This is a genomic window from Cellulomonas sp. NS3, assembly GCF_024757985.1.
Taxonomy (GTDB): Bacteria; Actinomycetota; Actinomycetes; order Actinomycetales; family Cellulomonadaceae; genus Cellulomonas_A.
On record NZ_CP103289.1, the window covers coordinates 2,618,650 to 2,733,992 of the forward strand.

The 115,343-nt window shown below is 74.6% G+C and carries 98 protein-coding genes, 1 tRNA gene and 2 pseudogenes (1 of these 101 running past the window's edge); 46 read left to right on the forward strand and 55 right to left on the reverse strand.

Annotated features, from left to right (window positions below):
* Positions 1 to 71 (forward strand): annotated as a pseudogene (locus NXY84_RS21870) (hypothetical protein); its annotated part reaches 298 nt to the left of the window's first position; the annotation flags it as partial.
* A 195-nt stretch (positions 72 to 266) separates the two neighbouring features.
* Here NXY84_RS21870 and NXY84_RS12010 read toward each other — a convergent pair.
* Positions 267 to 887: pseudogene (locus tag NXY84_RS12010) on the reverse strand (TetR/AcrR family transcriptional regulator); the annotation flags it as partial.
* Positions 888 to 984: 97 nt separating this feature from the next.
* Here NXY84_RS12010 and NXY84_RS12015 point away from each other — a divergent pair.
* Positions 985 to 1,440 carry a fibronectin type III-like domain-contianing protein gene (locus NXY84_RS12015; RefSeq protein ID WP_258723325.1) on the forward strand — a complete coding sequence of 152 codons (456 nt, stop codon included), beginning with the start codon at positions 985 to 987 and terminating at the stop codon, positions 1,438 to 1,440.
* A gap of 129 nt (positions 1,441 to 1,569) precedes the next feature.
* Here the strand turns inward: NXY84_RS12015 and NXY84_RS12020 are convergent, their stop codons facing one another.
* From NXY84_RS12020 to NXY84_RS12045, 6 genes are all read right to left on the reverse strand, one after another.
* A complete protein-coding gene (locus NXY84_RS12020; RefSeq protein ID WP_258723326.1) occupies positions 1,570 to 3,864 on the reverse strand; it encodes a glycoside hydrolase family 3 N-terminal domain-containing protein in 2,295 nt (764 codons plus the stop codon).
* Positions 3,861 to 4,877: an ABC transporter permease gene (locus NXY84_RS12025; protein WP_396126209.1), complete on the reverse strand. Its 1,017-nt coding sequence runs from the start codon at positions 4,875 to 4,877 to the stop codon at positions 3,861 to 3,863. The genes NXY84_RS12020 and NXY84_RS12025 overlap by 4 nt, the downstream gene beginning before the upstream one ends.
* A gap of 3 nt (positions 4,878 to 4,880) precedes the next feature.
* The gene (locus NXY84_RS12030) at positions 4,881 to 5,954 is read right to left on the reverse strand and encodes an ABC transporter permease (RefSeq protein WP_258723327.1); all 1,074 of its coding nucleotides are present in this window, start codon (positions 5,952 to 5,954) and stop codon (positions 4,881 to 4,883) included.
* Positions 5,951 to 6,760: an ABC transporter ATP-binding protein gene (locus NXY84_RS12035; RefSeq protein ID WP_258723328.1), complete on the reverse strand. Its 810-nt coding sequence runs from the start codon at positions 6,758 to 6,760 to the stop codon at positions 5,951 to 5,953. Before NXY84_RS12035 ends, NXY84_RS12030 begins: the two co-directional genes overlap by 4 nt.
* A complete protein-coding gene (locus NXY84_RS12040; protein ID WP_258723329.1) occupies positions 6,757 to 7,581 on the reverse strand; it encodes an ABC transporter ATP-binding protein in 825 nt (274 codons plus the stop codon). The genes NXY84_RS12035 and NXY84_RS12040 overlap by 4 nt, the downstream gene beginning before the upstream one ends.
* Positions 7,582 to 7,656: 75 nt before the next feature.
* Positions 7,657 to 9,318, reverse strand: a complete 1,662-nt coding sequence (locus NXY84_RS12045; RefSeq protein ID WP_258723330.1) for an ABC transporter substrate-binding protein — start codon at positions 9,316 to 9,318, stop codon at positions 7,657 to 7,659.
* A gap of 252 nt (positions 9,319 to 9,570) precedes the next feature.
* Between NXY84_RS12045 and NXY84_RS12050 the strand changes: the two genes are divergently transcribed.
* The gene (locus NXY84_RS12050; protein ID WP_258723331.1) at positions 9,571 to 10,347 is read left to right on the forward strand and encodes a class I SAM-dependent methyltransferase; all 777 of its coding nucleotides are present in this window, start codon (positions 9,571 to 9,573) and stop codon (positions 10,345 to 10,347) included.
* Between the two features lie 120 nt (positions 10,348 to 10,467).
* Positions 10,468 to 11,484, forward strand: coding sequence for a magnesium and cobalt transport protein CorA (locus NXY84_RS12055; RefSeq protein ID WP_258723332.1), 1,017 nt, complete (start codon positions 10,468 to 10,470; stop codon positions 11,482 to 11,484).
* On the opposite strand, the gene NXY84_RS12060 is transcribed toward NXY84_RS12055, so the two are convergent.
* Positions 11,406 to 11,885 carry a hypothetical protein gene (locus NXY84_RS12060; RefSeq protein ID WP_258723333.1) on the reverse strand — a complete coding sequence of 160 codons (480 nt, stop codon included), beginning with the start codon at positions 11,883 to 11,885 and terminating at the stop codon, positions 11,406 to 11,408. The two genes, NXY84_RS12055 and NXY84_RS12060, sit on opposite strands and share 79 nt — an antisense overlap.
* Positions 11,886 to 12,021: 136 nt before the next feature.
* Here NXY84_RS12060 and NXY84_RS12065 point away from each other — a divergent pair, with 136 nt between their 5' ends.
* The 3 genes from NXY84_RS12065 to NXY84_RS12075 are packed head-to-tail and all read left to right on the forward strand — an operon-like array spanning position 12,022 to position 14,371.
* Positions 12,022 to 12,462 (forward strand): hypothetical protein, encoded by a 441-nt coding sequence (locus NXY84_RS12065; RefSeq protein WP_258723334.1) that lies wholly within the window; start codon positions 12,022 to 12,024, stop codon positions 12,460 to 12,462.
* The gene (locus NXY84_RS12070) at positions 12,459 to 13,628 is read left to right on the forward strand and encodes a zinc-dependent alcohol dehydrogenase (RefSeq protein WP_258723335.1); all 1,170 of its coding nucleotides are present in this window, start codon (positions 12,459 to 12,461) and stop codon (positions 13,626 to 13,628) included. The genes NXY84_RS12065 and NXY84_RS12070 overlap by 4 nt, the downstream gene beginning before the upstream one ends.
* A complete protein-coding gene (locus NXY84_RS12075) occupies positions 13,625 to 14,371 on the forward strand; it encodes an MBL fold metallo-hydrolase (RefSeq protein ID WP_258723336.1) in 747 nt (248 codons plus the stop codon). Before NXY84_RS12070 ends, NXY84_RS12075 begins: the two co-directional genes overlap by 4 nt.
* A 3-nt stretch (positions 14,372 to 14,374) precedes the next feature.
* Here the strand turns inward: NXY84_RS12075 and NXY84_RS12080 are convergent, their stop codons facing one another.
* Complete coding sequence (locus tag NXY84_RS12080; RefSeq protein ID WP_258723337.1) at positions 14,375 to 14,836, reverse strand: NUDIX domain-containing protein; 462 nt, start codon at positions 14,834 to 14,836, stop codon at positions 14,375 to 14,377.
* 183 nt (positions 14,837 to 15,019) lie between these two features.
* On the opposite strand from NXY84_RS12080, the gene NXY84_RS12085 reads away from it, so the two are divergent.
* The 3 genes from NXY84_RS12085 (at position 15,020) to NXY84_RS12095 (ending at position 17,415) form a co-directional block, all read left to right on the forward strand.
* Positions 15,020 to 15,676: a DUF4142 domain-containing protein gene (locus tag NXY84_RS12085; protein WP_258723338.1), complete on the forward strand. Its 657-nt coding sequence runs from the start codon at positions 15,020 to 15,022 to the stop codon at positions 15,674 to 15,676.
* A 16-nt stretch (positions 15,677 to 15,692) separates the two neighbouring features.
* Positions 15,693 to 16,655: a class F sortase gene (locus NXY84_RS12090; protein WP_258723339.1), complete on the forward strand. Its 963-nt coding sequence runs from the start codon at positions 15,693 to 15,695 to the stop codon at positions 16,653 to 16,655.
* A gap of 100 nt (positions 16,656 to 16,755) precedes the next feature.
* On the forward strand, positions 16,756 to 17,415 hold the full coding sequence (locus NXY84_RS12095) for a DUF1684 domain-containing protein (protein ID WP_258723340.1): 660 nt from the start codon (positions 16,756 to 16,758) through the stop codon (positions 17,413 to 17,415).
* A 15-nt stretch (positions 17,416 to 17,430) separates the two neighbouring features.
* Here NXY84_RS12095 and NXY84_RS12100 read toward each other — a convergent pair whose 3' ends face one another.
* Both NXY84_RS12100 and NXY84_RS12105 read right to left on the reverse strand, forming a co-directional pair.
* On the reverse strand, positions 17,431 to 18,735 hold the full coding sequence (locus NXY84_RS12100; protein ID WP_258723341.1) for a cation:proton antiporter: 1,305 nt from the start codon (positions 18,733 to 18,735) through the stop codon (positions 17,431 to 17,433).
* 21 nt (positions 18,736 to 18,756) lie between these two features.
* Complete coding sequence (locus tag NXY84_RS12105; RefSeq protein ID WP_258723342.1) at positions 18,757 to 19,644, reverse strand: pentapeptide repeat-containing protein; 888 nt, start codon at positions 19,642 to 19,644, stop codon at positions 18,757 to 18,759.
* 69 nt (positions 19,645 to 19,713) lie between these two features.
* Here NXY84_RS12105 and NXY84_RS12110 point away from each other — a divergent pair, with 69 nt between their 5' ends.
* Positions 19,714 to 20,391, forward strand: coding sequence for an SDR family oxidoreductase (locus tag NXY84_RS12110; protein ID WP_258723343.1), 678 nt, complete (start codon positions 19,714 to 19,716; stop codon positions 20,389 to 20,391).
* A gap of 317 nt (positions 20,392 to 20,708) precedes the next feature.
* The gene (locus tag NXY84_RS12115; RefSeq protein WP_258723344.1) at positions 20,709 to 22,124 is read left to right on the forward strand and encodes an endo-1,4-beta-xylanase; all 1,416 of its coding nucleotides are present in this window, start codon (positions 20,709 to 20,711) and stop codon (positions 22,122 to 22,124) included.
* A 194-nt stretch (positions 22,125 to 22,318) separates the two neighbouring features.
* On the opposite strand, the gene NXY84_RS12120 is transcribed toward NXY84_RS12115, so the two are convergent.
* Entirely contained in the window at positions 22,319 to 23,851 is a 1,533-nt protein-coding gene (locus NXY84_RS12120) for a sodium:solute symporter family protein (protein ID WP_258723345.1), read from the reverse strand.
* Between the two features lie 150 nt (positions 23,852 to 24,001).
* On the opposite strand from NXY84_RS12120, the gene NXY84_RS21755 reads away from it, so the two are divergent.
* The 8 genes from NXY84_RS21755 to NXY84_RS12160 all read left to right on the forward strand — a co-directional run bounded on the left by NXY84_RS21755 (position 24,002) and on the right by NXY84_RS12160 (position 33,774).
* Positions 24,002 to 24,724, forward strand: a complete 723-nt coding sequence (locus NXY84_RS21755) for a TetR/AcrR family transcriptional regulator (protein WP_309484990.1) — start codon at positions 24,002 to 24,004, stop codon at positions 24,722 to 24,724.
* 110 nt (positions 24,725 to 24,834) lie between these two features.
* Positions 24,835 to 25,704, forward strand: coding sequence for an urea amidolyase associated protein UAAP1 (locus tag NXY84_RS12130; protein WP_258723346.1), 870 nt, complete (start codon positions 24,835 to 24,837; stop codon positions 25,702 to 25,704).
* Entirely contained in the window at positions 25,701 to 26,486 is a 786-nt protein-coding gene (locus NXY84_RS12135; protein ID WP_258723347.1) for an urea amidolyase associated protein UAAP2, read from the forward strand. Before NXY84_RS12130 ends, NXY84_RS12135 begins: the two co-directional genes overlap by 4 nt.
* 3 nt (positions 26,487 to 26,489) lie before the next feature.
* The gene (gene uca, locus NXY84_RS12140) at positions 26,490 to 30,068 is read left to right on the forward strand and encodes an urea carboxylase (protein WP_258723348.1); all 3,579 of its coding nucleotides are present in this window, start codon (positions 26,490 to 26,492) and stop codon (positions 30,066 to 30,068) included.
* 106 nt (positions 30,069 to 30,174) lie between these two features.
* A complete protein-coding gene (locus tag NXY84_RS12145) occupies positions 30,175 to 31,005 on the forward strand; it encodes an amino acid ABC transporter substrate-binding protein (protein ID WP_258723349.1) in 831 nt (276 codons plus the stop codon).
* 34 nt (positions 31,006 to 31,039) lie between these two features.
* Positions 31,040 to 31,705, forward strand: a complete 666-nt coding sequence (locus NXY84_RS12150; RefSeq protein WP_258723350.1) for an amino acid ABC transporter permease — start codon at positions 31,040 to 31,042, stop codon at positions 31,703 to 31,705.
* Positions 31,692 to 32,492 (forward strand): amino acid ABC transporter ATP-binding protein, encoded by an 801-nt coding sequence (locus NXY84_RS12155; RefSeq protein ID WP_309484991.1) that lies wholly within the window; start codon positions 31,692 to 31,694, stop codon positions 32,490 to 32,492. Before NXY84_RS12150 ends, NXY84_RS12155 begins: the two co-directional genes overlap by 14 nt.
* Positions 32,493 to 32,502: 10 nt before the next feature.
* Entirely contained in the window at positions 32,503 to 33,774 is a 1,272-nt protein-coding gene (locus NXY84_RS12160) for a hypothetical protein (RefSeq protein ID WP_258723351.1), read from the forward strand.
* Between the two features lie 43 nt (positions 33,775 to 33,817).
* On the opposite strand, the gene NXY84_RS12165 is transcribed toward NXY84_RS12160, so the two are convergent.
* A complete protein-coding gene (locus tag NXY84_RS12165; RefSeq protein WP_258723352.1) occupies positions 33,818 to 35,968 on the reverse strand; it encodes a SpoIIE family protein phosphatase in 2,151 nt (716 codons plus the stop codon).
* 94 nt (positions 35,969 to 36,062) lie between these two features.
* A complete protein-coding gene (locus NXY84_RS12170; RefSeq protein ID WP_258723353.1) occupies positions 36,063 to 36,476 on the reverse strand; it encodes a hypothetical protein in 414 nt (137 codons plus the stop codon).
* Positions 36,477 to 36,776: 300 nt separating this feature from the next.
* Between NXY84_RS12170 and NXY84_RS12175 the strand changes: the two genes are divergently transcribed.
* A complete protein-coding gene (locus NXY84_RS12175) occupies positions 36,777 to 36,932 on the forward strand; it encodes a hypothetical protein (protein WP_258723354.1) in 156 nt (51 codons plus the stop codon).
* Positions 36,933 to 37,062: 130 nt separating this feature from the next.
* On the opposite strand, the gene NXY84_RS12180 is transcribed toward NXY84_RS12175, so the two are convergent.
* The 7 genes from NXY84_RS12180 to NXY84_RS12210 form a co-directional block, all read right to left on the reverse strand.
* The gene (locus NXY84_RS12180; protein ID WP_034629589.1) at positions 37,063 to 37,299 is read right to left on the reverse strand and encodes a helix-turn-helix domain-containing protein; all 237 of its coding nucleotides are present in this window, start codon (positions 37,297 to 37,299) and stop codon (positions 37,063 to 37,065) included.
* Positions 37,300 to 37,493: 194 nt separating this feature from the next.
* Positions 37,494 to 39,791, reverse strand: coding sequence for an esterase-like activity of phytase family protein (locus tag NXY84_RS12185; protein WP_258723355.1), 2,298 nt, complete (start codon positions 39,789 to 39,791; stop codon positions 37,494 to 37,496).
* Positions 39,792 to 39,910: 119 nt separating this feature from the next.
* Positions 39,911 to 40,264, reverse strand: a complete 354-nt coding sequence (locus NXY84_RS12190) for an L-rhamnose mutarotase (protein ID WP_258723356.1) — start codon at positions 40,262 to 40,264, stop codon at positions 39,911 to 39,913.
* A gap of 173 nt (positions 40,265 to 40,437) precedes the next feature.
* Positions 40,438 to 42,768 (reverse strand): glycoside hydrolase family 3 N-terminal domain-containing protein, encoded by a 2,331-nt coding sequence (locus NXY84_RS12195; RefSeq protein WP_396126211.1) that lies wholly within the window; start codon positions 42,766 to 42,768, stop codon positions 40,438 to 40,440.
* A gap of 124 nt (positions 42,769 to 42,892) precedes the next feature.
* Positions 42,893 to 43,786 (reverse strand): carbohydrate ABC transporter permease, encoded by an 894-nt coding sequence (locus NXY84_RS12200; protein ID WP_258723357.1) that lies wholly within the window; start codon positions 43,784 to 43,786, stop codon positions 42,893 to 42,895.
* Positions 43,783 to 44,820, reverse strand: coding sequence for a carbohydrate ABC transporter permease (locus NXY84_RS12205; RefSeq protein WP_396126212.1), 1,038 nt, complete (start codon positions 44,818 to 44,820; stop codon positions 43,783 to 43,785). Before NXY84_RS12205 ends, NXY84_RS12200 begins: the two co-directional genes overlap by 4 nt.
* Positions 44,821 to 44,825: 5 nt before the next feature.
* Positions 44,826 to 46,121, reverse strand: a complete 1,296-nt coding sequence (locus NXY84_RS12210) for an extracellular solute-binding protein (RefSeq protein WP_258723359.1) — start codon at positions 46,119 to 46,121, stop codon at positions 44,826 to 44,828.
* 112 nt (positions 46,122 to 46,233) lie between these two features.
* Here NXY84_RS12210 and NXY84_RS12215 point away from each other — a divergent pair, with 112 nt between their 5' ends.
* Complete coding sequence (locus tag NXY84_RS12215; RefSeq protein WP_258723360.1) at positions 46,234 to 47,292, forward strand: LacI family DNA-binding transcriptional regulator; 1,059 nt, start codon at positions 46,234 to 46,236, stop codon at positions 47,290 to 47,292.
* A gap of 78 nt (positions 47,293 to 47,370) precedes the next feature.
* Here NXY84_RS12215 and NXY84_RS12220 read toward each other — a convergent pair whose 3' ends face one another.
* Both NXY84_RS12220 and NXY84_RS12225 read right to left on the reverse strand, forming a co-directional pair.
* Positions 47,371 to 48,318 carry a hypothetical protein gene (locus NXY84_RS12220; RefSeq protein ID WP_258723361.1) on the reverse strand — a complete coding sequence of 316 codons (948 nt, stop codon included), beginning with the start codon at positions 48,316 to 48,318 and terminating at the stop codon, positions 47,371 to 47,373.
* 82 nt (positions 48,319 to 48,400) lie between these two features.
* A complete protein-coding gene (locus tag NXY84_RS12225) occupies positions 48,401 to 49,102 on the reverse strand; it encodes a hypothetical protein (RefSeq protein ID WP_258723363.1) in 702 nt (233 codons plus the stop codon).
* 132 nt (positions 49,103 to 49,234) lie between these two features.
* Between NXY84_RS12225 and NXY84_RS12230 the strand changes: the two genes are divergently transcribed.
* The 6 genes from NXY84_RS12230 (at position 49,235) to NXY84_RS12255 (ending at position 55,029) form a co-directional block, all read left to right on the forward strand.
* A complete protein-coding gene (locus NXY84_RS12230; RefSeq protein ID WP_258723364.1) occupies positions 49,235 to 49,591 on the forward strand; it encodes an ArsR/SmtB family transcription factor in 357 nt (118 codons plus the stop codon).
* Positions 49,588 to 50,199: an SRPBCC domain-containing protein gene (locus tag NXY84_RS12235; protein ID WP_258723365.1), complete on the forward strand. Its 612-nt coding sequence runs from the start codon at positions 49,588 to 49,590 to the stop codon at positions 50,197 to 50,199. The genes NXY84_RS12230 and NXY84_RS12235 overlap by 4 nt, the downstream gene beginning before the upstream one ends.
* A gap of 127 nt (positions 50,200 to 50,326) precedes the next feature.
* Positions 50,327 to 51,808 carry a serine/threonine-protein kinase gene (locus NXY84_RS12240; RefSeq protein WP_258723366.1) on the forward strand — a complete coding sequence of 494 codons (1,482 nt, stop codon included), beginning with the start codon at positions 50,327 to 50,329 and terminating at the stop codon, positions 51,806 to 51,808.
* Complete coding sequence (locus tag NXY84_RS12245) at positions 51,805 to 52,314, forward strand: hypothetical protein (protein WP_258723367.1); 510 nt, start codon at positions 51,805 to 51,807, stop codon at positions 52,312 to 52,314. The genes NXY84_RS12240 and NXY84_RS12245 overlap by 4 nt, the downstream gene beginning before the upstream one ends.
* Positions 52,315 to 52,471: 157 nt before the next feature.
* On the forward strand, positions 52,472 to 54,643 hold the full coding sequence (locus tag NXY84_RS12250; protein ID WP_258723368.1) for a SpoIIE family protein phosphatase: 2,172 nt from the start codon (positions 52,472 to 52,474) through the stop codon (positions 54,641 to 54,643).
* On the forward strand, positions 54,640 to 55,029 hold the full coding sequence (locus NXY84_RS12255) for an ATP-binding protein (protein WP_258723369.1): 390 nt from the start codon (positions 54,640 to 54,642) through the stop codon (positions 55,027 to 55,029). The genes NXY84_RS12250 and NXY84_RS12255 overlap by 4 nt, the downstream gene beginning before the upstream one ends.
* Before the next feature lie 64 nt (positions 55,030 to 55,093).
* On the opposite strand, the gene NXY84_RS12260 is transcribed toward NXY84_RS12255, so the two are convergent.
* Both NXY84_RS12260 and NXY84_RS12265 read right to left on the reverse strand, forming a co-directional pair.
* The gene (locus NXY84_RS12260; RefSeq protein WP_258723371.1) at positions 55,094 to 56,803 is read right to left on the reverse strand and encodes a metallophosphoesterase; all 1,710 of its coding nucleotides are present in this window, start codon (positions 56,801 to 56,803) and stop codon (positions 55,094 to 55,096) included.
* A gap of 131 nt (positions 56,804 to 56,934) precedes the next feature.
* The gene (locus NXY84_RS12265; RefSeq protein WP_258723372.1) at positions 56,935 to 57,219 is read right to left on the reverse strand and encodes a hypothetical protein; all 285 of its coding nucleotides are present in this window, start codon (positions 57,217 to 57,219) and stop codon (positions 56,935 to 56,937) included.
* Positions 57,220 to 57,789: 570 nt separating this feature from the next.
* Here NXY84_RS12265 and NXY84_RS12270 point away from each other — a divergent pair.
* Positions 57,790 to 61,161 (forward strand): glycosyl hydrolase, encoded by a 3,372-nt coding sequence (locus tag NXY84_RS12270; RefSeq protein WP_258723373.1) that lies wholly within the window; start codon positions 57,790 to 57,792, stop codon positions 61,159 to 61,161.
* 180 nt (positions 61,162 to 61,341) lie between these two features.
* Here the strand turns inward: NXY84_RS12270 and NXY84_RS12275 are convergent, their stop codons facing one another.
* Positions 61,342 to 62,328 (reverse strand): LacI family DNA-binding transcriptional regulator, encoded by a 987-nt coding sequence (locus NXY84_RS12275; RefSeq protein WP_258723374.1) that lies wholly within the window; start codon positions 62,326 to 62,328, stop codon positions 61,342 to 61,344.
* 276 nt (positions 62,329 to 62,604) lie between these two features.
* Here NXY84_RS12275 and NXY84_RS12280 point away from each other — a divergent pair, with 276 nt between their 5' ends.
* From NXY84_RS12280 to NXY84_RS12300, 5 genes are all read left to right on the forward strand, one after another.
* Positions 62,605 to 63,327 carry an alpha/beta fold hydrolase gene (locus tag NXY84_RS12280; protein ID WP_258723375.1) on the forward strand — a complete coding sequence of 241 codons (723 nt, stop codon included), beginning with the start codon at positions 62,605 to 62,607 and terminating at the stop codon, positions 63,325 to 63,327.
* 50 nt (positions 63,328 to 63,377) lie between these two features.
* Complete coding sequence (locus NXY84_RS12285) at positions 63,378 to 64,226, forward strand: class I SAM-dependent methyltransferase (RefSeq protein WP_258723376.1); 849 nt, start codon at positions 63,378 to 63,380, stop codon at positions 64,224 to 64,226.
* A 112-nt stretch (positions 64,227 to 64,338) separates the two neighbouring features.
* The gene (locus tag NXY84_RS12290) at positions 64,339 to 64,821 is read left to right on the forward strand and encodes a hypothetical protein (RefSeq protein ID WP_258723377.1); all 483 of its coding nucleotides are present in this window, start codon (positions 64,339 to 64,341) and stop codon (positions 64,819 to 64,821) included.
* 176 nt (positions 64,822 to 64,997) lie between these two features.
* The gene (locus tag NXY84_RS12295) at positions 64,998 to 66,746 is read left to right on the forward strand and encodes a bifunctional metallophosphatase/5'-nucleotidase (protein WP_258723378.1); all 1,749 of its coding nucleotides are present in this window, start codon (positions 64,998 to 65,000) and stop codon (positions 66,744 to 66,746) included.
* Positions 66,747 to 66,844: 98 nt separating this feature from the next.
* Positions 66,845 to 68,506, forward strand: a complete 1,662-nt coding sequence (locus NXY84_RS12300; RefSeq protein WP_258723379.1) for an LCP family protein — start codon at positions 66,845 to 66,847, stop codon at positions 68,504 to 68,506.
* Positions 68,507 to 68,543: 37 nt separating this feature from the next.
* On the opposite strand, the gene NXY84_RS12305 is transcribed toward NXY84_RS12300, so the two are convergent.
* Entirely contained in the window at positions 68,544 to 69,722 is a 1,179-nt protein-coding gene (locus tag NXY84_RS12305) for a GGDEF domain-containing protein (RefSeq protein ID WP_258723380.1), read from the reverse strand.
* Between the two features lie 280 nt (positions 69,723 to 70,002).
* Between NXY84_RS12305 and NXY84_RS12310 the strand changes: the two genes are divergently transcribed.
* Positions 70,003 to 70,512, forward strand: a complete 510-nt coding sequence (locus NXY84_RS12310; RefSeq protein ID WP_258723381.1) for a SixA phosphatase family protein — start codon at positions 70,003 to 70,005, stop codon at positions 70,510 to 70,512.
* 282 nt (positions 70,513 to 70,794) lie between these two features.
* On the opposite strand, the gene NXY84_RS12315 is transcribed toward NXY84_RS12310, so the two are convergent.
* Together NXY84_RS12315 and NXY84_RS12320 are read right to left on the reverse strand one after the other, a co-directional pair.
* Positions 70,795 to 72,852, reverse strand: coding sequence for a zinc-dependent metalloprotease family protein (locus NXY84_RS12315; protein ID WP_258723382.1), 2,058 nt, complete (start codon positions 72,850 to 72,852; stop codon positions 70,795 to 70,797).
* 497 nt (positions 72,853 to 73,349) lie between these two features.
* Positions 73,350 to 74,345, reverse strand: coding sequence for a helix-turn-helix transcriptional regulator (locus NXY84_RS12320; RefSeq protein WP_258723383.1), 996 nt, complete (start codon positions 74,343 to 74,345; stop codon positions 73,350 to 73,352).
* 89 nt (positions 74,346 to 74,434) lie between these two features.
* On the opposite strand from NXY84_RS12320, the gene NXY84_RS12325 reads away from it, so the two are divergent.
* Complete coding sequence (locus NXY84_RS12325; RefSeq protein ID WP_258723384.1) at positions 74,435 to 75,175, forward strand: alpha/beta fold hydrolase; 741 nt, start codon at positions 74,435 to 74,437, stop codon at positions 75,173 to 75,175.
* A gap of 338 nt (positions 75,176 to 75,513) precedes the next feature.
* Here the strand turns inward: NXY84_RS12325 and NXY84_RS12330 are convergent, their stop codons facing one another.
* The 14 genes from NXY84_RS12330 to NXY84_RS12395 form a co-directional block, all read right to left on the reverse strand.
* A complete protein-coding gene (locus NXY84_RS12330) occupies positions 75,514 to 76,467 on the reverse strand; it encodes a sensor histidine kinase (protein ID WP_258723385.1) in 954 nt (317 codons plus the stop codon).
* Positions 76,464 to 77,309: an MEDS domain-containing protein gene (locus NXY84_RS12335; protein ID WP_258723386.1), complete on the reverse strand. Its 846-nt coding sequence runs from the start codon at positions 77,307 to 77,309 to the stop codon at positions 76,464 to 76,466. The genes NXY84_RS12330 and NXY84_RS12335 overlap by 4 nt, the downstream gene beginning before the upstream one ends.
* A 565-nt stretch (positions 77,310 to 77,874) precedes the next feature.
* A tRNA-Pro gene (locus NXY84_RS12340) sits at positions 77,875 to 77,948 on the reverse strand.
* 53 nt (positions 77,949 to 78,001) lie between these two features.
* Positions 78,002 to 79,114, reverse strand: coding sequence for a hypothetical protein (locus NXY84_RS12345; RefSeq protein ID WP_258723387.1), 1,113 nt, complete (start codon positions 79,112 to 79,114; stop codon positions 78,002 to 78,004).
* Entirely contained in the window at positions 79,111 to 80,655 is a 1,545-nt protein-coding gene (gene der, locus NXY84_RS12350; protein ID WP_258723388.1) for a ribosome biogenesis GTPase Der, read from the reverse strand. Before der ends, NXY84_RS12345 begins: the two co-directional genes overlap by 4 nt.
* Before the next feature lie 34 nt (positions 80,656 to 80,689).
* Positions 80,690 to 81,421: a lysophospholipid acyltransferase family protein gene (locus NXY84_RS12355; protein WP_258723389.1), complete on the reverse strand. Its 732-nt coding sequence runs from the start codon at positions 81,419 to 81,421 to the stop codon at positions 80,690 to 80,692.
* Positions 81,418 to 82,167, reverse strand: coding sequence for a (d)CMP kinase (gene cmk / locus NXY84_RS12360; RefSeq protein WP_258723390.1), 750 nt, complete (start codon positions 82,165 to 82,167; stop codon positions 81,418 to 81,420). The genes NXY84_RS12355 and cmk overlap by 4 nt, the downstream gene beginning before the upstream one ends.
* Entirely contained in the window at positions 82,149 to 83,264 is a 1,116-nt protein-coding gene (locus NXY84_RS12365; protein WP_258723391.1) for a prephenate dehydrogenase, read from the reverse strand. Before NXY84_RS12365 ends, cmk begins: the two co-directional genes overlap by 19 nt.
* Positions 83,261 to 83,995: a pseudouridine synthase gene (locus NXY84_RS12370; protein ID WP_307722744.1), complete on the reverse strand. Its 735-nt coding sequence runs from the start codon at positions 83,993 to 83,995 to the stop codon at positions 83,261 to 83,263. Before NXY84_RS12370 ends, NXY84_RS12365 begins: the two co-directional genes overlap by 4 nt.
* 323 nt (positions 83,996 to 84,318) lie before the next feature.
* Positions 84,319 to 85,104, reverse strand: a complete 786-nt coding sequence (gene scpB, locus NXY84_RS12375) for an SMC-Scp complex subunit ScpB (RefSeq protein ID WP_258723393.1) — start codon at positions 85,102 to 85,104, stop codon at positions 84,319 to 84,321.
* Complete coding sequence (locus NXY84_RS12380; RefSeq protein ID WP_396126215.1) at positions 85,101 to 86,108, reverse strand: segregation and condensation protein A; 1,008 nt, start codon at positions 86,106 to 86,108, stop codon at positions 85,101 to 85,103. The genes scpB and NXY84_RS12380 overlap by 4 nt, the downstream gene beginning before the upstream one ends.
* On the reverse strand, positions 86,092 to 86,958 hold the full coding sequence (locus NXY84_RS12385; protein WP_258723394.1) for a ParA family protein: 867 nt from the start codon (positions 86,956 to 86,958) through the stop codon (positions 86,092 to 86,094). Before NXY84_RS12385 ends, NXY84_RS12380 begins: the two co-directional genes overlap by 17 nt.
* A 158-nt stretch (positions 86,959 to 87,116) precedes the next feature.
* On the reverse strand, positions 87,117 to 88,094 hold the full coding sequence (xerD, locus tag NXY84_RS12390; protein WP_258723395.1) for a site-specific tyrosine recombinase XerD: 978 nt from the start codon (positions 88,092 to 88,094) through the stop codon (positions 87,117 to 87,119).
* A gap of 13 nt (positions 88,095 to 88,107) precedes the next feature.
* A complete protein-coding gene (locus NXY84_RS12395; RefSeq protein ID WP_258727204.1) occupies positions 88,108 to 88,986 on the reverse strand; it encodes a heme o synthase in 879 nt (292 codons plus the stop codon).
* A gap of 471 nt (positions 88,987 to 89,457) precedes the next feature.
* Between NXY84_RS12395 and tkt the strand changes: the two genes are divergently transcribed.
* From tkt to pgl, 5 genes are all read left to right on the forward strand, one after another.
* Positions 89,458 to 91,626, forward strand: coding sequence for a transketolase (tkt, locus tag NXY84_RS12400; protein WP_258723396.1), 2,169 nt, complete (start codon positions 89,458 to 89,460; stop codon positions 91,624 to 91,626).
* Between the two features lie 65 nt (positions 91,627 to 91,691).
* Entirely contained in the window at positions 91,692 to 92,813 is a 1,122-nt protein-coding gene (tal, locus tag NXY84_RS12405; protein ID WP_258723397.1) for a transaldolase, read from the forward strand.
* Entirely contained in the window at positions 92,810 to 94,351 is a 1,542-nt protein-coding gene (gene zwf / locus NXY84_RS12410) for a glucose-6-phosphate dehydrogenase (RefSeq protein WP_258723398.1), read from the forward strand. The genes tal and zwf overlap by 4 nt, the downstream gene beginning before the upstream one ends.
* Entirely contained in the window at positions 94,348 to 95,265 is a 918-nt protein-coding gene (gene opcA, locus NXY84_RS12415; protein WP_258723399.1) for a glucose-6-phosphate dehydrogenase assembly protein OpcA, read from the forward strand. The genes zwf and opcA overlap by 4 nt, the downstream gene beginning before the upstream one ends.
* Positions 95,262 to 96,068 carry a 6-phosphogluconolactonase gene (gene pgl / locus NXY84_RS12420; protein ID WP_258723400.1) on the forward strand — a complete coding sequence of 269 codons (807 nt, stop codon included), beginning with the start codon at positions 95,262 to 95,264 and terminating at the stop codon, positions 96,066 to 96,068. Before opcA ends, pgl begins: the two co-directional genes overlap by 4 nt.
* 80 nt (positions 96,069 to 96,148) lie before the next feature.
* On the opposite strand, the gene NXY84_RS12425 is transcribed toward pgl, so the two are convergent.
* From NXY84_RS12425 to uvrC, 9 genes are all read right to left on the reverse strand, one after another.
* Complete coding sequence (locus NXY84_RS12425) at positions 96,149 to 96,496, reverse strand: RNA polymerase-binding protein RbpA (protein WP_034624303.1); 348 nt, start codon at positions 96,494 to 96,496, stop codon at positions 96,149 to 96,151.
* 9 nt (positions 96,497 to 96,505) lie between these two features.
* A complete protein-coding gene (gene secG, locus NXY84_RS12430; RefSeq protein WP_258723401.1) occupies positions 96,506 to 96,748 on the reverse strand; it encodes a preprotein translocase subunit SecG in 243 nt (80 codons plus the stop codon).
* 162 nt (positions 96,749 to 96,910) lie between these two features.
* A complete protein-coding gene (tpiA, locus tag NXY84_RS12435; RefSeq protein ID WP_258723402.1) occupies positions 96,911 to 97,705 on the reverse strand; it encodes a triose-phosphate isomerase in 795 nt (264 codons plus the stop codon).
* 4 nt (positions 97,706 to 97,709) lie between these two features.
* Positions 97,710 to 98,909, reverse strand: coding sequence for a phosphoglycerate kinase (locus tag NXY84_RS12440; RefSeq protein ID WP_258723403.1), 1,200 nt, complete (start codon positions 98,907 to 98,909; stop codon positions 97,710 to 97,712).
* Between the two features lie 136 nt (positions 98,910 to 99,045).
* Complete coding sequence (gene gap, locus NXY84_RS12445) at positions 99,046 to 100,053, reverse strand: type I glyceraldehyde-3-phosphate dehydrogenase (protein ID WP_258723404.1); 1,008 nt, start codon at positions 100,051 to 100,053, stop codon at positions 99,046 to 99,048.
* A gap of 246 nt (positions 100,054 to 100,299) precedes the next feature.
* Positions 100,300 to 101,280, reverse strand: a complete 981-nt coding sequence (gene whiA / locus NXY84_RS12450; RefSeq protein ID WP_183294629.1) for a DNA-binding protein WhiA — start codon at positions 101,278 to 101,280, stop codon at positions 100,300 to 100,302.
* Positions 101,281 to 101,305: 25 nt separating this feature from the next.
* Positions 101,306 to 102,295, reverse strand: coding sequence for a gluconeogenesis factor YvcK family protein (locus NXY84_RS12455; protein ID WP_258723405.1), 990 nt, complete (start codon positions 102,293 to 102,295; stop codon positions 101,306 to 101,308).
* The gene (gene rapZ, locus NXY84_RS12460) at positions 102,292 to 103,236 is read right to left on the reverse strand and encodes an RNase adapter RapZ (RefSeq protein ID WP_258723406.1); all 945 of its coding nucleotides are present in this window, start codon (positions 103,234 to 103,236) and stop codon (positions 102,292 to 102,294) included. Before rapZ ends, NXY84_RS12455 begins: the two co-directional genes overlap by 4 nt.
* Before the next feature lie 18 nt (positions 103,237 to 103,254).
* Positions 103,255 to 105,360, reverse strand: coding sequence for an excinuclease ABC subunit UvrC (gene uvrC / locus NXY84_RS12465; protein ID WP_258723407.1), 2,106 nt, complete (start codon positions 105,358 to 105,360; stop codon positions 103,255 to 103,257).
* 116 nt (positions 105,361 to 105,476) lie between these two features.
* Here uvrC and NXY84_RS12470 point away from each other — a divergent pair, with 116 nt between their 5' ends.
* A complete protein-coding gene (locus NXY84_RS12470) occupies positions 105,477 to 106,013 on the forward strand; it encodes an OsmC family protein (protein ID WP_258723408.1) in 537 nt (178 codons plus the stop codon).
* Positions 106,014 to 106,180: 167 nt separating this feature from the next.
* Here the strand turns inward: NXY84_RS12470 and uvrA are convergent, their stop codons facing one another.
* The gene (gene uvrA / locus NXY84_RS12475; protein ID WP_258723409.1) at positions 106,181 to 109,042 is read right to left on the reverse strand and encodes an excinuclease ABC subunit UvrA; all 2,862 of its coding nucleotides are present in this window, start codon (positions 109,040 to 109,042) and stop codon (positions 106,181 to 106,183) included.
* Positions 109,043 to 109,170: 128 nt separating this feature from the next.
* On the opposite strand from uvrA, the gene NXY84_RS12480 reads away from it, so the two are divergent.
* Both NXY84_RS12480 and NXY84_RS12485 read left to right on the forward strand, forming a co-directional pair.
* A complete protein-coding gene (locus NXY84_RS12480) occupies positions 109,171 to 111,009 on the forward strand; it encodes a glycoside hydrolase family 15 protein (protein ID WP_258723410.1) in 1,839 nt (612 codons plus the stop codon).
* Positions 111,006 to 111,713: an MBL fold metallo-hydrolase gene (locus NXY84_RS12485; protein ID WP_258723411.1), complete on the forward strand. Its 708-nt coding sequence runs from the start codon at positions 111,006 to 111,008 to the stop codon at positions 111,711 to 111,713. Before NXY84_RS12480 ends, NXY84_RS12485 begins: the two co-directional genes overlap by 4 nt.
* Positions 111,714 to 111,799: 86 nt before the next feature.
* Here the strand turns inward: NXY84_RS12485 and NXY84_RS12490 are convergent, their stop codons facing one another.
* Entirely contained in the window at positions 111,800 to 112,651 is an 852-nt protein-coding gene (locus tag NXY84_RS12490; RefSeq protein WP_258723412.1) for an aldo/keto reductase, read from the reverse strand.
* 67 nt (positions 112,652 to 112,718) lie between these two features.
* On the opposite strand from NXY84_RS12490, the gene NXY84_RS12495 reads away from it, so the two are divergent.
* Complete coding sequence (locus NXY84_RS12495; RefSeq protein ID WP_258723413.1) at positions 112,719 to 113,015, forward strand: YciI family protein; 297 nt, start codon at positions 112,719 to 112,721, stop codon at positions 113,013 to 113,015.
* Positions 113,016 to 113,139: 124 nt separating this feature from the next.
* Positions 113,140 to 114,429 (forward strand): NAD(P)/FAD-dependent oxidoreductase, encoded by a 1,290-nt coding sequence (locus NXY84_RS12500; RefSeq protein ID WP_258723414.1) that lies wholly within the window; start codon positions 113,140 to 113,142, stop codon positions 114,427 to 114,429.
* A 110-nt stretch (positions 114,430 to 114,539) separates the two neighbouring features.
* Here the strand turns inward: NXY84_RS12500 and NXY84_RS12505 are convergent, their stop codons facing one another.
* Positions 114,540 to 115,274, reverse strand: coding sequence for a peptidase E (locus tag NXY84_RS12505; protein WP_258723415.1), 735 nt, complete (start codon positions 115,272 to 115,274; stop codon positions 114,540 to 114,542).
* Positions 115,275 to 115,343: the final 69 nt, after the last annotated feature.

Consider the following 115,343-nt stretch of genomic DNA (forward strand, 5'->3'; position numbering starts at 1 on the left):
TGTTCGGGCACAGCCACATCCCGTGGGACACCACGACGCCGCCACGCGCACGGCTCCGGCTGCTCAACCCGGGCTCGCCGACCGACCGCCGGCGCCAGCCCGCGTGCACGTACCTGACGGCGCGGGCGCAGGACGGCGCGCTGCACGACGTTCGAGCTCCACCGGCTGCCGGTGCGCGCCGCACGCTGACCGGCACCCGTCGCCCCGTCCCGGGCGGACGACGCCCGGGGCCGGCCGACCACGCTCAGATGCAGCGAACGCCGGCTCCGGCCCGCGACGGCCGCTGTGAGGATCGCGTCGATCGCGAACGCCGACGCGTGCGCGAGGTCGACCGCCTCGGGGTCGAGCAGCCACTGGACCTGGAGCCCGTCCATGACGGCGAGCACCGCGGCGGCGGCGGCGTCGAGCTCGCGGTCGGCCGGCGGGTCGTCGGGGTCGCACACCTCGCGCAGGGCGGCACCCACGTCGGCGCGCAGCTGGGTGTACCGGTGCCGGAACCAGTCCTTCGCCGGGTGGCCCTCGGTGACCGACTCCGCGGAGAGCACCGCGTACGTCTGGACGATCCCGGCACGGTCGGCGTTGAGCCGCGCGGTCGTCACGAGGTGCCGGAACAGGTCGAGGCCGCCCGGGATGTGCTGGCCCTCGAGGTGCTCGACGTCCGTCTTGTCGCGGAAGTCGAGCATCTCGAGGAGCAGCAGGTCCTTGGACCCGAAGTGGTGGAGGACCCCCGCGTGCGTCATGCCGACCTGGTCGGCGATCTCCGCGAGCGAGCCGTTCTTGTACCCCCGGCTGCCGAACGTGGTGATGGCGGCGCGCAGGATGTCCTCGCGCCGTCGGGCGGTCTCCTCGCGGGGCCGCTGGGCGCGTCGTGGCGCACGTGTCGACATGACCGTCACCATACTGTGACCCACGTCATTACTGACAGGTTAGTAATGCATGCTTCGATGGCTTCTGTCCGGCGACGACGCCCGCATCGGAGACCCTGTGACGACCACGCACTCCCCCGCCGCGCCCGGCTCGGAACCGGGCGGGACGACCTGGCGGTACGACGACGCGTACCAGGTGCTCGCCGCCGAGGCCGACGCGGTGCGCCTCGAGGTCGACGTCACCAACACCGGCCCGCGGCGCGGCACGGCGACCGTCGAGGTGTACCTCGAGGCGGAGCCGGTCGACGGGCTGGACCGCCCGGAGCGCTGGCTCGCCGGGCACACGACCGTGACGGCCGAGTCCGGGACCCGCACCGCCGCGACCGTACGGCTGCCCCGGCGCACGTTCGAGGTCTGGGACGCGTCCCGCCGCCTGTGGACCACCCCGCCCGTGCGGTACCGCGCACGCATCGGTCGCTCCGTGCGCGAGCTGCCGCTGACCGTCGAGGTCGTGCCCCTCGGCGTCCCCACCGCGCGCCTCGGTGGCGCGGGCACCGGGCGCGCCCGGCGCTGAACCCCCGCCCGGCACCCGCCCGCGGGGGCTCGGCAGTCGCACCGCTCCGCGCGGGGCGCCGTCACCGGCGCCCAGCCCCGGCCGCCCGCCTGCACCCGGGCGTCCGCGGCGTCGCGCACCGGGGACCGGTCAGAGCCGGGCCTCGAAGCGCGCGGTCAGCAGAGCCTCCGGCCGCGACGACGGCCCGACGAGCACCTCGAACGCCCCGGCCTCGACGACCCGGTGCCCCGCCGCGTCCACGACGGTGCACGCCGCGACGGGGAGCGTGAGCTCGACGGTCTCCGCCGCGCCGGGCGCCACCTCCACCCGCCGGTACGCCTTGAGCTCCCGGTCCGCCCAGCTCACGGACGCCACGGCGTCGCGCACGTACAGCTGCACGACCTCGTGGGCCGGGCGCTCCCCGACGTTGCGGACGGTGACCCGGGCGCGGACGGTGTCGTGGACCGTGTACGCGTCCGCGTCCAGCCGCAGGTCCTCGTAGACGACCTCGCTGTAACCGAGGCCGTGACCGAAGGGGAACGCCGGCCGCTGCGTGAGGTCGGCGTACCGGTCGCCGTGCTGGCCGCGGATCTGGTTGTAGTACGTCGGCTGCTGACCGACGTGCCGGGCGAACGAGACCGGCAGCCGGCCCGCCGGCTCGACGACGCCGAGCAGCAGCTCCGCCAGCGCCTGACCGCCCTGCATGCCGGGGTTCGCGGCCCACACCAGGGCGCCTGCGCGGTCGGCGGACGCGGGCAGCACCAGCGGCTTCGACGCCAGCAGGACGACCACGGTGGGCGTCCCCGTGGCCACGACGGCGTCGAGCAGCGCGACCTGCGACCCGACGAGCTCCAGCGTCGCGGTCGAGCGCGCCTCCCCGACGAGCTCGATGCGGTCACCGACGACGACGACGGCGACGTCCGCCGCGGCCGCGGCCTCGACGGCTGCGGCGAGCTGGTCCTCGTCGACCGGCGCCGGGACGACGACCGGCCAGCGCGGCTGCCCGTCGGGGAACCGGTCCCCCTCGGGGTCGGGCTCGAGCGTGAGGATCTCGGCGCCGCGGGCGTGGTCGACGGACCAGTCCACCGGGACCGTCGCCCGCAGCCCGTCGAGCACGGTGCGGATCATCGAGCGGGGGTGGCCGTCCGGCATCCAGTCCACCTGGCCCGAGCTGCCGGCCCAGTCGCCGAGCTGCGCCTGCGCGTCGTCGGCGAGCGGCCCGAGGACCGCGACGCGCCGGGCCGGGCCGTGCCCGACCGCGCGGCCCGTGGCGTCCGTGGTGCCCGGCGTGAGCGGCAGCACGCCGTCGTTGCGCAGCAGCACCAGCGACCGGCGGGCGACCTCCAGGTTCAGCGCCGCGTGCTCGGGCGCGCCGACGCACGCACGGATGCGCTCCGCGTCGGGCACGCGCGGATCCTCGAACAGCCCGAGCTCGAACTTGAGCGTGAGGATGCGGGCGGCGGCGCGGTCGAGGTCCGGCTCCGCGAGCAGGCCGCGGTCGACGGCCTCCAGCGCGCCCTCGAAGAACCGGGGCGTGGCCATGATCATGTCGTTGCCGGCCCGCACCGCGGCGGCGGCGGCGTGGGCGAGGTCGGGCTGCACCTTCTGCTCCCACACCATGCGGCCCACGTTGTCCCAGTCGGTGACGAGGATGCCGGTGTAGCCCCACTCGCCGCGCAGCACCTCGGTGAGCAGCCACTCGTTGACGGTGATCGGCACCCCGTCGAGGGTCTGGTAGCCGAGCATGAACGTGCGGCACCCCTCCCGGGCGACCCGCTCGAACGGCGGCAGGAACCACGAGCGCAGCTTGCGGTGCGAGAGGTCCGCCTCGCTCGCGTCCCGGCCGCCCTGCGTCTCGGAGTAGCCGGCGAAGTGCTTCGCGGAGGCGAGCACGGCGGTCGCGTCGCCGAGCCCGCCGCCCTGGTACCCCCGCACCATCGCCGAGGCGAGCTCGCCGATGAGGAACGGGTCCTCGCCGAACGTCTCGTCGACGCGGCCCCACCGCAGGTCACGGGCGATGCACAGCACCGGGGAGAACGTCCAGTGGATGCCGGTCGCGGCGGCCTCGACGGCGGTCGCACGGGCCACCCGCTCCACGAGCCCGGCGTCCCACGCAGCGGCCATGCCCAGCTGGGTCGGGAAGATCGTCGCGCCCTCGAAGAACGAGTGGCCGTGGATGCAGTCCTCCGCGACCAGCAGCGGGATGCGCAGCGGCGTGCGGGCGACGAGCTCGTGCTGGCGCGCGAGGTGCTCGGGCGACGCGTGCAGGATCGAGCCGACGTGGCGCTCCAGCACCTGGTCGTCGATGCCCTCGCGCGCGTCGAGCTGCATCATCTGCCCGACCTTCTGCTCCACGCTCATGCGGGAGACCAGGTCGGCGACGCGCTCGTCGACCGGCAGCGCCGGGTCGAGGTAGGGGGCGGTGCCGACGTCGGTGGCGGTCACGCGTCGTCCGAGGTGGACGTCGTGGTCCGCACGGCCGTCACCGGGTCGTTGACGTCGAGGCCCCGCCTCTTCATGGCGCGGGCGCGCTCGCCGGCGGACCGCAGGCGCGGGTTGACGTACTCGTCGATCCCGAAGTTGATGAGCGACAGCGCCACGCCGATGGCGGCGATGCACAGCCCCGGCGGCAGGAACCACCACCACTGGTTCTGCCGGAACGCTCCCTGGGCGCCGGCCCAGTTCAGGATCGTGCCCCAGTTGTAGGTGTTCACCGGGATCACCCCGATGTAGGAGAGCGTCGTCAGGCCGAGGATCGCGGCGGTCACCGTGCCGACGAAGCTCGCCGCGATGAGCGCCATGAGGTTGGGCAGCATCTCGTTGCCGATGATGCGGCGCAGCGGCTCGCCGTTCGCGCGGGCGGCCTGGACGAAGTCGCGGTTGCGGAGCGACATCGTCTGCGCGCGCAGCACCCGGGCCCCCCAGGCCCAGCCCGTGAGGCCCAGCACGGCAGCGATCACCACGAGCGGGGGGTCGTCGAACATCGAGGCCACGATGATGATCAGCGGCAGCCCCGGGATGACGAGGAAGACGTTCGTCAGCGCCGAGAGGCTCTCGCTGCGCCAGCCGCGCAGGTAGCCCGCGACGACCCCGACGACGACCGCGATGATCGTCGCCATGATCGCGGCGAGGAAGCCGACGACGATCACGCCGCGCGTGCCGTGGACGACCTGGCTGAGCACGTCCTCACCGAGGTGGGTCGTGCCGAGCCAGTGCTCCGCCGACGGCGGCTGCAGGCGCGCCGTGTTGTCGACCTTGGTGGGCGAGTACGGCGCGAGGACGTCCGCGAGGATCGCGACGAGCACGAAGAACCCGAGGATCGCCAGGCCGGTGATCGACTTGCGGTTGCGGAACATCGCGAAGGCGGACGCCAGGCGGACGCGGACCGTCGCCCTCGGACGCGGTGCGCGCACCGGGGCGAGCTCGGGCGCCGGCTCCGTGCGGAGGTCGGTGGTCATGGTTCAGGCCTCCGTCTGGCGGGTGCGAGGGTCGAGGAACGCGTAGGCGACGTCGGCCAGGATGTTGGCGACGAGCACGGACAGCGTGATCACGAGGAACACGCCCTGCATCAGGGCGTAGTCCTTCGCGTTGGTGGCGTCCAGGAGCAGCTTCCCGACGCCGGGGTAGCTGAAGACCATCTCCATGACGATGGTGCCGCCGACGATGAACCCGATCGAGAGCGCGAAGCTCTGGATCTGCGGGAGCACGGCGTTGCGCGCGGCGTAGCGCCAGAGCACGCGGCTGTTGGGCAGGCCCTTGGCCTGCGCCACCGTGACGTAGTCCTCGTCGAGCACCGTAAGCATCATGTTGCGCATCCCCAGCATCCAGCCGCCGAGCGAGGCGATCACGATGGTCACCGCGGGCAGCGTGCCGTGGTGGACGACCTGGCCGATGAACTCCGCCGACCACTCCGGCCGCATCCCGACCCCGTAGGCCTTGCCGATGGGGAACCACCCGAGGTTCACCGAGAACAGCGCGATCCCCAGCAGCCCCAGCCAGAAGTAGGGGATCGTCGCGAGGAACGTGGTCACGGGGATGAGCGCGTCGAGCCGGCTCCCCCGGCGCCAGCCGACGATCGCGCCGCCGACGGTCCCGATCGCGAACGAGACGACGGTCGCGAAGCCGACGAGGCCCACGGTCCACGGCAGCGCCTGGCTGATCACCTCGGTGACCGGGCGCAGGCCGTGCAGCAGCGAGACGCCGAGGTCGCCCCGAAGCAGCAGGGCCCAGTAGTCGACGTACTGCTGCACGAGGGTCTTGTCGGTGTCCAGGCCGAGCAGCGACCGCAGCGCGTCGGCCGCCTCGGGGCTGACGTTGCGGTTGCGGGACAGGTACTGGTCGACCGCGTCGCCCTTCATCATGCGCGGCAGGAAGAAGTTGATCGTGACCGCGGCCCACAGGGTGAAGAGGTAGAACGCGGCGCGCCCGGCGAGGAACCGCCACGGGATACGCGAGCGGCCCTTGACGGCGGTGGTCGCCGTGGTGCCGACCTCGAGGGCGTCCTGGGTGGGCATCGCGGGCTGGACGGCGGTCACAGCGCACCTCCGAGCGAGCCGGACAGCGAGGCGAAGTGCGCCTCGGGGTCGGGGGACGCCGCGCGCAGCTCCCGGGTGTAGGGGTCCTGCGGGCGGAGGATGACGTCGTCGGCCGGGCCGCGCTCGACGACCCGTCCCTGGTTGAGCACCATGATCTCGTCGCTGAAGTGCCGGGCGGTCGCCAGGTCGTGGGTGATGTAGAGCACGCCCAGACCCTCCTCCCGCCGCAGGTCGGCGAGCAGGTTGAGCACCCCGAGGCGGATCGAGACGTCGAGCATGGAGACCGGCTCGTCGGCCACGAGGAGGCGCGGCCGGGAGGCCAGCGCCCGGGCGATCGCGACGCGTTGCCGCTGGCCGCCCGACAGCTCGTGCGGGCGGCGGTCGACCACCACGTCGGGGTCGAGCCGCACCCGCTCCAGCAGCCGCCGCACCTCGTCCTCCTGCTCGGACCGGGGCACCACGTCGTCGAGGCGCAGCGGTCGCTCGAGGTGATAGCGCACGGAGTGGTACGGGTTGAGCGACGCGAACGGGTCCTGGAAGACCATCCGCAGCTTCTGGCGGTACGCCCGCAGCCCGGCCCCGCGGCGCGGGATCGGCTCCCCGTCGAGGCGGACCTGCCCGCTCGTCGGCGTCTCGAGCTGCGTGAGGATCTTCGCGATCGTCGACTTGCCGCTGCCGGACTGGCCGACGAGCCCGATCGTCTGACCGGACGTCAGGGTGAAGCTCACGTCGTCGAGCGCCTTGATCTGGCCTGCGCCACGGACCGCGTAGGTCTTGGTGACGCCGTCGAACTCCAGGACGGTCATCGCGCGACCACTCCTCTTTCTCCGGTCAGGCGGGGGAAGGACGAGAGCAGCGTCTTCGTGTACTCGTCCCGCGGGCTCGTCCAGATGTTCTCCGCGGTGTCGAGCTCGACGATCTCCCCCGCGCGCATGATCGCGATGCGGTCGCTGATCTCCAGCAGCAGCGGCAGGTCGTGCGTGATGAAGACGACGGTGAAGCCGAACCGGTGGCGCAGCTGGGAGACCTGCTTGAGGATCTCGCGCTGCACCAGGACGTCGAGCGCGGTCGTCGGCTCGTCCATCACCATGAGCTGCGGGCGCAGGGCGAGCGCCATCGCGATCATCACGCGCTGGCGCATGCCGCCCGACAGCTCGTGCGGGAACGAGCGCCGGCGCTGGCGGCCGACCTTGACGATCTCGAGCACCTCGTCGACGGCCTCGCGCCGCTCCGCCCGGGACATCGACGGGCGGTGCACCTGGAACACGTCCTCCAGCTGCGACCCGACGGTGGCCACGGGGTTCAGCGCGTTCATCGCCCCCTGGAAGACCATGGAGATCTTGTCCCAGCGGAACCGGCGCATCTGCTCGGCGTCGAGGCGGTCGATCTCGATGTCCTCGCCCGAGCTGTCGTGGAAGACGACCGAGCCGCTCGTGATGACCGCGGGCGCCTTGAGCAGGCGCTGCAGCCCGTACGCGAGCGTGGTCTTGCCGCAGCCACTCTCCCCGGCGAGCCCGAGGATCTCGCCGCGGCGGAGCTCGAGGGTGACGTTCTTCACCGCCTCGACGGGGGGTTCGACGTCGTACACGACGGAGAAGTCGCGGACGCTCAGCAACGAATCGCGCATCAGTGCGGGCTCGCTCTCGTGGATGTCGGCGATGGCGGGGCGGGTGCGCGCGCACCCGCCCCGCCGTGGACGGGACTACTCGGCGGGCTCCAGGTTCACCAGGACCTGGACGACCCCCGGCTGCGTCGGGTCGGCGGACGCGTACGCGTCCTCCTCCGACGGCCACCCGACGTAGTTGCGGGTGTTGAACTCACCGAGCAGCGGGTGCGAGCCGAGCGGGATGGCCGGCACCTGCTCGACGAACGCCTTCTGCAGCACGGCCGAGGCGGCCGCGCGGTCCTCGTCGGAGGACGCGGTGGCGTAGGTGTTCAGCGCCTCGGTGACCGCGGGGTCGTTGAACCGGCCGAAGTTGAACTGCGCCTTGTCGTCGACGATCCACTTCGGGTCCATCGTCGAGGTGTACAGGCCGTACGCGTTCCCGGTGTCCTCGAGCCAGTGGATGATCGCCTGGAAGGTGCCCTCCTGGCGCGCGGCGTCCCAGCCGCCCCAGTCGGGCTGGTCGACGACGACCTCGATGCCCAGGGCCTCGTTCAGCTCCTCGGCGATCAGCGCCTGCTCCGTGTTCCAGTCGCTCCACCCGGCGGGCACGGAGATCGTGAACGAGACCCGCTCGCCGTCGGGGTCGACCAGGGCCTCGTCCTGCCAGGTGTAGCCGGCGTCGGTGAGGATCTGCCGGGCCTTGTCGACGTCGACCGAGTAGTCCTCGCCCTGGTACTCGGGGACGATCTCGTCCTCCAGCACTCCGCCGAGCCCGGTGGCGTTCCAGACGACCTCGCTCGCGCCCTCACGGGCGATGTCGACGTAGGCCTGACGGTCGATCGTCCAGGCGAGCGCCTTGCGCAGCGCCACGTCGTCGAACGGCTTGGTCTGCAGGTTCATGAACAGCGTGCCGGCGCCCGCGGTGGGCGCGGCGAGGAACTGGTTGTCCTCGTCGGCGGACAGGTAGCTGTCCTCGATCTGCGGGATGAACGCCTGAGCCCAGTCGGCCTCGCCCGAGACGAGCGCCGTGGTGAGGGCGGCGTTGTCGCCGTAGGAGATGTAGTGCAGCTCGGGCACCGCCAGCTCGCCACCCCAGTAGTCGGGGTTCGCCTCGAGGGTGACGGACTCCGTCGACCACGAGTCGAGCACGTACGGACCGGTGCCCACGGCCAGGCCGTCCTCCGTCAGCGGGTCGGTGTTCGGGTCGGCGATGTTCTCCCAGATGTGCTTCGGCACGATCGGGGTGTGCAGCACCCGCGCCTGGGCGGTGTACTTCGAGTTGGCGAACTTCAGGGTGATGGCGTCGCCGTCGACCGTCGCGCCCTCGTAGCCCAGACCCGAGGTGTCGGTGAGCGTGCCGTTGAGGTACTGGTCGAAGGTGAAGACGATGTCGTCACCGGTGAACTCGGTGCCGTCGCTCCACGTCACGCCGCTGCGCGGGACCACCGTGAGCTCGGTGTAGTCGTCGTTCCACTCCACCGACTCGGCGAGCCACGGGGTGGTCCCGAGGTCCCCCGTGGGGTTCACGAGCGCCAGCGGTTCGAAGATCACCTTGGCGTAGCCGTACTTCGAGGCCGACGAGTCCCCCAGGTACGGGTTGTGCGACTCGGTGGTGATCGCGCCGTCGGGCTTCGCGATCGTGAGGGCGGCGCCGCCTTCGGCAGGGGTGCCGGCGGTGCCGTCCTGTGACGACGAGCAGGCGGTCAGCACGAGCGCCGTCGCGACGCTCAGGGTGACGAGGGAGGACCGTAGCTTCATTGCTTCTCCTTCGATGTGCGGGGGTACGGTGCGGCCGCAACCCCAGGGCGCTCTCCACGATGAGGGTGCGCGGCGTGAACTTACCGATGAGTCAGTAAGTATGTAAATCCCCGGCGTCGACTCGACACCATCTCGATGCACGATCGTGACCTCGGTGCGACGACCGCGAGCCTCCGTGGACCGGCGCCGGCTCGACCCGCGCGCAGCGGCGCTCGCGCCGGCGGGGCGTCGCCCGGGGGTAGCGTGCCCGGCATGCGACTGCGACAGCTCGCCTGGCGGGCCTGCTACGAGCTGCTCGCGGCGCGCGTGCGGCGCCCCGAGTGGGCGTTCATGAACTACGGGTACGCCCCGCTCGACCCCGCGCTGCCGCCGCTCGCGCTGGACCCCGCGGACGAGGTCGACCGGCTGAGCGTGCAGCTCTACGCGCACACGCTCGAGGGCGTCGACGTCGCCGGCACCGACGTGCTGGAGGTCGGCTCCGGGCGCGGCGGCGGGGCGTCCTGGGTCGCCCGGTCGCTCGGCCCGCGGACGACGACCGGGCTCGACTTCTCGGCCGCGGCCGTCGGGCTCTCCCGGCGCGACCGCCGCGGCCCGGGGCTGCGCTTCGTGCGCGGGGACGCCCAGGCGATGCCGTTCCGCGACGCCTCGTTCGACGTCGTCGTCAACGTCGAGTCCTCGCACTGCTACGGCTCGGTGGAGGAGTTCGTGGCCGAGGTGCACCGCGTCCTGCGCCCGGGCGGGACGTTCGTGTGGGCCGACCTGCGCGGCGCCGACGACGTCGCCGCGACGCGCGCACAGCTCGCGTCGAGCGGTCTCGTGCCGGTCCGCGAGCGCGACATCACCGCCGAGGTGCTGCACGCGCTCCGCCTCGACGACGCGCGCAGGGCCGGGCTCGTGCGCGCCTGGATCCCGCGTCCGTTCCACCGCGTGTTCCGGCCGTTCGCCGGCCTCGAGGGCACGCGCAACCACGAGGGGTTCGCGGCCGGCACCCTGCGGTACCTGAGCGCCCGGCTCGTCCGACCGGCCTGACCGCGACCCGCGCGACCGGCCTCCCGTCCGGTGCGCGCGCACGGGGGATGATGGGGCGCCGGCACCGGGCCGGCCGTCAGCACAGCCGGCGGCGTCGCGCGCCGCGAGGGAGGCAGCACCATGACCGTCGTCGACAACGCCGTCTACGTCGCCGGGCGCCGGCACAGCGAGCCCCGCTCCCTGACGCAGACGTACGAGACGCTGCGCGAGGCGCACGGCATGGCGTGGATCGGCCTGTACCGGCCCGACACGCTCGAGATCACCTCGGTCGCGCACGAGTTCGCCATCCACCCGCTCGCCGTCGAGGACACCGTCAAGGCCCACCAGCGCCCCAAGCTCGAGCGCTACGGCGACGTGCTGTTCACCGTGCTGCGACCCGCGCGGTACATCGACTCCGAGGAGCGCGTCGAGTTCGGCGAGCTGCACGTCTTCACGGGGCGCGACTTCGTGCTGACCGTCCGGCACGCCGAGTCGCCCGACCTCGCGCGCGTGCGCCGGCGCATGGAGGCGACGCCCGGGCTGCTGCGGCTCGGCTCGGAGGCGGTGCTGTACGCGATCCTCGACGAGGTCGTCGACGAGTACGCGCCCGTCGTCGCGGGCCTGCAGAACGACATCGACGAGATCGAGGACGAGCTCTTCGCGGGCGACCCGAACGTCTCGCGGCGCATCTACGAGCTGTTCCGCGAGGTCATGGCGTTCCAGCGCGCGACGCACCCGCTGCTGGACATGCTCGAGGGGCTCGCCGCCGGCGCCTCGAAGTACGACGTGGACGAGGAGCTGCGCCGCAACCTGCGCGACGTGCAGGACCACGTGGTGCGCGTCGTCGAGCGCGTCGACGCGTTCCGGGCCCTGCTGCAGAACGCGCTCACGGTCAACGCGACCGTGGTCGCCGAGCGGCAGAACGAGGAGATGCGCGCGATGACCCAGGCGAGCCTCGACCAGAACGAGGAGGTCAAGAAGATCTCCTCGTGGGCGGCGATCCTGTTCGCGCCCGCGCTCGTCGGGACCGTGTACGGGATGAACTTCGAGCACATGCCCGAGCTCGACTGGCGCTACGGCTACCCGCTCGCGCTCGCGCTCATGGTGGCGGGGTCGCTCGCGCTGTTCGCGGTGTTCCGCGCCCGCCGCTGGCTCTGACCGCGCGTCAGGCGCCGAGCGCGTCGCCGGGGGCGCGCGTCCAGCCGGAGCTGCCCCTCGGTCGTCCAGTGCACGAGCACGAGCGTCGCGTCGTCCTGCAGCACCCCCCCGCTGCCGGGCGAGGATCTCGCTGCACAGCCGGCGCACGACCTCGGGAGCGGCGTCCCGGTGCCCGACTGCCGCTCGGTGAGCACGAGGTCGCCCGAGGCCGCGACGCTCTGCTGCCCACCCCCGGAGCTGCTGAGCGTGACCCCGGCTCCCGCGGCGCCGGGCACGGCGTGCGTCGCGACCGACGTCAGCAGGTCGAGCGTCGTGCCGACGGTGCCCTCGGACAGCAGGAGCCCGCCCATGCGCGCGACGACGGTCATGAGCTGGTCACCGGCCGGGACGTCGGGTGCCACGGTGCCTCCCGCCCCTGGAGAGGATCTCTCGACGGTATACCCGTCCCTCGGTTGCAGCCCCAGGTGCCCGGTGGCAGCGTGAGGAGTCCTTCCTGCAGCGCGGAGGCACCGTCCGGCCCACGCTCGAAGGAGCTCCATGACCCGTAGGACCACCCTGGGCGCCGTCGCCGGCGTCCTCGCGCTCGGCGCCCTCGCCGCCGCCCGGAGCCGCACCGGCGCCGTCCCGGACCGCTGGCACGTCGTCACCGTCCACCGCGACCCGTCCGACGTCGACGTGGCGGCGGCGCGCCCCCGGCCGCTCGCCGCGCTCGGGGACGCGGTCGAGCTGCGCACCGCCCCGGCACCCGGGGACCGCGGCACCGAGCTCGCCGCGCGGGTGCGCCCCGACAGCGGGCTGTCGGCCTCGGACGCGAAGGACCTGGACGGGCACGTGCGCCAGGCGCTGCGCGACACGCGCTGCCTGCTCGAGACGGGCGAGGTCCTGCGGCCCGACGACCTCGGCACGTCCCGCGCGACGCTCACGAACGCCCCGCTGCGGTTCGCGCTGCGCCGGGCGAAGACGGGAGGCCGGCTGTGAAGGCGCTGATGTGGGAGGGCGTGAACAAGCTCGCGGTCGGTGAGGTGCCGGACCCCCGGATCCTCAACGACCAGGACGTGATCGTGCGGGTCCTGCGGACCGTCACGTGCGGGTCCGACCTGCACCTGCTGAGCGGCTACATGCCGACCATGCAGGCGGGCGACGTCATCGGCCACGAGTTCCTCGGCGAGGTCGTCGAGGTCGGTCCCGCCGTTCGCAAGCACCGCGTGGGCGACCGCGTCGTCGTGTGCTCGTTCGTCTCGTGCGGGCGCTGCTGGTTCTGCTCGCACGGCCTGTACGCCGCGTGCGACAACGGCAACACCAACCCGGTGATCGGCGAGACGCTGTGGGGCTTCGCGCCGGGCGGCTGCTTCGGGTACTCGCACGCCATGGGCGGCAACGCGGGCAGCCACGCGGAGTACGTGCGCGTGCCGTTCGCGGACGTCGGGGCGTTCCGGGTGCCGGACGGCGTGAGCGACGAGCGCGCGGTCTTCGCGTCCGACGCCGCGCCGACCGGGTGGATGGGCGCCGAGGACGGCGGGGTCTCCCCCGGCGACGTCGTCGCCGTCTGGGGCGCCGGCGGCGTCGGGCAGATGGCGGCGCGCGCGGCGATGCTGCTCGGCGCGGAGCGCGTGCTCGTGATCGACCGGCTGCCCGAGCGCCTCGAGCAGGTCACGCGGCACATCGGGGCGGACGTGCTTGACTACTCGCGCGTCGACGTGGGCGAGGCGCTGCTCGAGGCGACCGGCGGCCGCGGGCCGGACGTGTGCATCGAGGCCGTCGGCATGGAGGCGCACTCGACCGGGCCGGCCTACGCGTACGACAAGGCGAAGCAGTGGCTGCGCCTGCAGTCCGACCGCCCGACGGCCGTGCGCGAGGCCGTGTACCACGCCCGCAAGGGCGGCACGGTGTTCGTGCTCGGCGTCTTCGCGGGCGTCGTCGACACGTTCCCGCTCGGGGCGATCGTCAACAAGGGGCTGACCGTCAAGGGCTCGCAGATGCACGGGCAGCGCTTCATCCCGAGGCTTCTCGACCTCATGGAGCGCGGCGAGCTCGTCACCGAGCACCTCGCGACCCACGTCATGCCGCTCGACGACGGCCCACGTGGCTACGAGCTGTTCAAGAAGAAGCAGGACGGGTGCGTGAGGTCGGTGTTCGTGCCATGACGTTCCACCGCGACGTCGCCGACGGCGTCCACCGCCTCGACGTCGGCCACGTGAGCTGCTACCTGCTCGAGGGGGCGGGCGGCGGGCTCACGCTCGTCGACGCCGGGCTGCCCGCCGTGTGGCCGGTGCTCGGGCGTGCCCTGCGCGAGCTGCGCCGCAGCCCCGAGGACCTGCGCGCCGTCGTGCTCACGCACGCGCACTTCGACCACCTCGGAGTCGCCGAGCGCCTGCGCCGGCGCGGCGTCACCGTGTGGGGCCACCTGCACGAGCACGAGCTCGCGCGCCACCCGTACCGCTACAGCCACGAGCGGACCCGCGCCTCCTACCCGTTCCGCTACCCGAGGGCGGTGCCGATCCTGGGCGGGATGGTCCGCGCGGGCGCGCTCCAGGTCCGGGCGGTGCGCGAGGTGCGGCCGATGCCGACGGGCACCCGGCTCCCGGTGCCCGGCGAGCCCGAGGTCGTGTTCAGCCCGGGGCACACGTGGGGCCACTGCGCGCTGCACGTGCGCGACCGGGACGTGCTGTTCTCCGGCGACGCCCTCGTGACGCTCGACCCCTACACCGCGCACACCGGCCCGCGGATCATCGCGGGCGCCGCGACGGCCGACAGCGGGCTCGCGCTGCGGTCGCTCGACGCGCTCGCCCGCACGCGCGCGGGGCTCGTGCTGCCGGGGCACGGCGAGCCGTGGACCGGGGGGATCCGGGCGGCCGCCGCGGAGGCCAGGTCCGCCGGGCCGTCGTGAGGCTCAGCCCGCGAGGCGTGCGGCGAGCCGGTCGAGCAGCTCCTCGTGCGCGGCCACGACCCGCGGGCGTGCCTCGTCGAGCGGCCACCAGCGCACCACGTCGAGCTCCGGGAACGTCGCCTGCCGGCCGGAGCGCGGCGGCCACTCCATCGTGAACGTCCCGGGCGTGCCCGCACCCGGGTCGAGGTCGCCCTCCCGCGCCCACACCGCGACGACCTTGCCGCCGCGCTGGCGCACCTCGCCGAGCGGGACGTCGGCGCCGGGCGGCGGCGGCTGCCCGACCTCCTCGGTGAACTCCCGCACCGCGGCGTCGAGCGGGTCCTCGGGCGGCACGTACTCGCCCTTCGGGATCGTCCACGCGCGCGCGTCCTTGCGCGCCCAGAACGGCCCGCCCATGTGCCCGAGCAGCACCTCGACCCGCCCGTCGACGCGGCGGTGCAGCAGCAGTCCCGCGCTCGTCGCCACGCTCGCCCCGTCCCGTCGTGCCGCCGTCCCGTCGTGCCGTCGCCGCCCACGCTAGCCCGCGACGGCACGTGCCCCGTGCCGGGCCGCTCGCGCACGACGAGCGCTCGGCGCGGACGTGCTGCACAGTGGACGAGTCGCTCGGGCAGACGTGGCGTCGTCGATGAAGACACGCAAGGGGTCCCCATGCACCACCTCCTCCGCCGTACCGCCGTCGTCCTGGTCGCCGCAGCGGGCGGTCTCGCCCTCGCGGCCGGGCCCGCGGCCGCCGCCCCGAACGCGCAGGACCAGGAGTTCCTGGTCGGCGCCCACCAGGGCAACCTCGCCGAGATCGCCGCGGGCCAGGCCGCCCTCGCACAGGCGACCACGCCGCAGGTCAAGGAGATGGGCCAGATGCTCATCACCGACCACCAGACGCTCGACGCGCAGCTCGTGCCGGTCGCGCAGCAGCTCGGGGTCACCCTCCCCGACGCCCCGAGCGCGAGCCAGGCGGCCGCCCTGGCGCGGGTGCAGTCGCTGAGCGGCGCCGAGTTCGACAAGGCGTGGGTCGCGCTGCAGATCGAGTCCCACCGGGCCACCCTCGCGCTCGGCGAGAGGGAGCTCGCCAGGGGTGCGGAGCCGTCCGTGCAGGCGCTCGCGACGGCGTCCGCCCCGGTGGTCCAGCACCACCTCGACATGGCGCTCGCCGCGGCCGGCGCCCTCGGGGTGCCGACCTCCGTCCCGGCCGGGTCGGGCGGGGACGCGGCCGGCTCGACGCAGGGTGCCGGTCTCGCGGTCGCCGGAGCCGGGCTGCTCGTGCTGGCGGCGACGGCGCTCGTCGCGGTCCGTCGCCGGCACGTGTGAGCGGGACGGGACGGGCATGAGCAGGACGCGGCCGGCGGGTCCGCCCGTCGGCCGCGTGCCGCCCCGCGGCGGCCACGTGCCGTCCCGCGGCGCGGTGCCGCCCGGCGACGTCACGATGTCCGGCACGAGCGTGCCGCCCGGCGACGACGCGCCGTCCGGCGGCCGCCTGCCGAGGGACGGTCGCAGGCGGGCCGGCGGCCGCCGGCGGACGGGCCGGAGCCGGGGGGACGTGCCCGTCGTCGGGCTGCGTCTCGCCGCGGCCGCCGGTGCGGCCGCCGTCGCCGTCGGGAGCTGGCTCGCGCTGCAGCCCGCGCAGTTCGCCGCCGCGGACGCCGGGGTCGTCCCCGGCTCGTCGCCGACCGCCGCCGCGGGCGGTGGCGAGGGCACGGAGCGCACGGGCGTGCCCGGTGCGGCACAACCGGGGTCCGGGACCCGGGGCGCAGGCGCCGCCGCTCCCCCGGCCGGCACCCCGGCGGGGACGTCCGCGCCGATCACGGAGCCGGGCGCGACGACCGCGCCACCCGCACCCGCGCCCGCCGTCGCACCCGTGCGCCTCGAGGTGCAGGGCCGGGCGGCGCCCGTCGAGGTCGTCCCGGTCGGGGTCGAGCCCACGGGCGCGCTCGTCGTCCCGGACGACCCCGACGTGCTCGGCTGGTGGCAGTCGGGTCCGGGCGTGGGCGCGCCGGCGGGCAGCACGGTGCTCGTCGGGCACCTCGACGTCCCGGGCGACCTCGGGGTCATGCGCGCGCTCGCGGTGCTGCCGGTCGACACGCCAGTGACGCTCGTCGACGGGCAGGGCGGCACCGCGACGTACCGCGTCGCGGCCCGCCGCACGTTCAGCAAGGACGACGGGCTGCCCACGGACCTGTTCCGCACCGACGGGGCGCCGCAGCTCGTCCTCGTGACGTGCGGCGGCGCGTTCGACGCCCGCACCGGCCACTACGCCGACAACGTCGTCGTCTACGCGGTCCCGGCCTGAGGACCGGACCGCCGCCAGGAGCCTGACGGGCACGGCCGCCGTCCGTGGGCGAGACGTGCCGCGCGGGGCGGGACGACGCGGTCCGTGGCACGGTGGGTCGATGGCCTCCTCCCCCGCACGCGACGTGCTGCACGTCGTCGACTGGCGCCGGCGCGTCGCCCGGCTCTACGCCGAGGTGCGGCACGCCGCGACCGACGACCCGCTCGTCGCGCACGCGCTGTGGGTCACCGGGCGCGACGAGCTGTTCGCCGAGCACCCGGCGTCGCCGCTCGACCCCGACGCCCGCGCGGCGTTCGCGGGCCTCGACGTCGCGCCCTACGACCCGGCGTTCCGCTTCGACGCCGAGGTCCTCCCGGCCCCCGGTCGCCGGCTCGACGTGCCGACGGGGACGGACGGCGTCGTCCCGTTCGAGGAGGTCGGCCGGGTGGCTCTGGGCGACCTCGGGACGGTCTCGCTCTGGGCCCTGCGCAGCTACGGCGGCGGTCTGTTCGTGCCGGTCAAGGACGCCACCGCGGGGCGGCCCGGCGGGACGTACGGTGGCGGGCGGTACGTGCTCGACACGATCAAGGGCGCCGACCTCGGGAGCGGCGGCGGCGCCGGCCGCGTGGTCGTCGACCTGAACTTCGCCTACAACCCGTCGTGCGCCTACGACCCGGCGTGGGCGTGCCCGCTCGCGCCGCCGGAGAACACCCTCGCGGCGCCCGTCCCCGTCGGGGAGCGCGTCCCGCTCGCCGCGCTCGTCGCTCCGTCCTCCCTCTGAGCGTCGAGCGCTGCGTCAGACGGGCGTGCCCGCGATCGTGACCTCGTCCTTCGCGTCCGCCGCGCGTGCCCGCCGGCGGTCGAGCGCCGCCATGACGGGGGTCGCCCCGATGCCGTGCACCACGATCGAGCCCACCACGACGAGGCCCGCGATCCCCCACAGCTCGGCCTCCCGCGGGAAGGTCGCGTGCTCGAGCGCGTACGCGACGTAGTAGAGCGTGCCGACGCCCCGCACCCCGAAGAACGCGATGACGGCGCGCTCCCCCGGTCCTGTCTTGCCGGGCGTCAGCGCCAGCCACCCGGCGAGCGGGCGGACGACGAGCAGGAACGCCGCGGCGACCCCGACCTCGGCCCAGCCGAGCTCGTCGAGCAGCCCGCGCGCGACGGCGCCGCCCAGCAGCACGACGACCGCGACGGTCAGCAGCCGCTCGATCTGCTCGACGAACTTGTGCAGCACCGCGTGGTACCCGTGCTGGCGCTCGGCGGTCCGCACGGTGCACGCGCACACGAAGACGGCGACGAACCCGTAGCCCTCCACGAGCTCCGCGGCACCGTACGCGAGGAAGGTCGCGGCCAGCGCCACGAACCCCTCGGCCTTCTCCGTCAGCCCGAGCTTGTCCGCGACGGTCGAGAAGAACACCCGTCCGAGCACCCACCCGACGCCGAACCCCACGAGGACCCCGAGACCGAGCCGCCAGACGACGTCGACCAGCAGCCACTCGGGCACCCACGCACCCGGGCCCTCGCCCGTGGCGGCCGCCGCGCTCAGCGCGATCGCGAGGTACGTGAACGGGAACGCGAGGCCGTCGTTGAGGCCGGCCTCGGACGTCAGGGCGAAGCGCGCCTCGTCGTCCGCCGCCTCGCCGTCGGTGACCGGCTCGCTGACCTGGACCTCGGTCGCGAGCACGGGGTCCGTCGGGGCGAGGGCCGCCGCGAGCAGCACGGCGCTCGCGGCGCCGAGCCCGAGGACCGCCCAGCCGAGCACGCCCACCGCGAGCATCGACAGCGGCATCGCGATCGCGAGCAGGCGCCACGTCGTCGACCACGTGCGCCAGCCGAGCGGGCGGTTGAGCGCGAGACCCGCGCCCATCAGGGAGACGATCACGCACACCTCGGTGAGGTGCTCGGTGATGCTGCCGTGCTCGAGCGGGTCGGGGTCGGGCAGCCCGGGCAGGACCGCGAAGCCGACGAACCCCGCGGCGAGGAACACCATCGGCATCGACACGGGTGCCCGGCCCAGGAGCCGGGGCAGGAGCGCCGCCGCCAGGGTGGCCAGGCCGATGGCAGCGAAGAGGCCGCCCGGTCCCTCGAACTCGATCACCGCGTGAGCGTAGGCGCGGGTTCAGCGCGGCGCGCGCCGGGAGCGTCGGCCCTGCGCGCGGGGCGGGACCGGCAGACGCTCCGCCGACCAGTGCGCGGGCCGATCGAGGCCGGGCGGGAGGCGCGTGGCGGCGTCCCCGCGCGCGGCGTTCACCTGCGACTGGGTCAGGAACAGGGTGTCGGTGAGGTCGGCCCCGGCGAGGTCGGTCCCGCGCAGGTCCGCACCGACGAGGTCCGCGAGCCGCAGGTCCGCCCCGCGCAGGTCCGCGCCGACGAGCAGCGCGCCGGCGAGGGCCGCGCCGCGCAGGTCGGCGCGGCGCAGGTCGGCGCCGAGGAGGTCCGCCCCGCGGTGGTCGGCGGTCCGGGCACCGGTGGTGGAGCGGACGAGCGCGCTCGCCCGGCGCAGCGTCACGGCGACCGCGTCGCGGTGGGGTCCCACGTCGAGGACCCGCAGCGCCGGCGCCTCCGACCGTGCGAGCCGCTCGGTCTCGGCGAGGTGGCGGGCGAGCTCGCCGTGCACGGGGGCCGCACCTGGGAGGGCCAGCGCCGCCGTGAGGTAGAAGAGCAGCTCGTGGAGCTGCCGCGCGACGGGGAACACCGCGAACATCTCCTCGGCGACCGCGGGGTCGGACCGCCAGTCCCGGCCGCCGTACGTCAGCTGGACGACGTCCTGCCCGGCGCCGAAGCAGTCGTACACCGTGCACCCCGGGAAGCCGCGCTCGCGCAGCTGGGCGTGGATGCCGCAGCGCGCGTCCGGCTGCAGGTGCAGGCAGGGGGTCGCGGCCGGCTTGGTGAACGCGAAGTCCGACGACGCGACGAACGCCGGGACGACGCAGCACAGGCCTGCGCACCGGGCGCAGTCGGCACGCAGGGAGAGCGGCTCGGCGGGTGCGGCGGGTTCGGCGTCCACCCGCACCATCGTGCCGCACCGACGGACCACCACCGCGCACGGCCGCGAGGTGCGGCATAGCGTGGCCGGATGCGCACCGTCATCGCGGGTGGCCACGGCCAGATCGCCCGCCGCCTGTCCCGTCTGCTGTCCGCCCGCGGCGACGAGCCCGTCGCGCTCGTCCGCAACCCCGACCACACCGCCGACGTGAGTGCCGACGGCGCCGTGCCCCTGGTGCTCGACCTCGAGCGCGCGAGCGTCGAGGAGCTCGCGGCGCACCTCGCGGGGGCCGACGCGGTCGTCTTCGCGGCCGGCGCCGGTCCGGGCAGCGGGTCGGCGCGGAAGGACTCGATGGACCGCGGCGGCGCGGTGCTGCTGGCCGACGCCGCGGTGCTCGCGGGCGTCCGGCGGTACGTGCTCGTGTCGTCGATGGGGGTCGACGAGGCCGACGCCGTGGAGGACGAGGTCTTCGCCGCCTACCTGCGCGCGAAGGCCGCGGCTGAGCAGGAGGTGCGTCGCCGCCCGCTGGACTGGACCGTGCTGCGCCCCGGCGGGCTCACCGACGACCCCGGGACGGGGCGGGTGCGGCTCGAGCCGACGGTCGGCCGCGGCTCGGTCCCGCGTGACGACGTCGCCGCGGTCCTGGTGTCGCTGCTCGACGAGGCGTCGACGATCGGGCTCGTGCTCGAGCTCGTGGGCGGGGACGACGTGGTCGACGCCGCGGTCCAGGCGGCGGGTCGGTCGGAGCCGGGCGACGGGTCCCTCTGACACCCGGGCGCGTCCGTCGACGGCGCGCGGCTGGTGTGCCGTCGACGCGGGGACGTCGGCGGTGAAGTCGCTGACCACGGGCGCTTCGATACTTTCGCGTCGGGCCAGTTCCCGGTAAAAATCGTTTAGGCGACTCTTTCCGCACGTCAGGTAACGCCGCAGGTCACGTGGCCTGAGAGGGCTCCCATCGTCGTGCGCGCCCGGGCTGACCTCGTTGTCGCAAGTTTCGCCCCTATTGACGGGATTTGTGAGCGTGCACAACTCTGTCGTCCCCGCCGGGGTCATCGTCGTCCCCGGCGGTACAGATGGAGGAATCGATGAACCGATCAGGGCTCCGCCCCCCGAGCTCGACCCACCGCCGCCGGACGGGAGCCGTCCTCGTCGCCGCGCTCGCCGTCACCCTCGCGGGTGCCACGCTCCCCGCCCAGGGCGCCGGCAGCACCCTGCAGGCCGCCGCCGCCGAGAGCGGCCGCTACTACGGCACCGCCATCGCCGCGAACAAGCTCAGCGACTCGACCTACACGACCATCGCGAACCGTGAGTTCAACATGATCACGGCCGAGAACGAGATGAAGATGGACGCGACGGAGCCGTCGCAGAACCAGTTCAGCTACGCGAGCGGCGACCGGATCGTGAACTGGGCGCTGCAGAACGGCAAGCGCGTGCGCGGGCACGCGCTGGCGTGGCACTCCCAGCAGCCGGGCTGGATGCAGAACATGTCCGGCACCCAGCTGCGCACCGCCATGCTGAACCACGTCACCCAGGTCGCGACCCACTACAAGGGCAAGATCTACGCCTGGGACGTCGTCAACGAGGCGTACGCCGACGGCAGCAGCGGCGGACGTCGCGACTCCAACCTGCAGCGCACGGGCAACGACTGGATCGAGGCCGCGTTCCGCGCCGCCCGGGCCGCCGACCCCGCCGCCAAGCTCTGCTACAACGACTACAACACCGACAACTGGAGCCACGCGAAGACGCAGGGCGTCTACGCCATGGTCCGCGACTTCAAGGCCCGCGGCGTCCCGATCGACTGCGTCGGCTTCCAGGCGCACTTCAACTCCGGCAACCCGGTCCCGTCGAACTACGACGTGACCCTGCGCAACTTCGCCGCGCTCGGCGTCGACGTCCAGATCACCGAGCTCGACATCGAGGGCTCGGGCAGCTCGCAGGCCCAGCAGTACGCGGGCGTGCACCAGGCGTGCCTCTCGGTGGCGCGCTGCACCGGCGTCACCGTCTGGGGCGTCCGGGACACCGACTCGTGGCGCGCCTCGGGCACCCCGCTGCTCTTCGACGGCTCCGGCAACAAGAAGGCCGCGTACACCTCGACGCTCAACGCGCTGAACGCGGGCGGCACCACGACGCCGGACCCGACGCCGAACCCCACGACGCCGCAGCCGACGCCCACCACGACCACTCCCCCGGTCACCGGCACGGGCAGCTGCACCGCGACGTACTCGGAGGGCCAGAAGTGGGGCGACCGCTTCAACGGGGTCGTCACCGTCCGCGCGAACAGCGCGATCACGAGCTGGACGTCGACCGTGACCGTCAGCCAGGCGCAGCGCATCACCTCGACCTGGAGCGGCACGCCGAGCTGGGACGGCTCGGGCAAGGTCATGACGATGCGACCGGCCGGCAACGGCACGCTCGCGGCGGGTCAGACCACGAGCTTCGGCTTCACCGTGATGCACGGCGGCGACTGGACCTGGCCGCGCGTGACCTGCAGCGCCTCCTGAGGCACGAGGTCACCCTGAGCCTCACGGGCCCTCGCGACGGGACAGGTCCCGCGGGCTGACGTGAGCACCTGGAGGACGGGCGGGCCGGCACCGGGAGGTGCCGACCCGCCCGTCGTCGCGTCGGGGCGGCGCCGGTGCGCCCGACCGCACCGCACGCGAGCCGCACCGGCACCTCGCCGGCGCGGCTCGCGCGGTCAGGCGGTGACGGGAGCCGACGTCCCGCGCGCGGGCACGGCGTCCTCCTCCGCGGCGACGTCGGCCTCGACCGGCAGCCCGTCCGCGAGAGCCCACGCCTCCTCGGTCACCGTCCGCGGCCAGACGAGCGCGGCGACGACGTACGCGAGCAGGGACGCCACCGCGCCGTAGAACGTCGGCCAGCCGTCGAACGAGGCGTCGACGAGCGCGTTCGGCACGTGCAGCACGTCGTTGGGGACGCCGTACATCGTCGGCGTCAGGACGAACAGCGTGATGCGCACCGTGAGCCCGACGACGAGCGCCGCGACCGCCGCCCGCGTGCCGCCGCGCTTCCAGAACATCCCGAGCAGGAACGGCACCACGAGCCCCGCGAGCATGAGGTCGAAGGCGAGCGTGAGCAGGATCCCGGTCTGCGCGACCTGCAGCGCGACGAGCACGCCCGCGACGACGACCGGGACCATCGCGACCCGGGTCCAGCGCAGCAGCGGGTCCGGCCCGGCGTCGACCACGCGGCGGACGCCGAGGACGTTGCGCACGGCGACCGCGGAGGTCGCGAGGATCGCGCCGGACGCGGTCGAGAACGACGCGGCCACGATGCCGGAGAGCACGAGGATGGTCAGGCCGGTCGGCGCGTGGTCGTCGAGCAGCTGGAAGAGCACCGGGCCGTCGTCCATCGACAGGCCGAGCACCGACGCGGCGCTCAGCGCGACGAGCGCGTACGCGACGCCGACGACGGCCGTCCCCGCGGCGCCCGTGAGGCACGCGCGGCGCGCCACGTCGGGGTTCTTCGCCGCGAAGATCCGCTGCATGAAGTCGATCGCGACGATGTCGCCGATGCCGAGCGAGACGAGCGTCGCCCAGTTGATCGGCGCACCCTGGTCGGTCGACGAGAGCTGGCCGAGGTCGAACGGGCCCATGCCCTCGGCGATCTCGAAGCCGATGGTCGCGCCGACCCACCACAGCAGCGCGACGGTCGCGACCACGGTGATCGCGATCTGGATCGCGGCGGTGTACGCGTCGGAGAACATGCCGCCGCCGACCGTGTAGACGAGCACGAGCGCGACGGCGAGGAGCACCCCGAGGGTGTAGTCGAGCCCGAGGAACCGCTCGAGCAGGTACCCGCACGCGACGAGGTTCCCGGCCATGAGGATCGCGAACGCGAAGATCATCAGCACCGAGGACGCGACCTCGACCCCGCGCCCGTACCGGAGCCGGTAGAAGTCCGCCAGCGTGAACAGGCCCATGCGGTTCATCGGCCGGGCCAGGAAGAGCCCGGTCAGGAGCAGGCAGATCGCGAGGCCCAGGGCGAGCGACGCCCCGGACCAGAAGCCGAACGAGGCGGTGAGGTCGGTGTTGCCGACCGTGGCGTTGGAGTCGACGGCGGCGGCCATGAGCGACGCGGCGACCAGCGGTGTGCCGAGGCGGCGGCCGGCGACGAGGTAGTTCGCGCTGTCGCCGTCGACCTTGCGGGCGACGACGATCCCGACGAGGACGACTGCGAGGACGCTGAGGCCGACACCGGCGATGATCATGGGTCCTCCGGGGGACGTGTGCCTGTCAAGTGACAGGAACATTGACCACCCGGGCCGTGTCGGCGGTGCTGCCGCCACGAAACAAGCGTGTTAACGCCGCCGGCGGTCCGCGGCGCGGGCCCCACGGCGGCTGCACCTAGCATGGCGACCGTGGCACCCGCACCCGCACCGGCCAAGGGCCGTCCCCGCGTCGGCGTCTCGGCCCACCCCGACCTCCCCGCGCCCGAGCAGATCCTGCGCGCGGCCGCCCGGCTCTTCGTCGACTGCGGCTACGACGCGACGTCGACCCGCGCGATCGCCGCCGCCGTGGGGATCCGCCAGGCGTCGCTGTACTACCACTTCGCGAGCAAGGCGGACATCCTCGCGGAGCTCCTGAGCCGGACGGTCGCGCCGTCGCTCGACGCCGCGGAGCGCCTGCTCGCGGACGACCGCGACCCGGCGGTGCGGCTGCACGCGCTCGTGACGGTCGACTGCCGGCTGCTGCTCGACGCGCCGGCCAACGTCGGCGCGCTGTACCTGCTGCCCGAGGTGCGGGCCGAGCGCTTCGCCGACTTCCGGGCGCAGCGTACCCGCCTGCGCGACGCGTACGGGACCCTCGTCGAGCAGGCGGCGGCACCGGGCGCGGCGCTGGGGCCGCTCGACGTGCTCACCGACGTCGTCTTCGGGCTGGTCGAGAGCGTGATCGGCGTGCGCGGGCGCGAGGCCGGCGGCGGCGGGCCGGGCGGCACGGTCGGCACCGACCACGCGCGCGCCGTCCCGGACAGCGAGGCGCTGGTCACGACGGTCGCCCGCTCGGTGCTGCGGGTGCTCGGCTGGGGCGAGGACGGGCTCGCCCGCATCGAGCGCGCGTCGGGAGACCGCACGCCGGCCTGACGGCGGCCGCCGCGAGGGTTTACGCCCCGGACACACGGCGGTGACCGCGCGGGAACGCGCGCCTCGCAGTGTGTTCCTGTCACTCGACAGGAACCACCGGGAGGGCCGCCATGACGGCATCCAGCACGTCCACGACCGCAGGGGCGCGGGAGCACGCCCGCGCCCAGGAGGCTGCCGCCGCCGGTGCGGTGCGCACCCGCCCGGTCCTGCCCGCGAGCGCCTGGCTGACGCCGCCGGACGGCGTCGGGCCCGAGGACCTCGTGTGGGCCGAGACGGTCGCGGGCGGGGGCTACACCCACCTGTCGGTCGCGCGGGGGACGCACGTGCGGCTCACCGACCTCGACGGGGACGCCTGCGCGCACGTGCTCGCGTACGACGCCGCGCAGCCGTGGGAGCGCCTCAACGTCGCCGACACCGTCAAGGTCCAGTGGCAGGTGTACCTGACCGCCGGGCACCTGCTGCTCTCGGACCAGGGCCGGGCGCTCGCGAGCGTGGTCGAGGACACCTCCGGCCACCACGACACGCTGTTCGGCACCAGCACCCGGGCGCGCAACGAGGCCCGGTACGGCGACGGCGCGGCGCACGGACCCTCCCCCGCGGGACGCGAGCTGTTCGCGCTCGCCGCCGCCAAGCACGGGCTCACGCGGCGGGACCTGCCACCGAGTCTCTCGTTCTTCCAGGGCGTGCGGGTCGACGAGCACGGCGCCCCGCACCACCACGGCTCGGCCGGGGCCGGCGCGCACGTGACGCTCGTGGCCGAGGTCCCGCTGATCCTCCTGGTCGCGAACACCGCCCACCCGCTCGACGCGCGCGAGCGCTTCACGTGCACGCCGCTCGAGGTCCTGGCATGGCGCGGCGAGCCGACCGCGCCGGCCGACCCCCGCTGGGACGCCACCCCCGAGGGGCGCCGTGCGCTGACCAACGCCGCCGCGTCCCTCGCCACCCGCACCGCCCGTCCGACGGCAGGAGCAGCCCGATGACCACGACCGAGACCCACGCTCAGCCGTCCGGCGGACCGGCGCGCATCGCGCCGCTCCCCGGCGCGAACCTCCCGCCCGCCGCCGTCGGCGCCGTCGTGCTCGACGCCGTCGTCCCGGCGCGCGCGCCCTGGTCCGCGGTCGTACGGCGCGGCCAGCTGCTGACGATCGTGGACCTCGGCGGCAACCAGGCGGTCGACTTCCTCGCGTTCGACGCCCACGACACGTCGCTGCGGTACAGCGCGCCCGACACCATCCAGGCGCAGTCCTCGGTCTTCCTCACGACGGGGAGCGTGCTGCGGGACTGCGAGCACGCGCCGATGATGACGCTCGTCGCGGACGACTGCGGGCGCCACGACACGCTCGGTGGCGCGTGCTCGAAGGAGTCGAACACGCTGCGCTACGGCCACCACACCGCGAGCCAGCACGCGTGCGTCGAGAACTTCCTGGCCGAGGGCGGCCGCCACGGCCTGGGCAAGCGCGACCTCGTCTCGAACATCAACTGGTACATGAACGTGCCGGTCGACCCGGACGGCGCGCTCGGCATCGTCGACGGCATCTCGGCGCCGGGCCTGAGCCTGACGCTCCGCGCCGAGAAGGACGTCCTCGTCGTCGTCTCCAACTGCCCCCAGGTCAACAACCCGTGCAACGGCTTCGACCCGACGCCCGTCCGGATGGTCGTCACGGACCCGCGCCAGGACCCGGGCGCGGACCCGGCGCCCGGGCCGCACGCGACCCGCCCGGACGCCGCGGGCCCGCTCCCGACCGACCCGAGCGAGGGCTGAGCCATGACGTTCGACACGCTGCTCGTCGCGAACCGCGGCGAGATCGCCGTCCGCATCCTGCGCACCGCGCGCGAGCTCGGCCTGCGCACGGTCGCGGTGTACTCCGAGGCCGACGCGGGCGCGGCGCACACGCACCTCGCCGACGAGGCGGTGCTGCTCGGGCCGGCGCCGGCCGCGCACAGCTACCTGCGCGCCGACCGGATCGTCGAGGCCGCCCTCGCGACCGGCGCGGGCGCGATCCACCCCGGCTACGGCTTCCTCTCGGAGAACGCGGGCTTCGCGCGCGCCGCCGAGGACGCCGGGATCGCGTTCGTGGGCCCCCGCCCCGAGCACCTGGAGCTCTTCGGGTCGAAGCACACCGCGCGCGACGCGGCCCGCGCGGTCGGCGTCCCGATGCTCGCGGGGACGGGCCTGCTCGCGACGCTCGACGAGGCGCTCGCCGCCGCGGAGACGATCGGGTGGCCGGTCATGCTCAAGGCGACGGCGGGCGGCGGCGGGATCGGCATGCGCGCGTGCCACGGGCCCGACGAGCTGGCGGGCGCCTGGGAGGCGGTGCGTCGCGTCGCGGGTGCGAGCTTCGGGACCGCCGGGGTCTTCCTCGAGCGGCTCATCACCGCGGCCCGGCACGTCGAGGTGCAGGCGTTCGGCGACGGGCTGGGCACGGTCGTGACGCTCGGCGACCGGGACTGCTCCCTGCAGCGCCGCAACCAGAAGGTCTGCGAGGAGGCACCCGCCCCGGCGCTGCCGGACCACGTCCGCAGCACGATCGCCACGGCGGCACGGGACCTGTGCGCGTCGGTCGCGTACCGCTCGGCCGGCACGGTCGAGTACGTGTACGACGCCGAGCGCGAGGAGGTCGCGTTCCTCGAGGTCAACACCCGCCTCCAGGTCGAGCACCCGGTCACCGAGGCGGTCTACGGGGTCGACCTCGTCGCGTGGATGCTCCGGCTCGCGCAGGGCGACACGTCCGTGGTCGAGACCCCGCTCGTCGCGCGCGGGCACGCCGTCGAGGCGCGGGTCTACGCCGAGAACCCCGACCACGACCACCTGCCCAGCGCCGGGACGGTGACGTGCGTGCGGACGCCACCGGGCGTGCGGGTCGACACGTGGGTCGAGGCCGGCAGCGAGGTCAGCACGCACTACGACCCCCTGCTCGCCAAGGTCGTCGTCGCGGGCGGGGACCGGGCGTCCGCGTGGGCCGCGCTCGGCGACGCGCTCGCGGAGACCCGGGTCGAGGGGGTCGCCACGAACGTCGGGCTGCTGCGCTCGATCGCGCGCGACGGCGACATGCTCGCCGCGACGCACACGACCGCGACGCTCGCGCACGTGCGCGACGAGTCACCGCGGGTCGAGGTGCTGCGCGCCGGGATGCTCACGACCGTGCAGGACTGGCCGGGGCGCACCGGGTACTGGCACGTCGGCATCCCGCCGTCGGGCCCGATGGACGACCTGTCCTTCCGGCTCGGCAACCGTGCGCTCGGCAACCCCGAGGGTGCGCCGGGGCTCGAGTGCACGATGACGGGCCCGTCGCTGCGGTTCGCGACCCCGGCGACGGTGCTCGTGGCGGGCGCACCGACGCCCGTGACGCTGGACGGCGAGCCCGTCCCGCAGTGGGAGCCCGTCGAGGTCCCCGCAGGCGGCGTGCTCGACGTGGGCACCGCGAGCGCCGGCATGCGGGCGTACGTGCTCGTCAGCGGCGGGCTCGACGTCCCGCACGTGCTCGGCTCGGCGGCCACGTTCGACCTCGGGGAGATCGGGGGCGCGACGGGCCGACCGCTGCGGCCCGGCGACCTGCTCGCCCTCCGGACCGCGGACGCCGCGGCGCCCGCACCCGCCGGCGTCCCGCAAGACGGGCGCCCGGCGTTCGGCGACACGTGGCGGATAGGCGCGCTCGAGGGCCCGCACGCGGCGCCGGAGTTCTTCACGCCCGAGGACGTGACGGAGTTCTACGCCGCGCGCTGGTCGGTGCACTTCAACTCGGCGCGCACCGGGGTCCGTCTCGTCGGCCCCAAGCCGACATGGGCTCGGCCCGACGGCGGCGAGGCGGGGCTGCACCCGTCGAACATCCACGACACCCCGTACGCGGTCGGCGCGGTCGACTACACGGGCGACGTCCCGATCCTGCTGGGCCCCGACGGCCCGAGCCTCGGCGGCTTCACGTGCCCCGCGACGGTCGCCGTCGGTCAGCTCTGGAAGCTCGGGCAGCTCCGGCCCGGCGACACCGTGGAGTTCGTGCCCGTCGACGAGCCGCAGGCCGAGGCCCTGCGGCAGGCGCCGCTGACGCTGCCGGTGCCGTCCCGCCCCGCGCACCACGACGGCGGCGTGCTCGGGCGGCTCGACGCGTCGACCGACCGCCCGGCGGTGACGTACCGGCGCTCGGGCGACGACAACCTGCTCATCGAGTACGGCCCGATGCAGCTCGACCTCGCGACGCGCCTGCGGGTGCACGCGCTCGCCGAGCGCATCGCCGCCGACGGCCGCGCGGGCGTCGTCGACCTCACGCCCGGGATCCGCTCGCTCCAGGTCCACCTCGACCCCGACGTGCTGCCGCTGCGCACGATGCTCGACCTCGTGCAGGAGGCCGAGGACGGGCTGCCCCCGACGAGCGACCTCGTCGTGCCGTCCCGCACCGTGCACCTCCCGCTCAGCTGGGACGACCCGGCGACCCGCGAGGCGACCGAGCGCTACATGGCGGGCGTGCGCGACGACGCCCCGTGGTGCCCGTGGAACATCGAGTTCATCCGCCGGATCAACGGCCTGGGCTCGGTCGACGACGTGCACCGCACCGTGTTCGACGCGGAGTACCTCGTGCTCGGGCTCGGCGACGTCTACCTCGGCGCGCCCGTCGCGACACCGCTCGACCCGCGGCACCGGCTCGTCACCACGAAGTACAACCCGGCGCGGACCTGGACCCCGCAGAACGCCGTGGGGATCGGCGGCGCCTACCTGTGCATCTACGGCATGGAGGGGCCGGGCGGCTACCAGTTCGTCGGGCGCACCGTGCAGGTCTGGGACACGCACCGCCAGCGCGGGCCGTTCGAGCCCGGCACGCCGTGGCTGCTGCGCTTCTTCGACCGGATCCGGTGGTTCCCGGTCGAGGCCGACGAGCTGCTCGACATGCGCGCCGACATGGCCGCCGGGCGGCTCGACGTGCGGATCGACGAGGACGAGTTCGTGCTCGCGGACCACGAGCGCTTCCTGCGGGACGAGGCCGGCTCGATCGCGGAGTTCCAGGCGCGGCAGTCGGCGGCGTTCGCGGACGAGCGAGCCGCGTGGGAGGCCGCCGGGGAGTTCGACCCGCGGCCCGAGCCGGCGCTCGCCGTCGCCCCGCCCGCGGCCGCGCTGCCGGCCGGGTGCGCGAGCGTCGACGCGCCGTTCGTCGGCACGGTGTTCCGGGTCGACGTCACGCCGGGCGACCGCGTCGAGGCCGGCCAGGTGCTGCTCGCGCTCGAGGCCATGAAGATGGAGGCCCCCGTCACGGCGCTCACCGCGGGGGTCGTCGTCGACGTCGCCGTGGCCCCCGGCGACCAGGTCGGCCCGGGCCAGGCGCTCGTGGTCGTCCGCGAGGAGGTGGCGGCCTGACCCGGCGGACGGCGCGGGTATTCCCCGGCGGCGACGTGAGGATCCGCACGCGACCGGCAGCCGAACATCCCCAGCGGCTCCTGCGCGCGTGTGGTCGAATCGGACCATGCCCATGAACGCCCTGATCCGCACCGCCGCAGTCGCCACCACGCTCGCCCTCTCCCTCGCCGCGTGCTCGGCCGCGGAGCCGGAGGCCGGCTCCGGGTCGAGCCCCGCGACCGGCGGCGGCGACGACTCGCTGCAGCGGGTCCTCGACTCCGGGACGCTCACCGTCGGCACCGAGGGCACCTACCGGCCCTTCTCGTTCCACGAGGGCGGCTCGGGCGAGCTCACCGGGTTCGACGTCGAGGTCGCCCGCGCCGTCGGCGAGGAGCTCGGCGTCGAGGTCGAGTTCGAGGAGACGCAGTGGGACGCGATCTTCGCGGGCCTCGAGGCGGGGCGGTTCGACGTCATCGCGAACCAGGTCTCCATCACCCCCGACCGCGAGGAGTCCTACACCTTCTCGACGCCGTACACGGTCTCGACGGGCGTGATCGTGGTGCCCGAGGGCGACACCGAGATCACCTCGTTCGCGGACCTCGCGGGCAAGCGGACCGCGCAGTCGCTCACGAGCAACTGGCACGAGCTCGCGGAGGAGTCGGGCGCGACGATCGAGGCCGTCGAGGGGTGGGCGCAGGCCGCCGCCCTCGTCCAGCAGGGCCGGGTCGACGCGACGATCAACGACAAGCTCACGTTCCTCGACGCCCAGCAGGAGGGCGGGGCCGACGGCCTCGAGATCGCGGTCGAGACCGAGGAGTCCTCGCAGAGCGCGTTCGCGCTCCCCAAGGGCGCCGACGCGCTCAAGCAGCGCATCGACGAGGCGCTCGCCGCGCTCGCGGAGGACGGGACGCTCGCCGAGATCTCCGAGACGTACTTCGGCGAGGACGTGACGCGCTGACGACGCCGCCCGGACCCGACGCGGGGCGCGCGCCGTGAACGAGACGTGGGAGCTGTTCGCGTCGTCGCTGTGGCCCATCGCGTCCGGGGCGATCACCGGCACGATCCCGCTCGCGATCGTGTCGTTCGTGATCGGGCTCGCGCTCGCGCTGGTCCTGGCCCTCATGCGGCTGTCCCGGCACGCCTGGGCCGCCGGGACCGCCCGCGCGTACATCTCCCTGGTCCGCGGGACCCCGCTGCTCGTCCAGCTCTTCCTCGTCTTCTACGGGCTGCCGTCGGTCGGCGTCGTGATCGACCCGTGGCCCAGCGCGATCGCCGCGTTCTCGATCAACGTGGGTGGCTACGCGGCCGAGGTCATCCGCGCCGCCATCCTCTCCGTGCCCAAGGGGCAGTGGGAGGCGGCGTACATGATCGGCATGTCGCGACGGCTCGCGCTGCGCCGGATCATCCTGCCGCAGGCCGCGCGCGTGTCCGTGCCGCCGCTCTCGAACACGTTCATCAGCCTGGTCAAGGACACCTCGCTCGCGTCGGTCATCCTCGTGACCGAGCTGTTCCGCAACGCGCAGGAGATCGCGGCGTTCAGCGGGGAGTTCATGCTCGTGTACCTCGAGGCGGCGCTCGTGTACTGGGTCATCTGCCTCGCCCTGTCCGCAGGGCAGACGCGGATCGAGACGCGATTGGACCGCTATGTCGCCCACTGACGGCGCCACCGCCGCCGCCTCGTCCGGGGTCGGCGAGCCGCTGCTGACCGTGCGCGGCCTGCGCAAGAGCTTCGGGGACAACCCGGTGCTCCGGTCGGTCGACCTCACCGTCGAGCGCGGACGCGTGCTCGCGCTCATCGGCCCGTCGGGCTCGGGCAAGACGACCGCGCTGCGCTGCCTCAACGGCCTCGAGACCGCCGACGCCGGCACCATCACCGTGGGCGACGACGTCCGGCTCGACTTCGCCAGCGCACCCTCGCCGCGGTCGCTCGCGACGCTGCGTGACTGCTCGGCGATGGTGTTCCAGCACTACAACCTCTTCCCGCACAAGACGGTCCTCGAGAACGTGCTCGAGGGGCCGGTCGTCGTGCAGCGGCGCCCGGTCGCCGACGTGACCCGCGAGGCGCTCGGGCTGCTCGAGCGGGTCGGGCTCGCCGAGAAGCGCGACGCCTACCCGTTCGAGCTCTCGGGCGGGCAGCAGCAGCGCGTGGGCATCGTCCGCGCGCTGGCCCTGCGCCCGCGCCTCCTGCTGTTCGACGAGCCGACGTCCGCGCTCGACCCGGAGCTCGTCGGCGACGTGCTCGGGCTCATCAAGGAGCTCGCGCTCGAGGGCTGGACCATGGTCATCGTCACGCACGAGCTCCAGTTCGCCCGCGAGGTCGCGCACGAGGTCGCGTTCGTCGACGGCGGCACGATCGTCGAGCACGGCGACCCGGCGCAGGTGCTGCGGGCGCCGCAGCACGAGCGCACGCAGCAGTTCCTGCGCCGGCTGCTGCACCCGTTCTGAGGCGGCGCGCGTGGAGCTCCGGGACGTCGCGCACGAGCTGTACGGGCTCGCCCCCGCCGACTTCACGGCGGCCCGGAACGCGCGCGCCAAGGAGGCCCGGGCCGCGAAGGACCGGGCGCTCGCGACCCGGCTGGCGGCGCTCCCCCGGCCCAGCGCCGCCGCCTGGGCCGTCAACCTGCTCGTGCGCCGCGACCCCGGGCTCGTCGACCAGCTCCTGTCGATGGGCGCCGCGCTGCGGGAGGCCCAGGCGTCGCTGTCCGGCGCCGACCTGCGCGACCTGAACCGCCAGCAGCACCAGCTGCTCGTCGAGGTGCGCCGGCGCGCCGAGGCCGCGGCGCGCGACGCGGGCCACCCGCTGAGCCCGACGATCGCGCAGAACGTGCACGCGACCCTGCACGCCGCGATGGCCGACCCGGACGCCGCCGAGGCGGTGCGCTCCGGGCTGCTCGTCGCCGACCTGCAGAGCACCGGCTTCGGGCCGGTCGACGTCGACGGGGCGGTCGCGCCGGTCGACGCGACCGCGGACGGGGAGGACGCCGAGCCGGCCGCACCGACCCGCCGCCGGGCGCGTCCGGACGTCGACGAGCTCGAGGTCGCACGTCAGCGGCGGGCGGCGGCCGGGCGTGCGCCCGGACGGTCGCGCGGGCGCGCCCCCACGGCGTCGACGGACCGTGCTCGACGCGGCGGCGCGACGGGCGAGGACGACCCCGGGGCCGGCGCCGAGGCACAGGACGGCGGGGCGCGTGACGCCGGGTCGCGCGATCGTGCGACCCGGGACCGGGACGAGGCCGGGCGCGCCGACCGGGAACAGGCCGAGCAGGAGCGGGCCGCGCAGGAGCAGGCCGAGCGGGAGCGGGCGGAAGCCGAGAGGGCTGCAGCCGAGCGCGAGCGCGCCGAGCGGGCCGAACGCGAACGGGCGGAGCGGGAGCGCGCCGCCGCCGAGCGTGCGGCGGAGCGCGAGCGCGCGGCGGCGGAGCGGCGCCGCCGAGCGGAGGTCGGCCGGCGCCTCGCGCGCGCGGAGAAGGAGCTCGCCGCCGCCGAGCGCAGCCTCGCCGCCGCCGACGAGACCGTCGAGGACGTCGAGGGACGTCACGAGCAGACGGTCCGTGAGATCGCCGAGGCGGAGCAGCGGCTCGCCCGGCTGCGGGCCCGGCGGACCGAGCTCGACGCGCAGCTCGGGACCGCGCGCGCGGCGGCCGACGACGCCGCGGCGACGCGCGACGACGCGCAGAGCGAGGTCGACCGGCTCCGCGACGAGCTCGACGAGCCGTCGGCGGACTGACCCGCCCGCCGAGCGCGCGTCGGTCGGCTCCTCGCCGGCGCCGTCAGCCCGGCTGCGGCGTGATCTCGGGGGTGTCGGGGACGTCGGGCGGCACCACGTTGGGGCCGGCCTCCGCCGGCCGCGGCCGGTCCTGGCGGTGCAGCCGGACCGCCACGAGCGCGACGTCGTCCCCGGGTCGTGAGGGCAGCATGCGGTGCATGACCTCGTCGCACAGCTCGTCGAGGCCGAGCCCGAGCGCCGCGACCTCCTCGAGCGTGTCGCGCAGGAGCGTCATGCCCTCCTTGAGCCCCCGGTCCCGCCGTTCGACGAGCCCGTCGGTGTAGAGCAGGACGGTCGAGCCGCGGTCGAGCGCGACCTCCGACTCCGTGCGCCGGGAGTCCGGCTGCACGCCCAGGAGCATGTCGGGACCGAGGCCGGAGAGCGCGAGGACGGTCCCGTCGGGGTTGACGACCATCGGCGGCGGGTGCCCCGCGTTCGACCAGCGCAGGTGCGTGACGCCGCGGGCGCGCTCGTCGTCGGTCTGCTCGATGCGCGCGACCACCGCGGTCGCGAGCGTCTCGACCTGGAGCGTGCGCAGCGCCCGGTCCACCTTCGTGACGAGCTCGCCCGGACCCGCGCCCGTCGCGACCGCGATGCCGCGCAGGATCGAGCGGACCTGGCCCATGGACGCGGCGGCGGTGATGTCGTGCCCGACGATGTCGCCGATCACGAGGACCGTCGCGCCGTCCGGCTGCAGGAACGCGTCGTACCAGTCGCCGCCGACCTTCGCGGCCTCCGCAGCGGGCTCGTAGCGCACGACGATCTGCACGTGGTCCGGCTCGGGCGGCGCCGTGAGCAGCGAGCGCTGGAGCTCCTCCGCGACCTGTCGCTGACGGCGGTAGAGCCGCGCGTTGTCGAGCGCGAGCCCGGCCCGGCCCGCGACCTCGACGGCCGTCGCCAGGTCCTCGGCGCCGATCTGCCCGCGGGCGGCACCGTTGAAGAGGGTGACCGCCCCCACCGTCCGCCCGCGCCCGCGCAGCGGCAGGATCGTGGCGCTCTCCGGCGCGAGCCGCCCGACGAGGTCGTGGGCCTCCCCGGCTGCCAGCACCCCGCGCACGGCCTCCGTCGCCCCGTGCGGGACGTCGACGACCTCGCCGGTGGCCAGCGCCCGCAGGAGGAAGGAGGAGTCCGCGAGCGCCGAGAGCCGCACCTCGGAGTACCGCGCCGCGAGCGCCCGGGCCTGCGGGTCGACGTGCCACGACCCGACGTCGCGCAGGCGCCGGCGCGGTCCGCGCGACTCGTCGTCCTCGACGAGCGTCACGACGCACCAGTCCCCGAGGGCGGGCACGACGAGCTGGGCGAGCCGTGCGACGGCCTCCTCGGCGTCGAGGGTCTCGGCGAGGCTCGACGTGACCGACGCGGTGAGCGCCGCCCGGACGACCGCGTTCTCGGCGGTCGCCTGCGCGCGCCGGCGCGCGGTGATGTCGAGGAAGTAGACGGCCAGCCCGTCGGGCCCCGGCCACGCCCGCACCTCGTACCAGGCGTCGAGCGGCGCGGGGTAGTACGCGTCGAACACCACGGCCTCGCCGGTCGTGACGGCCCCTCGGTAGCTGCGCTCGAAGTCCGACCCGACGGCCGCCGGGAACAGCTCCCAGAGGTCGCCGCCGAGCAGCTCGTCGCGTGTGCGCCCGAGGAGGCGCTCGGCCTCGGCGTTGACGTAGGTGAAGCGCCAGTCGAGCCCCACGGAGAAGAACGCCGTCGGGATGGCCTCGAGGATGCGCGCGACGCGCGCCTCGCCGTCGTGACGCGCCGTGGCGTCGTAGCCGGCGCCGAGCACGCGCACGGCGGTCCCGTCGGGGCCCGGCAGGACCCGCCCGCGGGCGACGACCCAGCGCGTGTCCCCGTCGTCGAGCACGACCCGGTACTGCATCTCGAAGTCGCTGCACGCCGCGATCGCCTCGTCGAGCAGGCTCTCGACGGTGGCCAGGTCGTGCGGGTGCACGCGCGCCTGGAAGCTCTGGAACGTGTGGTCGAACGAGCTCTCGTCGTGGCCGAAGAGCTCGAGCATCCGGGCGTCCCACCGGATCCGGCCCGTGCGCAGGTCCCAGTCGTAGGTCCCGATGCCGGCCGCCTCGATCGCGAGCTCGCCGAGCAGGAGCGCCGGGTCGGGGACCACCTCGTGCCCGTCGTCCGCACGCGCACCCGGGCTGACCATCCGACCTCCTGCATGTGCGCCGGACGGTGGACCCGCAGCGTGAGGGACCATCATTCCCCACGAACGCGCGTGCTCGGTCGCGCTGTGCGGGACGTCACCCGGTCGGGACGTCCCGCCCCGCGTCCGGCGGCACCTGCCGGTGTCCCGTGTCGGCGACGAGCCGGTCGAACGCCTCGCCCGCGAGGGCGTCGGTGCGTGCGACGACGCGGGCGAGCATCTTCCGGCGGGCGAGACCGCGCTGGCCGGAAGCGATCGTCAGCGCCTGGTCGATGCGGTCGGCACCGCGGCGCCACTCCGCGACCTGCTCGAGGAGCGCCGCGTCGTCCGGCGCCTGCGCGGCGCACTCGTCGGCGAGCCGGCGGACCGTGGCGAGCGTGGCCCGCACGCGCGCCTCGGGTGAGCGCTGCTGCTGCGCGGCGGCGAGGCGCGCGCGCCCGACCTCGAGGGTGCGCTGCGCCGCCGCGGGCAGCTCGGGGGCTGACGCAGGAACTCGTCGACGGCGCGCCACGTCTGGACGACGCGGGGCCACTGCTCCGCGACCGCCCGCCACGCCGATCCGGCGAGCTCCGTCCGTCCTGCCATCCGTGTCTCCCCTCGCTCGACCGCCGGCCGGGGCACGTGGCCCGACGCGTCGGTCCCAGGGTGCTCGCAACGGGGCGCACCTGCACCCGCAGCGTCACGACCCGCGGGCGGGCGCTGACGTGCGACGCGCGGGGCGTGCGGCGTTCACGGGCACGGCCGACGAGGTCGTACGCTTTGTCGCAAGTGCCCGGTCGACGAGGACGGGGCAGCTCGGAGGGGGACCCTCATGCACGACACGCATCCCTACACGATGTTCGCCGGCGCGGGCGAGAACCCGGCCGCCGGTGGTCGCCGGCTGGTCGCCTCGGTCGTGCTCGTGGCCGCCGTCTTCCTGGCCGGTCCGGCGGCGCTCGACCTGGTGGCCGGGCTCACCGGACGCTAGGCCCGGCGCCCCACGCGCCGAGCGGACCGGCGGCCCGGGGGCCGCGTCGGTCCCGGCTGGAGACCGACGCCCAGCACCCCTGCTGCTGCAGCGCGCGTCGCCGTGGACGCACGCCGCTCGACCCGGCCGGTCAGCTGAGGCCGGCCGCCCGCGCCCAGGCGACGGCCTCGGCACGCGTCGAGACGCCGATCTTGCGGTACGCGCTGCGCACCTGGGACTTCACGGTGTTGCGCGAGACCCACAGCCGGGCCGCGATCTCCTCGAGCGTGACGTCCTCCGAGAGCTCGGCCAGGACGACGCGCTCGCGCCGGGTCAGCGGCTCGGCGAGGGGGGTGATCAGGGTGCGCGTGGCCTCGATCGTGCTCATGGTGGTCCTCCGGGGGTGGCACGACCCGGTCCGTCGGGTCGTGCTCGAGCGTCTGTCACCCGATGAGAGGCACCACCGTCACCGCTATGACGCGGTTTCGTGAACTTCTTCTCACCTGTTCGTGAGCGAGTCCACGCACCCGTCCGGGGGCGGTCCGCGGCGTCGCCGCCGACCGCCCCCGGACGTGCGTCCGGTCAGCCGACCGCGGCGACCGCGAGGTCCGGGTGGTCGCTGAAGAGACCGTCCATGCCGGCGTCGACGAACGCCCGGATCTCGCCGGCGAGGTCGCCGTACGCGTTCGGGTCGGCGCTGCTGCGCAGGTCCGCGGGCAGGAACTGGTTCTCCGCACGGAAGGTCCACCCGTGCACCACGAGGTGTGCGCGGTGCGCGTCGGCGATCACGCGGGTCGGCTCACCGAGGGTCCCGTCGGCCGCGCGCGGGATCATCACGTCCTTGCAGAGGCCGACGCCGTCCGCGTAGCGCGCGACGTCGCGGAGCCCGGCGCGGGTCACGAGGTCGGCGTACGTGCGGGGGTCACCCGCAGCGACGAGGTCGTACGGCGCTCCGGAGCAGCTCACGAGCTGCGCGAGCCGCACGCCGGTCATCCGGTCGAGGTCCCGGAGGTTGCCCGTCTCGAAGCTCTGCACGATGACCGGCGCCTTGCGCCCGTCGAGCCGCGCCGCCTTCAGCTCCGCGACGAGCGGCTCCTCGAGGGACAGCCCGATCGAGTCGAAGTACGTCGGGTGCTTGGTCTCCGGGTAGACGCCGACCTGCTGGCCGTCGCACGTGACGGAGCGGCGGGCGAGGTCGAGGACCTCGTCGAGCGTCGGGATCTCGTAGAGGCCGTCGAACGCCGTGTTCGCCGGGCGGGTCGCCGGGATGCGCTCCTTGGCGCGCAGCGTCCGGAGCTCGGCGAGCGTGAAGTCCTCGGTGAACCAGCCGGTGAGGGCGACCCCGTCGATGGTCTTCGTGACGCGACGGTCCGCGAACTCCGCGCGGGTCGCGACGTCGGTCGTCCCGCCGATCTCGTTCTCGTGCCGCGCGACGAGCACCCCGTCCTTGGTCGAGACGAGGTCGGGCTCGATGTAGTCCGCGCACTGCAGGATCGCGGTCTCGTAGGCGGCGAGCGTGTGCTCGGGCCGGTAGCCCGAGGCGCCGCGGTGCCCGACGACGGTGATCTCGCCCGGGCGCTCCGCGCGCGTCTTCCGCAGCTCGACGAGTGCGACCTCGGTGTCGTCCGGCGTGCCCGGCACGCGCGCGGCGTTGCCCGGGTAGTTGTTGTCGTTGGCGATCAGGAGCCGCCCGTCCGCGAGGCGCACGACCGTCTCGAACGACTGCACCGGGAACGCGAACGGGTCGCCCGTGCCGTAGCCGTCGCCGGCGCCGATGCCGTCGGGGTTCGCGATCTTCAGCGCGTCGAGCACGAGGGTCTTCTCGAGGTAGCCGTCGCGCTCGCGGTGCCGCAGGTCGATCCCGTACACGCGCTTCGTGACCGACGCGGGCCCGTCGAAGTTGTCCCGCTCGACGACCAGCAGCTCGTGCCGGCTGGTCATGAACGCGTCGCCGACGACGTTCGCGGCGCGGTCCGTCTGGTACGCCCACGTGCGGCCCGTGTACTCCCCCGTCCGGGTGTCGAGCTGGTAGACCGTCCGGCGGCGCTGGTCGGGGTCGTCGACGAACGCGCCCTCGGTGATCGGGTAGAGGTACTTCCCGTCGGGCGAGCCGGCGAGCGCCTCGAAGCCGTTGCTCGCGCGGAGCCGGGGGGTCTCGCCCGGCGTCAGGTACGGGTTCTGCGGCGACTTCGCGTCCGGCAGCGGGACGGGCGGGGCGAGCAGCGCACCGTCGGCGTCGACGTGCAGCACGAACGGGCCGAACTCCTCGCCGATCCAGAACGTCCCGTCGGGGGCCCGCACGATGGACTCGACGTCGAAGTCGGCCCCCGTGAGCAGCCGCTCGGGAGTCGCGTCGTTGACGATCGGGAAGTCGACGTGGTGGTCGGGGTCGCTCAGCGAGAGGTGCTCGCCGAGCTCGAGCGCGCCCGGGCCGCCGTCGGCGGTCTGCCACTGCGGCGTGACGCGGTAGACGCGGAGCAGGAAGTCGGCGGAGTTCGCCTTGGTGCCGAAGCCGTTGTCGGGCAGCGCCCAGAAGGTGCCGTCGCCGGCGTCGACCATCCCCGAGAAGCCGGGGACGACCTGTCCCGGGAACGGGCCCTGGCGACCGTTCGCGGGGGTCGCGAGCGCCCCGGAGGGCGGCCCCTCGGTGAGCGTGTCGGCCGAGAGCGTCGCGCGCGCGACGAGCGTCGGGGTCGTGGTCGTGCGGCGGTCGCCGCGTCCGGCGTCCGCCGCCCCGCTGGACGAGGTCGCGGTGGACGACTCGTCCGCGGGCGCCGCCGTGGTGCTCGCGGTCGCGGCCGCCGCAGGGGCGAGCAGGGTCGCCGCGAGCGTGAGGGACAGGGGCACGGCGAGGAGAGGGAGGGCTGCTCTGCGTCTCATGCTCCGATCGAACTGCCGGTCGCCGACGCACGCCACAACTCCGGGCGTGGCACGGGTGACCATCGGGTGAATCGGCACCTTCGGGCAGCCGAGGTACGAGCACCGGGCAGCCGCGGTCGTCAGCGCGGGGCGCCGTCCCCACCCAGCGCCGCGAGCTGCGCGTCGAGGTCGAAGACGCACTCGAGCACGACGAAACCCTCGTCGGGCGGCCCGTCGGACCCGAACAGCTCGGCCATCTGCGCCTGCCACCGCGCGTTGACCTCGCGCGCCGCCATCGCCTCCCGCGCCGCGTCGAAGTCGTCCACGTCGACCACGCCCACGAGCAGCCCGTCCGGCGCGAGGTGCAGCGTGTAGTCGCGCCACCCCGTCTCGCGCAGCGCCTCGAGCATCTCCGGCCACACCTCCGCGTGCCGTGCGCGGTAGACGTCGATCCGGTCGGGACGGATGCGGGACAGGAAGCAGACGCGGGCCATGGGACCTCCGGTGCGGACGGCCGCGCGGGCGGCGCGGGCGGGTGCGTGCGGGCGCGGACGGCCCGCACCAGGAGGATGCCTCCCCCGGCACCGCGCCGCCACGCACGAGCGGCGGGCACCCGGTGACCGGGTGCCCGCCGCTCGTGGAGGCGGACGGAGCCGCGCGGCGCCTGCTACGACGCGCGCGTCACGTCCACCTGCGCGCAGCGCGGGTCCGCGACGGTGACCGGGTGCACGCTCCCCACGAGCGTCACCCGCCCCTCGAGCACGCGGTCCTCGCACGAGCGGCCCACCCAGACGTCCACGGCCCCGGGCTCGACGACGCGGCGCAGGCTGCGGTCGCTGAATGCGAGCCGTGTCGTCGGCACGGCGAGGTGCACCGTGGCCTGCTCCCCCGGCGCGAGCTCGACGCGCGCGTACGCGAGGAGCTGCGCGACGGGCCGCGTGACCGAGCCGACGACGTCGTGCCCGTACAGCTGGACGACCTCGGCTCCCGCGCGGTCGCCGTCGTTGCGCACGTCGACCGCCACGTGGATCGTGCCGTCCGTGGGCACCTCGGAGTCGCGCAGCACGAGGCCCGGGTAGGAGAACGTCGTGTACGCCAGGCCGTGGCCGAACGGCAGCACCGGCGCGGTGGCGACGCTGCTCACCGACGACGCACCGCCGAGCGGCGGGTGGAGGTAGGAGTACGGCTGCGTCCCCGCCGAGTTCGGCAGGCTCACGGGCAGCCGGCCCGAGGGGTTGACCCGGCCGGACAGGACGCCCGCGATCGCGGCGGCGCCCTCCTCGCCCGGGAAGAAGGCCTGCACCACGGCCGCACAGCCCTCGACCGCCCACCCGATCGCGTACGGGCGCCCGGTGAGCAGCACGAGCACGACGGGCGTCCCCGTCGCGACGACGGCCTCGACGAGCTCGCGCTGGACGCCGGGCAGCTCGAGGCTGTCCCGGTCGCACCCCTCGCCGACCGTCCCGCGCCCGAACAGGCCCGCCTGGTCGCCGACGACGACGACCGCGACGTCGGCCAGGCCCGCGGCGGACACCGCGTCCGCGATGCCGTCGCGCACCTCGTCGTCGACCTCGCACCCGCGCGCGTACGTGACCTCGGCACCCGTGAGCTCGCCGCGCAGCGCGTCGAGGACCGTCGCGACGTCGATGCCGAGCTCGGTCCCCGGGTGCTGGGGCAGCACGTGGTTGACGAACGAGTAGCAGCCGAAGAGCGCCTCGGGGCGGTGCGCGTTCGGGCCGACCACGGCCACGCGGGCCGGACCGCGCAGCGGCAGCACCCCGTCGTTGGCGAGCAGCACGACCGACTCCTCGGCCAGCCGCGCCGCGAGCGCCCGGTGCTCGGCGGGGTCGAGGTCGACGCCGCCATCCCGGGGATCCGCGCTGAAGTCGGCGTCGAGCAGCCCGAGCTCCTCCTTCTGCGTCAGCACCCGCAGGACGGCGAGGTCCACGAGGCCCGAGGAGACGTCGCCGCACTCGACGGCCATCGCGAGCGGCTCGAGGAACGCGTTGCCCGTGGGGAGCTCGATGTCCACGCCCGCCTCGAGCGCCTGGCGCGCGGCGTCCGCGAGGTCGCCGGCGACGGCGTGCAGCGTGTGCAGGAACGCGACACCGAAGTAGTCGGCGACGACCGTGCCGTCGAAGCCCCACTGCTCCCGCAGCAGCTCCGTGAGCAGGGTGCGGTCGGCCGCGGCGGGGACGCCGTCGACCTCCGCGTACGAGTGCATGACCGAGCGGGCACCGCCGTCGAGCACCGCCATCTCGAACGGCGGGAGCAGCAGGTCCGCGAGCTCGCGCGGCCCGGCGTGGACCGGCGCGAGGTTGCGTCCGGCCCGCGACGCCGAGTACCCGACGAAGTGCTTGAGCGTCGCGACGATCCCCGCGCTCTGCAGCCCGCGCACGTACGCGGTGCCGATCGTGGCGACGACGTACGGGTCCTCGCTGATGCACTCGTCGACCCTGCCCCAGCGGGGGTCCTGGATGACGTCGAGCACGGGCGCGAGGCCCTGGTGCACCCCGAGGTCCGCCATGCTCGCGCCGATCGCCGCGCCCATGCGCTCGACGAGGTCGGCGTCGAAGCTCGCGCCCCACGCGAGCGGCGTCGGGAACGTCGTGGCCTTCCACGCCGCGAGCCCCGTGAGGCACTCCTCGTGCGCGATCGCCGGGATGCCGAGGCGGGTGTTCGCGACGAGCCAGCGCTGGGCGTCCCGCAGCGCGCGCCGACCGGCCTCGGGCTCGACGGGACGCGTCCCGAAGATGCGCGTCAGGTGGCCGAGGCCGTCCCCCGCGAACTCCTCGAACGGCGGCGCCTGCTCCCCGAGCATCGCGTCCTGCAGCGGGGCGACGACCTCACCGTCCGCGCCGGCGCCGACCCACAGGCCGACGAGCTGCGCGAGCTTCTCCCGCAGCGTCATCTGCTGCTGGAGGGCGACGACCCGGTCGCTCCAGGGGCCGTCGGAGGTGGTGTCCGGGCGCGCGACGCCCAGGTCGATGTCTGTCACGGTTCGTGTCCTCACTGGAGGAGCGCCCGGCGGCGGACGCACGCCGGGCGGCGGCCCCCCGGCCGGGCGCGCGTCCGGTGACGTGCGCGCGGCCGGGGGCCGTGGTGGTCCGAGCGGGCGGGCGTCAGCCCTTGACCGCGCCCTGCAGGCCGTTGACGATGCGCTTCTCCATCGCCAGGAAGAAGACCAGCGCCGGGATCATCGCGAGCGAGGTGAACGCCAGCACCCCCGCGGTGTCCTGCGCGTGCTCGCTCGAGAAGCTCGCGACCCCGAGCGGCAGCGTCTGCGTCGTCGGGTCGCTGAGGATCAGCAGCGGCAGCAGGTACGCGTTCCAGGACGCGACGAACGCGAGCACGCCGACCGTCACGAGGCCGGGGCCCGAGAGCGGCAGGAGGATCCGCCAGAAGAACCCGACGCGCGACGTGCCGTCGATCATGGCCGCCTCCTCGAGCTCCTTGGGCAGCGCCATGAGGAACGGGCGCAGGATCACGATCGTCATCGGCAGCGCGAACGCCGCCTGCGGGAGCGCGACGCCCCAGAACGTGTTGTTCAGGTTGAGGTCACGGATCATCAGGAACAGCGGGATGATCGCGACCGTCAGCGGGAACAGCAGGCCCATCGTGAAGACCGTCGTGAGCATCGCGCGGCCCCGGAACTGGTACCGCGCGAGCGGGTACGCCGCCATGACGCCGAAGACGGCGACGATCACGGTCGTGATGAGCGAGATCACCGTCGAGTTGAACGCGTACCGCCAGAAGCTCGCGGACGTCAGCACGTTGACGTAGTTGCTGACGACCCACGGGTCGGGCAGGCCGACGGGCTCCGCGGCGAGCTGCGCGTTCGAGCGGAAGCCGCCGAGGATCGCGTAGAGCACGGGCCCGAGGGTCGCCGCCGCGACGACGAGGGCCGCGACGTAGACGAGCGGGTTGCCGCCCGTGGCGGACGAGCCACGCCGGCGACGCGGGGTCTCCAGCACAGCCGGCCGACCCGGGGCGGGCGTCACGGCAGGGGCGCTCATCGCTGGACCTTCCTCGGCTTGGGGGCGTCCTGGTTGTCACGGCGCAGGACGAAGTACTGGTAGAGGGCGGCGAGCACGAGCGAGATGCCGAACAGCAGCACCGCGACGGCGGACGCGTAGCCGTACAGGCTCCGGTTGGTCCCCTGGTTGATCAGGTACGTCGCCATGGTCATCGTCGAGTTCGCCGGGCCGCCCTTGGTGAGGATCCACACCATGTCGAACAGCTGCAGTGAGCCGATCATCGACAGGAAGCCCCACGTCCGGATCGTCGGGCCGAGCAGCGGGATGGTGATCCGGCGCTGCACCTGCCACCACGACGCACCGTCGAGCTGCGCCGCCTCGTAGAGGTCCGTCGGGACGCCCTGGAGGCCGGCGAGGAACAGGATGATCGCGAGACCCAGGTACTTCCAGGTCAGCACCACCATCACGGTGTAGAGCGCGATCTCCGGGTTGCCGAGCCACAGCTGCTTGGCGGCCGAGAGACCGAGCCCGTCGAACACGGCGTCCACGAGGCCGCCGGGCTGCAGCAGCATGAGCCACACGACACCGGCGACGACCTCGGCGAGGACGTACGGGACGAAGATGATGACGCGCATCGCCGCGCGGCCCCGGATCTCCCGGTTGAGCAGCAGCGCGATCGCCAGACCCAGGGGCAGCTGGATCACGATCGACAGCACGATGATGATCAGGTTGTGCGTGACCGCGCCGGTGAAGACCTGGTCGCGCAGCGCGTTCGCGTAGTTCTGGAGCCCGACGAAGTCGTCCATCGGGCCGAGGCCGTTCCACTTGTACGTCGAGTAGCGCACGGCCTGGAGGACCGGCGTCACGACGAACACGGCGAACAGCGCGAGAGCCGGGGTGACGAAGAAGAGGATCTCCAGGCGCTTGCGCCACTCCACGGTGACCGAGGCACGCGGCCGCCCGCCCGCGGCGCGGGCCGCCGACCGGGGAGCCCGGTCGGCGGCACGCGCGGTGTCGCGAGGGGTGGCAGCGACGTCCGTGCGCGTCGGGCGTGCGGTCACGTCGTCTGCCACCTCGTTCACTCGCTCTCGGCCGCGGCCTGCGTGGCGTCGACGATGCCCTGGGGGGTCCCCTGGCCGGCGAACAGCAGCGCGATCTCGTCGTTCATCGCCCCTCCGATGTTCTCACCGAAGGCCGTGTCGAAGTACAGCTGGACGAACGGCGCCTCGTCGCGGAACGTGAGCAGCTCGGCGAGTGCCGGGTCGGCCACCGAGCCGGTCGCGGCGGGGTTGGTCGGCAGGCCCATGCTCTGCTCGGCGAAGCCGATCTGGACCTCGTCGCTCAGCAGGTAGTTCACGAAGTCGACGCACTCCGGCGGGGCCTCCGCCGAGCACGCCCACGCGTCGCCGCCGCCGAGCGCCGCGGCGGGGTCACCCTCGCCGCCCTCGACCGCCGGGAACGGGAACCAGCCGGTGTCGGCGCCGAGGCCCTGCTTGTCCTCGGTGAGCCCCTGCATGACGCCGGGCTCCCAGTGACCGGCGAGCTCCATGGCGACCTTGCGCGTCGCGAGGAGGCCGGAGGCGCTCGTCGGGCCGGTCTGCGCCGGCGTGGCGAGGAAGCCGGAGTTGAACGGCTCGGCCAGGATGAGCTTCTCGAGGTCCTCGCCGGCCGCGACGAAGCACGGGTCCGAGAAGTCCTTGAGCGTGACGGCGTCCGTCAGGACCTGCTCGCTGCAGTGGCGCAGGGCCAGGTAGTACCAGTAGTGCGCGGCGGGCCACTTGTCGCCCGCGCCGACCGAGATCGGCTCGATGCCCGCGGCCTTGAGCTTGTCCGCCACGGCGACGAGGTCGGTCATCGTGGCGGGCGGCTCGGTGATGCCGGCCTGCTCGAAGAGCGCCTTGTTGTACCAGAAGCCCACGACGCCGAGGGAGAACGGCAGCGCGTAGGTCTTGCCGTCGACCTGCCAGCCCGCGACCGAGCCGCCGATCTTCTCGATGGCCTCCGACGAGCCGTCGGTCAGGTCCTGGACCAGGCCGGCCTCGACGTGCGCCGCGAGCTCGCCGCCGCCGCGCTCCATGTAGACGTCGGGGGTGTCGCCCGTCTGGAAGGACGCGTCGAGCTTGGTGAGCATGTCCTCGTGCGCCAGCGCGCTGATCTCGACGGTCACGCCCGGGTTGGCGGCCTCGAAGTCGGCCGCCACCTTCTCGTAGTAGCCCTTGCCGGGCTCGTTGTTGGAGTTGTGCCACCAGGTGAGCGTGGTGCCGTCCGCGGAGTCGTCGGACGTGTTGCCGCTCCCACCGCCGCTGCATCCGGCGGCCAGCAGGGCCACTCCGGCAGTCATCGCAACAGCCGAGAGCAGTCGGTTCCTCGCCATAGTGAGTTCCTTCGTCGTCGTTGACTGGGTAATTCGCGGCGAGCATGCCACACCGTTTCGTCCACGGTCAATCGTTATCGATAACGTTTTCGTACCGGTAGCATCACCGTCCGTGACCGAGCGTCAGCAGCTCCCTCGCGGGGCCGAGGACCTCCACCGCGTGACGATCACCGACGTCGCACGCGCGGCGGGGGTCTCCGTCGCGACCGTCTCCAAGGTGATCAACGAGCGCTACGGCGTCGCGGCCCGCACGTCCGAGCACGTGCAGCGCGTGATCGAGCAGCTCGGGTACGAGTCGAGCCTCGTCGCCCGGAGCCTGCGCAGCCACAGGACGCACGTGATCGGCATCCTCGTGCCCGAGTTCGAGCCGTTCAGCACCGAGGTCCTCAAGGGCACGTCCCGCGCGATCACCGGGACGGGCTACGAGCTGCTCGCCTACTCGGGCGGCGGCCGGGCGGGTGAGGTCGTGGGCTGGGAGCGCCGCTACCTGTCGCGGCTCAGCGGCACGCTGATCGACGGCGCCATCATGATGACGCCCACCGTGGTCCGGACCGCCGGCTCCGTGCCGGTCGTCGCGATCGACCCCCACGCGGGCCCCGCGGACAGCCCCACCGTCGACGCCGACAGCTATGCGGGTGCGGTCATGGCGACCGAGCACCTCCTGCAGCTCGGGCACCGGCGCATCGGCTTCCTCGGCGGGCGCCCCGACCTCGACTCCGCCCGGCTGCGCGAGGACGGCTACCGGGACGCGCTCGCGTCGGCGGGCATCCCGGTCGACCCGGACCTCGTCCGGCTCGGCGGCTACCGGCGGCAGGTCGCCACGGCGCCCACGCGCGAGCTGCTGTCCCTGGCCGACCGGCCGACCGCGATCTTCGCGGCGAACGACCTCTCGGCGATCGGCGTCCTGGACGTCGCGTACGAGCTCGGCCTCTCGGTGCCGGCCGACCTCTCGGTCGTGGGCTTCGACAACGTGCCGGAGTCCGCCCTCACGGAGCCCCCGCTGACGACCGTGCAGCAGCCGCTGCAGGAGATGGGCGCACAGGCGGTGCACCTCCTGCTGCGGCTCGTCCACGGCGAGCCCGGCGCGAGCACGCACGTACGCCTGCCGACGTCGCTCGTCCGGCGCGGCTCGACGGCTCCGCCGAGCACGACGAGCGTCGCCCGTCGCTGACGGGTCGCCGACCGTCACCCGGCGAGCGTCCGGGGCCCGGGGCGGTGGGCTCGTGCGGCCGCCGAGTCCCCGCCGGGCTCAGAGCCCCGCCGCTCCCAGGTGCAGCTCGGCGAGCGGCTCGGCGTCGAGCACGTCGCCGACCACCGCGGCGACCGTGAGCGCGTGCAGCGTCGGCAGCGCCGCGCGCAGGAGCACCGGGTCGGGGTCGTCCTCCGCACCGACCAGCGCGGCCGTGACGTCGAGCACCGCGACGAGCTGGGCGTGCAGGCGTCCCGTGCCGTAGGCGGCCCACGCACCCGCGTGCATCGCGCGGGCCCACCGCCCGGGCGGCCACCCGACGGCCGCGAGCCGGTCGAGCGTGACCTCGCGGCGGGCCAGCGCCGCGCACAGGTCGGCGACCGCGTCCGCCCGGGGTCCGTGCGACTCCGCCGGAGGGACGAGGGGGGTCCCGACGTCCCCCAGCGCGGCGTGCCAGGGCCCGCCGAGCACGAGCGCGTCGCGCGCCCCGAGGTCGGGCGACGCCCACCAGACGCCCACGACGCCCGCGGCCGCTGCGGCGGGCGCCGGCACGACGTCGCCGCCCGCCACCGCGGCACCCGGTGCGGCGGGCCACGCGGCGGCCTCGCGGGTCACGAGTCGGACGACGTCCGCGACCCGGCCGAGCCGGCTGCGCGCGAGCGTCCGCGCCGAGCCGGGGGCGCCGTGCGCCGCGTCCCGCAGCAGCGCCGGCGTCGTGGGGGTCCGGGAGTCGAGGTCCTCGACCGACTGCCACGCGGCCGCCCGCTCCCCCGGTGCCACGTCGAGGACCGCGAGCCCGAGGTGCGTCAGCGCGGCGTCGGTCAGCCGGAACGTCGCGCTGAGCGCCCCCAGCAGGTCACGGGCCGCGGGGTGGCATGCGGCGTCGGTCGCGAGCACGGTCGGCGAGGACAGCGTGTACACCGGGGCCTCGCCTCCATGCGGGAACTCGGACAGCACGACCGTAAACGCCCGCAGCCCGACCGAGCGGACGAATCCCCCGTGTGCCACGGCACCCGTGCGGCGCGGCCCTCGGGGGTCACCCGGCTGGGCGACCCGTCCGGCGCCCGACGGCGGCGCAGGGTCCGGCCCGTCAGGCCCCGGTGCCGCCGTCGAGGTGCTCCTCGAGCTGCTCCCGTGTGATGCCGACGTGGTCGGCGATGTGGGTGCGCGTCTGGACGCGTGCGGCGTCGACGCCCCGCACGGCCTCGCGCACGAGGTCGGGATCGACCGCCGTCCCGCGCGCCGCGAGCTCGCGCAGCAGGCGGTCCCCGTGGGTCGCGTACCAGGCGGCGGCGAGGTCGGCCCGGCTCGGCTCGAGGGCGAGGACCGCACGGCACAGCGCGCCCGTCGCGGCGACGAGCCCCGGACCGTCCGAGTGGGTGAGCCACGCGGCGACGAGCCGGGTCTCCCGCCGGGCGTCGGTGTCGTCGTCGGCGGGCAGGTGCCGGAACGTGCGGCGCAGGTCGAGCGCGACCTGCATGCGCGTGTCCCAGTCCCACGAGCCGACGGCCTCGGTCGAGGTGGCGAGCGCGAGGGTCCACGGCTCGTCGTGGCCGTGCTGGACCGCCTCGATCGCCCGGAACCGCAGCAGGTGCGCGCCGCACTGCCCGGCGGAGGCCGTGCGCCGCGCGGCCCGGTGCCCGGTGCGGGGGCGCTCCTGACCGGCCTCGGCGGTGGCCCAGGCGCCGTCGTCGTCCGCCGCGGGCGCCGCAGCGGCCCGGGTCCGGTCGACGAGCTCGAGGATCGGGCCGGCCCACTCGTCGGGCAGCGGGGCGTGCGCACGCGGGGTCATCGGGCGTCTCCTCGGCGTCGTCTCACGGTCGGTGCCCGTGGGCGGGAACGCGCCGGACGGACCTCGGCAGCCTACGGCGGGCCAGGGACATAGGCCTTGTTTTATATAAGTACCCACCGATATCCTCTCGCCGTGCACGCCTTCGACGTCCTGGGTGACCCGGTCCGCCGCCGGATCCTCGAGCTGCTGCTCGAGGACGAGCGGTCGTCCGGCGACGTCACGGCCGTCATCCGCGCCGAGTTCGGCATCAGCCAGCCCGCCGTGTCCCAGCACCTGCGGGTGCTCCGGGAGAACGGCTTCGCCCGCGTGCGGGCCGAGGGCGCGCGGCGCCTGTACGCCGTCGAGGCACGTCCGCTCCAGGACGTCGACCGCTGGCTGCAGCCGTTCCGCGAGTTCTGGGACCAGCGCCTCGACGCGCTCGGCACCGAGCTCGCCCGGGGGCGCCGGGACCGGCGCGCCCGCACGTCCACCGAGAGGACCGCACCATGATCGACCTGCTCCACGAGCTCGCCGCGCTCCACCGCGGCGTCGCGCGCGACGACGACGCGCAGACCGTCTCCGTGACGGTCGCCCGCACCTACGACGCCGAGACCGAGGACGTCTGGGAGGCGCTGACGGACCCTGCGCGGCTCGCCCGCTGGTTCTCCCCGGTGACCGGCGACCTGCGGGTCGGCGGCTCGTTCCAGATCGAGGGGAACGCGAGCGGCGACATCCTGCGTTGCGAGCGGCCGGCGCTCCTCGAGGTGACGTTCGGCATGCCCGACAGCGTCGTCGCGGTGACCCTCGCGCAGGAGGCCGACCGGACGACGGTCGAGCTCGTGCACACCGTGCCGCTCGCCATCGCGGGCAGCGGTGCCGGCGCGCTGTTCGTCGGTCCCGGGTGGGACGGGGCGCTCGTCCAGCTCGGCCGAGGCCTGCGCGGCGAGGCCACGGGCGACCCGCTCGCGTTCGCGGGGTCGCCCGAGATGATCGAGCTCAACCGCGGCTCGATCGACGCCTGGGCCGAGGCCGTCGAGAGGTCCGGCACGGCGACGCCCGACGACGTGGCGGGTGGTCGCGCGGCGGCGGAGGCGCAGTACACGACGACCGAGCCCTGAGGGCCGCCGGCGCGTGCGCGCGGGCCGGGCCGACGTGCGCCCCACGTCGGCCCGGCCTACGTTCGTGAGCACGACTCGCACGGGGGCGCTCTGGAGTCGGTCGCCCGTGCGCACGAGGAGGAGCACCGTGGGAGCAGCACCCGACCTCGACACCGGCGTGGTCCTCGCCGACCGCTACCGGCTCGACGAGGTGCTCGGGCGGGGTGGCATGGCGACCGTCCACCGCGCGCACGACCTCGTCCTGGGCCGCGACGTCGCGGTCAAGCTCTTCCCGCCCGTCGCCGAGGGCGCCGAGGAGCTCCAGCGACACAAGGCCGAGATGCGCGTGCTCGCCCGGCTCGACCACCCCGGCCTCGTCACGCTGCACGACGCCGGCAGCGTGCCCGCGGGCGGTCCGCTGCGGCAGACGTACCTCGTCATGGAGCTCGTGCCGGGCCGCACGCTAGCGGACCGGCTGCTCGTCGGCGCACTGCCCCCGGCCCACGTCGCGCACCTGGGGCGGCAGGTCGCCGAGGCGCTCGTCGTCGTCCACGCGGCGGACGTGGTGCACCGGGACATCAAGCCCGCGAACGTCCTGCTCGCCGGCGCGGGCGACCGGGCCGGCGGCGGGCTCGCTCCGGCGGGCGACGAGGGTCGTGGCGCCGGCGAGCTCCGGGCGAAGCTCGCAGACTTCGGGATCGCCCGGCTCTCCGACGGCGCACGGCTGACGGTCACCGGGACCACGCTGGGCACCGCGAGCTACCTGAGCCCTGAGCAGGCCACGGGCTCGGCGGTCGGTCCTGCGAGCGACGTCTACTCCCTCGGGCTCGTCCTGCTCGAGTGCCTCACGGGCGAGCGGGCGTTCACCGGCACCGCGCTCGAGGCCGCCACGGCGCGCCTGCTGAGCTCGCCGGCGGTCCCGGGCAGGTTCGGCGCCGCGTGGTCGGACCTCCTCAGCGAGATGACGGCGCGCGACCCCGACGACCGCCCGCCGGCGGCAGAGGTCGCCGTGCGCCTCGCCGTGCTGGCCGAGGAACCGGCGGGCACGGGGGCCGCGCCCGCGCCGACCGTGGCGTCACCGGTCGCGGCCTCGCCGACCGGGGCGTCGCCGGTCTCGCCCGCACCGAGCGTGGGCTCACCGGTCGCGCCCTCGGCGACCGCCAGCTCACCGGTCGTGCCCTCGCCGACCGTGGGCTCTCCGGTGGTGCCCTCGCCGCGCCCCACCGGTCCGGGCTCGACCGCCGTGCTGCCCGTGGCGACCGGGCCCGGCGGAGCGGTCCCGACCGATCCCGTCGCCGCGCAGCCGGGAGCGGACGACCCCGCGGCGGGCTCGCACGGCTCGACCCCGAGCCCGTCGACTTCGTCGGCGCCGTCCGCGACGGGAGCCCGGCCCGCCCGACCCTCCGCGCCCGTCACCGTCGGAGGCACGGCGCCGGCCCGCGACGGCGACCGGCGCGCGCGCCGCGGCACCCGCCTGGCGGCAGTGGCGCTGCTGCTCTGCGCGGGCGGCGCGACGGTCCTGGCCACCCAGGCGTCGGGCGACGCCCCGCCGGTGCCGCCGTCGTACCCGGTCGTCGAGGGCGCCCTCGGCGACGCGCTCGCGGACCTGCAGCGGAGCGTGCAGCCGTGAGGGCCGGACGGACCGGCGCCCTGCTGGCCCCGGCGCTCGGCCTCGTGCTCGTGCTCGCGGGCTGCGGCCAGGGCGCGGAGCTCGACCCCGACCGCGCCGGGGTGCTCCAGCAGGCGGTGCTGACGGTGTCCGAGGAGGCCGCCGCGGGCCGCTACGACTCCGCGCAGGCCGCGCTGGCCGAGGTCCGCGACGAGCTCGAGACGGCGGTCGACGCGGGCGAGGTGTCGACCGCGCGCTACCGCCAGATCGACGACGCGCTCGACCGCACGGACCAGGAGGTCACCGCCGCGCTGGAGGCTCAGGCGGCCGCGCGCGCCGCCGAGCAGGCGGCTGCGGAGCAGGCGGCCGCCGAGCAGGCCGCCGCCGAGCAGGCCGCCGCCGAGCAGGCCGCCGCCGCCGCGCGAGCGGCCGCCGAGCAGGAGGCTGCGGCGCGCGCCGCGCAGGACGAGGAAGGCGAGGCCGAGAAGGGGCCCAAGGGCAAGGGGAAGAAGGACGACGACGACTGACGGGGTGGAGCGCTCCACGGTCATCCCTTGATCCGTGGGCACCACCGGCCGATAGTGCCTGAGGGACGCGGCGCAGGTCACCGCGCCCTGGGGCGCCCGCGACGCGTCCGACGACCGACGCCCGGGATCCCTCGGGTCGAACCCGGAGGGAGGGTCCGTGCCCGGCAGCAGGTCCGGCCTCGATCCGTCCGAGCCGATCGCCCCGCCCGCCGCGGAGCCGTCGGAGCCGACGTCCCCGGCGGCGCGCGCCCGCTCCGACGACCCGGTACCACACGCTCCCGCCGGCCCGGACCTCGCGTCCGCGCTGGGCCGGGACGGCGTCGAGTCCGCCCAGATCGGCACGTACGCGTGGGACCTCGCGACCGGCGAGCTGGCACTCGACGAGCAGCTCCTGACCGTGTTCGGGTTCGACCCGGACGAGTTCGACGGAACCATCGGAGCGGTCGGCCAGCGGCTGCACCCGCACGACCGGCCCCGCGTCGCGCGCGCGTTCGAGCTCGCGGTCGAGGGGCAGGGCTACCTCGAGCTCGAGTTCCGCGTCCTGGTCCCCCACGCCGACGCGCGCTGGGTGCTGGCCCGCGGGCGGCTCGTGCAGGACCACGACGGCCGCCCGTCGCGCGCGGTCGGTGCGGCCTTCGACGCGACGGCGCGCCAGCAGGGCGAGGCGCGCACGGCACGCCTGCTCGAGGCGATGCCGACGGCGTTCTTCTCGGTGGACGCGGAGTGGCGCTTCACCTACGTGAACAGCGAGGGCGAGCAGCTCCTGCGCCGGCCGCGCGAGGAGCTCCTGGGCGGCACGCTGTGGGACCTCTTCCCCGAGACGCGCGGCACCGCGTTCGAGACCGGCTACCTGCGCGCGGCCCACACGGGCGAGACCGTCGGCTTCGAGGCGCACCACCCCGCGCCGCTCGACGCGATCTTCGAGGTGCGGGCCTGGCCGGGGCCCGACGGCCTCGCGGTCTACCTGCAGGACGTCACCGAGCGGCACCGTGCCCAGCGCGCCACGGAGCAGACGGCACGGCTCGAGCGCCTCAAGGCGCAGGTCACGGACCGGCTCACCGAGACCCTCGACGTCGACCAGTCGGTCTCCCGGCTCGCACCGCTGCTCGTGCCGACGCTCGCGGACTGGTGCATCGTGACCGTCGTCGACCACGCCGACGACCCGGGCACGCCGCCCGTGATGCGCGACGTCGGCTTCGCGCACCGCGACGCCCGCCAGCTCCCGCTCGTGTCGCGGTACGCCGGCCGCCGCCTGGAGTCGATCCGCGACGACTCGTACGTCGAGCGATCGCTGCGCACCGCACAGCTCGTCGAGGTGCGCAGCGGCGCGACCGAGGCGGTGCGGGCCGTCCTCGCACCCGGTGAGGCGCGCGACCTGATCACGCGGCTCGCACCGGGCAGCGGCGCCGTGGTGCCGCTGCGGGGACGCGGCCGCACGCTCGCCCTCGTGACGCTGTTCAACGGCCGCGAGCGCGGGCCGATGACCCGTCAGGAGCTGCGCACCGCGCAGGACCTCGCGGGGCGGGCCGGCCTCGCGCTCGACAACGCCCGCCTGTACCGCCAGCAGCGGCACCTCGCCGAGGAGCTCCAGCGGTCGCTGCTCGCGGAGCCCGCCGGACCCGAGCACGTGCAGATCGTGGCCCGCTACGTCCCGGCCGCCGAGGCGGCGGAGGTCGGGGGTGACTGGTACGACGCGTTCCCGCAGCGCAGCGGCGACACGGTCGTCGTCATCGGCGACGTGCTCGGGCACGACAGCGCCGCGGCCGCGACCATGGGTCAGCTCCGTGCGGCGCTCCGCGGCATCGCGGTCGCGACCGGCGCCGGTCCCGCCGAGCTGCTCGGCGTCGTGGACCAGACGATGCACACGCTGCGCACCCCCACGATGGCCACGGCGTTCGTCGCACGCCTCGAGCACTCGTGCGAGCAGGCGGAGCGCGGCGAGGCGACCGTCCGGTGGTCGAACGCGGGCCACCCCTCCCCCGTGCTCATCGGCCCGGACGGGAGCGTCGAGGACGTCGTCGGCGTACGGCCCGACCTGCTGCTCGGCGTCGACCCGGACGCCACCCGGTCGGAGGCCACGCTCACGCTGCAGCCGGGCGCGACGCTCGTGCTGTTCACGGACGGGCTCGTCGAGCGGCGCGACGAGGGGATCAGCGAGGGCCTGGCCCGGCTGCGGTCGACGCTCGAGGAGCTCGCGGGCCGCGACCTGCACAGCCTCTGCGACGAGGTCGTGGCCCGGATGCTGCCGTCGCGCCCGAAGGACGACGTCGTGGTGCTCGCGCTGCGCCTCGACCCGGTGGAGGCGCGGTCCCCGGAGGCGGCCCGGTGAGGACCGACGCGCGCCTCGAGCTGCACCTCGAGGCCGACCCCAGCGCACCGCACCGCGGCCGGCACTGGGTCGTGCCGGTCCTGCGCGACCAGGACGCCCCCGAGTCCGCCGTCGACCTCGTCGAGCTCCTGACCAGCGAGGTCGTGACGAACGCCGTGAAGTACGGGTCCGCCGACCACGGCATCGTGCTCTCGGTGGGCTGGGCCGACAGCCGCGTCACGGTCCGGGTGACCGACGCGAACCCGTCGGCCCCGGTGGTGCACCGCTCGGCCCCCGAGGACCTCGGGGGCCGCGGCATGGAGCTCGTCGAGCTGCTCGCGGAGTCGTGGGGGGTCGAGTCCCACGCGGGCGGCAAGACGGTCTGGTTCACGGTGCACGCGGCCTGAGGCCGTGCGCGGCGCGACCGGGCCGCGCCGTGCCCGGTGCCGGGCCCGCAGGTCGACCGCGCGGTCAGGGCGTGCGCGCGACGACGTCGTCGAGCTGCACGACGAGCGGGGTGCCCGTCGCGGAGCTCGACAGGTACAGGTTCGCGCCGATCTCCCCCGCGGCCTGCAGCCCTGCGGTCGCGTCGGTCGTCGTCACCTGCCACGTCGCCGGCTCCGGGTCCCCGGCGCGCCAGACGCGCGCCCGCACGGTCGTCGGCGACGTGCCGGTCACCTGGACGCGGACCTGCAGCCGTGTGCCGGGCACGTGGGTCAGACCGGGGACGAGGGTCGCCGGCGCGAGCACCGTCTCGCCCGACCCCGCGGTCCGCGTGAGCGCGACGGCCACCGCGCCGGTCGAGCGGAGGTGCACCTTCGCCCGGTAGCCCCCGACCGCGGGGACGCGCCGCCCGTCGACCGAGACGTACAGCCCGCCGCCCGTCGTGGCGCGGTCGGTCGTCGCGGTGAGCGTGAGGTCGGTCGACGCCGAGAAGACGGGGAGCGCGAGGTCGCGCCCGGCACCGGCACCGAGCTGCACGCGCGCGGCGCCGCCCGAGACGGAGTACCCGGTGCCGCTCGTGCGCCACGCACCGCCCGTCTCGGCGCTGCCGAGGCCGGACGCCACCGCGCGGGTGAAGGTGTCGGCGGCGAACGGCGCGCCGCCGGGATCCGGCGTCCCGCCGATCGTGAACGCGTCGGTGAACGTGCCGCCGTCGGCCCGCGCGAAGGCCGCCGTGAGCGTCGTCGCGGTCACACGCACGTCGAGCACGCCCCACGTGGACGTCGCGAGGCCTGAGGCGGCCGCGAAGTAGGGCGCCTCGGCGTCCGCGGGGTTGACGTCGCGCTGCACGACCCCGCCCGTCCCGACGGTCGCGAAGACCGTGCCCGCGCCCTTCACCATGGTCCCGTCGGCGTCGACGACGCAGTCGAGGTCGGCGGTGCCGGGCGTCATCCGCGTGCAGCCGGTCCCGTGCCCGAGCTGCTTCGTGCGCTGGTAGAGGTGCTCGTGCCCGTGCAGCACCAGGTCGACGTCCGAGGCGAGCAGCAGGTTGAGCAGGTCGGGGCCCATGTCGCACGGGTACTGGCCCATCGACAGGCACGGGGTGTGCGACCCGACGACGACCCACGGGATCTGCTCGGCCCGCGCACCGTCGATCGCCGCGGCCGTCCACGCGTACCGCGACGAGCCCGCGGTGTAGGACGCGAGACCCTCGGGGAACGTCAGGCCGGGCGAGATCATCACGTACCGCACGAGCGGGTCCTGCGCGGGCACGTCGACGTACCACTGGCGGCCGTAGGTCCCGACGAGCCCGGGGAGCTGGTTGGGCAGGCACGAGGAGAAGTCGTTGATGTGGCCGTTGGCCCCGTTGGACTCGTGGTTCCCCGCCAGGAGCTGGAACGGGAAGCCCGCGCCGACGTGCTGGGTCACGAGGTCGCACCACGCCTGCTCGCCGCCGACCGCCCCGTACGAGAGGTCGCCGAGCGCGAGGTTCAGGTCCGGTGCCAGGCTGCCGATCAGGCCGAGCACCGCGCGGGACTGCGGGCCCGCGCCGTAGTCGCCCGCAGCGGTGAAGTGCACCTCCACCTCCGCCGCGCCGGCGCCCACCTCGCCGACAGCGGCGGGCGGCCTCGCGGAGAGCCCGGCGGGTGCGCCACCGACGTCCGTCGCGAGCGTGAGGGTGAGCGCCGTGGCCGCGAGGGTCGCGACGAGCGGGGCGAGGGCGGGGCGGTGCGTCATGGCGGCCTCCGGGCGGCAGGGACTCCCGCGCCCACACCACCACGAACCCGGACGAAGCGGAACAGGCCGCGGGGGTGAAGCGCAGCGCCCGGTGCGGCCGGGTGCGCCCGCCGGGGACCGCCCGACGCGCCTCAGCCCGCGGGGCAGACCCAGCGGCCGCGCGCGGCGACGAACGCGAGCTCGCCCGGGCGGCCCGCGAGGGGGGCGCGCGCGAGCACGTAGTCCGCCTCGGGCGCGCCGTCGGGGCCGGGGTCGTGCGTGACGTCGGCGACGCCGACGGTGACCGTCTCGCCCGCGAGGACGGCCGAGGACCAGCTGAAGACGTGACCCTCGAGGATCCCGTCGAGACACGTGTACTCCGGCACCGCGGACCTCCCGGTCGTGACCTGCCCGCCGTCGTGGTGGGCGGCGCTCACGCTACGGACGTGCGATGAACGGGCTGTGTCGTCGGCGTGACGGCCCGGACGCGGGCGCAGCGACCCCCGTGCGACCTGCGACGACGCCGCAGAACTTCACCCGTCCGCGCGACGGTCGGTGGTCGGGGTGCTCACCGCGATGTTTCGGGCGCATGTCGGGAGTACGTCGAACGGGTGAACCGCGGGACATCCATTGACTTCGGCGGGGCACGACCACACGCTGAGCCGTCACCTAGTGACACGATTCACCTACCGAGAACCTCAGCGTGGAGGACTCCTCATGGGCAGCTCGAGCTCGCCTGCGGCCGCACCCGCCGCCGCCCCACCCCGTCCACGGACCGGGTCGGGCTGAACCACCGCCCGCACGCGACCCGGACGGGCCGGCCCAGCGCCGCCCCGCAACGCCGCGTCGGGCAGCACGACCGACCGACCAGATCCCGGCACGCACCACGCCGCCGGGGCTCGACCCGCTGACCGGGGGACGCGGGTGACCAGCGGGCTGCACCGGCCCGCGGCGGACGACGAACCCGTCGGCCGCCCTGTGCACGACCGAGATCGGGAGACATCCGGATGTCTGCAGGGAGAGAACCAACGACGCCGACCTGGCGGCACCGCACCCGCCCCCAGGGCCGCGTGCTCGTCGCGCTCGTCGTCCTCGCGGCACTGCTCGCCTACGTCCTCCAGGCGGCGGTCGCGCCGCGCGCGGACGCCGCGACCGTCGGGGCCGGCAGCTACGCCGAGGGCACGCCCACGGGCGGGGCCGTCCCGACGGAGTGCAACGGCACGCCGGTGACGAACCCCCGGGCGCACGTGACCGCGAACTTCCCCGCGGGCGCGGTCCCGACGAACGACTGGTGGACGTCGCTGCTGTGGCGCAAGTTCGACTGCGCGTCGATCTCCGAGAACCTCATGGCGCACCCGCTCGCGTTCCACGCGTACACGGACGGGCTCGGGGTCAGCTACCCCACCACGGCGAGCATCTCGGGGACCGCGACGGGCGTCGGCGAGTACCACTACAGCTACACCGAGGACTTCCGCCTCGGCATCGCGGGCCTGAGCTCCGACGGCAAGGTCGACGGCTACTCCGACTGGACCGTCAGCGAGCTGTGGACCAACGGCAGCAGCAGCCTGCGCACGACGTTCGGCCACGGCCTGCCCTTCGTCTACGCCACGAAGACCGGCGGGAACGCGACGCTCACGGGCAAGGCCGCCCCGACGGTGTGGAGCAACGCGAACGGCGCGGTCGGCTACACGATCAACGGGCACGACTACGCGGCGTTCGGCCCCTCGGGCTCGACGTGGACCGTCTCCGGCAGCACGCTGAGCTCCTCGCTCAACGGCGGCTCGTTCTTCTCGGTCGCCGTGCTGCCCACGTCGTCGGGCAGCTCGAACGCCGACCGGGTCGCGGCCCTCAACGCCTACGCGCCCTACGCGCACAACCACGTGACCGGCACCAAGGTCTCGTGGTCCTACGACGAGGCCAGCGCGAGGATGACCGCGACCTACGCGTTCACCACGACGGCACGGCAGGGCTCGGGGACGGGCACCGTCTACGCGCTCTACCCGCACCAGCGCGACCAGCTCAGCGGCGCCACGCCGAGCGCGTACTCCTACGTGTCGCCGCGCGGCCCGATGCGCGTCGTGATCGGCAGCTCGCAGTTCCAGACCGTCGCGACCTTCAACGGCGTGCTGCCGCAGCTCGCGAACACGGGCTTCCCGGCCGGCTCCGCGGACGCGACGCAGCTCAACGGGTACGTCGAGCAGGTCGCGACGGGTGACCCGTTCGCGGGCTTCGGCGACGACACCTACTGGACCGGCAAGGCGTTCGGCCGGATCTCCCAGGTTGCGCACATGGCGAACCTCACGGGGAACACCGCCGCGCGGGACCGCCTCGTCAGCGCGATGAAGACGCGCCTGACCGACTGGATGACCGCCTCGCCCGGCGAGACGACGCGCTCGTTCTGGTACAACCCGGCGTGGGGCACGCTCATCGGCTACCCGGCGTCCTACGGCTCCGACACCGACCTCAACGACCACCACTTCCACTACGGCTACTACGTCGTGGGCGCCGCGACCGTCGCGCAGTTCGACCCCGCGTGGGCGGCCGACTCGGCGTACGGCGGCATGGTCAACACGGTCATCAAGGACGCCGCGAACTGGGACCGCAGCGACACCCGCTTCCCGTTCCTGCGCGACTTCGACATCTACGCGGGCCACGACTGGGCGGCCGGCCACGGCGCGTTCGGGGCGGGCAACAACCAGGAGTCGTCGTCGGAGGGCATGAACTTCGCCAGCGGCCTCATCCAGTGGGGTCAGGTGACCGGCAACAAGGCGGTCCGCGACCTCGGCATCTACCTGTACACGACGCAGGCGTCGGCCATCGAGAACTACTGGTTCGACACCGACGACGAGGCGTTCCCCGCCGCGTTCGGCCACTCGACGGTCGGCATGGTCTGGGGCGACGGTGGCTCGTACTCGACGTGGTTCAGCGCCGAGCCCGAGATGATCCAGGGCATCAACCTGCTCCCGAGCACCGCGGGCCACCTGTACCTGGGCTACGACCCGGCCTACATCACCCGCAACCTCGCCGAGCTCGAACGCAACAACGGCGGCCCCGCGACGGTGTGGAAGGACATCATCTGGGCGTTCCAGGCCCTGGCCGACGCCCCGACCGCGCTCGCCCAGTTCCGCGCCCAGGCCGGCTCGTACGCCGTCGAGGAGGGCGAGTCGAAGGCGCACACCTTCTACTGGCTCAAGAACCTCGCGGGCCTCGGGACGGTCGACCGCTCGGTCACGGCGAACACCCCGCTGCACGCGGTCTTCGTCAAGAACGGCGTGCGGACCTACCAGGCGGCCAACATGAGCGGCAGCCCGATCACGGTGCGGTTCTCCAACGGCGTGACGCTCAACGTCCCCGCCCGCTCGGTGACGGCGTCCACGACGTCGGCGCCGACCGACACCACGGCACCCTCCGTGCCGGGCGGCCTGACCGCGTCGGGCACGACGTCGAGCGCGACCACGCTGTCGTGGAGCGCGTCGAACGACGGCTCGGGCGGCACGGGCGTCGCGAGCTACGAGGTGCTGCGCGGCGGCTCGGTCGTGGGCACGGTGACCGGGACGACGTACACGGCGACCGGGCTGTCCCCCGCGACGGCGTACAGCTTCACCGTGCGCGCGGTCGACGGGGCCGGGAACCGCTCGGCCGCGAGCAACGCGGTCGCGGTGACGACGAGCCCGTCCTCGGGCGGTGACACCACGGCGCCGTCGGTCCCCTCGGGCCTCGCGGCCTCGGGCACGACCGCCTCGGCGACGACGCTCGCGTGGAACGCCTCGACCGACGCCGTCGGCGTCACCGGGTACGACGTGCTCCGGAACGGCTCGGTGATCGGCTCGACCGCGAGCCGGACGTTCACCGTGACGGGCCTGTCCCCCGCGACCGCCTACGCGTTCGCGGTCCGGGCCTACGACGCGGCCGGCAACCGGTCCGCCGCGAGCGCCGCGGTGAACGTGACGACCGCGTCGTCGAGCACGGGCGTGGACGCCACGTCCCGCATCCAGGCCGAGGCTTACAGCGGGATGGTCGGCGTGCAGAAGGAGGCGACGCAGGACGTCGACGGCGGCGAGAACATCGCGTGGATCGCGAACGGCGACCACGTCCGCTTCGACAACGTCAACTTCGGGACGACGCCGCGCGGCACCTTCAGCGCACGGGTCGCCTCCGGGGCGGGCGGGTCGATCAGCGGGCTCGTCAACGTGCGGCTCGGCAGCGCGACCGCGCCGCCGATCGGCAGCTTCGCGGTCGGCAACACCGGCGGCTGGCAGTCGTGGCGCACGATCCCGGCCAACATCCAGCCGACGACCGGCGTGCACACCGTGTACCTGACGTTCGAGTCCGGCCAGCCGGCCGACTTCCTCAACGTCAACTGGTTCACGTTCCGCTAGACCGCTCGACCGCAGCACCGGCCCGGCAGCGCGCGCTGCCGGGCCGGTGCCGTGTGGTGGGTGCGTGGCACGCGGCACGTCGACGGCGGGGCGACCGCGGCGCGCGTGCGGCCGCGGGGGCGCCGGGCAAGGCCGGCCGTCGGGCGCCCGGCGCGGCCGCGGTCGGCGCCGCCCGCCGGGTCACGTCGAGGCGCGCTGCACCACGTGGAAGAGGTCGTCCGGCGCCCGCAGCGACACGCTCGAGCCGTCGAGGGCCGCGAGCACGGCGCGCGTGAGGTGCTCGGCCTGCGCGTCCGTCGCCTGCCACACCGTCGTGAGCGCCGGCGCCGCGAGCCCGGCCGCGGGGATGTCGTCCACCCCGATCACCGCGACCTCCTCGGGGATCCGCAGACCCTCCGCGCGCAGGGCCGCGAGGACCGCGAGCGCGACCTCGTCGTTGTACGCGACCACGCCCGTGACCGGCTCGGGCCCCGCCCGCCAGGCGCGCACCGCGGCGGTCGCGGACGCGACGTCGAGCTCGACCGCGTGCGGCTGCGGCTCCGGCAGCCCGTGGGCCTCGCACGCGAGCCGCGCACCGGCGAGCCGCCGGTCGGCGAACGCGGCGAGGCGCTCGTCGGCCGGCGCGGCGTACCCGAGCACGCGGTGCCCCCGCCCGGCGAGGTGCTCGACCTGCAGCCGGCCGATCCCCGTCTGCGGCACCGAGAAGCTCTCGGGGTGCGGGTCCTCGTCGAGCGAGCTCGTGAGCACCTGGATCCCGGCGCGGCGCATCGCCTGCTCCTCGTCGTCCGTGAACGCCGTGAGCCCGACGACCGCGCGCGGGGTCACGGCGCGCCACAGCTCGCCGATGGGCCGGCGACCGCGGTCGTGGTGCACGAGCATCGACAGCCCCCGGTCGGCGAGCTCGCTCGCGAGGTGGTCGAGCAGCGTGTCGATGACCGGGCCGACCGGCCAGTTCGGCAGGACGCAGAGCACGAGGTCGCTGCGGCCCATGCGCAGCGCGCGGCCCGCGACCGACGGGGTGTAGCCGAGGCGCGCGGCCGCGTCGCGGACCCGCTTGCGCGTCGCCTCGGGGATCGCCACGTCGGGGCGGGCGTTGAGGACGTAGCTCACGGTCGTCCGAGACACGCCGCTCTCGCGCGCCACATCGGCACCGGTGACGCCTGGCACGGATCCTCCTCGACGCCGCCGACAGCACGTTCAAGCGGTCACCCTAACGTCGAGCCCGCACCCGGCACAGCAGGTTCCGCCGCGGGCTGCGGGCGGCGGTCGACCGCGGGGGCGCCCCTGACCAGGACCGGGGCTGCGCACGGTCCTCCCGACGGTCCTCGTGCGACCCCGCGCCGCCCAGGGCCGGACGTCCTGCGACCTGCCACCGAGGGGTGACGGGACGGGCACGGTCTGGGACCGTCAGGGGTCGGAGCACCGGTGCGCGGAGGAGACGGCATGGCCACGTTCGTCCTGATCCACGGAGCCGGCGACGTCGGCTGGTACTGGCACCTCGTCGAGGCGGAGCTGCGTGCGCGGGGCCACGACGTCGTCGCGCCCGACCTCCCGTGCGACGACGACACCGCGGGGCTCGTCGAGTACACCGACGCCGTCGTGGCGGCGGTCGAGCGGTCCCGCGCCGAGGCGGAGCCACCGGGCCTGAGTCCCGACCTCGTCGTCGTCGCGCAGTCGTTCGGCGGCTTCACCGCGCCGCTGGTCTGCGAGCGCCTCCCGGCGCGGCTGCTCGTGCTCGTCGCCGCGATGATCCCCGCGCCCGGCGAGGTCCCCGCGGAGCACACCGAGAACACCCGCTACGCCGACGACGCGTGGGACGGCTACGGCGACGAGACCGAGGTCTTCTACCCCGACGTGCCGCGCGCCCTCGCGCTCGAGGCGCAGCGCCGGGCGCCCCGGCAGTCGGAGGCCCGGATGCACGAGCCGTCGCCCCTGCGCGCGTGGCCCCACGTCCCGACGCGCGTGCTGCTGTGCCGCGACGACCGCGTGCTCACGGCACGGTACCTGCGGCGCGTCGCCCGCGAGCGCCTCGGCATCACGCCGGACGAGATCGACGGCGGGCACACCCCGGCGCTGAGCCGCCCGCGCGAGCTCGCCGACCGCCTCGAGGCCTACGCGGCCGAGCAGGGGCTCGCCGGGACCGGTCCACAGCCGGGGCGGACGTGACGGGCGGCGTCCCGACGAGCGACGACGCCCCGACGCCGTACGGTGCCGCGGTGACGGGCGATCCCTCGAGAGCCGGCGACGCCGCGCAGGCCGACGACACCGCGGTGGCCGGCGGCTACGACGCGGAGCTGCGCCGCTACGACCCGGTGCTCCGCAGCGCCGCGGCGGTGCGGCGGGGCGAGCGCGTGCTCGACATCGGCTGCGGGGCGGGCCGGACCACGCGGGACGCCGCCCGCGCGTCGGTGACCGGGCGCGCGCTCGGCGTCGACGTGTCAGCGCCCGCGATCGCGCGTGCCCGGGCGACCGCCCGCACGGAGGGGCCGGACACCGTGGCGTTCGAGGAGGGTGACGCGCAGGTGCACCCGCTCCCGTCCGACGGCTTCGACGTCGCGATCAGCAGGTTCGGCACGATGTTCTTCGACGATCCCGTGGCGGCGTTCGGGAACGTGCGCCGCGCCCTGGCTCCCGCCGGGCGGCTGGCGATGCTCGTCTGGCAGGCGCCGGGGCGCAACGCGTGGCACGTCGAGCTCCGGGCGGCGCTCGACGGTCCCGACGGCCCGGCCGACGCCCGGGGGCCCGCGTCGGGGCCGCGCTCGGTCCCTGACCCGTTCTCGCTCGGCGAGCCGGACGTGGTCCGCGCCGTCCTGCGCGCGGCGGGGTTCGCCGACGTCGCCCTGGCGGACGTGCGCGAGCCCCTGTGCTTCGGCCCCGACGTGCCCTCGGCCCTCGCCTGGGTCCGCGGCTTCACGTGCACCGCCTCCGCCCTCGCGGGCCTCGACGCCGACGCGACCGCCCGCGCCCTCGACCGTCTCCGTGCGACGCTCGCCGGCCACCAGCGCGACGACGGCGTCTGGTTCGACGGCCGCGCCTGGCTCGTCACCGCGCGTCGCGACGCGTGAGCGCCGGCCGGGACCGTCGGCCGTGGCGTGGCGCGCTCCGGCCGTGGTCGACTGGTCGACGAGGCGGTCCGTCCGCGACCGCCCGCGTGCGAGCAGCACGGGAGGTCCGGCGATGACCGACTCGACCCCGCGCGGGCTCCCTCCGCGCCCCCCGCTCGCGGCCCGGCGCGTCGGCTACGTCGTGTCCGCGGTCGCCGGCGTCGTCCTGCTGTGGCTGGTCAACGTGCGCCCCGGGTGGGAGGCGGTGCCGTTCCTGACCGCCGAGACCGCGACGGTGCTGGGGGTCGTCGACGCCGCGGTCGCTGCGGGCGTGCTCGCGAACCTCGTGTTCGTCGCCGCGGACCCGCCGTGGCTCCGGGCCCTCGGGGACGTCCTCGTCGACGTCGTCGGCCTCGTCGCGCTCGTGGCGCTGTGGCGGACGTTCCCGTTCGCCTTCGCGCCCGGGCCCGTCGACTGGGCGACGGTCGCGCACGTGGCGCTGGGGATCTCGGTCGCCGGGACGCTGATCGGGATCGCCGTCGGGCTGGTCCGGCTCCGGCAGTCCCTCCCGCCACCGCGGAACGACGTCCGCACCGCGGTGCCGCGCCACCCCTGACCGCGCCCGGCGCGCCGCCGGAAACCCTCACCGCGTCCCGCGCGCGGACCACGCCGCCGACACCCTCGTGGACGGCCGGCCGTCGGGTCCCGGGCCTCCCCGGGGTCGCCCTGCGCGGCGTACGGTCGAGCGGAGGGACGGGCGGCCTCCGTCCACGGGCTCGACGGGGAGACATCATGGGGAACGGACCTCTCGTGCGTGGGGCGCTCGCCGCCGTCGTCGCGACGACGCTGGCGGGCCTCGCCGTGGCGACGACCGGCAGCACCGCGACCGCCGACCGGGGCGGGTACCGGCCCCGCACCGTCGACGTGCAGCTGCTGGCGCTCAACGACTTCCACGGGGCGCTCGAGCCGCCGTCGGGGTCGGCCGGCCGCGTGCAGGTCGGCCCGGCGGTGGGCACCGACCCGGCGCCGACGGTGGACGCGGGCGGCGCGGAGTACCTCGCGACCCAGCTCGCGCAGCTCGCGGCGGAGCAGCGCAAGCGCCACACCATCACGGTCGCGGCCGGTGACCTCATCGGGGCGTCGCCCCTGCTCTCGGCGGCGTTCCACGACGAGCCGACGATCGAGTCGCTCGGCCTCGCGGGCCTCGACTACGCGAGCGTCGGGAACCACGAGTTCGACGAGGGCGCCGCCGAGCTGCTGCGGATCCAGCGGGGCGGTTGCCACCCGGTCGACGGCTGCGCCGACGGGACGCCGTACGCGGGTGCCGACTTCCAGTACCTGTCCGCCAACGCCTTCGTGACGGCGACCGGCGAGCCGCTGCTGCCGCCGTACGCGATCCACCGCGTCGGCGCCGTGCGCGTCGGGTTCATCGGCATGACGCTCGAGGGCACGGCGGACATCGTGAGCCAGGAGGGCGTCGCCGGTCTGGAGTTCACCGACGAGGTCGCCACCGCCAACCGGTACGCCGCGCAGCTGCAGCGGCGCGGCGTCGAGGCGATCGTCGTCCTGCTGCACGAGGGCGGCACGCAGACCGGTCCGGACGCCTGGGACGTCGACGGGTGCGCGGGCCTGACCGGCCCGATCGTCGAGATCGCCGCAGGCTTCAGCGACGCCATCGACGTCGTGGTGAGCGGGCACACCCACCAGGCGTACCGCTGCGACCTGGACGGCACGCTCGTCACGAGCGCCGGCTCGAACGGGCGGCTCGTCACCGACATCGACCTCACGGTCGACCGCCGCACCGGCGACGTGGTGACCGCCACCGCCGACAACGTGGTCGTCACGCGTGACGTCGCACCCGACGCCCGGCAGTCCGCGCTCATCGCGCGGTACGGCGAGGTGCTCGGCCCGATCGCCGACGAGGTGGTCGGCGAGACCACGACCGCGCTCACGCGCGAGCAGGAGACCCTGCTCCCGGGCGCTCTCGGGGAGTCCGCGCTGGGCGACGTGATCGCCGACGCGCAGCTCGACGCGACGGACGACGAGGCGGGCGCGGTCGCCGCGCTGATGAACCCGGGCGGTGTCCGGGCCGACCTCGACGCGGGCCCGGTCACGTACGAGGAGGCGTTCACGGTGCAGCCGTTCGCGAACAACCTCGTGACGCTCGACCTGACGGGTGCCCAGCTGCAGTGCGTGCTCGAGCAGCAGCTCCAGGTCGGCCGCACCCTGTACCCGTCCGCCACGCTGACCTACGCCGTCGACCCGGCGGGCACGACGGCACCCGCGGGCACGGACCCGTGCACGGGCACCCGGGTCGTCGACGCGACGGTGGCGATCGGCGGGGTCCCCGTCGACGCGGCCGCCACCTACCGGATCACCGTGAACAGCTTCCTCGCAGGCGGCGGCGACGGCTTCAGCACGCTGACGCTGGGAACGAACCGGACGACGGGTCCGATCGACCTCGACGCCCTGATCGCCTACCTGGGCGCGAACCGTCCGCTCGCCGCCCCGACCGACGACCGCATCATCGTCACCGGCTGAGAGCACCCGAGGGCCGGGACGAGCTGGGACGAACCGGGCGGACCGCACCTTCGGGCGGAGCCTCGCCAGGGCCCGGGGCCTCCCGCACAATGGTCCGGGTGAACCCGTCCTCCGGGGTCTCGACCACGACCGGGGCACCGGCCCGCCCGTTCGCGGTGCTCGTGGTCGGCACGCGCAACGTGTGCCGCTCACCCGCCGCCGAGCGGCTCCTGCGCGCGCGGCTCGGCGAGCACGGTGACGTCGTGATCCTGAGCGCGGGGACGGAGGCGACGGCCGACGGTGACCTGCCCGCACCGCTCGTCGAGCACCTCGGCTCCGTGGGCGCGGACGCGGACGCGCACGAGGCGCGCGAGCTCGACCCGGAGCTCGTGCGCTCGGCGGACGTCGTCCTGACCGCGACGCGGCAGGAGCGCGCCGCGGTCGTGCGCACAGTGCCCTCGGCCATCCGGCGCACGTTCACGCTGCGGGAGCTCGCCCGCGTGGCGCGTGCCCTGGGTCCGGAGGTCCTCCCCGAGGGCGACGTCGCGGGACGCCTGTCCGCGCTCGTCGACGCCGCGGCCCGGCACCGCACGCCGACCTCTCCGCGCGCCGCCGGCGACGACGACCTGCTCGACCCCTACGGCCGCGACGAGGCCGCGTACGCGACCGCGTTCGACCAGGTGCTCGCCGCGGTCGAGGGCATCGCGGAGACGGTCCGCCCCGAGCTCGCCGCCGAGCACCCCGCCCCGGGGCACGACGAGCGCCCGCTGCCGGCCGTGCGCGCCGGGCGGAGCGTCCTGCGGACCGTCGCCCTCGCCGCCCTCGTGTCCCTGCTGCTGCTCGTCGTCGCGGGGACGACCGGCGCCCTCGTCGCGGTCGACCGCCTGGACAGCCGGGTCCAGCGCTTCCCGGACCCGTTCGCGGACCTTCCCACGCGTCCGCCGGCGCCCGCTCCCCCGGCCGCGGGCTCGACCACCGAGCCGGCGCTCACGGTCCTCGTGCTCGGCGCCAGCGCGGACGACGCGGGTGGGGACGGCGCGAGTGGGGACGCCGCCGGCCCGGGCGGCGCCGCCGGGACGGACGTCGTGCTGCTCGCCCACGTCGCCGCGGACCGCCGCAGCGCGCAGGTCGTCGCGCTCCCCCCGGACCTCCACGTCGGGGTCCCGGGCTCCGAGCCCGCACCGCTGCGCTCGGCGGCCGCGCTCGGCGGGCCCCCGGGTGCGGTGCAGGCCGTCGAACAGCTCACGGGCGTGCGCGTCGACCACGTCGCGCTGACCGACGCCGAGACCTTCGCGCGGGTCACCGAGACGCTCGGCGGGGTCGACCTCGACGTGACGGACGACGTCGTGGTCCGCGGCCGCGTCGCGGTCCCGACCGGCCGGCACCGGCTGACCGGCGGCCTCGCCCTCGCGTGGATGCAGGACACCGACGACGACGCCGCCCGGGCCGAGCGCGGGCAGCTCTGGCTGCGCGCGATCCTCGACCGGCTCGGCCACGACGACGTCCGCTCCGACCCGACGACGTGGCTCGCGCTGCTCGACGTCCTGTCGGGCTCGGTGGCGGTCGACGAGGGCCTCGACCGCGGCGCGATGCTGGGCCTGCTCACGAGCCTGCGCACGCTGCGACCCGGCGACGTCCAGGTGGTCACGGCCCCGACGACGGCCGGCACCGCCGCGGACGGCTCCCCGACCGTGGTGCCGGACCCCGGCCCGTTCGCCGCACTCATGGACGCGCTGCGCTCCGACACCCTCGACGAGCACCTGGCCGGGGCACCGGGCTGACCAGGGACGACGCCCCTCGCTGCACCGTCACGCGGCTTCAGCGGATCTCAGGTCCGCCAGGACCGGCGTCCGCGACGACCACACGGTCGCGCCCGGCGACCTTGGCCTCGTAGAGCGCGGCGTCCGCCGCGGCGTAGAGGTGATCGAGGTCGCACGGCTCGCGCGTGTGCGCGACACCGATGCTGACCGTCATCGGGAGGTTCCCCGCGGGGGCGACGAACGGGGTCTCCCGGACGGTGGCGTGCAGGGCACGCGCCAGGTCGACCACGCCGTCCCGCGGGCCCGGGAGGAGGACCGCGAGCTCGTCGCCGCCGATCCGGGCAACCGTGCCACCGCCGCGCACGACGGACCGGACGAGCTGGGCGACGTGCACGAGGGCGGCATCGCCGACCGGGTGGCCGTGGGTGTCGTTGAGCTGCTTGAAGCGATCGAGGTCGACGAGGACGAGCCCCGCGCCCTCGGCAGGCTGCGTTGAGCGCTGCCGTGCCGCCGTGCCCGCCTCCGTGCGCAGCAGCTCCGCCGACTGCTCCAGGACGCGTCGGGTGGCGAGCCCTGTGAGCGAGTCGCTCGACGCGACCTGGCTCAGCCGGCAGACGAGCTCGTCCTGGTGCCGGACCGCCGCCCGGAGCGCCGTCGTCGTCATCACGACGACCGCAGCCATGGACGCCAGGTCGGCAGCGGCCGAACCCGAGGGCTGGGTCGCGAGGATGACCGTGGACGACCCGACGAGCGCGAGGACGGAGACGGTCCAGGCGACGAGGTGGCGCAGGTGCGCCGCGGCGAAGATCACGGGGAGCATGAACCACGCGAGCCCGCCGAAGGTCGAGTTCCCGGTCAGGTTCGACGTCGTGGTGTTGACCACGAGCGCGGCCAGGCACAGTGCCGTGTACGCCGGTCCCGGCACGATCTCCGGCCGGCGGCGCAGGAGCAGCGCGAGCCCGACCATGACGAGCGCACCGACCGCCGTCCACGCGACGCTCGCCGCGGAGCCCTGGTAGTCGCCCAGCACCCGCGGCAGGGTCTCGAGCGCGACCGTCGCGACGCCACCCACGAGACACATCACCGAGGCGGTCCGCCCGGCGGCGACAGCGTCGCGGGGGCCGAACAGCTCGTGGGTGTGCACGTCGACCCATCGGCCGACCGGCGCGTCGCTCCAGCTCTTCGCGCCGATGTCACCCCAGGACGTGCCCGTCCGCGCGGCCGGGGCGTCGTCCACGTCCGGCACCGTCCTCAGGTCGTCGGGGGTCTGATGAGCGAGCAGCCCACGCTAGCGACGCCGCGCCCGCCTGTCCGGTCGCTCGGCGCGCCCCCGAGGTCGGCGACGCAACGGCACCGGAGTCTGCCAGGTGTGAGGAAGATGAACGTGTGCGGAAGGCTCCGCGACCGTGCGGTTCCCGTGCACGGTTCGGCCCGATCGGAGGTGTGAAGTGGTGCCAGCACGCAGTGGCGAGGCTCGGATGGACCCTCGGCCTGCGCCCACCACCCGAGGAGGACAGATGTTCGTTCTGGTGCGCCACGCGCACGCGGGCGACAAGCACCGCTGGGCCGGACCTGACGTCGCACGCCCGCTCACGCACCGCGGCCAGGTGAGCGCCGCCCACGTCGCCGACGTGCTCGCCGGCCTCGGCGTCACGCGCCTGCTCAGCAGCCCGGCGCTGCGGTGCGTGCAGACGCTGACGCCGACGGCCGGGCGCACGTCGATCCCCATCGAGACGATCCAGGCGCTCGGGGTCGGGGCCCCCGTCGCCGAGCTCCTGGTGCTCCTGCGGTCGCGGGCCGTCGTGGGAGCGGCGCTCTGCACGCACGGGGAGACCCTCGCTGACCTGTCCACGGCGTGGCTCGGCTCGGAGTCGGTCCGCGTCGACGACGCCGGTCCGGGCGAGGGGCTCACGTCCACCCCCAAGGGCGCGTGCTGGGTCGTCGAGAACTATCCCGGCCGGGACGCGACGGCGCGCTACGTGCCTCCCGCAGCCGGGGAGACCGACGAACCGAGCCCGCGGCCGTGATCGACCAGGAGCGCCCGACGCCGCCGGTGCGCACCGCTCGCCTGCCCCGGCGCGGGCTCCTGCCTGGCCGCTGAGGCCTGGTCGCGGCGGCCGCCTCGCCACCTCGTCGTGGAGCGCGCGTGGTCGCCGCCGTACAGCTGGGCGCGGAACATGATGAGCGACCTCGGCAACGTCGGTTGCGGACCCCGGGGGGGCCGACCACCCGCTCGGGCACGGACCGGGACGGCCGCCCGGGGAGCCGACGAGCAGCTCCCCGGGCACCCAGCGGTCAGCGCGGCTGCCTCACCAGACCCGGACCACGCCGTAGGCCAGGGTGTCGTCCCGGAACGTCACCTCGTAGCGCGCCGGGCCCTGCGTCATCAGGACGTTCGGCGCCCCCTGCTCGGCGACACCGTCGTTCCCGGGGTCGCCGAAGACCGTCGCCCCGGTGCCGTCCACGTCGAACAGGAAGTCCTCCACCGGGTGCGCGCCGAACGCGGTGGTGACCCGCCAGGTGTGGTCGGCGACGAGCTCCATCGGGACCGCCGCCCACCCGGTGCTGATCCCCCGGAGCGTCATCGCGGGGTACGTGCTGACGAAGTCTCCACCACCGCCCGCGTCGCGGACCACGGTGTACCGGAGCGAGGCGAGGTCGAACGTCACGGTGTACGTGCCGGCCGCGGGCACCCGGACGTCCGCTCCGTCCTGGTCGGCGACGCCGTCCGGCTCGGCGTCTCCGTAGGCGCCACCGTCCGGCAGGACCACGATCCGGAAGCGTTCGTCCGGCTCCTCGCCGAACTGCGCCTGGGCGGTCCAGGTGCCGGGTGCGCCGGGGACCTCGGTCATCGGCGCCGGCGTCCAGGCGTTGTGGGTGCCCATCAGGTGCGGGGTCTGCGTCCGCGCGCCCAGCTCGACGTGCACGACCGCGCCCTCGGGCCCCGACTGCTCGGTGCGGATCCGGACGCCCGACGCCCGGTCGGTGAACGTCTGACCGACGCGCAGCGGTGCGTCGTCGACCCCGCCGCCGGGCATCGTGTCGAGGAGCGAGCCCGCCCAGCCGTCGCCCCGGCGGATCGTCACCCCGTCCATCAGCGCCGGGTAGTCGGCGACCTTCGCGTCCCATAGCCCGTGCGGGCGCCGGACGTCGACGTCGTAGGACAGGCCCGACGCGAGCGGGATGCGCAGGAGCTGGGGCTGGTCGGTCCGCACCTCCGAGGGGGCGAGCGTGTACGTGCCCGACGCGGTCACGGTCGTCACGTTGGCCTCCGGGATCCAGCCGAGGCGGGCCTTGTGGCGGGCCGAGAACTCCATCTGGTTGAAGGCGTTGCCCATCGTGTCGAACGGGTCCCCGTACTCCTCGACCCGGCACGAGCCGCCGTCCTCCTCGATCGCGCTCGGGAGGCCGGCCGGGGTGGTGCACTGGAGCGCGGACGCGTGCCCGAGGCCGAGGTTGTGCCCGAGCTCGTGCTGGAGGACCGCGCGCGTCGCGTCGGGGCCGCTGAACAGGTTCACCGACACCTGCCCGCCGATGTACGCCCAGCCGCCGAACCAGCAGCCGCGGTCCGCGGAGTCGAGCAGGAACGCCACGCGGTCGTACCCGGTCAGGTCGATCCCGGCGGCCTGCACGGCGGCGAACCCGGCCTGCTCCTCCGCGGAGCACGGGGTGTCGGCGGGAACGGTCAGGTAGCCGTACACGTCGCCGTCGGGACGGTCGCGCCCGCGCAGCTCGAGCTGGGACCACGAGCTCTCGCGGAAGAAGCTCGCGACGGAGCCGGGGCCGGTGAAGACGAGGTCGCGGACCTCGTCGACGGACATCGGCGCCGGCCCCGCGTCCCCGAGGCGCAGCAGGACGACGGCGACGGTGTCCTCCTCCGACATGAGCGGTGCGGCGGCGGCGGTCAGCTCGCGGACGGCGGTCGCGTCGATCGTCGGGGTCTCCTCCGTCGCGTCCGGCGGCGCCGTGGTCACGGTCCCGGTGACCGCGACGCGCTGGCCGGGGACGACGTCGTCGAGCAGCGCCGGGTCGGCCTCGACGCGCACGCGGTCGCCGTCGGCCAGGCGCACGAACTCCTGGGTCGCGTCCTGGGGCAGCGCCTCGTCGTGCGCGGCGTGGGGGGTCGCGGCGCGTGCGCCGGGTCCCGGTCGGTCGGCCGGGTGGACGGGCGGGTCGACCTGGCGGATCTCGTAGGTCCCGACGACCGTGCTCGGCGATGACGCGGCGGGGGTGTCCGTGCCCGCCGCAGCGGGCGTCGCAGCGGCGAGCGCGAGGAGGAGACCGGTCAGGGTCGCGAGGGCCGTGCGTGGTCGGTGGTGCGAAGGCGGCAGTCCGGCGGTGGGCTGCGGCGCCTGGCTCTGGTGCATGGGGCGGATCCGTTTCGTCGTCAGCGGGCGGGTCGCCGGCGTGAGGCGCCGGCGTGAGGTGGTGCGCGAGCACGTCCGGGGCCCTCGCCGCGGCGCGCAGGGCGGGAGCGGGAGGGTCGGCCGGGTCCGGGAGGTGCGGGATGCGCGGCGCCGGTCGGCCGGGTCGGCCGTCCGGTGTGCGGCTGGTCGTGTGGTGGCGGTCGGAGGCGCGACGACGCGTGGGCGCCGTGCGCGAGCGCTCCACCCCGTTCCGGCGTCCCCGTCCCTGCGGGGGCAGCAGGGGGACGGGTGTCGTCGGGAAGCGCGTCGACGTCGTCAAGCCGATGAGAGAGCGCTCTCACCGGTGCCTGAAGTCTCGCGGGAGGGAACAGACATGTCAACGCAATCCGGACACCGAGGGCCCTCGCGGACCGGGTGAACCGGCGCTCCGGCAAGGCGTCGGAGCTGCGCCGCGCAGTCCTGCGGAGATCTGCCGCTGTGCGAGCGGGTGGTGCCGCTCAAAGACCCTGCGGTGCAGCCGTGGTGCTGGCGGTGGCGTCACGCACCGCGCTGACTCGGAGGCGGTCGGAGAGAGCGAGCACCTCGTCGCGCAGGGCGTCCGGGGTGATCACCTCGAAGTCCCAGCCGAGCCCGGCCAGCATGCGGGCCATCCCGTCCAGGCGCTCGGCGCGCGTCTCGAGGAGCACACCGTCGACGTGCTCGCTCAGCCGTCCCGCACTCCGGGGCAGTCGCTCGCGCGCATCCGCAAGGGTGGTCCGCAGCACGACGGAGACCTCGTGCGACCACCTGACCGCCGCGATGCCCGACACGACCTGCGTTCTGGCGTCGAAGTCAGCGGGCACGACGTAGGAGCCGTCGCCCAGCGTGACGGAGGCGATGCGGTCCAAGCGGAAGGTCCGCACGTCGTCACGGCCGTAGTCGTGTCCGGTGACGTACCACCGGGCGGAGTGGAAGACCAAGCCGTAGACATCGAGCTCCCGCTGCGACTCCCGCCCGTCCCAGGCGGTGTACGTGATCACGACGGTGCGCCGCGCTTGCGCAGCCGAGGCCAGACCGAGCAGCGTGTCGGCGCCGGCGGGAGCGGTGGCGCGCACCGGGGTCGTGAACTGTGCGGTCGCCAGCAGACTGTCGAGCCGCCGTCCCAGCGCACGCGGCAGCACACGCGACACCTTGGCCAGGGCGCTCGCCGTCGCTGCGTGGTCGGTGGTGGCAAGCCCGGCGCGCTCCGCGACCCTGAGGCCCAGGACGACGGCGACGGCCTCGTCGTCGGTCAGCATCAGCGGCGGCAGCTTGTAGCCCGGTGAGAGCCGGTAGCCGCCGTACCGGCCCCGCTGCGCCTGCACCGGGATGCCGAGGTCGGCGAGGTGCTCGGCATAGCGCCGGACCGTGCGCTCGTCGACCCCGAGCCGAGCAGCGAGATCGCCGACCGTGCGCTGTCCGCCCGTCTGGAGCAGCTCCAGCATGGCGAGCACGCGAGCGGTCGGGCGGGTCACGATCCTCCTCGGCGCTGCCAGACACAGTGGTGATGCAGCCTGTGCATACCGGGCGGAACATGTCCACAATCCACTCTAGCGTCGGCGCCATGAACACCACCACCTACGTCCTCGTCCCCGGCTTCTGGCTCGGCGCCTGGGTCTGGAAGCCCGTCGCCGACTCGCTGAGGGAGCGCGGCCACGTCGTGCACGCCGTCGACCTCACAGGCATGGGCGAGCGCGCCCACCTCGCCTCACCCGAGACCACCTTGACGACCCACATCGACGACGTCGTGCACCTGCTCGAGCAGCAGGACCTGCACGACGTCGTGCTCGTCGGCCACAGCTACGGCGCCCTGGTGACGACCGGTGCAGCGGATCGCATGCCTGAGCGCGTGGCACGCCTGATCTACGTCGACTCGGGGCCCCTGCCGGACGGCATGGCACAGGCCGACTTCGAGGGACCCGACGCGCGCGCGGTCAACGACGAGCTGGTCACGACACACGGCGCGGGCTGGAAGCTCCCGCCGCCTCCCTGGGCCGCACTCGCCGCCGAGGTGCCCGAGGTCGACGACACGGCGGTCGCCGCGCTGGTCGAGGGCTCACAGCCCCAGCCCTGGCTCACCGCAACCCAGCCGGTCGCGCTCACCGGCGCCTGGGAGGCGCTGCCACGGACGGGCGTGCTGTGCAGCTTCGGCCTCGAGCAGCTGCATCAGATGGCACCTCACGCAACGGTGTTCGCGCACATGGTCAACGGTGACTGGACCTACGTCGAGCTTCCGACGTGGCACTGGCCGATGGTGAGCCGACCGGCGGAGCTCGCCGAGGTGCTGGAGTCGGTCGGCCGCTAGGCCCCTGGCGCCCGGATGCGCGTCAGATCGGAACGGCGGAAGCCGATGGCGGGCGGTGGTCCGTCGACGACGTTCGCGACGACGAAGGTCCGTCCGGGTGTCCCGGTGCGCACGGGCAGGGCCGGGCCAGGTGCAGGGTGCCGTCGTGGATGCCGCCGGTGACGGCGTCGAGGACGGGACCTGCGACCTCGTCGGTGGTCAGGGTGCCGCGGTCGGCCGGCTGGTCGGGCCACGCGGTGTCCAGCGAGCCCCGCGCGCCCACGTCGGCCCGAGCTCCTGTCCAGCCGCGGAGGGCATCCCTCGCGGAAGCCCGCGCTGCCTCTCACACCCTCGGACCGTCAGGAGTGCAGGGGCGAGTCCAGGCCGACACTGAACCGCACGGTGTAGCCGTGCCGGTCGGTCCTGTGGTGCAGGTCGGCGATCAGCTGGTGCAGGATCCACATGCCGCGCCCTGACGGGCTGTCGAGCGGGGGTGCGCACAGCCCGACGAGCGGGTGCGGGCCCTGGCCCGAGTCGCTGACCGTGACCGTGAGTCGTCCACCGGCCGTCCACACCTTCACCGACACGGGCACGCGACCGTGCCGGAAGCCGTTCGTCACCGTCTCGCTGACCGCGAGCACGGCGGCCTGGATCGCCGCCGGGGGCAGCCCCGCTGCGGTTCCGAGCTCGTGCACCGCTCGTCGCGCCGCGTGAGCCGACGGATCGTGCAACGCGAGCTGCGGCGGGGTCGCCTCGATCGGGTGCGGGGGCAGGTCGAGGTAGCCGCCGATGTGCTCGTCGAGGTCGGCGAACCGTCCGCTGGGACGCCGACCGGCACCGTCGAGGACGTGCTCGTGGCTCGCCGACAGGTCCTCGAGCATCGTGTGGTCGAGCCGCTCGGTGTCGTACGCGCAGGTGCCCAGCACGCGGTACGGGGCCAGCACGTAGTTCGCGGCGGCCTCGTACCGTCGCCACTCCTGCCACTGGAGCTCGCTCATGGCCGGCATCTGGTTGACGACCCGGACCCGGGACCGCGTCGCGTCGAGCGTGGTGAGGACCTGCTGGAACCGGTGGAGGTCACGACCGGGAAAGCGCTCGCGCCCCGCCTGCGGCACCGCACGGACACCGGCGACGTCCGGGACCGCGGCGAGCATCGCGTCCACGAACGCCGGCTCCCCGACCACCAGGATCTCGTCGCCCGCCGCGGCGCCGTCGCGCACGAACGGCACCATCAGGTCGACGAGCGCCTCCGGGCCGGCGTGCAGCACCAGCTCGTGCTCGAAGCTGCGTCCGGGGGACGTCGTGGAGGTCATGACACCGCCCTCGTGACGACGTTCCGGAGTCCGAGCGTGGCGGCGAGCCAGCAGGTCAGCGGCTCGGCGTCCACCAGCGTCACGGAGACGTCCAGGGACCGGGCGGCCCGGTCGAGCGCGAGGAGGCCGGCGTGGTCGATGAACCGCAGCTCCGCGACGCTCACGGTCGTACGGGCGCGGAGCTCCGGCCCGATCGTCAGCAGCGCGTCGTACAGGGCGTCGGCCGACGCGACGTCGACGTCGCCGACGAGCGCGAGCCCGGCGCGGGCGTCCGCGCGCAGGCGGAACGGCGACAGGGCACCGCGCGTGAGCGCGTGCACGCGGGCGGCCTCGGCCACGGCTCGGTCGCCGAGGTCGTCGACGTCGTACCCGCAGAGCACGATCAGCGGGTTGTCGAGCGCGTACCGGTCGATGAGGTGCTCGGACCGGATCCAGTGCCGGCGCCCGTCGGGGTCCCGGACCAGGTCGTCGACGTCCGTGAACAGCCGCAGGCCGGTGAACCCGTCCTCCACCGCGCCACGGGTCATGCGGTCGACCTGCAGCAGGGCACTGCTCGACAGCAGCGCGCTGCTCGCGCCGGTCTGCGCCGACGGGGCCGTGAGCTCCGTGCGCACGGGCCGCCGGACGCCCTCCGGGCGGCCGACCTCCGCGACGTCCGACACGGTCGCGTACCCCAGGCTCTGTGACGTCACCTTCAGGAACGCGACGCGCTCGCGGCATCCGAGGCCCTCCGCGACGTACGCGCGCGCCGCCTCGACGTCCTCCTCGATGCCGTGGAACGGCCAGCACACGTGGTCCCCAGGCGAGCGCCCGGTCACGGACGTGACCACCCGCTGCGACATGACGACCCCCGAGCCCAGGCGCGCGGTCCCGACGCACGCCGAGCACCGATCGTGCCACGACGCTCGAGCCGACGCGCGCGGACTCGGACGACGATCTCGCCCGGCGCAGCCGACCGCGGGCCGAGCGGCCAGCCCGGCGAACACCGACGCCGGAGGGCGGTCTCGCGACCACCGATGCCGGCCCCCGGCGGCCCACCCGACGGCGCGTCTGGACCGAAGCCGCGAGGCAGCCAGACGTGCGGCACGCCGACGTCGGCCCGTAGAGACGATCGGCAGCGGACCTCACCGAACGCCGTTCCGGTCCCTGACGCGGACGAGGTCATGGCGCGCGATGTCGACGCGCGCGCACGGGCACCCTGACTCGGGCCCGCTCTGGTGCTCACGGGCTCGCAGGGCGCCGACCTGCGATCGCGCGACGTTGGAGCCCCGGTGTCGAGCCTGCAGCGCGCCCGGCCGTGCGGTCCAACTCGCACGTCCGGGTCCGTCCACCCGCAACTCAGGATCCACCGCGCAGAAGAGGCCCGCCCCCACACTCGGGACGAGCCTCTGACCTGCTGACACACTGTCGGGCTGACAGGATTTGAACCTGCGACCCCTTGACCCCCAGTCAAGTGCGCTACCAAGCTGCGCCACAGCCCGCTGGCCCGCGAACGGGCCTCGGAAAGAATACCGCACCCGGGCCCGGGCGCCGGTCACCGACCGCCGGCCACCTCGTCCGCACCGGCGGCGGGCGCCTTCGCCGCGGCCCGCGCGAGCCGGCGCTCCGCGATCACGTCGAGCTCGGCGGCGACGACGCCGAGCAGGAACAGGTCGCCGAGCAGCCCGAGCGTCGCCGCCCACTCGTCGATCCGGAACAGGAAGATCTGCGTCACGAGCAGGCTGAGCAGGACGGCGCGCCGGAACCAGCGGTAGCCCTCCTCCCGGTCGCGCCGCACGAGCGCCAGCCCGCGCAGCGCGCACAGCACCGAGGCGAGGCCGCTCACGAGCATCCCGGTGACGACCCAGCCGGGCACGTCGGCGCCCGCGGACCACGCGTAGATCCCGCGCCCGACCGTGGCCGCCCCGGTCAGCGTGAGGGCCCCCACGGTGATCCACGGGACCCAGCGCGCGCGCACGAGGTGACGGGTCGCCCGCACGATCCAGCGGGCGACGGTGCCGATGACGTCGGGCAGCTCCTCGGCGTCATCGGACACGCGGTCGAGCAGCGCACCCACCTCCGTCGCGGCGGGCAGGTCCCCCGCGTCGGAGACGAGGCCGCGCGCGTGCCGGCGCGCCCGGGGGCTGAACCCGCCCGCGACCCCCGCGACGGCGTGGTCGACCGCACCCGCGAGGGCCTCCGAGGGGTGCCGCGGGGACCGGCGGTGCATCGCCTCGACGAGCAGCACGAGGCCGACGACCACGACGTAGATCAGCGCGGCCGTCGGCTCGTAGAAGTAGTCGTTGTCGGACGTAACGAACTTGCCGATCTCGTCGACGAACAGCCCGAAGCCGACCCCGCCGACGAGCGCGACGACGGGCCGCACGACCGGACCCGCGTAGGAGAGCGACAGCACGATCGCGACCGCGAGCAACAGCCCGCCCCACAGGACGTGCGCGACGTGCAGCCCGCCGCCGCCGAGCTGCGGGTAGCCGCTGACCGCGAGCAGGCCCCGCGTGAGCAGCACCGTGCTGACCGTCGCGACGAGGAACCCCGCGAGGTGCTTGGTCGCGGACGGGTCGCGCGGGAGCCCGAGGCGCAGCAGGACGTGCCGGTCGCGCACGCCGTGGCCCGCGCCCGGCCCGGCGCCGCGTGGCGCCCCGCTCACCGCTTGCGCTTCTCCCGCACCCGGACGGAGATCGAGATCGGCGTGCCCTCGAAGCCGAACGTCTCGCGCAGGCGACGCTCGATGTAACGGCGGTAGCCGGCCTCGAGGAACCCGGTCGCGAAGATCACGAAGCGCGGCGGTCGCGTGCTCGCCTGCGTGGCGAACAGGATGCGCGGCTGCTTGCCCCCGCGCAGGGGGTGCGGGTGGCCCGCGACGAGCTCACCGAGGAACGCGTTGAGCTTGCCCGTCGGGATGCGGGTGTCCCACGAGGCGAGCGACCGCTCGAGCGCGGGCACGAGCCGGTCGGTGTGCCAGCCGGTCTTCGCCGAGAAGTTCACGCGCGGCGCCCACTGCACCTGCACGAGGTCCTGCTCGATCTCGCGCTCGAGGAACGGGCGGCGGTCCTCGTCCATGAGGTCCCACTTGTTGTACGCGATGACGAGCGCGCGGCCCGCCTCGATGACCTGCGAGATCACGCGCGTGTCCTGCTCGGTGATCTTGACGCTCGCGTCGACGAGGACGACCGCGACCTCGGCCTTCTCGATCGCCGCCTGGGTGCGCAGCGACGCGTAGAAGTCGGCGCCCGACGTCTGGTGCACGCGCCGGCGGATGCCCGCCGTGTCGACGAACACCCACGGCCGGCCCTTGAGCTCGACGACCTCGTCGACCGGGTCGCGCGTGGTCCCGGCGACGGAGTCGACGACGACGCGCTCCTCGCCGAGCACCTTGTTCAGGAGCGACGACTTGCCGACGTTCGGGCGCCCGACGAGCGCGACCCGGCGGGGGCCGCCCTCGGGGATCGCGGCGCCGTGCTTCGAGACGGTGGGCAGCGCGTCCATCGCGGCGTCGAGCAGGTCGCCGGTGCCGCGGCCGTGCAGCGCCGACACCGGGTGCGGCTCGCCGAGCCCGAGGCTCCAGAGCTCGGTCGCGTCGGCCTCGACGCGCGGGCCGTCGACCTTGTTGGCGCACAGCACGACCGGCTTGCCGGACTTCCGGAGCAGGCGCACGACGCGCTCGTCGGTCGCGGTCGGGCCGACGGTCGCGTCGACCACGAAGAGCACGGCGTCGGCGAGCGAGATCGCGACCTCGGCCTGCTCGGCGACGCGCGCCTCGATGCCGGCGACGTCGACCTCCCAGCCGCCCGTGTCGACGAGCGTGAACCGGCGCCCGGCCCACTCGGCCGGGTAGCTCACGCGGTCGCGCGTCACGCCGGGCTTGTCCTCGACGACGGCCTCGCGGCGGCCGAGGATGCGGTTGACCAGGGTCGACTTGCCGACGTTCGGCCGGCCGACGACCGCGAGGACGGGCAGGGGTGCGGACGGTGCGGCGCCGTCCTCGTCGAGCCCGTCGCCGGACAGCAGCGCGAGGTCCTCGTCCTCGAGCTCGTACTCCGCGAGGCCGACACGCAGGGCCTCCTCGCGCTGGGCGTCGGTCAGCTCGGTCTCGGCGCCGGCTGCGGCAGGTGCGTCGGTTCCCGGGACCGCGGGCGCGGCCGGCGCGGTCTCGTCGGGCAGGCCCGTGGTCGGGTCGGTCTGGCTCATGGGCCCCATCCTCCCCCGAGCACGGCTCGCTGGACTAATGCGGGCCCGGCGCCGCCCCGCGGGGACCACGCGTCGCCTCGGGGTCGTCGGTGGGCAGCGCGAGCCCCGTGCGCGCGGCGGCGCCCGTCACGTGCGCGGCGAGCCCCGTCCGGATCGCCTCCTGCGCGGCCGCCAGCGCCTCGCGCCGGGACGCACCCGGCGCCGCGGCCAGGTCCAGCGGCGCACCGTACTCGACCGCGAGCCGGCGCCGGGGAGCGGGCAGGTGCCGCACGGACTCACCGGTCCGCCGGGTGCCGAGCACCGCGACCGGCAGCACCGTCGCGCCCGAGTTCACGGCGAGCCACGCGATGCCGGCCCGCGCGCTGGTCACGTCACCACGGCCCCGGTTGCCCTCGGGGAACACCCCGACGACGCCGCCGTCCTTGAGGACCGCGAGCGCGGTGGTCAGCGCGGGACGGCCGTTGGCGCGGTCGACCGGGATCTGCCGGCACCAGCGCAGGACGGTGCCGACCGGTCCGCGGAACATCTCGTGCTTGACGAGCAGGTTCACCGACCGCGGCACCACGCCGAAGAGGATCGGCCCGTCGAGCACCCCCAGGTGGTTGGCCGCGAGCAGCACGGGCCCCTCGGCGGGCACGTGCTCCGTCCCGCTCACGTGCGTGTCCCACACGACGTGCGCGAGCAGGCGCCCGATCCACTGCCCGCGCGCGTGCCCGGGGGCGACGGCGGCGCCGCCCGCGACCGCGCGGACCCCCGCGGCGCTCATGCCCGGACGCCGGTCGCGCGGGCGACGACCTCCAGCACGGCGCGCACCGTCTGCTCGAAGTCGAGGTCCGAGGAGTCGACGGTGACGACGCCGTCCGCCGCGGTGTGGAACGTCGAGACGGTCGCGTCGTCGGCGTCGCGACGCAGCACCTGGTCCCGCGTCGCCTCGACCGCAGCGGCGTCGTCCGAGCCGTGCACGTCACGCGCGCGGCGCGCGAGCCGGGCCTCCTCGCTCGCGGTCAGCAGGAGGCGCACGTCGGCGTCGGGGGCGATCACGGTCGTGATGTCGCGCCCCTCGGCCACGACGCCGCGTCCCTGCGAGAACGACCCGGGCGAGCCCTCCGCGGCGATCGCCTCGCGCTGGAGGCGCCCGAGCTCGGCCCGCACGTCGAGGTTGGTGGCGACCGCGCTGACCGCCGCCGAGATGCGCGTCTCGCGGATCGCGGCCGCGACGTCGTGCTCCCCGACGTGCACCGTCGGGGCGTCCGGGTCCACGCCGACGGCGAGCGGCATGTCCCGGACGGTCGCGGCGACCGCCGCGGTGTCGTCGAGCGGCACCCCGGTCTCGAGGCACCACCACGTCGCCGCGCGGTACATCGCCCCGGTGTCGAGGAACGCGAGCCGGAGCCGGCGGGCCACCTCGCGCGAGACGCTCGACTTCCCGGACCCGGAGGGCCCGTCGACCGCCACGACCACCGTGCGCCCGCTCGTCGCGGGCACCTGCGTGCTCAACTCACCAGCCTCCATCCGCGGGCCGTCAGCTCCGCCTCCAGGTGTTCCGAGCGACCCGGGAGGACCGAGATCGCCGCCATGCCGACCGGGCGGCCCGCCGAGTGCTCGAGCTGCAGGTCCTCGAGGTTGACCCCCGCGTGCCCGACGTCCGTGAGCAGCCGCGCGAGCTCGCCCGGGCTGTCGGGCACGAGCACCGTCACGACCTCGTACGTGCGCTGCGCGCCCCCGTGCTTGCCGGGCACCCGCGCGACGCCCGTGTTGCCGTCGCCGATGACCTGCGCGACGGTCGCGAGCGCGCCGAGCTCGATCTCGTCCCACGTCGCCGCCGCGTCGATCTGGTCGAGCGCGTCGATCACGGTGTCGAGGTCCCCGCGCAGCGCCCGCAGCACGTCGCGCACGGCGCCCGCGTTGCCCGCGAGGATCGACGTCCACAGCGCCGGGTCGCTCGCCGCGAGCCGGGTCACGTCGCGCAGGCCCTGCCCCGCGAGCCCGAGCGCCTCGGGCGGCGTCGTGCGCAGCCGTGCGGCGACGAGGCTCGCGGCGACCTGTGGGACGTGCGAGACGACGGCCACCGCGGCGTCGTGCGCGGCGGCGTCCATCGTGACCGGGACGGCCCCGAGGTCGACCGCGAGCGCGCGCACCGCCAGGACGGCCTCGGGCGTCGACTTCCCCGAGCCGACCACGACCCACGGCCGGCCGACGAACAGGTCGGGCACCGCCGCGGACGGGCCCGAGCGCTCACGACCCGCCATGGGGTGCGAGCCGACGAACCGGGTCAGGTCCGCCCCCCACGCCCGGAGCTCGTCGAGCACGACGCCCTTGACGCTCGCGACGTCGGTCACGACCGCGCCGGGGTGCGCGGCGAGCTCGTCGCGCACGACCTGCGCCGTGACGTCCGGCGGCGCCGCGACGACGACGAGCGCGGGCGGCTCGTCGTCCGGGTGGGCCGGGCGGCCCGCGCCGACGTCCCGCGCGAGCGCGAGCGCGGTGCGCGACGGGTCGTGCAGCACGACGTCGACGCCGCGCGTCGCGAGGCCCAGCCCCACGGACGCACCGAGCAGCCCGGTGCCGACCACGCGCACCGGGCCGCGCGTGGCGACCGCTGAGCTCACATCCCCACCTGCGTCATGAGCGAGCCGAGCTCCTCCTTGCCGAGCACGCGGGTCTTGCCGGGGCGCAGGTCGCCGAGCTTGATCGGGCCCACCTGGGTCCGCACGAGGCGGGTGACCGGGTGGCCGACCTCCTCGAACATGCGCCGCACGATGCGGTTGCGACCCTCGTGCAGCACGACCTCGATGAGCGCCGCCTGGGGCGTCGAGTCGACGATGCGGTACCGGTCGACCTTCGCGAGCCCGTCCTCGAGCTCGACGCCGTGCAGCATCTTGTTCGCGACGTTGCCCGCCACGTGCCCCTCGACGTGCGCGAGGTACGTCTTGGCGACCTCGTGCGACGGGTGCGACAGGCGGTTCGCGAGCTCGCCGTCGTTCGTCAGCAGCAGCAGCCCCTCGGTCTCGGCGTCGAGCCGTCCGACGTGGAACAGGCGCTCCTCGCGGTGCGCGACGAGCTCCGCGAGCGACGGGCGCCCCTCCGGGTCGTGCATCGTCGAGACGACGCCGAGCGGCTTGTTCAGCGCGATCGTGATCAGCGACGTGTCGAGCTGGATGCGCAGCCCGTCGAGGTGGATGACCGCCGTCTTCGGGTCGACGCGCACGCCGAGCTCGCGCACGAGCACGCCGTCGACCGTCACCCGCCCGTCGGCGATCAGGTCCTCGCACGCGCGCCGCGAGCCCAGGCCCGCAGTCGCGAGCACCTTCTGCAGGCGCACGCCCTCGGGGTCGTGCACGTCGCGCAGCGGCTCGGCCGCCGGCGCGGGCCGCGTCCGGCGTGCGGGCTGCGCACCCCGGGGTGCCGCGGTGCGCGAGCCGCGCTGCGGGACGCCGCGACCGGAGCCGGCGCCGGCGCGCTCGCCGCCGGAGCGGGGGCCGCCCGTGCGCTCGCCGCCACCGCGCGACGGGCCGCCGCGCTCGCCGCTCCGCTCCCCCGCACGCTCGCCGCCGCCCTGACCGCGGCCTGCGCCGCCGCCCTGCCCGCCGCGTCCCGTGCGTCCCGTGCCTCCGCCGGCTCGCTCAGGTCGCCCTGTGCCACCGCGCCGTCCGTCCGATGCGCTCATCGTGCCTCTCCGTTCGCCCTGTCCACGCCCTCGAGCGTGTCGATGTCTGGTAGGTAGGGCGCGAGCGGTGGCAGCTCGTCCAGGCTCGCGAGTCCCATCCGCTCCAGGAAGTATCCCGTGGTCTCGTACAGCACCGCACCGGTCGTCGGCTCGGTGCCCGCCTCGGTGACCAGCCCGCGCGCCGTGAGCGTCCGCACGACACCGTCCACGTTGACCCCGCGCACCCCGGAGACCTGCCCACGCGTGACCGGCTGGCGGTACGCGATCACCGCCAGCGTCTCGAGCGCGGCCTGCGTGAGCCGCGCGGTCTGCCCCTCGAGCACGAAGCGCCCCACGACGTCCGCGTACGGCGACGCCGAGTAGATGCGCCACCCCGCGCCCGCGAGCCGCAGCTCGAAGCCGCGCGGGCGACCGCCGTGGTCCCCGCGGTACTCCGCGGCCAGCTCGTCGAGCAGCTCCTCGACGCGCGCGGTCGGCAGCGCGAGCACCGAGGCGAGGCGGACGGCGGGGATGGGCTCGTCGGCGACCATGAGCACGGCCTCGAGCGCCGCGAGGGCACCGCCGGGCAGCTCGTCGACGTCGAACGCGAGCTCGTCGGCGGCGACGTCGGTCGGCGCGCCGGCCAGGGCGTCGAGCGCGGACGGACCGGCCGGGAGGGAGGGAGCGGACGGGTCGGCCGGAAGGGAGGGAGCGGACGGGTCGGCAGGGGCGTCGGCAGCGACCGGGTCGGCTGCGGGCGTCGCGTCGTGCGGGACCGCGTCGGACGGCGGGACCTGGCTCATGCGGTGGGCTCCTGCGGCGGGTCGGTCGGGTCGACGGGGAGGTCGGCGGTCGTCGGTGGCACCGTGGCGCCCGCGGTGGCCGCGTCGCCGGGCTCGTCGGAGGCGCCGGGCTCGTCGAGGGCGCCGGGCTCGTCGAAGTCGTCGGACACCTCGACGTCGCCCTCCTCGGCCCCGGTCCAGCGCACCGTGAGCTCGCCGAGCGGCTCGACCTGGTCGAACCCGACCGCGCCCTCCCGGAACAGCTCGAGCAGCGCGAGGAACCGCGCGACCACGACGATCGTCGCGTCCGCGTCGGCGGTCAGCGCCCGGAACGACAGCGCCCCGCCGTGCCGCAGCCGGTCGACGAGCACCGCGGCCTGCTCGCGCACCGAGACCGCCGGGGCGTGCAGGTGGCTGATGTCGACGCCGGGCGGCGGGGCCTTGGGCGCGAGCGCCCTGGCCGCCAGCGCGGCGAGCTCGTCGGGCCCGATCTGCCACACGAGCTCGGGCAGCAGCGCCGCGAGCTGCGGCTCGAGCGTGACCGTCCGGGGGAAGCGCCGCGCCTCGGCCGCGAGCCGCTCGCCGAGGTCGCGTGCGACGACCTTGTACGCGCGGTACTGCAGCAGCCGGGCGAACAGCAGGTCGCGCGCCTCGAGCAGCTCGAGGTCCTCGGCGTCCTCGACGTCGCCCGAGGGCAGCAGCCGCGCGGCCTTGAGGTCGAGCAGCGTCGCGGCGACGACGAGGAACTCGCTCGCCTGGCTCAGGTCCCACGACGTGCCGCCCTCGGCCGCCGCCCGCTCGGCCGCACGGATGTGCGCGATGAACTCGTTCGTCACCTGCCCGAGCGAGACCTCGGTGATGTCGAGCTTGTGCTTCGCGATCAGCCCGAGGAGCAGGTCGAACGGGCCCGAGAAGTTCGTGAGGTGGACCTCGAAGCCGCCGGCACCGGGCGCGGCACGTCCGGGGACCTCGGGCAGCGGGGGCGTCGTCGCGCTTGCGGAGGCCGCCTCAGGCGGCGTCGCCACGGGCGATGAGCTCACGGGCCAGCTGCCGGTACGCCGTGGCGCCGCTGTGGGTCGGCGCGTAGGTGGTGATGGGCTCCGCGGCGACGGAGGAGTCCGGGAACTTGACCGTCCGGCCGATCACGGTGTGCAGGAGGGTGTCGCCGAAGGCCTCGTTGAGCCGGGCCACGACCTCGCGCGCGTGCAGCGTCCGAGGGTCGTACATCGTGGCCAGTATCCCGTCGACCTCGAGGCGCGGGTTGAGCCGGTCGCGGACCTTCTCGATCGTCTCGATGAGCAGCGCGACCCCGCGCAGCGCGAAGAACTCGCACTCGAGCGGGATGAGCACGCCGTGCGCGGCCGTGAGCGCGTTCACGGTGAGCAGGCCGAGCGACGGCTGGCAGTCGATGAGCACCACGTCGTACTCGTCGGTCACGGGACGCAGGACGCGCGCCAGCACGGACTCCCGCGCGACCTCGCCGACGAGCTGGACCTCGGCCGCCGAGAGGTCGATGTTCGCGGGGAGCAGGTCCAGGCCGGGGACCGCCGTCGCGTGGATGACCTCGTGGATCGACGCGTGCGGCTCCATCAAGAGGTTGTAGACCGTCCGGTCGAGCTCGTGCGGGCTGACCCCGAGCCCGACCGACGCGGCGCCCTGGGGGTCGAAGTCGACGATCAGGACACGGCGGCCGTACTCCGCGAGCGACGCCGCGAGGTTGATGGTCGAGGTCGTCTTGCCGACCCCGCCCTTCTGGTTGCACATCGCGATCACGCGGGCCGGGCCGTGGCTCGGGAGGGGCGCCGGGAGGGGGAACTCGGGCAGCGCTCGCCCGACGGGGTCGAGGATCGCCTCGGTCGTCTGCTCGCTCGCCACGCGCACAACCTACCGGAGGGCTCGCTCAGCGAGCGTGCGACAGACCGCACGCACGCGCGGTTCTCGTGCGGCCGGGCCAGGCGACGGGCGGGGCGACCGGGCCCGTCGACGGCCCGCGTCCGGTGCGGCCAGGCCCACGGACGGCCCCGGGACCGACCTCAGCGACCCGCCGGCTCGCGGCGGAGCGCCCGCGGGTGCGCGGTCGCGTAGACCTCCCGCAGCGTGTCCCGCGTCACGAGCGTGTAGACCTGCGTCGTGGTCACCGACGCGTGCCCGAGCAGCTCCTGGACCACGCGCACGTCGGCCCCGCCCGCGAGCAGGTGGGTCGCGAACGAGTGGCGCAGCGTGTGCGGGGACACGTGGGCCGACGCCGGCAGCTGCGCGCGCTCGGCCGAGGCCCGCAGCACCGCCCACGCGCTCTGCCGGCTCAGGCGCGAGCCCCGCGTGTTGAGGAACAGCGCGCTCGTCCCGCGCCCGGCCGCCGCCAGCGCGGGACGCCCGCGCACGACGTACGCCTCGACCGCCTCGACCGCGTAGCTGCCGACGGGGACGACCCGCTCCTTGCTGCCCTTCCCGAGCAGGCGCACCGCCGAGCGCCCCGGGGTCAGGTCGAGGTCGTCGACGTCGAGCCCGACCGCCTCGGAGATCCGGGCTCCGGTCGAGTACAGGAGCTCGAGCAGCGCACGGTCGCGCAGCGGCCCCGGCCCGTCGCCCGCCCCGGCCGCCTCGAGCAGCCGCTCCACGTCGTCGGTCGAGATCGCCTTGGGCAGCCGGCGCGGCTGCGCGGGCGGGCGGACGGCGCTCGCCGCGTCGGTCCCCGTGAGGCCCTCGAGCGCGCAGAAGCGGTGCCACCCGCGGACGGCGACGACCGCGCGCGCCGCCGAGGACGCCGACAGCAGCGCTCCCCCGTCGGAGCCGGTGCGCACCACGAGCACGAAGTCCTCGACGTCGCGCTCGGTCACGTCCGCCGGCGCGCGCCGGCCCGCGGCCTTGAGGTACTGCACGTACCGCGCGAGGTCCCGGCGGTAGGCACCGAGGGTGTTGGTCGACAGGCCGCGCTCGACGGTCAGGTGCGCGAGGTAGTCCCGCACGGCGTCGTGCAGGGGCCCCGCGGGGTCCGGCCGGTCCTCGGGCATCGACCGGCCGCGATCAGAGGGGGAGGAAGACGTCCACCGCGACGGCGACGCACAGGAGCGTGAGGTAGGTGATCGAGCCGTGGAACACCTTCATCGCGCCGAGCTTGCCGCGCGACGGGTCCTGGGCGCGCCGCAGGAGGCCGATGCAGGACCAGAGGAACCAGGCGCCGAGCCCGAGCGCGACGACGCAGTAGACCCACGTCATGCCGGCCACGGGGACGAGCAGGAGCGAGCACGCGATCATCGCGATCGTGTACGCGATCATCTCGCGGGCGACCTTGGTGTCGGCCGCGACGACGGGGAGCATCGGGACCCCCGCGGCGGCGTACTCGCGCCGGAACTTCATCGACAGCGGCCAGTAGTGCGGCGGGGTCCAGAAGAAGATGACGCCGAACAGCAGCGCCGCGGCCCACGAGACGGTGCCCGTGACCGCGGACCAGCCGATGAGCACGGGCATGCAGCCGGCGGCGCCGCCCCAGACGATGTTCTGCGCGGTGCGCCGCTTGAGGATCATCGTGTAGCCGACGACGTAGATCGCGATGGCGCCGAACGTGAGCCACGCGGCGGCCGGGTTGACGACGAGCGCGAACCAGACGATCGACAGCGCCCCGAGCACGAGGCCGAACACCAGCGCGGCGCGCGGGGTGATCTCCCCCGTGACGAGCGGCCGGCGCTTCGTGCGGTTCATGACCTCGTCGATGTCGCGGTCGAGGTAGCAGTTGAGTGTGTTCGCCGAGCCGGCGGCGGCCGCTCCCCCGAGGAGCGTCGCGAGGACGAGGCCCACGGACGGGAACCCGCGCTCGGCCAGGATCATCGTCGGGAGCGTCGTGACGAGCAGCAGCTCGATGATGCGCGGCTTGGTCAGGGCGACGTACGCCCCGAGGTGGCGCAGGACCCGACGCGCCCGGTCGGCGGCGCCGGCGTCCGCGGTCCGCGCGGCGGTGGGGGCGACGTTCACGACGGTGGGCCGCCACGGGGTCGCTCGTCCGGACGCTCCGGCGTCGTCCAGGGGGGCGGGGCTCGTGGTGCGCACGCGCTGCGGTCTTCCGTTCGTCTCGTCGGGTGGTCGCCCGGCCATCGTACGGCCCCGCTCCCCGCGGACCGCCCCCGGACCGCGACCCGCGCACTGCGGGGCGGTGTGAGATCGGTCGCCTTGCCTCTGACGCTGGCGCCGGGAAAGCGCTATCCGCTACGGTGGGACGGCACCGCGCGCGACGAGGAATGCGAGATAGGCTCGATATGCACAGTGCGCCGCGAGGCCGTCGGCCCCGCCCGGACGCCATGTGACCGGCACCCACCGAGGGTCGCCCGGCCAGTTCGATCGACGCCCCGAGCATCGAGCCCGCGGCGGGAATGAGGTGCGGTGAACGCGAAGGCCCCCCAGGCACAGACCGTCGGTTGGACCGAGCTCGACCACAAGGCGGTCGACACCGTCCGGGTCCTCGCGGCCGACGCGGTGGAGAAGGTCGGCAACGGCCACCCCGGCACGGCGATCAGCCTCGCGCCCGCCGCGTACCTGCTCTACCAGAACGTCCTGCGCCACGACCCCGCGGACCCGCACTGGCTCGGCCGCGACCGCTTCGTCCTCTCGGCGGGCCACTCGAGCCTGACGCAGTACATCCAGCTCTACCTGGCCGGGTTCGGCCTCGAGCTCGAGGACATCGCGGCGCTGCGCACGTGGGGCTCGAAGACCCCGGGCCACCCCGAGTACAAGCACACCGAGGGCGTCGAGATCACGACCGGCCCGCTCGGGCAGGGGCTCGCCAGCGCCGTCGGCTTCGCGATGGCCGCGCGCCGCGAGCGCGGGCTCCTCGACCCCGAGGCGCCCGCGGGCGAGAGCCCGTTCGACCACCACGTCTACGTGATCGCCTCCGACGGCGACCTGCAGGAGGGCGTCACGAGCGAGGCGTCGTCGATCGCCGGGACGCAGAAGCTCGGCAACCTGATCGTGCTGTGGGACGACAACCACATCTCGATCGAGGGCGACACCGAGATCGCGTTCACCGAGGACGTCCTCAAGCGCTACGAGGCGTACGGCTGGCACGTCCAGTTCATCGACTGGACCGCGGGCGCGGACGGCTACGTCGAGGACGTCGACGCGCTGCACGCCGCGATCGAGGCCGCCAAGGCCGTCACCGACCGCCCGTCGTTCATCGGTCTGCGCACGATCATCGCGTGGCCGTCGCCGACGAAGCAGAACACGCACGGGTCGCACGGCTCGAAGCTCGGCACCGACGAGGTCCGCGGCCTCAAGGAGGCCCTCGGCTTCGACCCCTCGACGACGTTCGACGTGGCGCCCGAGGTCATCCAGCACACCCGCAAGGCGCTCGAGCGCGGCACGCAGGCGCAGGCCGAGTGGGCACCGAAGTTCGAGGCGTGGCGCGCCGCCAACCCCGACCGCGCGGCGCTGCTCGACCGGCTGCGCGCCGGTGAGCTCCCGGCGGGCTGGGCCGACGCGCTCCCGACGTTCCCCGCCGGCAAGGCCGTCGCGACGCGTGCGGCGTCCGGCGAGGTGCTCTCGGCGCTCGCCGACGTGCTGCCCGAGCTCTGGGGCGGCTCGGCCGACCTGGCCGGCTCGAACAACACGACGATGAAGGGCCAGCCCTCGTTCCTGCCCGCCGAGCGCTCGACGCACGAGTTCTCCGGCGACGAGTTCGGCCGCACCCTGCACTTCGGGATCCGCGAGCACGCGATGGGCTCGATCCTCTCGGGCATCGTGCTGCACGGCCTGACGCGTGCGTACGGCGGCACGTTCTTCACGTTCAGCGACTACATGCGCGGCGCCGTGCGGCTCGCGGCGCTCATGGGCGTGCCGGCGATCTACGTGTGGACGCACGACTCGATCGGCCTCGGCGAGGACGGCCCGACGCACCAGCCCGTCGAGCACCTCACCGCCGTCCGGGCCATCCCCGGTCTGGCCGTCGTCCGCCCGGCCGACGCCAACGAGACGACCGCCGCGTGGAAGGCCACGCTCGAGCGCACCGACGGCCCGGTCGGCCTCATCCTCACGCGGCAGAACGTCCCGACGTTCCCGCGCGGCGAGGACGGCTTCGCCGGCGCCGAGGGAGTCGCGCGCGGCGCCTACGTGCTGCTCGAGTCGAGCACGCCGACCCCCGAGGTCATCCTCATCGGCACAGGCTCCGAGGTGCAGCTCGCCGTCGCGGCGCGCGAGACGCTCGAGGCGGCCGGCATCGGCACCCGCGTCGTCTCGGCGCCCTGCCTCGAGTGGTTCACCGAGCAGGACGAGGACTACCGCGAGCAGGTCCTGCCCGCGTCCGTGCGTGCCCGCGTCTCGGTCGAGGCCGGCATCGCGCTGTCGTGGCACAAGATCGTCGGCGACGCGGGCCGCAGCGTCTCGCTCGAGCACTACGGCGCCTCCGCGGCGTACGAGACGCTGTACGAGGAGTTCGGCATCACCGCCGACGCCGTCGTCGCCGCCGCGCACGAGTCGATCGCCGCCGCCTCGGGCGACGCCGCACCGACCTCCTCCGGCGCGACGCCCACGGAGAGCGGCACCGGCGACCAGCGCTGACACGTCGCCGACATCACGGCGCCCGCACCACCGGGCACCGGCAACAGCAGGGAAGGGGAACCACCATGGCACCGTCCGGCAGCAGCTCTCTCGACCGCCTCACCGCGGCCGGGGTCGCGATCTGGCTCGACGACCTCTCGCGCGAGCGACTCCGCACGGGGAACCTCGCCGAGCTCGTCGAGACGCGCGGCGTCGTCGGCGTGACGACGAACCCGACGATCTTCGCGAGCGCGCTCGCGAAGGGCGACGCCTACGACGAGCAGCTCCGTGAGCTCGCCGGCCAGGGCGCCGACGTCGACACGGCCGTCTTCACGATCACGACCGACGACGTGCGGGAGGCGGCCGACGTGCTGCGCCCGCTGCACGAGAGCACGGGCGGCGTCGACGGTCGCGTGTCGATCGAGGTGGACCCCCGGCTCGCTCGCGACGCCGAGGGCACCGTCGCGTCGGCCAAGGCGCTGTGGACGACGGTCGACCGGCCCAACGTCCTCATCAAGATCCCGGCGACCCAGGCGGGTCTCGCGGCGATCACCTCCGTGCTCGGCGAGGGGATCAGCGTCAACGTGACGCTGATCTTCTCGCTCGAGCGGTACCGCCTCGTGCTCGACGCGTTCCTCGAGGGTCTGGAGAAGGCGCAGGCCAACGGGCACGAGCTGGCGCCGATCGCGTCCGTCGCGTCGTTCTTCGTCTCGCGCGTCGACGCGGCGATCGACCCGCGGCTCGACGAGATCGGGACCCCTGAGGCCGCGGAGCTGCGCGGCAAGGCGGCGATCGCGAACGCCCGCCTCGCCTACGGCGTGTACGAGGACGTCATCGCCTCGGAGCGCTGGCAGCGGCTCGCGGACGCCGGTGCCCGTCCGCAGCGTCCGCTGTGGGCGTCGACCGGCGTGAAGGACAAGGCCTACCCCGACACGCGCTACGTCGACGAGCTCGTCGTCGCCGGCGTGGTCAACACGATGCCCGAGGCCACGCTCCAGGCGGTCACCGACCACGGCGACATCCACGGCGACACGGTGACGGGCACGCAGGCCGAGGCGCAGGCCGTGATCGACGGCCTCGCGACGCTGGGCATCGAGATCGACGAGGTCACCGAGACGCTCGAGACCGAGGGCGTGTCGAAGTTCGAGGCCAGCTGGCAGGAGCTGCTCGCGACGGTCACCGAGGGCCTCGCACGGGTGAGCCGGTGAGCCCCTCGAAGGTCTCGGCGGCGAACAACCCGCTGCGCGACCCGCGCGACCGTCGGCTGCCGAGGATCGCGGGGCCGTGCGGCCTCGTGATCTTCGGCGTCACGGGCGACCTCGCGCGCAAGAAGCTCATGCCGGCGGTCTACGACCTCACCAACCGGGGGCTGCTGCCCCCGGGCTTCGCGCTCACGGGGTTCGCCCGCCGCGACTGGGAGGACCAGGACTTCGCGCAGATCGTGCACGACTCGGTCAAGGAGCACGCGCGCACGCCGTTCCGCGAGGCGACGTGGCGCCAGCTCGCCGAGGGCATCCGGTTCGTCCAGGGCACGTTCGACGACGACTCGGCGTTCGACCGGCTCCGCGAGACCGTCGAGGACCTCGACGCCAAGCGCGGGACGGGCGGCAACCACGCGTTCTACCTGTCGGTGCCGCCGAGCTCCTTCCCGGTGGTCTGCCAGCAGCTCGCGCGCTCGGGGCTCTCGCAGCCCCGCGAGGGTGCCTGGCGCCGCGTCGTCATCGAGAAGCCGTTCGGCCACGACCTGCAGAGCGCGCGCGAGCTCAACGACGTCGTCTCCGAGGTCTTCCGCCCGGACGACGTCTTCCGGATCGACCACTACCTCGGCAAGGAGACGGTCCAGAACCTGCTCGCGCTGCGGTTCGCGAACCAGCTGTTCGAGCCGATCTGGAACTCGCACTACGTCGACCACGTCCAGATCACGATGGCCGAGGACATCGGCATCGGCGGGCGCGCCGGCTACTACGACGGCATCGGGGCGGCGCGCGACGTCATCCAGAACCACCTCCTGCAGCTCCTCGCACTGACCGCGATGGAGGAGCCGGTGTCGTTCGACGCCGACGACCTCCGCGCCGAGAAGGAGAAGGTCCTCTCGGCGGTCCGGCTCCCCCGCGACCTGGGCCGGCACACGTCGCGCGGCCAGTACGTCGCCGGGTGGCAGGGCGCCGAGGAGGTCGTCGGGTACCTCGAGGAGGAGGGCTTCTCAAGCACCTCGACGACGGAGACGTTCGCGGCCGTCCGGCTCGACATCGACACCCGCCGCTGGGCCGGCGTGCCGTTCTACCTGCGCACCGGCAAGCGCCTCGGGCGCCGCGTCACGGAGATCGCCGTCGTGTTCAAGCGCGCCCCGCACCTGCCGTTCGAGACGACCGCGACCGAGGAGCTCGGCCAGAACGCGCTCGTCATCCGGGTCCAGCCCGACGAGGGCGTGACGCTGCGGTTCGGCGCGAAGGTCCCCGGCACCGCGATGGCCGTCCGCGACGTCACGATGGACTTCGGGTACGGGCACGCGTTCACGGAGTCCTCCCCCGAGGCCTACGAGCGGCTCATCCTCGACGTCCTGCTCGGCGACCCGCCGCTGTTCCCGCGGCACGAGGAGGTCGAGCTGTCCTGGAAGATCCTCGACCCGATCACCTCGTACTGGGCGTCCAAGGGCGCGCCCGACCCGTACCGCTCGGGCACGTGGGGCCCCGACTCCGCTGACGAGATGATGGCCCGCGACGGCCGTGCCTGGAGGCTCCCGTGATCATCGACCTGCCCGGCACGAGCACGCGGGCGATCAACCGCCGGCTCGTCAAGGCGCGCGACGAGGGCGGCGCGGTCGCGCTCGGCCGCGTGCTCACGCTGATCATCGACGTCGACGGCCACGACGCCGAGGAGGCGATCGAGGCGGCGAACGACGCGAGCCGCGAGCACCCGTGCCGCGTCATCGTCATCGCCGAGGACACCACCGCGGGCGAGTCCCGGCTCGACGCGCAGATCCGGCTCGGCGGCGACGCCGGCGCGAGCGAGGTCATCGTCCTGCGCCCGGTCGGGCCGCTCGCCCAGCACCTCGACACGCTCGTGATGCCGCTCCTGCTGCCGGACGCGCCCATCGTGGTGTGGTGGCCGTACGAGATCCCCGAGGACCCGGCCCAGCACCCGCTCGGCCGCATGGCCCAGCGCCGGATCACGGACTCGACGCAGTGCGCGAAGCCGGGCGAGGTCCTGCGCCGGCTCGCGCAGGTCTACGCCGAGGGCGACACCGACCTCGCGTGGACGCGCGCGACCCTGTGGCGCGGGCTCATCGCGGCGACACTCGACCAGCCGCCGTACGAGCAGGTCCAGCGGGTCGTCGTCTCGGGCGAGAGCACGCACCCGTCGGTCGACCTCATCGCCGCGTGGCTCGCGCAGTCGCTGCGCTGCCCCGTCGAGGTCGAGCGCATCGCCGACGCCCCGGCGATCACGACGGTCCGGCTCGAGCGCGCCTCCGGCCCGATCGTCCTGGACCGCCCGGACGGCAAGACGGCCGCGCTCATCCAGCCCGACCAGCCCGAGCACCGCATCGCCCTGCCGATCCGGCAGCTGCGCGAGTGCCTCGCCGAGGAGCTGCGCCGGCTCGACGCCGACGAGGTCTACGGCGAGGTGCTGCAGAAGGGCCTCGCGAGGTTGAGCTCATGAGCACCCCGTCCCCCGAGCCGTCCGTGACGGCTCCCGAGCGGCAGCCGCACCACCGGCGCCGCGTCGTCGTGCACCCGGACGCCGGGACGCTCGCGGAGGCGGTCGCGGCGCGGCTGCTGACGCGGCTGCTCGACGTGCAGTCGCTGCACTCCCCCGTCCACGTCGGCCTGACCGGGGGGACCGTCGGCATCGAGCTGCTCCGGGCCGTGGCCCGCAGCCCGATCCGCGACGTCGTCGACTGGTCCGGCGTGCACGTGTGGTGGGGCGACGAGCGCTTCCTGCCGTCCGGGGACCCGGACCGCAACGAGACGCAGGCACGCGACGCGCTGCTCGCCGGCCTCGCGGACGTGCTGCCGGCGGAGAACGTGCACGCGATGCCCCCGCTCGGTGACGGGGTCGACACCCCCGAGCAGTCCGCGGAGGCGTACGCCGCCGAGCTCGCGCGCTTCGCCGCCGACGGTGCCGCCGCACCGGAGCTCGACGTGCTGCTGCTCGGGATGGGACCGGACGGGCACGTCGCGTCGCTGTTCCCCGGGCACGACGCGCTCACGGTGACCGGGACGCCCACCGTCGACGTGCACGGCTCGCCGAAGCCGCCGCCCGAGCGCGTGTCGCTGACGTTCGAGGCGATCAACGCCGCGCACCAGGTGTGGTTCGTGGTCGCCGGCGCCGAGAAGGCCGAGCAGCTCGGCGCAGCGCTCTCGGGTGCCGACGTCGCCGCCACGCCGGCCGCGGGGGCGTACGGGCGCGAGCGGACGCTGTGGCTCGTCGACGCCGCCGCCGCCGCGGGCATCCCGGCCTGAGGCTTCCGCCGGGCACGACGAAGGGCGCCTGACCTCGCGGTCAGGCGCCCTTCGCGCTGCCTGTCGGTGGTGCGCTCGCGTCAGCCCCCGCGGCGGGCGCGGAGCGCGGCGAGGGCCTCGTCGAGGATCGCCTCGCCGTCCTCGTCGGAGCGACGCTCCTTCACGTAGGCGAGGTGCGTCTTGTACGGCTCGTTCTTCGAGGGCGACGGCGGGTTCGCCTCGTCCTGCCCGGCCGGGAAGCCGCAGCGCGGGCAGTCCCACGTCACGGGCGCCTCGGCAGCGGCCTCCTCGGCGAAGCTGGGCCGGGTCTCGTGCCCGTTGGCGCACCAGTAGGAGATCCAGACGCGCGGCGCGCTGTCCCCCCGCTCGGCCTCGCCCATCGGGCCCGCACCGACACGCGAACCCCGGATCGCGCTTCCACTCGCCACGAGGGCCCCCTAGCTCACGCGCTGGATCAGGCCCAGCAGCACGATGATGATCGCCCACACGATCGCGACGGTGACGGTGATGCGGTTGAGGTTGCGCTCGGCGACCCCGGAGCTGCCTGCGCTGCTCGTGATGCCACCGCCGAACATGTCCGACAGACCGCCGCCCTTGCCCTTGTGCAGCAGGACCAGCGGGATCAGCAGGACGCTGGTCAGCACCAGCAGGATCTGGAAGGTGATGCGCAAGGCGTCCACGTCGGCGTCGGTTCCTCACTCGTTCTGGGACGTCACCCGAAGGTGGGTGCGGTACAGGTGACCGCGGTACAGGGTAGGCGACGCCGGCACTGGAAGGCCAACATCGCCACGGGACGGGTGCGCGCTCGTCGAGCGCGCACCCGTCCGCGGTGGTACAGGGACCTACAGGCCGACGTTGTGCGCCTGGAAGCGCGCGATCTTCGCGAACTCCTCGGGGTCGAGGCTCGCGCCGCCGACGAGGGCGCCGTCGACGTCCTCCTTGTCGAGGATCGAGGCCACGTTCGAGGACTTCACCGAGCCGCCGTAGAGCACGCGGACGGCGTCGGCGATCTCGGCCGAGTAGAGCTCCGCGAGGCGGGCACGGATCGCCGCGGCGACCTCCTGCGCGTCCTCGGGCGTCGCGACCTCACCGGTGCCGATGGCCCAGACGGGCTCGTACGCGATGACGACCTTCGCGACCTGCTCGGGCGTGAGCCCGGCGAGCGAGCCCTCGAGCTGCGCGAGCGTGTAGGAGACCTGCTCGCCGGCCTTGCGGACGTCCAGGCCCTCGCCGACGCAGACGATCGGGACGATGCCCGCGCCGAAAGCCGCGACGGCCTTCGCCGCGACGACCGCGTCCGACTCCGCGTGGTACTCACGGCGCTCCGAGTGGCCGACGGCGACGTAGCTGACGCCGAGCTTCGCGAGCTGCGCGGCCGAGACCTCGCCGGTGTAGGCACCGCTCGCGTGCGCCGAGACGTCCTGCGCCCCGTAGCCGATCTCGAGCTTGTCGGCGTCGACGAGCGTCTGCACGGAGCGGATCGCCGTGAACGACGGCAGCACGACGACCTCGGCGGCCGCGAAGTCGTGCTTCGCGTCCTTGAGCGACCACGCGAGCTTCTGCACGAGGTGGATCGCCTCGTTGTGGTCGAGGTTGAGCTTCCAGTTGCCCGCGATGAGCGGGATGCGCGTTGCCATGAGATCAGCCCTCCAGGACGGCGATGCCGGGGAGGGTCTTGCCCTCGAGGAACTCGAGGCTGGCGCCGCCACCCGTCGAGATGTGACCGAAGCCGGCCTCGTCGAAGCCGAGGATCCGGACGGCGGCGGCGGAGTCGCCACCGCCGACGATCGTGAACGCGCCGTTCGCGCCGGCGTCGATGATGGCCTGCGCCACCGCACGCGTGCCGCCCGAGAACGCCTCGAACTCGAACACGCCCGCGGGCCCGTTCCAGACGACCGTCTTCGCGTCGACGAGCTTGCTGCGGAAGAGCTCGGCGGACGCCGGGCCGATGTCGAGGCCGATGCGCTCGTCGGGGATCGCGTCGGCCGCGACCACGTCGTGCGGGGAGTCCGCCGCGAAGGCGTCCGCGACGACGATGTCCGTCGGGAGGACGATCTCGACGCCGCGCTCCTCGGCCTGCGCCAGGTAGCCCTTGACGGTCTCGATCTGGTCCTCCTCGAGCAGCGACTTCCCGACCGAGTAGCCCTTCGCCGCGAGGAAGGTGAAGACCATGCCGCCGCCGATGAGCAGGCGGTCCGCCTTGGTCAGCAGGTTCGCGATGACGCCGAGCTTGTCGGAGACCTTCGAGCCGCCGAGCACGACCGCGTAGGGGCGCTCCGGGTCCTCGGTCGCCTTGCGCAGCGAGTCGACCTCCTTGAGGACGAGCTTGCCGACCGCGGCGGGCAGCACCTGCGCGACGTCGTAGACCGACGCCTGCTTGCGGTGCACGACGCCGAAGCCGTCGGAGACGTACGCGTCCGCGAGGGAGGCGAGCTCGCCGGCGAGCTCCGCACGCTCCGCGTCGACCTTCGAGGTCTCGCGCGGGTCGAAGCGGATGTTCTCGAGCAGAGCGATCTCGCCGTCACCGAGCGCGGCGACGGTCTCGCGCGCCGACTCGCCGATGGTGTCCTCCGCGAGCGCGACAGGCTTGCCCAGCAGCTCGCCCAGCCGGGCGGCGACGGGCGCGAGCGAGTACTTGTCCTCCGGGGCGCCCTTGGGGCGGCCCAGGTGGGCGGTCACGACCACGCGGGCGCCGGCGTCGAGCAGCGCCGTGAGCGTGGGGAGCGCCGCGCGCACGCGGCCGTCGTCCGTGATCGTCGTGCCGTCGAGCGGCACGTTGAAGTCGGAACGGACGAGGACGCGCTTGCCGCGCAGGTCCCCGAGGTCCTCGATGGTCTTCATGGTCCTACTTCCTGACTCGGGGCAGCGGGGCACGAGCCCGACCGCCCGGGACATGACGACGTCCGCGTGCGCCCCGCGACCCGAGGGCCGTGCGGCGCACGCGGACGCATTGTCGTGCTGGTGGGGGGACGACGCGTCAGAGACGCTCGCCCACGTAGACCGTGAGGTCCACGAGGCGGTTCGAGTAGCCCCACTCGTTGTCGTACCAGGCGACGACCTTGACCTGGTCGCCGATGACCTTCGTCAGCTTGGCGTCGAAGATGCTCGAGGCCGGGTCCGTGACGATGTCGCTCGAGACGATCTCGTCCTCGGTGTAGACGAGGATGCCCTGGAGGGCGTCCGACTCGGCAGCGGCCTTGACAGCGGCGTTGACCTCGTCGACGGTCGTCTCGCGACCCGCCGTGAACGTGAGGTCCGTGGCCGAGCCGGTCGGGACCGGGACGCGCAGCGCGTAGCCGTCGAGCTTGCCCTTGAGCTGCGGGAGCACGAGGGCGACGGCCTTGGCCGCACCCGTCGACGTCGGGACGATGTTCAGGGCGGCGGCGCGCGCACGGCGCAGGTCCTTGTGGGGGCCGTCCTGGAGGTTCTGGTCGCCCGTGTAGGCGTGGATCGTGGTCATGAGACCACGCTCGATGCCGAAGGCCTCGTCGAGGACCTTCGCGAGCGGCGCGAGGCAGTTCGTGGTGCAGGACGCGTTCGAGATGATGTGCTGCGTCGCGGCGTCGTAGTCGGTGTGGTTGACACCGACGACGAACGTGCCGTCCTCGTTCTTGGCGGGGGCCGAGATGATGACCTTCTTGGCGCCGGCGTCGATGTGCGCCTTCGCCTTGGTCGCGTCCGTGAAGAAGCCCGTGGACTCGATGACGATGTCCGCACCGAGCTCGCCCCAAGGGAGGTTCGCCGGGTCGCGCTCCTCGAGCGCGCGGATGGCCTTGCCGTCGACGATGATCGACTTCTCGTCGTAGGTGACCTCGACCGGGAGACGCCCCAGGACGGAGTCGTACTTCAGCAGGTGCGCCAGGGTCTTGTTGTCCGTGAGGTCGTTGACACCGACGATCTCGATGTCCGCCCCGGACGCGAGAATCGCCCGGTAGAAGTTACGTCCGATGCGGCCGAAGCCGTTGATACCGACGCGGATGGTCACTTGCCCTCCTCGGCACGCGCCGACGAGGGGCCGGCGCACACAGTTGCGGTGATTGACGAGCACGCACGCCGATGTGCGCTCCACCGGTGGCTGCCGAGCGACGGCCACGCTGTGCGCGCGGCCGACTCTTGACCTCCACCGGATGTTCTTGAGCCTATACCCGTGACCGACCTCACGCCGGGACCATGGTCCGCGCTGAGACGGGTCCGCAGGTGGGCGGCTCGCGGGCGGCCGGTGGTGCCGCGGCTACAGGTCGAGCAGCTCCGGCGCGAGGCCCGCCTCGGTGTCCGGGATGCCCAGCTCGGCGGCCCGCTTGTCGGCCGTCGCGAGCAGGCGGCGGATCCGTCCGGCGACCGCGTCCTTGGTCAGCACGGGGTCCGCGAGCTTCCCGAGCTCCTCGAGCGACGCCTGCTTGTGCGCGAGCCGCAGCTCGCCGGCCTCGCGCAGGTGCTCGGGCAGGTCGGCACCGAGGATCTCGAACGCACGCTCGACGCGGGCCCCCGCGGCCACCGCCGCGCGCGCCGACCGGCGCAGGTTCGCGTCGTCGAAGTTGGCGAGCCGGTTCGCGGTGCCCCGCACCTCGCGGCGCACGCGCCGCTCCTCCCACACGAGCATCGTGTCGTGCGCGCCGAGCCGGGCCAGCATCGCGCTGATCGCGTCGCCGTCCCGGATCACCACGCGATCGACCCCGCGCACCTCGCGCGCCTTCGCGGTGATGCCGAGCCGGCGTGCGGCCCCGACCAGCGCGAGCGCCGCCTCGGGTCCCGGGCACGTGATCTCGAGCGACGACGACCGCCCCGGCTCCGTCAGCGAGCCGTGCGCGAGGAACGCCCCACGCCACGCCGCCTCGGCCTCCCCGACACCGGCGGACACGACCTGGGGCGGCAGCCCGCGCACCGGGCGGCCGCGGTTGTCGAGCAGGCCGGTCTGCCGCGCGAGCGACTCCCCGTCCTTGACGACCCGCACCACGTACCGGCTGCCGCGGCGCAGCCCGCCGGCCGAGACCACGATGACGTCGCTGCCGTGCCCGTAGACCTCGGCGATCGCCTGGCGCAGCCGTCGGGCCGCGATCCCCGTGTCCAGCTCGGCCTCGATCACGATGCGGCCGGAGATGATGTGCAGCCCGCCCGCGAACCTCAGGGTCGCGGAGACCTCGGCCTTGCGGCAGGACGTCTTGTCCACCTGGAGCCGTGCCAGCTCATCCTTCACCTGTGCCGTCAGCGCCATGGCGTCATCCTGCCACCACCTGAGGTCAGCTCGTGCGGGTACCGACGTCCCCGAGGTAGCCCTCCACGACGTCCCGCAGCGCCGCCGCGAGACGCAGCGGGTCGTGCCGCGCGGACCCGTCCCCGACCCGGACCTGACGCAGCAGGACGCGCGCGCCGAACGCCGCTGCCCTGGTCATGAGCACGTCGACGTCGTCGACCGCACCGGGGTCGGCGACGATCGCGTCCAGGTGCAGCCCGGGCGCGTGCTCGTGCAGCACGGCGAGGTGCTCCTCGGCGCACATGCCCGCGGTCTCCCCCGCGTCCGGCGAGAGGTTGAGCACGACGACGCGCCGCGCCGCGGTCCGGTGCAGCGCGGCCGAGAGCTCCGGCACCAGCAGGTGGGGCAGCACGGACGTGAACCACGAGCCCGGCCCGAGGACCACCCAGTCCGCCGCGTCGACCGCGGCGACCGCCTCGACGCACGCGGGCGGCGACCCCGGGACGAGGCGCACCTGCGCGATGCGGTCCGTCGTGACCGCCACCGCGCTCTGCCCGCGCACCACGCTCGTCCGGCCCGTGCCGTCCTCGACGTCCGCCTCGATGTCGAGCGGCACCGCCGACATCGGCAGCACCCGACCGCGCGCCCCGAGCAGCTTCCCGACCCAGTCGAGTCCCTCGACGGTGTCGTCGAGGAGCTCCCACAGCGCGACGATCAGCAGGTTGCCGACCGCGTGCCGGTCGAGGTCGCCCGACGAGGAGAAGCGGTGCTGGAGCACGTCACGCCACGTCCGGCCCCAGTCGGAGTCGTCGCACAGGGCGGCGAGCGCCATGCGCAGGTCCCCGGGTGGCAGCACGCCCAGCTCGTCCCGCAGGCGGCCCGACGAGCCGCCGTCGTCCGCGACCGTCACCACCGCGGTGAGCCGGTCCGACATGAGCCGCAGCGCCGACAGCGTCGCCGAGAGCCCGTGCCCTCCCCCGAGCGCCACGAACGCCGGGGCCAGGTAGGTCGGGTCCGCCGCGCGTGCCGCGCTCATTCCTTGCCGAGGTCGCGCGCGGTCACGGTCACGCGCTGACCCCGCTCCCGCAGGCGGCGGGCGAGCGCGTCGCTGACCGCCACGGAGCGGTGCTTGCCGCCCGTGCAGCCGACGGCGATCGTGACGTAGCGCTTCTCCTCGTGCAGGTAGCCGGCGAGCACCGGCTCCAGCGCGGACGCGTAGCGGTCGACGAAGTCGGTCGCGCCCGGCAGCCCCAGCACGTAGTTGCGGACGGGCTCGTCCCGGCCGGTGAGGTGGCGCAGCTCGGTGATCCAGTACGGGTTGGACAGGAAGCGGACGTCGACGACGTGGTCGGCGTCGAGCGGCAGGCCGTACTTGAAGCCGAACGACACGATGTTGACGCGCAGCACGTCCTCGCCGTCGCCCGTGACCGCCGAGCGCACCTCGCGCGCGAGGTCGTGGACGCTCAGCTCGGAGGTGTCGATCAGCACGTCGGCGCGCTCGCGGATGTCCGCGAGGAGCGCGCGCTCGGCCTCGATCCCGTCGAGGATCCGCCCGTCGCCCTGGAGCGGGTGCGGCCGGCGCACCTGCTCGAAGCGGCGGACCAGGACCTCGTCGGAGGAGTCGAGGAAGAGGATCCGGTAGTCGGTGCCGGTCGCGCGCAGCCCGGCGAGCACCTCGGCGAGGTCCGCGAAGAACTCCCGCGTCCGCACGTCGACGACCGCCGCGATCCGCTGCTGGCCGCCGCCTGGGCCGCCCTTCGCCACGAGACCGACGAGGTGGACGAGCATCTGCGCCGGGAGGTTGTCGACGACGTACCAGTCGAGGTCCTCCAGCACCGCCGCGGCGCGGGTGCGGCCGGCGCCGGACATGCCCGTGATGATCAGGACCTGGGGAGCGATCAGGCGCGGCGCCTCCGCGGCCGCCTCGAGGGCGGGGATCCCGGAGGGGACGGTGATCGGCGAGGGCTCGTCGCTCATAGGCTCAGCATGCCAGCCTCACCCGCGGCCCGTCGGGGACGCGGACGCGACCACGCCGTGCGCGTCGTCCGCCGCAACGCCACCCGACGGCGCCGCGCCGGCCTCCGCGGCAGCCACCGCGTCGCCGGCCCCACCGCCGCCGAGGGCCGCGACCACCGCCGCGGCCGTGCGCTCCCCCATCCCCGGCACCGACATGATCTCCTCGACCGAGGCCGCCTTGAGCCGCTTGAGGGAGCCGAACTGCTTGAGCAGCGCGGCCGAGCGCGCGGGCCCGAGACCCGGCACCGAGTCGAGCGCCGAGACGGTCATGCCCTTGCTGCGCCGCTTGCGGTGCGCCGTGATCGCGAACCGGTGCGCCTCGTCGCGCAGGCGCTGGAGCAGGTAGAGGCCCTCCGAGCTGCGCTGCAGGATCACCGGGTAGTCGTCGCCCGGCACCCAGACCTCCTCGAGCCGCTTCGCGAGCCCGCACAGCGCGACGTCGTCGATGCCGAGCTCCGCGAGCGCGGCCGCGGCGGCGGCGACCTGCGGCGGGCCGCCGTCGACGACCACGAGGTTCGGCGGGTACGCGAACCGCTGCGGGCGGCCGGTCGTGGCGTCGACCGGTCCGGAGCGGCGCAGCGCCTCGTCGTCGTCCTCGTCGGGCATGCCCTGGCCCAGGTCCATGTCGCCCGACTCGGCACGCTCGGCGAGGTAGCGCCGGAACCGCCGGGTGATCACCTCGTGCATCGCGGCCGTGTCGTCGCGCGCGCCCTCGCCCTCCGGGCCCCGGATCGAGAACTGGCGGTACTCGCTCTTGCGCGCCATGCCGTCCTCGAAGACCACCATCGACGCGACCTGGTACGTCCCCTGGTTGTGCGAGACGTCGTAGCACTCGATGCGCAGCGGCGCGGTCGGCAGGTCGAGCGCCTCCTGGATCTCGCGGAGCGCCTGGCTGCGCGTCGTGAGGTCACCCGCGCGGCGGGTGCGGTGCAGCGCGAGCGCGTGCTCGGCGTTGCGTCGCACCGTCTCCGCGAGCTCCCGCTTGTCGCCGCGCTGCGGCACGCGGACCTCGACCCGGCTCCCCCGCAGCCCCGTGAGCCACGCCTGCACACCGGGGACGTCCGGAGGCAGCACGGGGACGAGCACCTCCCGGGGCACGGCGCGCGACTCGCGCACCTCGGCGGCGCCCGGTCCGGGGCCGGCGAGCACCTCGTCGCCGTAGACCTGCTGGAGCAGGTGCTCGACGAGCTCGGCGTCGGTGACGTCCTCGACCTTCTCGACGACCCAGCCGCGCTGGCCGCGGATGCGCCCGTCGCGCACGTGGAACACCTGCACGGCGGCCTCGAGCTCGTCGCCGACGAGGGCGAAGATGTCCGCGTCCGTGCCGTCGGCGAGCACCACGGCGTTGCGCTCGGTCGCCCGCTCGAGCGCCGCGATGTCGTCCCGGAGCCGGGCCGCCTGCTCGTAGTCGAGCTCCGCCGCCGCCTCGCGCATGCGCGTCGTCAGCCGGCGCGTGAACTTGGCGGTGTCACCCGCCATGAAGTCGCAGAAGTCGCGCGCGAGGTCCGCGTGGTCCTCGGGCGAGATCCGCCCGACGCACGGCGCCGAGCACTTGTCGATGTACCCGAGCAGGCACGGGCGGCCCTGCTGGTTCGCGCGCTTGAAGACCCCGGCCGAGCACGTCCGCACGGGGAACACCCGCAGCAGCAGGTCGACGGTCTCGCGGATCGCCCACGCGTGCGCGTACGGCCCGAAGTACCGGGTCCCCGCCCGCTTGGCCCCGCGCATGACCTGCACGCGCGGGAACTTGTCCGCCAGCGTGACCGCGAGGTACGGGTAGCTCTTGTCGTCGCGGTACTTGACGTTGAACCGCGGGTCGAACTCCTTGATCCAGGAGTACTCGAGCGCGAGCGCCTCGACCTCGGTGCCGACGACCGTCCACTGCACGGAGGCCGCCGTGGTGACCATCTGCTGCGTGCGCTGGTGCAGGCCCGCGACGTCCTGGAAGTAGCTGTTGAGGCGCGAGCGCAGGCTCTTCGCCTTGCCGACGTAGATGACCCGGCCGTGCTCGTCACGGAAGCGGTAGACGCCCGGGGAGTCGGGGATCTCGCCCGGGGCAGGACGGTAGGTCGCGGGATCGGCCATGCCACGAGCCTAAGTCGGGGCGCCCACAGCGGACGTCACGCGTTCGCGGGCGGCGGACACCCCGTCGCGCGCGCGTGCCCGCCCGGGCACGTCCGCCGTCGCGCTAGCGTGGGCCGATGGGACCCCTTCACACGTTCGCCGCCGAGGTCGTCTGGACGGGCGCCGGCACGAGCGGGACGACGAGCTACACCGCGTACGGCCGCGAGCACGAGGTGCTGATCGGGGACAAGCCCCCGCTCCCCGGGTCCTCGGACCCGGCGTTCCGCGGCGACCCCGACCGCTACAGCCCCGAGGAGCTGCTCGTCGCGGCGGTCGCGCAGTGCCACATGCTCTGGTTCCTGCACCTCGCCGCGACGGCCGGGGTCGTCGTCACCGGGTACCGGGACAGCGCGAGCGGGACGATGCGCGTCGAGGCGGCCGGGCACGGGCAGTTCACGGAGGTCGTCCTGCGTCCGCGCGTGACCGTGGCGGCGGGGACCGCGGAACCCGGGTCCGACCTCGCCGACCTGCACGCCCGCGCGCACGAGCACTGCTTCATCGCGCGCTCGGTGAACTTCCCCGTGCGGCACGCGCCGACCCCGGTGCACGTCGGCCCGCCCGGCGCGGCGGTCGACGTGGGCGGCGCGCCCGTGCCGCGCGGCGTCCTCGGCTGAGGTCGACGGGTCCCACGCGACCCGGGAGGTCGCTCGTGGTGCGGCCGAGGAGTCCCGCGCCGCACGCCAGGTCGGTCGCCGTCGTGCCGTGAAGAGCCCAGTGCCGCTCGGCCGAGCGGAGCCTGCCGCGCCGCCGGGCAGACGTGCCTGCGCCCACCCGGCGGACGTCAGGCGGACGCGAGCCGCGCCTCCGGCTCGAGCACCTCGGCGAGGAACCGGCCGGTGTGGCTCGCCGCGACCTGCGCGACGCGCTCGGGGGTCCCCTCGGCGACGACCTTGCCGCCACCGCTGCCGCCCTCGGGTCCCATGTCGATGACCCAGTCGGCGTTCTTGATGACGTCGAGGTTGTGCTCGATCACGATGACGCTGTTGCCCTTGTCGACGAGCGACTGCAGCATCGCGAGCAGCTTGCGGATGTCCTCGAAGTGCAGACCCGTCGTCGGCTCGTCGAGCACGTAGACCGTGCGGCCCGTCGAGCGCCGCTGCAGCTCGGTCGCGAGCTTGACGCGCTGCGCCTCGCCGCCCGACAGCGTCGGGGCCGGCTGGCCGAGGCGCACGTAGCCGAGGCCGACGTCCACGAGCGTGCGCAGGTGCCGGGAGATCGACGGGACGGCGGCGAAGAACTCCGCGGCCTCCTCGATCGGCATCGCGAGGACGTCGGCGACGGTCTTGCCCTTGAAGTGCACCTCGAGCGTCTCGCGGTTGTACCGCGCGCCGTGGCAGACCTCGCACGGCACGTAGACGTCGGGCAGGAAGTTCATCTCGATCTTCAGCGTGCCGTCGCCCGAGCACGCCTCGCAGCGCCCGCCCTTGACGTTGAACGAGAACCGCCCCGGGGTGTACCCGCGGACCTTGGCCTCGGTCGTCTCGGCGAACAGCTTGCGGACGTGGTCCCACACGCCGGTGTACGTCGCGGGGTTGGACCGCGGGGTGCGCCCGATCGGCCCCTGGTCGACGTGCACGACCTTGTCGAGATGCTCGAGCCCGGTCACCCGCTTGTGCCGGCCGGCGACCTGGCGTGCGCCGTTGAGCTCGTTCGCCATGACAGTGTAGAGGATCGAGTTGACGAGCGTCGACTTGCCCGAGCCCGAGACGCCGGTGACGGCCGTGAGGGTCCCGAGCGGGAACGAGACGTCGATGCCGGTCAGGTTGTGCTCGCGCGCCCCCACGACCGTGACCTTGCGCTTGGGGTCGACCTTGCGGCGCGTGGCCGGCATCGGGATCGAGCGACGGCCGGACAGGTAGGCGCCCGTGACCGACTCGGGCGACGCCAGGAGCCCCTCGAGGTCGCCCGAGTGCACGACGCGGCCGCCGTGCTCGCCCGCGCCCGGGCCGATGTCGACGATCCAGTCGGCCGTGCGGATGGTGTCCTCGTCGTGCTCGACGACGATCAGCGTGTTGCCGAGGTCGCGCAGGCGCGTGAGCGTGTCGATGAGGCGGCGGTTGTCGCGCTGGTGCAGCCCGATGCTCGGCTCGTCCAGGACGTACAGCACGCCCACGAGACCCGAGCCGATCTGCGTCGCGAGGCGGATGCGCTGGGCCTCACCGCCCGAGAGCGTCGCCGCGGGGCGCATGAGCGAGAGGTAGTCGAGGCCGACGTCGAGCAGGAAGCCGAGCCGGGCCTGGATCTCCTTGAGCACCTGCGTCGCGATCGCCGCCTCGCGCTCGCTGAGCTGGAGCGCGTCGAGGAAGTCGCGCGCCTCGCGGATCGGCAGCGCGCAGACCTCGGCGATCGAGTGGCCGCCGACCCGGACCGCGAGCACCTCCGGCTTGAGCCGCGCACCGTCGCACACGGGGCACGGGACCTCGCGCATGTAGGCCTCGTACTTCTCCTTGCTCCACTCCGACTCGGTCTCGGCGTAGCGCCGCTCGAGGAACGTCACGACGCCCTCGAACCCGGTCGAGTACTGCCGCTCACGGCCCCAGCGGTTGCGGTACTTGACGTGCACCTCGTGGTTCTCGCCGTACAGCACGGCCTTCTTCGCGCGCTCCGGCAGCGCCCGCCACGGGGCGTCCATCGAGAAGCCGAGGTCGCTCGCGAGCGCGGTCAGGACGCGCGTGAAGTACTCGCTCGAGACCTGGGACCAGGGCGCGACCGCGCCGTCGGCGAGCGACAGGTCCTCGTCGGGGATGACGAGGTCGGGGTCGACCTCGAGCCGCGAGCCGATGCCCGTGCACTCGGGGCACGCGCCGTAGGGGGCGTTGAACGAGAACGTGCGCGGCTCGATCTCCTCGAGCGTGAGCTGGTGGTCGTTCGGGCACGCCCGGTGCTCGGAGAACCGGCGCTCGCGCTCCGGGTCGTCCGCGCCGGCGTCGACCATCTCGGCGACGAGCAGGCCGCCCGCCAGGCCGAGGGCGGTCTCGACCGAGTCGGTGAGCCGGCGCTGCACGCCCTCACGCGCCACGAGGCGGTCGACGACCACCTCGATGTCGTGCTTGAGCTTCTTCTCGAGCGTCGGGGGGCTCGTGAGCTGGACGACCTCGCCGTCGACGCGGGCACGCGCGAAGCCCTTGGCCTGGAGCTCCTTGAACAGGTCCGCGTACTCGCCCTTGCGCCCGCGCACGACCGGCGCGAGGACCTGGTAGCGCGTCCCCTCGGGGAGCTCGAGCAGGCGGTCGACGATCTGCTGGGGCGTCTGCGCGGTGACCCGCTCGCCGCACACCGGGCAGTGCTGGGTCCCGGCGCGGGCGAACAGCAGGCGCAGGTAGTCGTAGACCTCGGTGATCGTGCCGACGGTCGACCGAGGGTTGCGGTTGGTCGACTTCTGGTCGATCGAGACCGCGGGCGAGAGGCCCTCGATGAAGTCGACGTCGGGCTTGTCCATCTGCCCGAGGAACTGCCGCGCGTACGCCGAGAGGGACTCGACGTAGCGTCGCTGACCCTCGGCGAAGATCGTGTCGAACGCGAGCGACGACTTGCCCGAGCCGGAGAGCCCGGTGAAGACGATGAGGCTGTCCCGCGGGAGGTCGAGGTCGACGTTGCGGAGGTTGTGCTCGCGGGCCCCCTGGACCACCAGACGATCATTCACCCCGACATGCTACGTCGACCCTCCGACATGCCGCACAGGTGTTCGAACGGAACGTGACCAGCGCCACGCCGCCGGCGCCCGCAGGTGCCCGGCGGGTGCCCGGCGCGCACCTCGCCGATGATGGACGGATGCGCCCCCACACTCCCCCGCCGATCGGTGACTACGCGGTCCTCGGCGACGGGCACACCGCCGCGCTCGTGTCCCGCCGCGGCTCCGTCGACTGGCTCTGCCTGCCCCGGTTCGACTCGCCCGCGTCGTTCGCCGCGCTGCTCGGCACGCGCGAGCACGGGCGGTGGCTGCTCACCGTGCCCGACGCGACCGAGGTGTCCCGCACCTACGTCGAGGACTCCTTCGTCCTGCGGACGACGTACACCTCCCCCACGGGCACCGCGGTCGTGACGGACGCCATGCCCGTCGGTGACGGCCGGGCCGACCTCGTCCGGCGCGTCGAGTGCACCGCAGGCACGGTGGCGGTCGAGCACGAGTGGGTCGTGCGGTTCGGCTACGGCGCGATCGTGCCGTGGGTGCACCACGTCCACGACGTCAACGGCGTCGAGGGCATCCAGGCCGTCGCCGGACCCGACTCGCTCCTCCTGCGCGGGGACCGCCTGCCGGTGCCGCACGGTCGGGTGCACCGCGACGAGTTCGAGCTCGCCGCCGGCGAGAGCGTCGAGCTCGCCGTCACCTGGACGCGCTCGTGGGACGAGGTGCCCCGGCGCCTGACGATCCCCGACCGGGTCGACGCGACGCTCGGCGCGTGGGGCGAGTGGGCGCGGCGCTGCGACTACACCGGCTCCTACCGCCCGCAGGTGGTCCGCTCGCTGCTCGTGCTGCGCCTGCTGACGCACGCCGAGACCGGCGGCATCGTCGCGGCGCCGACCACATCGCTGCCCGAGGACTTCGGCGGCGAGCGGAACTGGGACTACCGGTTCTGCTGGCTGCGGGACGCCGCGATGACGCTCGAGGCGCTGCTCGAGCACGGCTACCGCGACGAGGCGACCGCGTGGCGCGGCTGGCTCCTGCGGGCCGTCGCCGGCGACCCCGCGGACCTGCAGATCATGTACGGCGTCGACGGCGGGCGCGACCTGCCGGAGCGCACGCTCGACCACCTGCCCGGCTACGCGGGCTCACGCCCGGTCCGGATCGGCAACGCGGCCGTCGGGCAGACCCAGAACGACGTGCTGGGCGAGGTGATGTGCGCGCTGCACGAGGCGCGCGCGGGCGGGCTCGCCGAGTCGGACGACTCGTGGGCGATGCAGCGGCACCTCGTCCGGGACCTCATCACGAGCTGGCGCGAGCCGGACCGCGGCATCTGGGAGGTCCGCGGCGAGCCGCGCCACTTCACGCACTCGAAGGTCATGTCGTGGGCCGCGCTCGACCGTGCCGTGCGGGCCGTCGAGGACCACGGCCTGCCGGGTCCCGTCGACGAGTGGCGCCGCGAGCGGGACGCCGTGCACGCGGACGTGCTCGAGCACGGCTGGGACGAGGAGCTCGGGACGTTCGTGCAGCACTACGGCGCGACCCACACCGACGCGGCGCTGCTCCAGATGCTCCAGGTCGGGTTCCTGCCCCCGGACGACCCGCGCATGGTCTCGACCGTGGCCGCGATCCGGCGCGAGCTCGAGGTCGCGCCCGGGTTCCTGCTCCGCTACCGCGCCGAGCGCACCGACGACGGCCTGGCCGGCAGCGAGCACCCGTTCCTGGCGTGCTCGTTCTGGCTGGCCGACGCGCTCGCCCGGCAGGGCGACGTCGCCGGGGCGAGCGCCGCGCTCGACACCCTCACGGCGCTCGGCGGCGAGCTCGGCCTGCTCGCGGAGGAGTACGACCCGGTCGACGGGCGCATGGCCGGCAACTACCCGCAGGCGCTCTCGCACCTGGCCCTCGTGCGCGCCGTCCGCAGCCACGACCGAGCGCTCTCCGGCGCGGAGCTGCAGCCGGTCGGCACCACCCTCGACGGTGCGTCGTGACCTACACCGGCGACGTGCGTCCCGGCGGCCCCGCCGACGTGCGGGAGCTCGACGAGGTCGTGCTCCGCAAGCTCGCCGTCGGGCCGATGGCCAACAACGCCTACCTGCTCACGTGCCGCCGCAGCGGTGCGCAGCTCCTCGTCGACGCCGCCGACGAGCCCGCGCGGCTTGCCGAGCTGCTGCACGACGTCTCCGCGGCGTCGCGGCTCGACCTCGTCGTGACCACGCACCAGCACGCGGACCACCACCGTGCGCTCGCGTCGGTCGTCGCGCTCACGGGCGCACCGGTGGCCGCCGGGGACGCCGACGCCGACGCGATCACGGCCGCGACGGGGGTCGCCGTGCAGTGCCGGCTCCGGCACGGCGACACGCTCACGGTCGGCCACCTCGTCCTCGAGGTCGTCGCGCTGCGCGGGCACACCCCCGGCTCCGTCGCGCTCGCCTACCGCGAGCCGGAGCACGTGCACGCCGAGGGCGCCGTCCCCGGCCGGGTGCACCTGCTCACCGGCGACTCGCTCTTCCCCGGCGGCGTGGGCGCGACGGGAGGGGACGCCGCGCGCTTCACGGCGCTGCTGGGTGACGTCGTCGACCGCGTCTTCGACCGGTTCGGCGACGACACGTGGGTGTACCCGGGGCACGGCGCCGACACCACGCTGGGCGCCGAGCGACCGCACCTCGACGAGTGGCGCGCCCGCGGCTGGTGACGGGGCAGCCGTCCCCGCGGGGGTCGCCGCGCGTGGTGCGGTGCCGGGCGGACGTGCCGGGCGGACGTGCGAGGCGGAGCCCGCGCTCAGGCGCCGAGGACGTCCGGGTCCGGGCCGACGCGCTCGCCTCGGTCGAGCCCGGCGACGAGCCGGTAATCCTCGTCGGTGAGCTCGAAGCCGAAGACGTCGACGTTCTCCCGGATCCGCCCGGGCGTCACCGACTTCGGGATCGCGAGCGTGCCGAGGTCGAGGTGCCAGCGGAGCACCACCTGCGCGGGCGTCACGCGGTGGCGCCGGGCGACGGACACGATCACCGGGTCCTCGAGCACGCCGTTCCCGGCCCCGAGCGGCGCCCACGCCTGCGTCGCGACGCCCAGCCGCGCGTGGTGCTCGCGCAGGGCACGCTGCTGCAGGTACGGGTGCAGCTCGACCTGGTTGAGCACGGGCACGACACCCGAGTCCTCGATGATGCGGGTCAGGTGCGCGGGCTGGAAGTTCGAGACCCCGATCGAGCGCACGCGACCGTCCTCCCGGAGCCCGACGAGCGTCTGCCACGTCTCGACGTACAGGCCCCGGCCCGCGCACGGCCAGTGGATCAGGTACAGGTCCGGGGGGCCGACGTCGAGCCGCGCGACGGAGGCGTCGAACGCGCGCAGCGTGCGCTCGCGCCCCTGGTCGTCGTTCCACACCTTGGTGGTCACGTGGAGCTCCTCGCGCGGGATGCCCGACTCCCGCAGCGCGCGCCCGACGCCGACCTCGTTGCCGTAGAGCCTCGCGGTGTCCACGAGGCGGTACCCGGCGGCGAGCGCGGTCGCCACGGCGTCGCGCGCGCCCTCGTCGTCGACCTTGTACACCCCGAGCCCGAGCTGCGGGACCGCGGTCCCGTCGAGCAGCGCGACGTCCGGGACCGGGGGCTGCGTGGGAGCGCTCGTGGTCATCCCCGCACTCTCTCACCGGCCCCGGCGGCCCGCGAAGGCGGCCGGCGCCGTGCGGCAGGATGTCCGCATGTCGATCTTCGCCGTGCAGTACACCTATGACGAGCGCCGTGACCGGCAGGACGCCGTGCGCCCCGAGCACCGCACCTACCTGCGCGGGCTCGCGGAGCAGGGCACGCTGCTCGCCTCCGGGCCGTGGGCCGACGGCGCGCCGGGGGCGCTCCTCGTCTTCCGCACCGACGACGAGGCGACGCTCGACGCCCTGCTCGCCGCGGACCCGTTCGCGCGCGAGGGCCTCGTCGCGTCGACGACCGTGCGCGGCTGGAACGTCGTGATCGGCGGCTGGCCGGAGCCCGCACCCCTCTGACGGTCGTCGTCCACCGGTCGACGGACCCGACGGTGCGCGTGCACGCGGCGCGGGACCGCCCGGCGCCCGCCGTCGGCTACCGTCGGCGCGTGCGATCCCTCCGCAGCCCCGTCCGGCCCCGCCCGTGAGGACCGCCGCGGTGGTCGGCGGCGGTCCCGCGGGACTCGTCGCCGCGGAGGTGCTGGGCAGGGCGGGCGTGTCGGTCACCGTCTACGACCGCATGCCCTCGCCCGCGCGCAAGCTCCTGCTCGCCGGGCACGGCGGGCTCAACATCACGCACTCCGAGGGCCCCGAGCCCTTCCTCGCGCGGTACGGCAGCGCCTCCGAGCGGCTCGCGCCGGCGCTCCGGGCATTCGGCCCGCAGGACCTGCGCGACTGGTGCGCGGGCCTGGGTGAGCCGACGTTCGTCGGGTCGAGCGGGCGCGTGTTCCCGCGGTCGTTCCGCGCCACGCCGCTCGTCCGGGCGTGGCTGGTGCGCCTCGCCGACCTCGGGGTCCGGATCGAGCGGCGGCACCGGTGGACCGGCTGGGCCGAGCCGCCCGGCACCCTGCGCCTCGCGCGGGCGGACGGGTCGCAGACCGAGGTCACGAGCGACGTCACCCTCTTCGCGCTCGGCGGGGCGTCGTGGCCGCGCCTCGGCTCGGACGGCGGGTGGCTCGGCCCGTTCGTCGAGCGGGGGGTCGAGGTCGCACCGCTGCGGCCCGCCAACGTCGGGGTGCAGGTCGGCTGGACCGCCACGTTCGCGGACCGGTTCGCGGGGACCCCCCTCAAGCACGTGGCGCTGACGGTGCGCGGTGGGACACCGGGGGCCGGCCCGGCACGGACCGTGCCCGGAGGGACGCCGGCGGCCGGCCCGGCACGGACCGTGCGCGGTGACGCGATGGTGACCCGGAGCGGCCTCGAGGGCGGGCCCGTCTACGCGCTCGGGGCCGCGATCCGGGCGGCGCTCGACGCCGACGGGCGCGCGGTGCTGGACGTCGACCTGCGCCCCGACCACACGCTGCGCCAGCTCGCCGACCGGCTGCGGGAACGGCGGCGCCCCAAGGACTCCGGGACCACCTGGCTGCGCCGCGCGATCGGCCTCGACCCCGCGGCGATCTCGCTCGTCCGCGAGGCGGGCCGCGGTCCGCTGCCGACCGACGCGGACGCGGCCGCCACGCTGGTCAAGGCGGTGCCGGTCGAGGTGACGGGGACGATGCCGCTCGACCGCGCGATCTCGACCGCCGGCGGCATCGCGTGGGCCGAGGTCGACGGGTCGTTCATGCTGCACCGGATGCCGGGCACGTTCGTCGCGGGCGAGATGCTCGACTGGGAGGCGCCCACGGGCGGCTACCTGCTCCAGGCGTCGTTCAGCACCGGGGTCGCCGCCGCGCACGGGGCCCTCGCCTGGCTCGACGGCCGCACGACGGGCTGACCACGGCGGGTCAACGGCAGGCGGTCGACGGCAGGCGGTCGGCGCCGGGCGCGACGCGGACGCTGTCCCCCGCCGAGGGCGACGCCGCACCGGGCGCGTGATGGCGTCAGTCAGCGGACGGCGGGCAGACGCCGCGGCTCGAGCCGCTCCTCGACAGCCCGTCCGCCGTCCCGCCGCACGACGTACGCGCCCTGACCCGGCCGCTCGGAGACCGCCTCGACGAGCTCCGTGCCGCGGTACACGAGCCCGACGCCGTCGTCGGTGCAGTGCGTCGTCGGCAGCGTCCCGTCCGCGACGAGCGCGTGCACGAGCGGGCGGCGACGTGCCTCGGAGTCGTAGTGCACACCGTTGCCGTACGGCAGCAGCGCCAGGCCGTTCGTCACGGGCCGCAGCTCCGGACCGAACGAGTCGGTGGTGCCGCCGACGTACCAGCAGATGGACCCGGCGCTCACCCCGGCCAGCACCACGCCCGCCGCCCAGACGCGACGCAGGATCTCGTCGAGCCCGTGGACCCGCCAGACCGCGAGCAGGTTCGCGACCGAGCCGCCGCCGACCCAGACGACGTCCTGACTGAGGAGGTGGCCCTCGACGTCCTCGACGTTCGGCATCGAGAACAGCGTCAGGTGCGTGAGCTCGACGCCGGCGACGTGCGCCGCGTCCTGCAGGTCCGCCCGCCCCCACGCCTGGTCACCTCCCGCGGTGCCGAGGTGGCACACCCGCGGCCGTCCCGCCGGCCCTGCGAGGTCGATCGCGTGGTGGACGAGCGGCCCGAGCTCGAGCCGGGTGCGCCGACCCGCGACGTAGCCGCCCGAGGTCGCGACGATGGTGGGGGCGTCGGCAGTCATGGCGGAACGCTACCCAAGCGACGAGCGGCGCGTGCGCGGCGGACGACGCGACGCCCGGCCCCTCCCGCG

Coding starts and splice junctions, on each gene's coding strand:
- NXY84_RS12260 (WP_258723371.1), bottom strand. CDS start 56,803: ATGACGCACCGCCCCGCCCTCGCCCCGCTCGTCGCGACCCTCGCGGCC.
- cmk (WP_258723390.1), bottom strand. CDS start 82,167: ATGGAGGCTGGTGAGTTGAGCACGCAGGTGCCCGCGACGAGCGGGCGC.
- NXY84_RS12355 (WP_258723389.1), bottom strand. CDS start 81,421: ATGAGCGCCGCGGGGGTCCGCGCGGTCGCGGGCGGCGCCGCCGTCGCC.
- rapZ (WP_258723406.1), bottom strand. CDS start 103,236: ATGAGCGACGAGCCCTCGCCGATCACCGTCCCCTCCGGGATCCCCGCC.
- NXY84_RS12065 (WP_258723334.1), top strand. CDS start 12,022: ATGACCCGTAGGACCACCCTGGGCGCCGTCGCCGGCGTCCTCGCGCTC.
- NXY84_RS12165 (WP_258723352.1), bottom strand. CDS start 35,968: ATGGTCAGCCCGGGTGCGCGTGCGGACGACGGGCACGAGGTGGTCCCC.
- NXY84_RS12295 (WP_258723378.1), top strand. CDS start 64,998: ATGGGGAACGGACCTCTCGTGCGTGGGGCGCTCGCCGCCGTCGTCGCG.
- NXY84_RS12325 (WP_258723384.1), top strand. CDS start 74,435: ATGAACACCACCACCTACGTCCTCGTCCCCGGCTTCTGGCTCGGCGCC.
- xerD (WP_258723395.1), bottom strand. CDS start 88,094: ATGCCCGAGGACCGGCCGGACCCCGCGGGGCCCCTGCACGACGCCGTG.
- NXY84_RS12200 (WP_258723357.1), bottom strand. CDS start 43,786: ATGAGCGCCCCTGCCGTGACGCCCGCCCCGGGTCGGCCGGCTGTGCTG.
- der (WP_258723388.1), bottom strand. CDS start 80,655: ATGAGCCAGACCGACCCGACCACGGGCCTGCCCGACGAGACCGCGCCG.
- NXY84_RS12495 (WP_258723413.1), top strand. CDS start 112,719: ATGTCGATCTTCGCCGTGCAGTACACCTATGACGAGCGCCGTGACCGG.
- NXY84_RS12190 (WP_258723356.1), bottom strand. CDS start 40,264: ATGGCCCGCGTCTGCTTCCTGTCCCGCATCCGTCCCGACCGGATCGAC.
- NXY84_RS12225 (WP_258723363.1), bottom strand. CDS start 49,102: ATGACCCCGCGTGCGCACGCCCCGCTGCCCGACGAGTGGGCCGGCCCG.
- scpB (WP_258723393.1), bottom strand. CDS start 85,104: ATGAGCCAGGTCCCGCCGTCCGACGCGGTCCCGCACGACGCGACGCCC.
- NXY84_RS12490 (WP_258723412.1), bottom strand. CDS start 112,651: ATGACCACGAGCGCTCCCACGCAGCCCCCGGTCCCGGACGTCGCGCTG.
- NXY84_RS12235 (WP_258723365.1), top strand. CDS start 49,588: ATGATCGACCTGCTCCACGAGCTCGCCGCGCTCCACCGCGGCGTCGCG.
- NXY84_RS12185 (WP_258723355.1), bottom strand. CDS start 39,791: ATGAGACGCAGAGCAGCCCTCCCTCTCCTCGCCGTGCCCCTGTCCCTC.
- NXY84_RS12050 (WP_258723331.1), top strand. CDS start 9,571: ATGCGACTGCGACAGCTCGCCTGGCGGGCCTGCTACGAGCTGCTCGCG.
- NXY84_RS12270 (WP_258723373.1), top strand. CDS start 57,790: ATGTCTGCAGGGAGAGAACCAACGACGCCGACCTGGCGGCACCGCACC.
- NXY84_RS12505 (WP_258723415.1), bottom strand. CDS start 115,274: ATGACTGCCGACGCCCCCACCATCGTCGCGACCTCGGGCGGCTACGTC.
- NXY84_RS12055 (WP_258723332.1), top strand. CDS start 10,468: ATGACCGTCGTCGACAACGCCGTCTACGTCGCCGGGCGCCGGCACAGC.
- uvrC (WP_258723407.1), bottom strand. CDS start 105,360: ATGGCCGATCCCGCGACCTACCGTCCTGCCCCGGGCGAGATCCCCGAC.
- NXY84_RS12090 (WP_258723339.1), top strand. CDS start 15,693: ATGAGCAGGACGCGGCCGGCGGGTCCGCCCGTCGGCCGCGTGCCGCCC.
- NXY84_RS12455 (WP_258723405.1), bottom strand. CDS start 102,295: ATGAGCGCGGCACGCGCGGCGGACCCGACCTACCTGGCCCCGGCGTTC.
- NXY84_RS12025 (WP_396126209.1), bottom strand. CDS start 4,877: ATGACCACCGACCTCCGCACGGAGCCGGCGCCCGAGCTCGCCCCGGTG.
- NXY84_RS12335 (WP_258723386.1), bottom strand. CDS start 77,309: ATGTCGCAGCGGGTGGTCACGTCCGTGACCGGGCGCTCGCCTGGGGAC.
- NXY84_RS12210 (WP_258723359.1), bottom strand. CDS start 46,121: ATGGCGAGGAACCGACTGCTCTCGGCTGTTGCGATGACTGCCGGAGTG.
- uca (WP_258723348.1), top strand. CDS start 26,490: ATGACGTTCGACACGCTGCTCGTCGCGAACCGCGGCGAGATCGCCGTC.
- NXY84_RS12110 (WP_258723343.1), top strand. CDS start 19,714: ATGCGCACCGTCATCGCGGGTGGCCACGGCCAGATCGCCCGCCGCCTG.
- pgl (WP_258723400.1), top strand. CDS start 95,262: ATGAGCACCCCGTCCCCCGAGCCGTCCGTGACGGCTCCCGAGCGGCAG.
- NXY84_RS12470 (WP_258723408.1), top strand. CDS start 105,477: ATGGGACCCCTTCACACGTTCGCCGCCGAGGTCGTCTGGACGGGCGCC.
- NXY84_RS12035 (WP_258723328.1), bottom strand. CDS start 6,760: ATGACCGTCCTGGAGTTCGACGGCGTCACCAAGACCTACGCGGTCCGT.
- NXY84_RS12040 (WP_258723329.1), bottom strand. CDS start 7,581: ATGCGCGATTCGTTGCTGAGCGTCCGCGACTTCTCCGTCGTGTACGAC.
- tal (WP_258723397.1), top strand. CDS start 91,692: ATGGCACCGTCCGGCAGCAGCTCTCTCGACCGCCTCACCGCGGCCGGG.
- NXY84_RS12120 (WP_258723345.1), bottom strand. CDS start 23,851: ATGATCATCGCCGGTGTCGGCCTCAGCGTCCTCGCAGTCGTCCTCGTC.
- NXY84_RS12310 (WP_258723381.1), top strand. CDS start 70,003: ATGTTCGTTCTGGTGCGCCACGCGCACGCGGGCGACAAGCACCGCTGG.
- NXY84_RS12075 (WP_258723336.1), top strand. CDS start 13,625: ATGACGTTCCACCGCGACGTCGCCGACGGCGTCCACCGCCTCGACGTC.
- NXY84_RS12180 (WP_034629589.1), bottom strand. CDS start 37,299: ATGAGCACGATCGAGGCCACGCGCACCCTGATCACCCCCCTCGCCGAG.
- NXY84_RS12045 (WP_258723330.1), bottom strand. CDS start 9,318: ATGAAGCTACGGTCCTCCCTCGTCACCCTGAGCGTCGCGACGGCGCTC.
- NXY84_RS12440 (WP_258723403.1), bottom strand. CDS start 98,909: ATGAAGACCATCGAGGACCTCGGGGACCTGCGCGGCAAGCGCGTCCTC.
- NXY84_RS12130 (WP_258723346.1), top strand. CDS start 24,835: ATGACGGCATCCAGCACGTCCACGACCGCAGGGGCGCGGGAGCACGCC.
- NXY84_RS12330 (WP_258723385.1), bottom strand. CDS start 76,467: ATGACCTCCACGACGTCCCCCGGACGCAGCTTCGAGCACGAGCTGGTG.
- tpiA (WP_258723402.1), bottom strand. CDS start 97,705: ATGGCAACGCGCATCCCGCTCATCGCGGGCAACTGGAAGCTCAACCTC.
- NXY84_RS12175 (WP_258723354.1), top strand. CDS start 36,777: ATGCACGACACGCATCCCTACACGATGTTCGCCGGCGCGGGCGAGAAC.
- NXY84_RS12095 (WP_258723340.1), top strand. CDS start 16,756: ATGGCCTCCTCCCCCGCACGCGACGTGCTGCACGTCGTCGACTGGCGC.
- NXY84_RS12145 (WP_258723349.1), top strand. CDS start 30,175: ATGCCCATGAACGCCCTGATCCGCACCGCCGCAGTCGCCACCACGCTC.
- NXY84_RS12315 (WP_258723382.1), bottom strand. CDS start 72,852: ATGCACCAGAGCCAGGCGCCGCAGCCCACCGCCGGACTGCCGCCTTCG.
- NXY84_RS12290 (WP_258723377.1), top strand. CDS start 64,339: ATGACCGACTCGACCCCGCGCGGGCTCCCTCCGCGCCCCCCGCTCGCG.
- NXY84_RS12480 (WP_258723410.1), top strand. CDS start 109,171: ATGCGCCCCCACACTCCCCCGCCGATCGGTGACTACGCGGTCCTCGGC.
- NXY84_RS12085 (WP_258723338.1), top strand. CDS start 15,020: ATGCACCACCTCCTCCGCCGTACCGCCGTCGTCCTGGTCGCCGCAGCG.
- NXY84_RS12115 (WP_258723344.1), top strand. CDS start 20,709: ATGAACCGATCAGGGCTCCGCCCCCCGAGCTCGACCCACCGCCGCCGG.
- NXY84_RS12280 (WP_258723375.1), top strand. CDS start 62,605: ATGGCCACGTTCGTCCTGATCCACGGAGCCGGCGACGTCGGCTGGTAC.
- NXY84_RS12135 (WP_258723347.1), top strand. CDS start 25,701: ATGACCACGACCGAGACCCACGCTCAGCCGTCCGGCGGACCGGCGCGC.
- NXY84_RS12155 (WP_309484991.1), top strand. CDS start 31,692: ATGTCGCCCACTGACGGCGCCACCGCCGCCGCCTCGTCCGGGGTCGGC.
- whiA (WP_183294629.1), bottom strand. CDS start 101,280: ATGGCGCTGACGGCACAGGTGAAGGATGAGCTGGCACGGCTCCAGGTG.